This window comes from Variovorax paradoxus NBRC 15149, from assembly GCF_001591365.1.
Classification (GTDB): domain Bacteria; phylum Pseudomonadota; class Gammaproteobacteria; order Burkholderiales; family Burkholderiaceae_C; genus Variovorax; species Variovorax paradoxus.
Genome location: NZ_BCUT01000001.1, coordinates 782,288 through 891,848, shown reverse-complemented (window position 1 = coordinate 891,848; position 109,561 = coordinate 782,288). Strand labels below are relative to the sequence as shown.

Here is a 109,561-nt window from a genome sequence, read left to right as displayed (position 1 = left end):
TCGAGCGGCGGCTGCGCGGGCGGACGCACGGTGGCGATCGGCAGGCCTTCGAGCTCGCGCGCGGCGGGCATCTGCAGCAGGCGTTCGTGCACCCAGCTGCCGGCCGGGATCGGCTTCAGGGCATAGCCGATCGGCACGTTGTAGCGCCGCACCACGCCGCCTTCGGGAATGTCCTCGAGCGCCACCTTGTGCGCCTGGGGCACCTTGTCGACCAGCACCAGGCCGGACGCGAGCACGGTGCCGGCGGGCAGGCCGCCGTCGTTGGCCACGATGGCGACGTTGTCCGCCGCGTGCATGCGGATGAAGTGCGGTGCTCGGGTGTTCGGATCGGTCATCGCGGAACCTCTGTCTTGCTTTGTGCTGCCGTTACTTCACGACCATGAACATGCTCGGCAGCCAGGTCGAGAAGGCCGGCACGAAGGTGACCACCGCGAGCGCGAAGATCAGCGCACCGTAGAACGGCCAGATGGTCTTCATCACCGTGCCCACCGATACGCCGCCAATCGCACAGCCCACGAACTGCGTGGTGCCCACCGGCGGCGTGTTCAGGCCGAGCGCGCAGTTGATCAGCATCACGATGCCGAACTGCACCGAGCTCATGCCGTAGTGCTGTGCAATGGGCAGGAAGATCGGCGTGCACAGCAGGATCGTTGCCGCCATGTCGAGGAAGGTGCCCAGCACGAACAGGATGATGTTGATGAGCAGGAAGATCACCCACGGCGTGCTCGTGATCTGCGACAGCATCTGGCCCGTGAGTTCGGCCACGCCGTACAGGCTGATCAGGTAGCCGAAGGTGCTGGAGATGCCGATCAGCAGCAGGATCACGCCGGTGGTGCGCACCGCCTTCGAGGCTGCCTTGACGAAGTGCTCCCACTTCAGCGTGCGGTAGACGAAGATGGTGAGCGCCAGCGCATAGAGCACCGCCACGGCCGCCGACTCGGTCGCCGTGAAGACGCCCGACAGGATGCCCCCGAGGATCAGCACCACGATGAACAGGCCCGGCAGCGCCGCCGCAAACGAGCGCGCCACGATGGCCCAGCCCGGAAAGCTGCCGGCCGGGTAGCCGCGCTTCACCGCCACCAGGTAGGCGGCCGCGAGGTTGCTGAGCGTGAGCACCGCCGCCGGCAGCAGCGCCGCCAGGATCAGCGCCGCGATCGACACCTTGCCGCCCGCCGCGAGCGAATAGATGATCAGGTTGTGGCTGGTCGGCATCAGCGCGCCGACCAGGGCCGCGTGGGTCGTCACGTTGACCGCGTAGTCGGCGTGGTAGCCCTCCTTCTTCATCATCGGGATCATCACGGCGCCCATGGCCGAGACGTCCGCCACGGGCGAGCCCGAGACGCCGCCGAACAGCGTGCAGGCCACCACGTTCGACATGCCGAGGCCGCCGCGCACGTGGCCCACGACGTTGCGTGCGAAGTTGACGATGCGGTCCGCAATGCCGCCGTAGAGCATCAGTTCGCCGGCAAAGATGAAGAACGGAATCGCAAGGAACGAGAAGATGCCCATGCCGGAGGTCATCTGCTGGAAGCCGACTTCCAGCGGAAGGCCTTCATACAGCAGCGTGGACAGGGCCGAGAGGCCGATCGAGAAAGCGACCGGCACGCCCAGCAGCAGGAAGAGCGTGAACGAGAGGCAAAGAATGAGCAGAGGAATCGTCATGATGCGGTTCAGGCCCAGGCGGGTTCGACTTCGCGGCCTTGGGCGAGCGCGATGATGTGTTCGATGGAGAACATCACGATGAGAACGCCGGCCACGGAGGCGGGCACGTATTTCCAGCCCTCGGAGATCCAGAGCGTGGGCAGCCGGTAGTCCCACACCGATTCGGCGAGGGAGGCGCAATTCCAGGCCATGGCCAGGCCGAACACGAGGATCAGTGCGTGGATCAGGTATTCCATCTTCAGCCGCAGCCAGTCGGGCGCGAGCACGAGGAAGGATTCGAGGCCGATGTGGCCCGCGTCGCGCACGCCGACGGCGACGCCGAACATCGTGACGTAGAGCACCAGCAGCAGCGCCAGGCTTTCAGCCCAGGTGGGGGTGTTGTTGAGCACGTAGCGGCCGAACACCTGCCAGCTCACGGCGCAGATCACCGCGACGAGCCCGAGGATGCCCAACCACATGCAGGCACGGGCGAGGGTGCGGCAAAGTTTGGTGTACATGTAAGTTCTTCTTTGTCTTTCTCCCTCCCCTTCCGGGGGAGGGCAGGGGTGGGGGCAAGCGGCGCATCCATCTGGGCGCCGTCGTGCCCCCATCCCAACCTTCCCCCGGAAGGGGAAGGAGCCAATTCAACAATCCGGCTTGCCTACTTCGTGTCCTGCACGCGCTTGACCAGGTCCTTGAGCTTCGCGTCCGTGATGAACTTGTCATACACCGGCTTCATCGCGGCCTGGAACGGGGCCTTGTCGACTTCGATGATCTCGGCGCCGCCGGCCTTCACCGTGGCGAGCGACTTGATCTCGCGCTCTTCCCACTGCTTGCGCATGTAGGGCACCGATTCCTTGGCGGCCTGGCGGATCCAGCCCTGCTCCTCGGCCGAGAGCTTGTCCCACGCGCGCTTGGAGAACAGCAGCATCTCGGGTGCCATCGAATGCTCGGTCTTGCTGTAGTACTTGGCCACTTCGAAGGCGCGGGCGCTTTCGTAGGTCGGGTAGTTGTTTTCGGCGGCGTCGATCAGGCCGGTCTTCAGGCCCGTGTAGACCTCGCCCATGGGCATCGGCGTGGCGTTGGCGCCCATGGCCTCGAGCATCGACACCCACAGGTCGGACTGCTGCACGCGCACCTTCAGGCCCTTCATGTCGGCAAAGCTGCGCACCGGCTTCTTGGCCGTGAACATCGAGCGCGCGCCGCTGTCGTAGTAGGCGAGGCCGACGAAGCCCTGCTTCTCGCACGACTTCAGGATCTCTTCGCCGATCGGGCCGTCGAGCACCTTGTGCAGGTGGTCCACCGAGCGGAACAGGAAGGGCATGGTCGGCACCTGCGTCTCGGCGCAGATGTTGTTCATCGGGGCGATGTTCACGCGCACCATCTGCAGCGCGCCGATCTTGGTCTGCTCGATGGTGTCCTTCTCGCTGCCGAGCGAACTGTTGTTGAACACCTTGATGCTGTGCTTGCCGCCGGAGAGCGCCTTGAGCCGCTCGCCCATGAACTTGACCGCGGTCACGGTCGGGTAGTCGTCGGGATGGATGTCTGCCGAGCGGAACTCGGTGGCGCTGGCAGCCAGTGTGGTGAGCGCGGCTGCGGCGCCGACGGCAAGTGCGATCAGGGTCTTGTGGAGCTTCATTGTCTCGTCCTCTGCGTGGTGGTTGTCGTGAAAAAAGAAAGAAAGAAGGAAAAGGGTCAGCCGCCGAACGCCGGCTCGGGAACGCCCGCCACGCCGGGCCGCAGCGCGAACACGCCGCCGGCCAGGGGCTGGTCCGACAGGTCGACGCCGCCGGGCCGGATCGAGGTGACGAAGAGCGTGTCGAGCGCCGGGCCGCCGAAGGCGCACATCGCGGGCTTCTTCACCGGCACTTCGAGCGAGCGGTCGAGCCGGCCCTGGGGTGTGAAGCGGTGCACCAGGCCCGCGTCGTTGCCGCAGATCCAGTAGCAGCCGTCGGCGTCCATGGCCGCGCCGTCGGGGCGGCCGGGCAGCGGCTTCATGTCGGCGAACAGGCGGCGGTTGTGCGGCGTGCCGGTGTCGGTGTCGTAGTCGAAGGACCAGATGGCCTGCACCGCGGGATGCGAATCCGAGAGGTACATCGTGCGGCCGTCGGGACTGAAGGCAAGCCCGTTGGGCACGATGAAGTCGTCCAGCCGCATGGCGGCGCCGGCACTGCCCTTGGCGTAGCTGTAGAGCCGGCCGACGCGCGCGCCGGCGGCCATGTCCTGCAGCATCGTGCCGGCCCAGAAGCGGCCCTGGCGGTCGCAGCGGCCGTCGTTGAAGCGCATCGCGGGCACGGCATGCGCCACGGGTGCGAGCGCGGTGGCGGCCAGCGTGCCGCCGGCCTGCGGCGCGAGCGAGAAGAGGCCGCTTTCCATGCCGGCGATCCAGGCGCCGGGCGCATCGGCGCGCGGCGCGATGCAGGCGATCATTTCGTCCGCATGCCACTGCGCATGGCCTTCGCTCGCATGCCAGCGGTTCAGCGTGCGCGCCGGAATGTCGACCCAGTAGAGTGCCTGCTCCGCGGCATGCCACACCGGGCTTTCGCCGGTGCCGTTGCGCGCATCGAGGACGAGCTCAGCCTGCATCGCCGAACGGTCCCTGTGCCGTGAAGGCGCCGCCCTGGTAGATGGCGTTGGGATCGGTCGGCGCCACGGGCGGCTGCGCCTCGACCTTGTCGCGGAACACCTCGGAGCTGTCCTGCGGCACGAAGCCCAGGTGGGCGGCGGCGCTGTTGTCCCACCAGACGTCGCGGTTGTCGGACATGCCGTAGACCACCGTGTGCTTCACGCCGGGCGTGAAGAGCGACTTTTCGAGCAGCGTGGTCAGGTCGCGGTAGCTGAGCCAGGTGCTCATCATCCGGCGGTTGAGCGGCTCGGGAAAGGACGAGCCGATGCGGATGCTCACCGTCTCGATGCCCCAGCGGTCGAAATAGAACTGCGCCATGTCCTCGCCGAAGGACTTCGACAGGCCGTAGTAGCCGTCGGGCCGGCGCGGGGCGTGGGCGTCGATATGCTCGCTCTGCTTGTAGAAGCCGATCACGTGGTTGGAGCTTGCGAACACCACGCGCTTCACGCCGTGGCGGCGCGCGGCTTCGTAGACGTTGAAGACGCCCTTGATGTTGGCTTCGAGGATTTCCTCGAACGGCCGCTCGACCGAAACGCCGCCCAGGTGCACGATGGCGCTGCAGCCCTCGACCAGTGCGTGGACCGCGGCCTTGTCCGAAAGATCGCAGGGCACGACTTCTTCGTGCGCGCCCTCGGAAGGGGAGAGGGCGGCAATGTCGGAAAGGCGCAAGATCCGGGCGTAGGGGCGCAGGCGTTCGCGCAGGACCTTGCCCAGTCCGCCGGCGGCGCCGGTCAGCAGAATCCGGTGGAGCGGGGTGTGGGGGGCTTGATGGGACGTCGACATTTTTGCTGGCCTGAGAAGTTATCTGTTGTCGTACAACTAATGCGGGATTATTATCGTGACCATGGTCCAGACGACTGCGGGTAATCCCTCAATTTCCGACGCGGCGACAGAAGTTGCCGCCGGCACGCCCTTCGTGGGGCGGCCGCGTCCGCGCGCACGCGGGCTCGCCCACGGGCTGGTCGAGGACCTGGGCGAAAAGATCCGCAGCCAGCAGCTGCGCCCGGGCGACAAGCTGCCGACCGAGTCAGCCATCATGCAATCCTTCGGCGTCAGCCGCACCGTGGTGCGCGAGGCGCTGTCCAAGCTGCAGGCCGCGGGGCTGGTGGAAACGCACCACGGCGTGGGCACCTTCGTGCTGCAGCCGCGCGCGGCCGGCATGTTCCGGCTCGATTCCGCCGACATCGCCACCTCGGTGGACGTGCTGGCGGTGCTCGAGCTGCGCATCAGCCTCGAGACCGAATCCGCCGGGCTGGCCGCCACGCGCCGCACCGAGGAGCAGCTGCTCGCGATGCGCCAGGCGCTCGACGATTTCGAGCGCAACGTGGCGGTGGCGGGGGACACCGTGGCGCCCGATTTCCGCTTCCACCTGCAGATCGCCCAGGCTACCGGCAACCCGTACTTCGCGGACATCATGAGCCACCTGGGCACCACGATCATCCCGCGCACGCGCATCACCGCCATCCGCAACTACGACCGGCGCGGCGAGTACCTGAGCCGCGTGAACCGCGAGCACGAAGAGATCTACGCGGCCATCGCGCGCCGCGATCCCGAATCGGCCCGCGCGGCCATGCGCATCCACCTGACCAACAGCCGCGAGCGGCTGCGCGTGGCGCAGGAAGCGGCCCAGCAGGCCGCGGCCAAGACGCCGCCAGCGGCTCCCTGAGAAGAAATTTCGGGCAGAGGCTGGACAAGCGTCATTCCTAGTTGTACGATGACTGACAACACAACCCAGCAGGAGACTCAGAATGAGCTTGAAACGACGTGATCTGATGCTAGGCGCCCTGGGCGGCGGGGTGCTCGCCGCCGGTGGCGTGCATGCCGCGGACAACTGGCCGTCCAGGCCGGTGCGCATCGTGGTGCCGTACCCGCCGGGCGGTTCGTCCGACATCATTGCCCGCTCCATCAGCCAGCCGCTGTCGGAAGCGCTGGGCCAGCCGGTCATCGTCGACAACAAGCCGGGCGCCAACGGCAACCTCGGCGCCGATTTCGTCGCCAAGTCCAAGCCCGATGGCTACACGCTGCTGCTGTGCGACGTCGGCGCGCTCGCCATCAGCCCCTCGGTCTACACGCGGCTGCCTTTCGATCCTTCCAAGGACCTGCGCGGCGTAACCATGCTGGCCTATTCGCCGCACCTCTTGGTGGTGCATCCCTCGGTCCAGGCCAACAACCTGAAGGAACTGATCGCGCTGTCGAAGAAGTCGGAAATCAACTTCGCCGTCACCGCCACCGGCAGTGCGCCGCACCTGGCCGGCGTGGCGCTGGAGCGTGCGAGCGGCGCACGCTGGCAGTACGTGCCCTACAAGGGCGGCGTGCAGGCGGTGCAGGACACGGTCGCCGGCCAGACGCAGATCCTGATGAACGGCATGCTCGCCACGCTGCCGCATGTGCAGAGCGGCAAGCTCAAGGTGCTCGGCGTGTCGAAAGCGACGCGCATGCCGCTGATCGGCGAAGTGCCCACCATCGCGGAGCAGGGCGTGGCCGGCTTCGAGTCGGGCACCTGGCAGGGCGTGCGCGTGGCCAGGGGCACGCCCGACGCCATCGTGCAGCGCCTCAACAAGGAACTGATCACCGTCATCCGCACGGCCGACATCCGCTCGCGCCTCGCGGGGCAGGGCGCCGAGGTCGTGACCATGGCGCCGGCCGAGGAAGAGCAGTTCTTCGGCAAGGAGCGCGCGCGCTGGGCCAAGGTCGTTGCCGACGCCGGCATCAAGCTGGACTGAGCGCCCTCAGCATCCATTTTTCAACTCACTCATTGGTGTCTCGATGAACCCTCAAGAACTCAAATCCATCATGGGCTCCGGCCTGCTCTCGTTCCCGTTGACCGACTTCGACGCGAACGGGGACTTCAACAAGAAGGGCTACGAGAAGCGTCTCGAATGGCTCGCTCCCTACGGCGCGAGCGCGCTGTTCGCGGCCGGCGGCACCGGTGAGTTCTTCTCGCTGACCGGCGACGAATACCCCGGCATCATCCAGACCGCGGTCGACACCTGCCGCGGCGTGGTGCCGATCATCGCGGGCGCCGGCGGCCCCACGCGCTTTGCGATCCAGTGCGCGCAGGCGGCCGAGAAGGCCGGCGCACACGGCATCCTGCTGCTGCCGCACTACCTGACCGAAGCCGGCCAGGAAGGCCTGGCCGCGCACGTGGAAGCCGTGTGCAAGAGCGTGAAGTTCGGCGTGATCGTCTACAACCGCGCCACCAGCCGCCTCAAGCCCGAGACGCTGGCCGCGCTGGCCGAGCGCAACCCGAACCTCGTGGGCTTCAAGGACGGCGTGGGCGACATCGAAGCCATGGTCGCCATCTACCAGAAGATGGGCGACCGCTTCGCCTACCTGGGCGGCCTGCCCACGGCCGAGGTCTATGCCGCGGCCTACAAGGCGCTGGGCACGCCGGTGTATTCGTCGGCCGTCTTCAACTTCATCCCGAAGACCGCGATGGATTTCTACAAGGCCGTTGCCGCCGACGACCTGCCGACGCAGCACCGCCTGCTCAAGAACTTCTTCATGCCGTATCTCGATCTGCGCAACCGCGTGCCCGGCTATGCGGTGAGCATCGTCAAGGCCGGTGCCAAGATCGTCGGCCACGACGCCGGCCCGGTGCGCACGCCGCTCACGGACCTCCAGCCCGCCGAGATGGAACAGCTCAAGGCGCTGATCGACGCGCTCGGCCCGCAGTAAGCGGCCGGGCCGGGAACGACGACAACAAACAACAACGGAGACAACGCATGTCCATCATCAAGAAGTTCTTCCTCATTGCCGCATCGGCCGTCATGTTTTCGGGCTGTGCCATGGCGCCCGCGGGCGGCGGTGCTTCGGCCGAGCCGGCCGTGGCCGCGGCCGCCGAGCGGCTGCGCCTTGCAATGATCGATCCCACGCCGGCCGCCCTTGGCGCACTGGTGGCCGACGACCTGAGCTACGGCCATTCGAGCGGCAAGGTCGACACCAAGGCCAGCTTCATCGGCGACCTGGTGGCCGGCAAGTCGGACTTCGTGAGCATCACGATCACCGACCAGACCATCAAGGTGGCGGGCGACGTTGCGATCGTGCGCCACACGCTCGCGGCCGACACCAACGATTCGGGCAAGCCCGGCAAGGTGGCGCTCAAGATCCTCGGCATCTGGCAAAAACAGGGCGGCGAGTGGAAGATGCTGGCCCGCCAGGCCGTTCGGATCTAGCAGCACTTTTCTTCCAGGGCTCGCGCAAAAAATGACACTTCCAGACTCCGCTTCTCCCATCTCCGGCGCACCCGTGGTCACCGCCATGCGCGTGGTGCCCGTCGCGGGCCACGACAGCATGCTCATGAACCTGAGCGGCGCGCACGGCCCGTTCTTCACGCGCAACCTGCTGATCCTGACCGACAGCGCGGGCCACACCGGTGTCGGCGAAGTGCCGGGCGGCGAGAAGATCCGCCAGACGCTCGAAGATGCGCGCGGCCTCATCGTGGGCCAGCCCCTGGGCAAACACCACGCAGTGCTCAACAGCATGCGCAGTGCCTTCGCCAACCGCGACAGCGGCGGCCGCGGCCAGCAGACCTTCGACCTGCGCGTGACCATCCATGCGGTCACCGCCGTCGAGGCGGCCTTGCTCGACCTGCTGGGCCAGCACCTCGAAGTGCCGGTGGCCGCACTGCTCGGCGAAGGCCAGCAGCGCGATGCCGTGCAGATGCTCGGCTACCTGTTCTACGTGGGCGACCGCACCAGGACCGACCTGCCCTACGAGAGCGACCCCGGCGGCGCCGACGACTGGTTTCGCCTGCGCCACGAAGAAGCCATGACGCCCGAAGCCATCGTGCGCCTGGCCGAGGCCACGCACGCGCGCTACGGCTTCACCGACTTCAAGCTCAAGGGCGGCGTGCTGCGCGGCGAGGAAGAAGTCGAGGCCATCCGCGCGCTGCACGAGCGCTTTCCCAAGGCGCGCGTCACGCTCGACCCCAACGGCGGCTGGCTGTTGGCCGATGCGATCCGCCTGTGCCGCGACCTGCATGGCGTCATGGCCTATGCCGAGGACCCCTGCGGCGCCGAAGGCGTGTTCTCGGGCCGCGAGGTGATGGCCGAGTTCCGCCGCGCCACGGGCCTGCCGACCGCCACCAACATGGTCGCCACCGACTGGCGCGAGATGGTGCACAGCCTCTCGCTGCAGTCGGTCGACATTCCGCTGGCCGATCCGCACTTCTGGACGATGCAGGGCTCGGTGCGCGTGGCGCAGCTGTGCCAGGCCTGGGGCCTGACCTGGGGCTCGCATTCGAACAACCACTTCGATGTGTCGCTGGCCATGTTCACGCACGTGGCCGCGGCCGCGCCGGGCAAGGTGACGGCCATCGACACGCACTGGATCTGGCAGGACGGCCAGCGCCTGACCAAGGCCCCGCTGCAGATCGAGGGCGGCTACGTGAAGGTGCCCACGCGCGGCGGCCTGGGCGTGGAGCTCGACATGGACGAAGTCGAGAAGGCGCACCAGCTGTACCTGAAGCATGGCCTGGGCGCGCGCAACGATGCGCAGGCGATGCAATACCTGATCCCGGGGTGGACTTTCGACAATAAAAAGCCCTGCATGGTGCGCTGAAGGTTTAGTCTCCCGTTTCCATTTCCGCAGCCGGACACGCAGTGCTCCGGCTTCTTTCTTTCCATCGAGCAGCACAAGGAATCCTCATGCAAAACTTCGACAACCTGATCGGCGGCGAATGGCGTGCCGGCGCAAGCTACAGCCCCAACCTCAACCCCAGCAACCTGTCCGACGTGCTGGGCCACTACGCGCAGGGCACGGCTGCCGATGTCGAGGCCGCCGTGGCCGCCGCCACCGCCGCCTTCCCGGCCTGGGCCACCGGCAGCATCCAGGCGCGCTCCGATGCGCTGGACAAGATCGGCACCGAGATCCTCGCGCGCAAGGAAGAGCTCGGCACCCTGCTCGCCCGTGAAGAAGGCAAGACGAAGGCCGAAGGCATCGGCGAAGCCACCCGCGCCGGCCAGATCTTCAAGTTCTTCGCCGGCGAATGCCTGCGCCTCGCAGGCGAAGTGCTGCCCTCGGTGCGCCCCAACATCGGCGTGGAGATCACGCGCGAGCCGGTCGGCGTGGTCGGCCTGATCACGCCCTGGAACTTCCCCATTGCCATCCCGGCCTGGAAGATCGCGCCCGCACTGGCCTTCGGCAACTGCGTGGTCCTGAAGCCCGCCGACCTCGTGCCCGGCTGCGCCTGGGCGCTGTCCGAGATCATCAGCCGCTCGGGCATTCCGGCGGGCGTGTTCAACCTGGTGATGGGCCGCGGCAGCGTGATCGGCAACGCGCTGGTCAGCCACCCCGGCATCCATGCCATCAGCTTCACCGGCTCGGTCGGCGTGGGCCGCAACATCGCGGTGCAGTGCGTGACCAACCACAAGAAGGTGCAGCTCGAGATGGGCGGCAAGAACCCGCAGGTGATCCTGGACGACGCCGACCTGGCCCAGGCCGTGGAGCTCAGCGTGCAAAGCGCCTTCTACTCGACCGGCCAGCGCTGCACGGCCTCCAGCCGCCTGATCGTGACCGAAGGCATCTACTCCAAGTTCATCGAGGCGATGAAGGCGCGCATGGCCAAGATCAAGGTCGGCGATGCGCTGGCGCAGGGCACCGACGTGGGCCCGGTCTCCTCGAAGTCGCAGCTGGACCAGGACATGGAATACATCGCCATCGGCAAGGGCGAGGGCGCCACGCTGGCGGCCGGCGGGGAACTGCTGAAGCTGGAGACCGACGGCTACTACATGTCGCCGGCGCTGTTCAGCGAATCGGCGGCCGCGATGCGCATCAACAAGGAAGAGATCTTCGGCCCGGTGGCGAGCGTGATCCGGGTGAAGAACTACGAAGAGGCGCTGGCCACGGCCAACGACACCGAGTTTGGCCTGTCGGCCGGCATTGCCACCACCAGCCTGAAGTACGCCACGCACTTCAAGCGCCACAGCCAGGCCGGCATGGTGATGGTGAACCTGCCCACGGCGGGCGTGGACTACCACGTGCCGTTCGGCGGGCGCAAGGGCTCGAGCTACGGCCCGCGCGAGCAGGGCAAGTATGCGCAGGAGTTCTTCACCACGGTGAAGACGGCGTACACGCTGGCTTGATGCCACCCCCGCGCCGGGCGCCGCACGCGCCCGGCGCTGGCCGTCCACTTTGTCCGCCCTACAGCCGATGGCCGCCGCGCGCCATCGAGCGGCGCAGGCCCAGTGCAAGCAGCACGCCCATTGCGCCCGCCAGGGCGACGATGGCGGCGGCCGCCGGCCAGCCCAGCGAATCCACTGCACCGCCCACGATCACGGGGCCGATCATCTGGCCGAGATTGCTGCCCAGCATGAGCAAGCCCATCGACATCGGGACCAGCCGCGTGCTCGGTGCCACGATGGGAGAGGTGCCGATCAGCGTTGCGGGAAGCAGGCCGCCCGCGCCCGAAAAAACCAGGCACAGCACAAAGGCCGGCACTGCGCCGAGCACCGGCAGGAAGATGCCGATGGACGCGATGCCCATCGCCGCACTGGCCAGTGCCGCGAGCAGCCAGCGCGCGATGCCGCGCTGGAGCAGCATGCCGGCCGCAAGATTGCCCGCCACGTTGACGCAGCAGGCCGCGGCGCTCAGCTGTCCGGCGGTGGCCGTGCCCACGCCCATGCGCTCGATCAGCAGCACCGGCAGAAAACTGAAGAGCGCGAAGAACTGCAGGCTGTAGATCACGAACGAAGCGGCGATCAGCGCCGGCGCGCTGGCCTTTGCCGTGGCGGCCGCGTCGCGGGCCATGCTGCGCCACGAAACCGGCGCTTCGCGGGTATTTGCACTCGCGCCGCGCGAAACGCCCGCCAGCACCAGCACCGCGATCAAGCCCGCAAGCGCGGCATTGCCCAGCCACAAGCCGCGCCAGCTGCCCGGCAGCGAGCCGCTGAAGAGCGCGATGGCAATCCCGGCGGGCATGAAGCAGCTCCAGATCGCGAAGGCAAGGTCCTTGCCGCCGGGCGCGACCATGCGCTGCAGCACCGAAGGGCCGGCAATGGTGATCAGCACGAAACCCAGGCCTTCGACGACGCGGCCGATCAGCAGCATTGCGATGCCCTGTGCCCATGCGCCGACCATGCTGCCGATGGCAATGGCCAGCAGGCCGGCCACCAGCAGGCGCCTGTCGCCCGCGCGCGCGACCCACGCGCCGACCGGCACCGCGCCAACCACGCCCAGCAGCGAGAACGTTGCCATGAGCCAGCCGACCATCGTGAGGTCGAGCCCGAAGTCCGTGCGCAACTGCGGCACGGCAATGGCGACCTTGCCGACCTGGAGGGACGCCACGACCCCGGCGGCCACGACCAGCGCCACGCCGAGCCAGTGCGTTGAAGAAGGTGAGAGCGGCGCAGCGGCGGGTGGCGATGTGGCGCCGCGCATTTCGATTCGGTTCTGCATGCCGCCACTTTGCAGCGGGCACCCGATCAATGAAAGCGAATAATATCGGCCAACTCAATCGATTGGACAGATCATGCTGGACATCCTCACGCTGAGCCAGATGCAGATGTTCGTTGCCGTGGCGGATGCCGGCAGCTTCCGTGCCGGCGCGGCCCGGCTGCACCGGGTGCAGTCGGCCGTGAGCCATGCCATTGCCAATCTCGAGGAACAGCTCCAGGTGCGGCTCTTCGACCGTTCCGGCCACAAGCCGGTGCTCACGCCCACGGGCAAGGCACTGCTGGGCGACGTGCGGGTGATCCTGTCGAAGGTCGAGGCGCTGCGCTCGCGCGCGCAGGGGCTCGAACAGGGCATCGAGCTCGGGCTGGCAGTTGCGGTGGACACGCTCTTTCCGCCGAACCTCCTGGCCAGCGCGCTGCGTGGCATGCATGCGGTCTACCCGAGCATTGCCATCCGCGTGGAATACAGCTCGATGGGCGGCACCGTCGATGCCTTGAATTCGGGCCGATGCGATCTCGCCATTGCGGCCTTCGGCCATGCCGACGAAAAAATCAGCCGCGAATTCCTCATGCAGCTTCATACCGTGGCCGTTGCCGCGCCGTCGCATGCGCTGGCGGTCCATGCGGGCCGGCGCGGTGCGGGGGGCCTGGATGCCGCCGCGGCGGAGCACGTGCAGATCGTGGTGGAAGATCCGAGCACGCTCAGCCAGGGCTACGACATCGATGTGCTCTCGCCCTCGACCTGGCGCGTGACCGACATGTACATCAAGCTCGCGCTGCTGCGCGCGGGCCTGGGATGGGGAAAGATGCCGTCGTGGCTGGTGGCCGGCGACCTGGCCGCCGGAACGCTGGTGCAGTTGCCGGTGAGCCGCATCGGCCCCGGCGGTGGAACCAGCCAGCAGTGCCATTTCTGCCACCGCGGCGACAAGACGCTGGGAGCGGGCGCTACGCTGCTGCGCGAATGCCTCATGGGAGAAGCGAAGGCGGCGGCGCCCGGCGCCGGCGGCGCATCAGCATCTCCACGAGCTCGAAGATCCCCTCGCTCAGCAACGCCAGCGCCGCGGCCGGCAGCGCGCCGGCCAGCAGCAGCTCGCGGTCGTTGAGCGCCAGCCCCGTGACGATGCGCTCGCCGAATCCGCCTGCGCCGATGAAGGCCGCGATGGTCGCGGTGCCAATGGCAATGGCGGTGGCCGTTCGCACGCCCGCCAGCAGCGTGGGCAGTGCCAGCGGCAGCAGCACCAGCCGCAGGCTCTGCGGCGGCGTCATGCCCAGCGCGGTGCCGGCCAGGCGCAGGCCGTTCGGCACTTCGGCCAGGCCCGTCACGGTGTTGCGCATGATCGGCAGCAGCGAATAGAGCGTGAGCGCGATCAGCGCGGGCAGCGCGCCGATCGCACCGAGCATGGAAATCAGCACGGCCAGCAGCGCGAGCGAAGGCACGGTCTGCAGCAGGCTCGCGAAGCCGAGCACCAGCGCGCGCAGCCGCACATGCGGAAACACCAGGATCGCGAGCGGCACGCCGATCAGGATCGCCACGCCCACCGATACGGCGACCAGCACCAGGTGCTGCCGCGCGAGCTGCCAGAGATCGGGGCCGAACAGCTTGGCGCTGAAGCCGCGCCGGGGCTCCTGGGTCTTTGCGCCCTGGCCTGCGCCGGCCAGGAAGTCGCGCGCAATGGTGTCGAAGGGCACGCTCTGGAGTTCGGCGCGCGCATTCATCGCGATCATCGCGTGTTCGTCGATGCGGCCTTCGAGCGTTTTCAGCGCGGCCCAGGCCTGGGGCAGCCGCGTGGGCAGGTCGAGCCTGTAGAGCACCACGGCGTCGTAGCGCGGAAAGTATTTCCTGTCGTCTTCGAGCACGCGCAGGCCGAGATGCTCGATCTTGGCGTCGGTGGTGTAGATGTCGATCGCGTCGATCTGCTTCGCGGCCACGGCTTCGTAGGCCAGGCCATGGTCGAGGCCGGTGGGCGCCTGGGTGAAGCCGTAGCGCGCGGCCAGGCCCTTCCAGCCGTCGGCGCGGCCGAGGAATTCGTTCGACAGGCCGAGCTTGAGTTCGGGATGCTTTGCAAGATCGCTCAGCGTACGCAGCCCGAGCCGCTCGGCATCGGCCGCCCGCACGGCCAGTGCATAGCCGTCGTTGAAGCCCAGCGGAATCGCCACGCCCAGGCCCATGGGCGCCAGCGCCGCGTTCATGGCCTCGCGCGTTTCGGCTGGCGAACCCTTGAGAATTTCGAGCGCGATGGTGCCGGTGTATTCGGCATAGAGATCGATGGCACCCGAACGCAGCGCCTCGTACACGATGGCCGTGTTGCCGAGGCCCTGGCGCACCACCGGCGGCGATGCGGTGTGGGGCGCCGCGGTCTGCGCGAGCAGTTCGGCCAGGATGTACGACTCGGTGAAGCGCTTGGAACCGACGCGCAGCGTGCCCTCGCCGGGCTGCGCCGATGCAGCGGCACCGAGCCAGGCCATGGCAAGGAACAACAAGGCGGCGCGCAGCATGCGGTGATGGGGCAGTGGCATCGCAGGCCAGTGTATAGACATCGAACCGCTCGGCGTACCCGCCAATCTCCTACAAACCCTGGTGCGGGCTACCGATGCTTCGTAGATGCAGCCGCGCCCATAGTGGCCGCCATGAAGAAGAAAACCCATCTCCTGCCCGGCCCCGACGTTCACGGCCTGCGCGAACTCCCGGGCCTTCGGGTCGAGGGCTACAGCCTGCAGTTGCGCGACAAGGACGGCTTCGTGGGCGACCAGGCCAGCCAGACGGCCTTCAGGGAACTGCTCGAGCGCTGGCGCAAGCGCCGCCGCAAGACGGGCACCGATCCATTGGGCAGGGAACACTCGCGCGACCTCAGCAAGAAGCAGCTCGACCGCGTGCTGCTGAAGACCTCGGCGGCCGGCGACCTGATGCACGGCGCCATCGAGGAGTTCGCCGAGGAACTGGCCCTCGTGATCCAGCGCTTCACGCGCCAGCCCTCATGGAAGAAGGTGGAGCGCATCGTGGTGGGCGGCGGCTTCACCGAAAGCGACGTGGGCGAGCGCGCCATCCTGCAGACCGCCGCCATCCTCGAGGAGCTGGGCGTTCACGTCCAGCTCGGGCGCCTGTCGCACGAGGTCGACGACGGCGGCCTGATCGGCTGGGTGCACCTGGCACCGCCGGCCATGCTCAAGAAGCACGACGCCATCCTGGCGGTGGACATCGGCGGCACCAACGTGCGCTGCGGCATCGTGAAGACGCGCCGGCGCAAGGCACGCGACCTGTCGCTTGCCAAGGTGGTGCGGCGGGAGAAATGGCGGCATGCGGACGACGACCCGAACCGCACCGGCATGGTCGAGCGCATCGCGGCCATGCTCGAGGACATGGTGCGCTACTGCGAGCGCAAGCACATCCGCCTGGCGCCCTTCATCGGCATTGCCTGCCCCGGGCTGATCCGCAAGGACGGTTCGATCGAGCGCGGCACGCAGAACCTGCCGGGCGATTGGGAAAGCCGCGCGTTCCACCTGCCGAGCGCGCTGTGGCGGCGCATGCCGATGATCGGCTCCGGCCCCACGCTGATCCTGATGCACAACGACGCGGTGGTGCAGGGGCTGAGCGAACTGCCCTTCATGCGCGACGTGACCCACTGGGGCGTGCTGACGATCGGCACCGGGCTCGGCAATGCGAGCTTCACCAACACCTTCTAGCCTGGAGTGCCGGGCGCCGCGGGAATGCCGCCGCCGAGCGCCTTGTAGACCGCCACCATGCCCACCGCCATGCGGCTCGTGCTCTGCACCTGGTCGCGCCGCGCCTGCAGCAGTGCGCGGCGCGCGTCGAGTTCGACGCCGAAATCCGTGAGTCCGTTCGCATAGCGCGCGTGTGCGAGCGTGAGTGCATCGCGGCTGCTGCGCTCGCGCTCGGCCAGCTCGGCATGGCGCTGGCGCTCGGCGGCGTAGGCGCTGAGCGCCGAATCGATCTCGTGCCATGCCTTGAGCACGGCCTGCTGGAAGGCCACCGCGGCTTCCTGCTGCTGCAGCTCGCGCAGGTTCACCGTGCTGCGGCGCCGGTCGTTGTCGAAGATCGGCAGGCTGATGGAAGGACCGACGTGCCATTGGCGGCTGCCCCATTCGCCAAAACGCTCGCTGCCGGCCGATTCGTAGCCGAAGCCCGCACCGAGCGTGACGCGCGGATAGAGGTCGGCCACCGCCACGCCGATGCGCGCGGTGGCGGCATGCAGCTGGGCTTCGGCGGCGGCGATGTCGGGGCGCCGGCGCACCACGTCGCCGGGCAGGCCCAGCGCAAGCTCGGGCAGCGGCGGTGCCTGCAGCGCTTCGAGCGGGTTGCCCGCGCCATCGGAAGCTGGCGCGAGTTCGGCGTTCAGCGCGCCCGGCGCTGCGCCGGTCAGCAGCGTGATCTGGTTCATGGCCTGCGCCTCCTGCTGCAGCAGCATGGGGATGCGCGCCTTGAGTTCGGCCAGCTGCGTGCGCTGGCGCGTCGGGTCCAGGTCGGTGACCAGGCCGCCATCGGCACGCGCCTGCACCAGCTCGAGCGATTCGGCTGCGGCCGCGATGTCGGCGTTCGCCACGCGCAGTTCGCGCTGCGCGCCGCGCAGTTCGAAGTAGCTGCGCGCCACCTCGGCCTGCACGCTGAGCTGCGCCTGCTGCAGCAGCGCGGCCGATGCGCCGGCATCCGCATCGGCGGCCTCGATGCTGCGCCGCACGCGGCCCCAGAGGTCGATTTCCCAGGAGGCGTCGAAGCCGGCCTGGTAAAGGTTGTAGGGCTCGCTGAGCGTGCGGATCAGCTGGTCGCGGTTGGCGACCGACGAGCCCAGCGCATCGATCATCCGCGTGGCGGCGCCGCTCTCGCTCTGGCGCTGCCGGTTCACGCTGGCGCTGGCATTGAGCTGTGGCGCCTGCTGCGCCGCGGCCGCGGTGCGCTGCACGCGGCTTTGCGCGAAGTGCAGGGCCGCGGTCTGCAGGTCGTGGTTGGCGGCCAGGGCGCGGGCTTGCAACTGGTCGAGCAGCGGATCGCCGAAGGCCTTCCAGTCGCCGGATGCGGCGGCTGTGGGCGCGGCCTTGCGCTCGGCGCCGAGCAGCGCCGCCGAGCCGCCGTGCCATGCGGACCAGTCGGCCGGCGCCTGCGGCTGCGCGGGCCGGTGGTCGGGCCCCACGGCGCAGCCTGCAAGAAGGAGCGCGAGCGCGGAACAGGAGAAGAGGGTGCGCGATGCGGACATGGAGTGCTCCCTAGACCAGACGATGGCGAAACAGCCAGGCCGCCAGCGGCAGTGTGACGATGGCGATGATCGACAGCGGAATCAGGTTGTGCCACACCGTGGCCAGGCCCACGCCTTCCAGGTAGACGCGCTGCACCAGGTCGATCGCGAAGCGCAGCGGGTTGGCCATGGTGATCAGCTGCAGCACGTGCGGCATGTTGCGCACGGGTGTGGTCAGCCCGGAGAGCAGCATCATCGGCATCAGCAGGACGAAGGTGTAGAGCATGGCCTGCTGCATGTTGGCCGACACCGCCGAGATCGACAGGCCGATGCCCACGCTGGCCACCGTGAAGAAGACCAGCCCGGTGTAGAGCGTGATGAGCGAGCCCGCCATCGGAATGCCGAACCAGAACAGCGCGACCAGCAGGATCAACGTCGACTGCGCAAGGCCCACCAGCACCGGCGGCAGCGCCTTGCCGATCATGATCTCGAGCGGCGACATCGGCGTGACCAGCAATTGGTCGAAGGTGCCTTGCTCGCGCTCCCGCGCCACCGAGAGCGCGGTGAGCAGCAGCGTCTGCAGCATGCTGAGCGCGGCAATCAGGCCGGGCAGCAGGTTCCACCGCGTTTGGAGGTTCGGGTTGAACCAGGCGCGCGATTCGATGGTGAGCGGAGCCGGCGGCGCGCCGGCGCGCGTGCGCAGCTCGGCGTTGTAGCGCTCGACCACCGCGCCCACGTAGCCGGCCGCGGAGCCCGCGGTGTTGGAGTTGCGCGCATCGAGGATCAGCTGGATGGCCGCGGGCTGGCCCGCGCCGAGCTGCTGTTCGAAGTTGGGCGCGATCTGGATCACCAGCAGCGCCTTCTCGGTATCGATCACCTCGCGGATGTCGGCCTGCGTGCGCAGCGTGGCCACGCGATGGAAGACGCCGGTGCTGTCCAGGTGCGCAATGAGCTCGGTCGAGGCGCCCGTGCGGCTCTGGTCGAGCAGCGCATAGGGCACGTTCGAGAGATCGTAGGTGGCGGCGTAGCCGAAGATGAGGCTCTGCATGATGGCGGGAACGAACAGGATCACGCGGCTCGCCGGGTCCTTGAAGATGGCGAGCAGCTCCTTCTTGCAGAGGTTGGCAATGCGCAGCAGGAAGTCGATCATGGAATGCTCCCCTTCAGTCCAGGCTCTTGCGCGTGACCATGCGGGCCAGCAGCAGCAGGCCCACGGCATAGGCCACGAGGACCGCGCAGTTGCGCCAGATCAGCGGCCAGACGTCGCCCGCGAGGAACAGCGTCTTGATCAGGTCCATGAAGTAGGTGGCCGGCAGCAGGTGGCCGATCACGCGCACGGCGGTGGGCACGTTGCGCAGGTCGAACAGGAAGCCCGACAGCATCATCGAAGGCATGAAGGTGGCGATCAGCGCCACCTGGCTCGCGAGAAACTGGTTGCGCGTGACCGACGAGATCACCAGCCCCAGGCTCACCGCCACGATCAGGTAGAGCATCGAGCTGAGCACCACCGCGAACAGCGAGCCGACCATCGGCACCGCGAACAGGAAGCGCGCGGCCAGGAGGCACAGCGCCAGGCCCAGCATGCCGACCGCGAAATACGGAATGATCTTGGCCAGCAGTATTTCCACCGGCCGCACCGGCGTGACGAACAGCGCCTCGAGCGTGCCGCGCTCCCATTCGCGGGCCATCACCAGCGCGGTGAGAAAGGCGCCGATCAGCGTCATGATGAGCACGATGAGCCCGGGCACCAGGTACCAGGTGCTGGTGTTCGCGGCGTTGAACCACATGCGCTGCTCCACCGTCACGCGGCCCGCCGAAGGCGCGGCCGCACCGGCCGCGCCGCCGCGGTCGGCCTGGCGCAGGGCCGCTTGCGCCAGCGCGCTGCTCACATAGGCCTGGATGATGGTGGCGCGCCCCGCGTCGGCGCCATGCACGATGAGCTGCACGCGCGCATCGCCCGCGGCCAGCGCGCGCGAGAAGTCGGCGGGCACGCGCACGATGCCGTCGACCTTGCGCTCGCGCATCAGGGCCTCGGCGTCGCGCATCGAGCCCAGCAGCACGGGTGCGATGGTGGGCGAGAGCTGCAGGCCGGCAATGGCCTCGTGCGCCATCGGCGAGGAATCTTCGAGCACCACGGCCACCGGCGCGTTCTTCACGTCGAGCGACATGCCATAGCCGAAGATCAGGATCAGCACCATGGGCAGCAGGATGCCGATGGCCAGGTTGCTGCGGTCGCGCAGCAGCTGGCGAAATTCCTTGCGCGTGAGCGAGACGAGCCGGGTGCCGAAGCCGCTCATGGCTGTCTCCTTTCTTCCTGCCGCGCCTTCTCGACGATGCCGATGAAGGCCTGCTCCATGTCGATGCGCCTTCCGCCGTCTGCGCCGTCCTGCGCCTGCGCGCGCACCTCGCGCGGCGTGCCGATGGCCAGCACCTTGCCGGCGTCCTGGATCACGATGCGGTCGCAGTACTCGGCCTCTTCCATGAAGTGGGTCGTGATGACGACGGTGGTGCCGCCTTCGGCCAGCGCCGTGATGCGGCGCCAGAACTCGCGCCGCGCGAGCGGATCGGCGCCGCTGGTGGGCTCGTCGAGGAACAGGATCTCGGGCTCGTGCAGCAGGCCCGTGGCCATGGCCAGGCGCTGCCGGTAGCCGCCGGGCAGCTGCCCGCTGGGCGCGTCGAGTTCGCGCTCGAGGTCGAACTGCCGCAGCACCGTGTCCATGCGCCCCTGCAGCTTCTGCCCGCGCAGGCCGTAGGCGCCGCCGAAGAACGAGAGGTTCTCGCGCACCGTGAGATTGCCGTAGAGCGCGAACTTCTGCGAGACATAGCCGATGCGCTGGCGCGCCTGCGCGCGCGCATGGCGCAGGTCGACGCCGGCCACGCGCAGCTGACCGCCGCTTGCGGGCAGGAGGCCGCAGAGCATGCGGAAGGTGGTGGTCTTGCCCGCGCCGTTGGGCCCCAGCAGGCCGAAGATCTCGCCGCGCCGCACCGAGAAGCTGGTGCTGGCCACGGCCACGAAGTCGCCGAAGCGGCGCACCAGGTCCTTCACCTCGATGACCACTTCGCCGGGTTCACCCTCGGCCGGCGCAAGGCCTTCGCTCGCCGCCGATGGGGCAATGTTCGTGTCGCTGGCCTGCCGCGTGCGCAGCAGTGTCATGAAGCCGTCCTCGAGCCGCGGCGGCACGGGTTCGGCGCGCGCGCCGGCCAGCAGCTTTTCGAGCGCCGCGTCGTCCGCGTCCGGGCGGCGGATGAAGTGCACTTCGCCGCCCTGCGGCACGGCATCGACGATCTGCTGCCGCGCATCGAGCAGGCGCGCCTGCATCAGGCGCGGCGCCTCGCCCTCGGGCGGCGCAGCGACGAAGCAGGTGCCCTCGGCATGGCCGCGGATCTCGTCCGGCGTGCCCTCTGCGATCAGCCGGCCCTCCTGCAGCACGAACACGTGGCTGCAGCGCTCGGCCTCGTCGAGGTAGGCGGTGCTCACGATCACCGAAAGCTTTTCCTCGCCGACCAGCTGCTGCACGATCTGCCAGAGCTCGCGCCGCGAGAGCGGATCGACGCCCACGGTGGGCTCGTCGAGCAGCAGCAGGTCGGGCGAGCGCACCAGCGTGCAGGCCAGGCCGAGCTTCTGCTTCATGCCGCCCGAGAGCTTGCCCGCGGGCCGATCGGTGAAGCGGCCGAGGTCGGTCATTTCCATCAGCCGCGCATAGCGCTCGCGGCGCTTGTCCGCGGAGACGCCATGCAGGTCGGCGTAGAGGTCGAGGTTCTCCTGCACGCTGAGGTCGTCGTAGAGGCCGAAGCGCTGCGGCATGTAGCTGATGCGGTCCTGCACTGCCTGCGGATCGGCCGACACGTCGATGCCGAGCACGCGCAGTTCGCCCTCGTCGGCGCGCATCAGGCCCGCCATGAGCCGCAGCAGCGTGGTCTTGCCGGCACCGTCGGGTCCGACCAGCGCCGTGAGCGTGCCGGCGGGCACTTCGAGCGACACGTCGTCGAGCGCGCGCACCACCTGCTTCGAGCCCTTGGCCACGAAGCGCTTGTGCAGGGAGCGTCCGCTGACGGCCGGCTCAGCGCGCAGCATTCAACCTCCCTCCGGGCATGCGGTCTTGCTCCTTCCCCTTTCGGGGGAAGGTTGGGATGGGGGCGCCCCCACCCCAGCCCTCCCCCGGAAGGGGAGGGAGCAATGCGCACGGACGATCGATGAGATCGGTCATCACGGCTTGCCGGTCGACGACAGCTGCAGCCGCACCGTGGCTGGCATGCCGAGCCGCAGCCGGTCTTCCTTGTCGTCGACCATCACGCGGATCTCGTAGACCAGGCTGCTGCGCAGCTCCTCGGTCTGCACCGTCTTGGGCGTGAACTCGGCCACCGACGAGATGTAGCCCACCTTGCCCGCGATCGGCTGGCCGGGCTGGCTGTCGGTGGCCACACTGGCCGGCTGGCCGGGCCGCACGCGGCCGAGGTCGGGCTCGGCCACATAGGCGCGAATCCACTTGGGATCGGTGATGGCCAGCGTGAAGGCCGGGCGCTGCGGCGAAGCCATGTCGCCGGGCTCGAGCAGGCGGGCGCGCACCACGGCGTCGATGGGCGACCTGAGCTCGGCCTCGGCCAGCTGGTGGTTCATGAGCGCGAGATCGGCGCGCGCGGATTCGAGCTGGGCCTGCGCCTGCGCGATGTCTTCCTTGCGCGGGCCGGCCACCGCGAGCTGCTGCGCCTTGCGCACGTTGTCCAGCTGCGCGAGCGCCACCTTGCGGCGGGCCTGCGCGCGGTCGAGGTCCTGCTGGCTCACGGCGCGGCCGGCGGTGGTCTGGCCGATGGCCTGCAGGCGCGCCAGCTGCTGCTGCGCCAGGTCGGCATCGGCTTGCGCCGCGGCCACCTGGGCGCCGGCCTGCGCCAGTTCCTCGGGGCGGCTGCCGGTCTTCAGGCGCAGCAGCGCCTGCTCCTGCACGCCGATGCGCGCCTGCGCCTGCGCCACGCGCAGCACCAGCGAGCGCGTGTCGAGCCGGCCCAGCACCTGCCCGGCCCGCACGTGGTCGCCTTCGCGCACCGTGAGCTCCGCCACGCGCTCGTTGGCATTGAAGGCGAGCGAGACCTGGCGCACGTCGACGTTGCCGTACAGCACGAGCTGGTCGGAGGGCGTGGCCGAGCGGCTGAAGTACCACCAGCCGCCGGCCGCGGCGGCCAGCGCCACGGCGGCCGCGGCAATGAGGGGTTTCTTGTTCATGGGCGGGCTCCTGCCGGTTTCCGGGTCGGATAACGGCCGGATGTTATCAAATTGAAATTTGAATTTGAAGTATTTTTTCAGTTCGATTAACCTTGGCGCATGGCGACACGCTCTTCCACCACCCGCTCCCCCGCCGCGCGCGAGGGCGCGTCGCGCACCCAGCGCACCGACGGCAGCACCACGCGCCTGCACATCCTCGAAACCGCGGGCCAACTGTTCGCCGAGCGCGGCTTCGCCGAGAGCACCAGCAAGGAAATCTGCACGCGCGCCGGCACCAACATGGCGGCGGTCAACTACCACTTCGGCAGCCGGGACGGGCTCTACGAGGCCGTGCTGATCGAGGCGCACCGCCAGCTCGTGAGCATGGACGAGCTGATCAGCCTGGCCAGCGAGGCCGGCGATCCGCGGCTCAAGTTGCGCGCCTTCCTCACGCACCTGGTCGAGATGGGCAGCCAGCCCAAGGCACCCTGGGGCTTTCGCGTGGTGCTGCGCGAGGCGCTGTCGCCGTCTCCGGCGCTGCCCGCGCTGATCCGCCAGGCGGTGCTGCCCAAGGCCCGGCTGATCCGCGGCCTGATCGGCGGCATCATGGGCCTGCCCGAGGACCATCCCTCGGTGCAGCGTGGCCTGCTGTTCGCGGTGCTGCCCTGCATCGTGATGACGGTGGCACCCAAGGACCTGGCGAGCAAGGTGCTGCCGGCGCTGAAGGATGCCGAGGGCCTCGCGGACGACCTGATGCGCTACGTGTTCGCGGGCCTCGACGCCATCGCGAAGGAGGCGGCGCCCGTTAAAGCTGGAAGGCGACGGTGAGCAGCAGCCCCTCGGCCACGTCGCGCACCAGGCCCGGCCGCCGCGCGCGGTAGGGCTCGCCGGCGGAGGCGATGGTGTCGATCCATTCGGCCAGCCAGTCGATCTCGCGCGGGCCGTAGAACACCACGGCGGCCTCGTGGTTGAGCAGCAGGCTGCGCAGGTCGAGGTTGATGGAGCCGCACATGGCCAGTTCGTCGTCGACCACCACGGCCTTGGCGTGGGCCATGAACGGCAGCATGCGAAAGCTCACGCCGGCGCGCGCCAGGTCGCGCATGGCCCGTGCGCGCACGAAGTCCGCCAGGCGGTGGTTCGATCGCGCAGGCATGGCGATGGTCACCTGCACGCCGCGCCGCGCGGCCAGCCGCAGCGCATCGCGCAGCCCGTCGCCGGGCACGAAGTAGGGCGTGACGGCGAGCACGCGGTGCTCGGCGCGAAAGCAGGCGTCGATCAGCAGTGCGTGGGCGGTGTCCTCGGTCTGGTCGGGGCCGCTCGGAAGGAACTGGGCCATGGCGCTGCCTGCGCTTTCCGCCACGTCGTCGGCCGTGATGGCGCGCGCCTTGCGCCCGCGCACCGAGCTCCAGTCGTGGTCGAACTGGCGCGCCGCCGCGGCGGCCACGCTGCCGCGCAGGTCGAACGAAAGGTCGCGCCAGGCGTCGGGTTGCGCGTCGTTGCCGGCGAAGTATTCGCTCGCGAGGTTGCGCCCGCCCGACCACAGCCAGCCGTCGTCGGCAATGGTGAACTTGCGGTGGTTGCGCAGGTTGCGCGGCCCGATGCGGCGCAGGCTGAAGAAGGGGCGGAACACGGCGATCTCGCCGCCGGCCGCGCGCAGCAGGCGCATGTGGCGGCGCGGCAGGGTCAGCGCGCCGAAGCCGTCGAGCAGCACGCGCACCTTGATGCCTTCGCGCGCGCGCAGCGCCAGCCGTTCGATCACGGCATGGCCCAGCGCGTCGTCGCCGATGATGAAGGTGCACACGTCGATGCGCTCGCGCGCGCCGTCGATCACCTGCCACAGCGCCTCGCGCGCGGCGTCGCCGTCGGCATGCAGCCGGATCTCGCAGCGCCCGGGCGGCGCCAGGCCGAAGCTCTCGATGAGGTCGGCCGCCCAGTGCCCGCGCGCGGCCGTGCGCGCCGGCCGCGGCGAGCCCGCGGGTCGCAGCTTGCGCTGGCCGAACAGCAGGTACATCGGCAGGATGATGTAGGGCATCAGCACCAGCCCCATGACCCAGGCAATGGCCGTGGTGGGGGCGCGCTGCTCGCGGCGCGCGCGCGTGGTCAGCACATAGACCAGCAGCGCAAAGGTGACGACGAGAAAATGCTGGGACGGGGAGGGGAGCCAGTCGAATATGGAATTCGGCATGTGGCGATGATGCCCGAGGACGGGTCCGCGCCGCTCAGCGTTGCAGGAAGGCCGGCACACCGCGACCCTCGGAGGCCAGGAAGCGCATCATCGGATCGACCGCCGCGCGCACTGCGGGCCGCTCGCCCACGCGGCCGCGCCAGGCCACGAGCCGCGGCGTGGCACCGGTCATGCCGGCGCCCTTGCGGTCGGCGAACACATGCGCCATGTAGAAGGCGATGTCGGCGAAGGAGTAGGGGCCAGCGAGGTATTCGCGCGTGGCCAGCAGGCCTTCCATTTCCTCGTAGTAGCGCGCGCAGGCGGCGCAGGCCGCCACGGCGGGCGCGCTCTGCATGTCGTGCTGCAGGCCGAAGAGCCGGATCACGTTGGGGAAGAACACCTCGTCCGACTTCTGCTCGAGCTGCCGCGCGCGGGCCCGCTCGGCAATGCCGCGGGGCCACAGCGCAGGACTCGGATACCGGTCTTCGAGGTACTCGAAGATCTGGGTCGAATCGAACAGCTCGACATCGCCGTCGATCAGGATCGGCACCTGCTGCTTCACGGGATTGACGCGCAGCACCTCGGGGTGCTTGGGCTCGTAGGTGTCGTCCTTGGTGAAGGGCACCATCACCAGTTCGAAATCGACGCCTTTTTCGAGCGCGGCGATCTGCACCTTGGCGCCGAACATGCTGAGGGGGGCGGAATAGATCTGGGTCTTCATGCCCCCGACTTCACCATGAAAGGCGCTTCAGGTCGAGCCCCAGACCTCCTGCGCGGTCTCGACCACGAGGCGCAGCTTGGCGCGCTGCGCTTCCACCGCGATGTTGTTGCCGTGCACCGTGCTCGAGAAGCCGCACTGCGGCGACAGCGCGAGCTGCTCGAGCGGCGCGTACTTGGCGGCATCCTCGATGCGGCGCTTGAGCTCGTCCTTGTCTTCCATCTCGCCGAACTTGGTGGTCACGAGGCCCAGCACCACCGTCTTGCCCTTGGGCAGGTAGCGCAGCGGCTTGAAGTCGCCCGAGCGCGCGTCGTCGTATTCCATGAAGTAGGCGTCGAGGTCCATTTCCTTCAGCAGCGCCTCGGCCACCGGCTCGTAGTTGCCGGCCGCGGCGTGGGTGCTCTTGAAGTTGCCGCGGCACAGGTGCATGGCCAGCAGCATGCCCGGCGGCTTCTGTGCCACCACCTTGTTGATGAAGGCGGCGTAGCGGTGCGGCAGCTCGTTGGGATCGTCGCCGCGCTTGCGGGCGGCTTCGCGCATGTGCTCGTCGCACAGGTAGGCCAGGTTGGTGTCGTCCATCTGCACGTAGGTGCAGCCTGCGGCCGCGAGCGAGCGCAGTTCGTCGCCGTAGGCCTTGGCGACGTCGTCGTAGAACACCGGGTCGAGCTCGGGGTAGGCCTCCTTGCTGATGCCGGCGCGGCCGCCGCGGAAGTGCAGCATCGTCGGCGAAGGAATCGTCACCTTGGGCGTGCGGCCGGCCGAGACCTGGCTCTTGAGGTACTGGAAGTCGGCGAGCTGGATGTCCTTGATGTGGCGCACCTTGTCGAGCACGCGCATCGCGGGCGGCGCGAGTTCCTCGGTGCCGTCGGGCTTGCGGATGGTGACTGGAATGTCGGTCTTCACGCCGCCGAGCTGGTCGAGGAAATCGATGTGGAAGTAGGTGCGGCGGAATTCGCCGTCGGTGATGCTCTTGAGGCCAATGTCTTCCTGGAACCGGACGATCTCGGTGATGGCCTTGTCTTCGACCTTGCGCAGCTGCTCGGGCGTGATCTCGCCCTTGGCCTTTTGCTCGCGTGCTTCGAGCAGGTATTTGGGGCGCAGGAAACTGCCGACGTGGTCGTAGCGGGCGGGCAGGGCGGCGTGCTGGGACATGGTGATCTCCGTCGTGGCTGAAAAACGATGGACATCGTATCGCCTCAGGAACGGACATTGGTGTGTACAACGGGCTTGGTGTTTACCCGCAATACGGGGCTTCATCAGCGAAAGTCTCGTGAGATTTGTATACATTCAGTATTCATGAGAACACCCGCAACCGCATGAAAGCCGCAGCTGCATCACCCGTCGAACCCGCGGACGGCGGCGGCTCGCAGGCCGTGAAGGCACAGCTGCGGCTGCGCGAGATGATCCTGGCCGGCGAGCTGCCCGGCGGTGCGCGCATTGCCGAGGTGGCCATCTCCGAGCAGCTCGGCGTCTCGCGCACGCCGGTGCGCAGCGCCCTCATGCGGCTCGAACAGGAAGGCCTGCTCGAGGCGCTGCCCAACGGCGGCTATGCGGTGCGCACTTTTTCCGAACGCGACGTGGCCGATGCGATCGAGCTGCGCGGCACGCTCGAAGGCCTGGTGGCGCGGCTCGCGGCCGAACGCGGCGCGGCGCCGGTGGTGCTGCGCGAGGCGCGCGCCTGCCTGGCACGCATCGACGAACTGCTGCGCGAGCCCGCGCTCGACGACGCGGCCTTCTCGCGGTACGTCACGCACAACGAGAAGTTCCATTCGCTGCTGTGCGAGATGGCGGCCAGCCCGGTCATTGCGCAGCAGCTCGAACGCGTGGTCAACCTGCCGTTCGCGTCGCCCTCGGGCTTTGTCATCGTGCAGGCCAATTCGCCCGCGGCGCGCGACATGCTCGTGATCGCGCAGGACCAGCACCTGCAGGTGCTCGATGCCATCGAGGCCGGCGAAGGCTCGCGTGCCGAGGCGCTGATGCGCGAGCACAGCCGCATCGCGCGGCGCAACCTGCGCGAGGCGCTGCATGGCGCGACCACCGCCGAACAGCGCCCGCTGCCCGGCGTGCAGCTGATCCGCCGCCGCGGCTGAGCAATGGATGCATGCACGCAGTCCGCTGCGCTGCGCGATCATCGCGCAGTTCATTTGTTCATCGCGCAACAAAGGCGCGCCCCGGCGGTGGAGTAGGTGATTGCCTGCTCCGCCGCATGTTGCAAAGTATTGAAAAATAGCTCCCCGTTCGCATCCGCCCCCCAAGGAAAACTTCATGCAAAGACGCCATCTCATCCAGACCGCAGGCCTCACGGCGCTTGCGCTTTCCATGTCGCTTGCCACTGCGCAGGACAGCAACAAGTTCAAGATCGGCCTGATCCTGCCGATGACGGGGCAGCAGGCCTCCACCGGCCGGCAGATCGAAGCGGCGGCCCGGCTGTACATGGCGCAGAACGGCGACACCGTGGCGGGCAAGAAGATCGAACTGATCGTCAAGGACGACGTGGCCACGCCCGACGTCACCAAGCGCCTCGCGCAGGAACTCATCGTCAACGACAAGGTGAACGTGATCGCGGGCTTCGGCGTCACGCCGGCCGCGCTGGCCGCCGCGCCGCTGGCCACGCAATCGAAGACGCCGCAGGTGGTGATGGCCGCGGCCACGTCGAGCATCACCGAGGCCTCGCCCTACATCGTGCGTTCGAGCTTCACGCTGCCGCAGGTGTCGGTGGCGATGGGCGACTGGGCACCCAAGAACGGCGTGAAGACGGTGGTCACGCTGGTGGCCGACTACGGCCCGGGCAACGACGCCGAGAAGTTTTTTACCGAGCGCTTCCAGCTCAACGGCGGCAAGGTGATCGAGAAGCTGCGCGTGCCGCTGCGCAACCCCGACTTCGCACCGTTCCTGCAGAAGGTGCGCGACGCCAAGCCCGATGCGCTGTTCGTCTTCGTGCCCTCGGGCGCCGGCGCGGCCGTGATGAAGCAGTTTCTCGAGCGCGGCATGGACAAGGCCGGCATCCGCATGATCGCCACCGGCGACGTGACCGACGACGACCAGCTCAACGACATGGGCGACGGCGCGCTGGGCGTGGTCACCTCGCACCACTATTCGGCCGCGCATCCGTCGCCTGCCAACAAGAAGTTCGTCGAGGCCTTCCAGAAGGCCAACCCGAAGATGCGCCCCAACTTCATGGCCGTGGGCGGCTATGACGGCATGCGCGTGATCTACGAGGCGCTCAAGGCCACCAAGGGGCAGGGCGGCGGCGACGCGCTCTTGGCCGCCATGAAGGGCCAGATCTTCGAGAGCCCGCGCGGGCCGGTCTACATCGACGCGCAGACGCGCGACATCGTGCAGGACGTGTACCTGCGCAAGGTCGAGAAGAAGGACGGCCAGCTCTACAACGTCGAGTTCGATGTGATCAAGGGTGTGAAGGATCCGGGCAAGGCGAAGTAATTTGGTGCCCAGGTGTTTCGTTCGGGGGCGCTGCTGTTCAGGGCTCGCTCCCGCCGACGGGGTACGCGGCGAAGCGAATGTCCCCCGGCCTGCGGCCTCCTCCTTGATTTCGCTGCGCAAGGCACCCCATCGACGGGAGCGTGATGCGGAGCAGTCGTTGATCAGCGATACACCAGCAGCGTGTCCAGTGCACAGGGCATCGGGTGCTCCCCGCAGCGAAATAAAGGAGGAGCCGAAGGCGGGGGACATTCGCGGAGGGGAGTACCCGGTGGCCTGTGCACGCGCCCCGAACAAAAGCATCCGAAACGAGAGCCACACCATCACGCGGCAAGAGATTTGACATGTTGACCATTCTTTTCGACGGCATCGCCTACGGCATGCTGCTCTTCGTGCTCGCCGTGGGGCTGGCCGTGACGCTCGGGCTGATGAACTTCATCAACCTGGCGCATGGCGCCTTTGCCATGGCGGGCGGGTACCTCACGGTGTTTGCGATGCAGAAGCTGGGCGTGCCGTTTCTGGCCTGCCTGCCGCTCGCTTTCATCGTGGTGGCACTGGCCGGGGCGCTGCTCGAGCGCACGCTCTACCGGCCGATGTACGGCAAGCCGCACCTCGACCAGGTGCTGTTTTCCATCGGCCTCGCGTTCATGGCGGTGGCGGCGGTCGACTACTTTGTCGGTTCGTCGCAGCAGAACATCCAGCTGCCCGAATGGCTGCGCGGGCGCACCGAAGTCGGCGACGGCGCACTGCTGCTCGGCATGGGGCACTACCGGCTTTTCATCATCGCGGTGTGCGCCGTGCTCACGGTGGTGCTCCAGCTCATCTTGTCGAAGACGCGCTTCGGCAGCCGGCTGCGCGCCGCCGTCGACGATCCGCGCGTGGCGGCAGGGCTGGGCATCAACGTCAACATCGTGTTTCTGCTGACCTTCGCGGTCGGCTCGGGGCTCGCGGGGCTGGGCGGCGCGCTGGGCGCCGAGATCCTTGGGCTCGACCCCACCTTTCCGCTCAAGTACATGATCTATTTCCTGATCGTGGTGTCCGTCGGCGGCACCTCGTCGATCACCGGGCCGCTCGCGGCCGCACTGCTGCTCGGCATTGCCGACGTGGCGGGCAAGTACTTCATTCCGAAGATGGGTGCGTTCACCGTCTATCTGCTCATGATCCTGATCCTGATGTGGCGGCCGCAGGGCCTGTTCACGCGCAAGGGAGGCCGTTGAATGAACGAGCCTTCAACGTACCAATCGGCCCTGCTGCGCAAGGCGCGCTGGCGCCCGCTCGAATTCGTGGCCTGGGCCGTGGCCTTTGCGCTGCCGTTCCTCATGCCCTCGCATTCGCTGCTGGTCAACGAGATCGCCATCGTCGCGCTGTTCGCGATGTCGCTCGACCTGATCCTCGGCTACACCGGCATCGTGTCACTCGGGCATGCCGCCTTCTTCGGCTTTGGCGCCTACGCCGCGGCGCTGTTCGCCAAGCTCGTGATGCCCGACCCGACCGTGGGGCTGGTGGTGGCCGCCGTGCTCTCGGCCATGCTCGGCCTGATCGCCAGCGTCACGATCCTGCGCGGCAGCGACCTCACGCGGCTGATGGTGACGCTGGGCACTGCGCTGCTCCTGCTCGAACTCGCCAACAAGCTCGACTGGCTCACGGGCGGTGCCGACGGCCTGCAGGGCGTGGTGATGGGGCCGGTGCTCGGCCTGTTCGCGTTCGACCTCTACGGCCGCACGGCGGCCTGGTATTCGCTGACGGTGATGCTGCTGCTGTTCCTCGCGATGCGCCGCATCGTGCATTCGCCCTTCGGCGCCACGCTGAAGGCCATCCGCGACAACCGGCTGCGCGCCATGGCCATCGGCATTCCGGTGGTGTCGCGGGTCGTCGTCATCTACACCGTGGCCGCCGGCATTGCCGGTGCCGCGGGCGCGCTGCTCGCGCAGACCACGGGCTTTGCCTCGCTCGACGTGCTGGCCTTCGACCGCTCGGCCGACGTGCTGCTGATGCTGGTGATCGGCGGCGTGGGCTGGCTCTATGGCGGCGTGGCGGGCGCCATCGTCTTCAAGCTGCTGCAGAACTGGCTCTCGGCCGTGACGCCGCAGTACTGGATGTTCTGGATCGGCCTCTTGCTGGTGCTGCTGGTGCTCGTGGGGCGCGACCGCGTGCTCAAGCCGTGGACCTGGCTGGGCAAGAGGAAGAAGGGAGGCGCGGCATGACCGAGACCGTGCTTTCGACACAGGGCCTGGTGATGCGCTTCGGCGGCATCACGGCCACCAACAACGTCACGATGGAGCTCAAGCGCGGCGCGCGCCATGCGCTGATCGGCCCCAACGGTGCCGGCAAGACCACGCTCATCAACCTGCTGACGGGCGTGCTCGTGCCCACCGAAGGCCGCATCTCGCTGCTCGGCGAAGACATCACCACGCTCGCGCCGCACAAGCGCGTGGCGCGCGGCCTGGTGCGCACCTTCCAGATCAACCAGCTGTTCGACTCGATGACGCCGCTCGAAACACTGGCGCTCGTGGTCTCGCAGCACCAGGGCATCGCCTCGCAATGGTGGCGCCCGCTGGGGTCCAGCAAGGCCGTGACGGAGCGCGCGGCGCAGCTGCTCGAGCAGTTCCACCTCGGCGACGTGGCGCAGCAGCAGACGAAGTTCATGGCCTACGGCAAGCGACGCCTGCTCGAGATTGCGATTGCGCTGGCCTGCGAGCCGCGCGTGCTGCTGCTCGACGAACCGGTGGCGGGCGTTCCCGCCGGCGAGCGCGAGGAGCTGCTGCAGACGGTGGCCGCATTGCCGGCCGACGTGTCGGTGCTCTTGATCGAGCACGACATGGACCTGGTGTTCAGCTTTGCCGACCGCATGACGGTGCTGGTCAACGGCACCTTGCTGACGGAAGGCGACCCCGAAACCATCGCCAACGATCCGAAGGTGAAAGAGGTCTACCTGGGCCATGGAGATGCCGTTCATGTCTGAACTGCTGCGCATCGAGAACCTGAGCGCCGGCTACGGCGAGGCCGTGGTGCTGCACGACGTGGCCTTCGCGCTCGGCGAAGGCCAGACGCTGGCGCTGCTGGGCCGCAACGGCACGGGCAAGACCACGCTGATCAACACGCTGGCGGGTGCGACGCGGCAGCACGGCGGGAGCATCTCGCTGGCTGGACTGGCGCTGCACAAGCTGGCGCCGCACCAGCGCGCGGCGGGCGGCATCGGCTGGGTGCCGCAGGAGCGCAACATCTTCAAGTCGCTCACGGTGCACGAGAACCTCACGGCGGTCGAGCGGCCCGGCAAGTGGAACCCGCAGCGCGTCTACGAGATGTTCCCGCGCCTGGCCGAGCGCAAGACCAACCTGGGCACGCAGCTGTCGGGCGGCGAGCAGCAGATGCTGGCCGTGGGCCGCGCGCTGGTGCTCAACCCGAAGCTGCTGCTGCTCGACGAGCCGCTCGAAGGGCTGGCGCCGATCATCGTGGAAGAGCTGCTGCGCGCCATCCGCCGCATCACGCAGGACGAGGGGCTGGCCGCGATCATCGTGGAGCAGCATCCGCAGGCGATCCTCGCGATTTCCGACCACGCCGTGGTGCTCGACCACGGGACCATCGTGCATGCCGACAGTGCCGCGGCATTGCGCAGCCAGCCTCAAGTGCTCGAACGCTTGCTGGGCGTGGCGCGCTAGCGGCCCGGCGAACAAGAAGGAGACAGAAAAATGGCGATCCCGAAGACAGTGCTCAGCGGGGGCGCCATGCTGGCGGCCGCCGCATTGCTCGCCGCTTGCGGCACCACCGGCCCGAAGAGCCTCGGCCTCGGCGCAGATCCGGCGGCGGCCTGTGCGGCCCTTGCCGCCGCGCCGGTCGCGCCCGCGGCCATCGGCCTGCCGAGCGGCGCGGCCACGATCGATTCGGCCACGCTCGTTCCCGCCACGGCGCTTGCCGTCGCCGAGCGCGGCCCCAGCCCGGCCGCGCGCATCACGCCGGCAACGCCTGCGCACTGTGCGGTGCTCGGCCGCATTGCGCCGCTCGATGCCGCGGCACCCCCGATCCTGTTCCGGGTCAACCTGCCGCTCGCATGGAACGGGCGCAGCGTGCAGTACGGCGGCGGCGGTTTCAACGGCACGCTGATCACTGGCCTTGCGCTGGTGCCGGCTGCGCGCTTCGACCAGCCGACACCGCTCGCGCAGGGCTACGTGACCTACGGCACCGACTCCGGCCACCAGAACGTGGCCGGTCAGCCGCCGCAGGCCTTTGCGCTCAACGACGAGGCGCTGGCGAACTTCGCCCACGCCTCGTACAAGAAGGTGCGCGACGTGGCGGTGGCGCTGATGCAGCGCGCCTACGGGCAGGCGCCGCAGAAGCTGTACTTCATGGGCAGCTCCGAAGGCGGGCGCGAGGCGCTCACGATGGCGCAGCGCTATCCGCAGGACTTCGACGGCATCTTCAGCCGCGTACCGGTCATCAACTGGACCGGGCTCCAGCACGCCGGCACGCGCAACGGCATCGCCACCTTCGGCGAAGGATGGCTACGGCCCGCGCAGGTGCAGCTGGTGCACAACGCCGTGCTCGCATCGTGCGATGCCGCGGATGGCGCGGCGGACCGCATCGTGTCGAACCCGGTGGCCTGCCTGCAGCGCTTCGATCCGGCGAGCCTGCGCTGCGCGGCGGGCACGAGCGGCGACAACTGCCTGAACGATGCGCAGGTGCAGGCGGTGCGCACGCTGCGTTCGCCGTGGCGCTCGCCCGTGCCGCTGGCCCATGGCGTCACCGAATACCCCGGCTGGGGCATCGGTGGCGAGGCGACGCCGGCTTTCGCATCGATGGGCGGATGGAACGCGTGGTGGACGGGCACCAGCGCGCCCACCGTGCCGCCGCAGCCGAGCAACGGCATCGCGTGGTTCTACGGCAGCGGCGCGCTGCAGTATTTCTATGCGCGCAACCCGTCGCTCGACGTGCGCAACTACCGCGCGGAAGACTTTGCCGCGCGCATCGCCGCCGTCTCGCAGCTGATGGATTCGACGAACCCCGATTTGGGCGCTTTCCACGCGCGCGGCGGCAAGCTGCTGATGCTGGAGCACATGGCCGACTATGCGCAGAGCCCGTTCGCAGGCATCCGCTACTACGAGTCGATCGTCGCGCGCATGGGCCGCGACAACGCGGACCGCTTCCTGCGCCTGTACACCGCGCCCGGCGTCGATCACGTGGGCAGCGGTGCGCCGGCCAACGTCGACATGCTCGGCGCGCTGGCCGACTGGGTCGAGCGCGGCCGTGCGCCCAGCGGGCTGCAGCTGGTCGAGCAGGAAGTGCCGCCGCCGTTCAAGGCCGTGCGTGCGCGCCCGCTGTGCGAATGGCCGCTGTGGCCGCGCTACACCGGCGGCGATGTGTCGCAGGCCGCCAGTTTTCAGTGCAGCAGGTAGCGCGGCGGGGCTGAACGGCTTCTCAGACTGCGCAGCTGTCGGGCCCGCATGAGGTCGGGCCGGCGCCCGCCGCCGTGGCCGGCGAGGGCAGCACGAGCCCGGCGAGCTGCGCCTTCCATTCTTCGGTACGGCCGAGCCAGGGACCGATCTCGATCCGGCCCTCGCTGCCGTCGGCCTGCGCCAGCACGAAGGTCGGAAAGCCCTGGCCGCCCGCGCGCTGCAGCAGCTGGCGGCTTGCGGCGATGTGCCGGGAGGTCGCTTCGCCGCCAAGGCGCGAGAAGGCCGATGCGAAGGCGCCTGCATCGAAGCCGAGCTCCGTTGCCAGCGCCGTGAGCACGTCCGCATCGGCCACGCGCCGGCCTTCGACATAGTGCGCGCGCTGCAGCCGATGGATCATGTCGAGGCCGCCGCCTTCGCGCAGCGCCTCGGCCGCGAGCACCGCGGTGGTCGGCGGCTCGGAGTCCATCACCGCGCCGGTGTCGCGCAGCAGGCCGTCGAAGTAGGCTTCGCCGAAGGGCTGGCCCGTGAGCTCGGCAATGCGGCGGTCGTGCGGCATCACGTAGTCGCGCCATTGCGGCGTGATCGCACGCCGATTGGCGCCGGTCATCATGCCGCCGCCGTGGAACGCGACCTTGAGGCCCGGCACGCCGCGCGCCGCCTCGACCAGCGGCGCAGCCGCATAGCACCAGCCGCACATCGGATCGAAGATGTAGTGCAGCGTGGCGCCTGCTGCCGATGGGTTGTCGTTCACTGCGGCCACTTCATTTCTCCCTTGATGACCTTGGCGCCCAGTTCGAGCGACGAGGCGCCTTCGAGCTTCGGGTAGCGCTTCTTCATCGCGGCAATGAGCGCGGCCGAGTCCGCGGCCTTCTTCGCCTCGGTCTCGAAGGCCTGCAGGTAGCTGCGCGTGAACTTCACCGAGGCGAGCGCGTAGGGCGCACTGCCGTCCGCATTCGGAAGGTAGTGGCCGGGCACCACGGTCTTCGGGCGCAGCGCCTCGATGCGGCCGAGGGTCTTGATCCAGTCGCGGCGCGAGGCGGGCGTCTGCGTGTCGGCCACCCACACATGGATGTTGGCCGAGACCGGAATGCCGCCGACCACCGCCTTGAGCGAGGGGATCCATGCAAAGGTGCGTTCGGGCGTGGGGCCGTCGAGGCCGACGACATGGATCTTGCGGCCTTCGAGCGTGATGCTGTCGCCGGCCAGCGGCTCGGGCACGACCAGCGCCTTGGGCGCGTTGTCCTTCAGGATCGGGCCCCAGTGCGCGAGCTTGCCGTCCTTGGAGGCCTGGATGGCTGCCACGGTCTGCGGCGTGGCGACGATCCTTGCGTCGGGGAACGCGGCCTGGATCACGTCGAGGCCGAAGTAGTAGTCGGGGTCGCTGTGGCTGATGTAGACCGTGGTCAGCTTCTTGCCGCTGGCCTTGATCTTCTGCACCAGCGCCTCGGCGTCGTTACGCTGGAACTGCGCGTCGATCAGCACGGCATCGGCCTGGCCCATGACCAGTTCGGAAGACACCGGGAACATCGACTTGGCGCCGGGGTTGTACACCTCCAGCTTGAGCGGCTCGGCGGCATGGGCCGCCAGGGCAGCGAACGACAGGGCGGCGCCGAGCGCGGCGGCGGAGAGAAGGGTTCTGCGGAACATTCGGGTCTTTCGGTGGAGTGGCGTTGGCGGGATGGCAGCGCGGACAGCCCGAATGTTAGGTTTCGTGAATGGAAACAAAAACCCTGTATTTGCCAATGAATAGTTTCGCATTTCGAACGAATCACCCAGCGACCTCGCGCTCGGTCGCGCACCGTTCGAGATGCGCCACCAGCAGTTGCGCCGACGGCGAGAGCGCCGCTTCGTCGCGAAAGCAGATCGCGAATCGGCGGCGCGCCCAGGCATCGGCGAGCGGCATCAGCCGCAGCCCGTAGGTGTCGGTGAAGGGCCGCGCCACCTCGGCCGGCACCACGCTGATCGCGAGCCCGGCCCGCACCACGCGCAGGGCGGCATCGAAGTTGGACACCAGCACGCGGTACACCAGCGGCTTGCCCGCCACCGCCGCTTCGCGCGCGAGCATCAGCTGCACGGCGCTCAGCGCGGGCATGCCGACGAATTCATGGCCGAGCACGTCCTCGAAGCGCACCTGGCCGTGGCGCGCCGCCGGATGCGAGGGGTGCGCGACGATCGCGAGGTGGTCGGTGCGGTAGTCGCGCCGCTGCAGGCCCTCGAGGTCGGCCGCGTCCCAGCACAGGCCGATCGAGGCGCTGCCCTCGCGGATGCCGCGCACGATCTCGGGGCTGACGCGCTCTTCCATGTCGACGCGGATGTTGCGGTGCGCGGGGTTCTGCAGGAAGTTCGCCACGTCCTCGGCCAGCGATTCGGCCAGCGCCGAGGCCGAGGCCAGGATGCGCACATGCCCGCGCGCGCCGCCTGCATAGGCGGCCATGTCGCGCTCGATGCGGTGGGCGCTGCCGAGCATCGCGCGCGCATGCTCGAGCAGCGTTTCGCCGGCGGGCGTGGGCACCACGCCGCGGCGCTTGCGCAGCAGCAGCGGCGTGCCGACGGCGTCCTCGAGCTGGGCCAGGCGCTTGCTGATGGCCGAGCCGACGATGCTGGCCTGCTCGCCCGCACGCGCGATGCTGCGGGTCTCGCAGACGGCGACGAAGAGGCGGAGCGTGGTGAGGTCGAGGTCTCTCATGATGTTCCGTTCTGGAATCGAATGGCTTCCAAAATATACCTTCTGGATTAAATCGGAACTTCTAAGATCGACGCCGACCCTCACGACGGAGACCAGTTTTGATTCATGCCTTCCTGCCGCCCAGCGCGGACGTTCGCGAAGTGGGGCTGCGCGACGGCCTGCAGAGCATCGCCAGAACCCTGCCCACCGCCCAGAAGCTCGAATGGATCCGCGCTGCACACGCCGCCGGCCAGCGCGAGATCGAAGTCGGCTCCTTCGTGCCCGCGCGCCTGCTGCCGCAACTGGCCGACACGGCCGAGCTGCTGGCCTTTGCAAAGACGCTGCCCGGGCTCGTCGCCTCGGTGCTGGTGCCCAACCTGCGCGGCGCGGAACTGGCCATTGCCGGCGAGGCCGATCTCATGATGGTGCCGCTGTCCGCCAGCCACGCCCACAGCCTTGCCAACCTGCGCAAGACGCCCGACGAAGTGGTGGCCGAGGTCGCGCGCATCCGCGCCGCGCGCGACGCCGCGGGCTCCAGGACCTTGATCGAGGGCGGCGTGGGCACTGCGTTCGGCTGCACGATCCAGGGCCATGTGGACTCCGGCGAGGTGCTGCGGCTGATGCAGGCGCTGCTCGATGCGGGCGCCGACCGCGTGAGCTTGGCGGACACCGTCGGCTATGCCGATCCCGCGATGGTCCGCAGCCTGTTCGAGCGCGCGCAGCGCATCGCGGGCGAGCGCCTGTGGTGCGGCCATTTCCACGACACGCGCGGCCTGGGGCTCGCCAACGTCTACGCCGCACTGGAAGTCGGCATCGCGCGTTTCGACGCCTGCCTGGCCGGCATCGGCGGCTGCCCGCATGCGCCCGGTGCCAGCGGCAACGTCGACACCGAAGACCTCGTCTTCATGCTCGAAAGCATGGGCGTTGCAACCGGCGTCGACCTGCCGAAGCTGCTCGGCCTGCGCCAGCGCGTGGCCGGCTGGCTCGAAGGCGAGACGCTGCAGGGCACGGTGTGGCGCGCGGGTTTCCCGAAGACCTTCGCGGCAACCGCCGGAGTGGCCGCATGAACGCGGCCACCGAAGAAAAACGCCTGCCGCTCACGGGCATTCGCGTGGTCGAGTTCACGCACATGGTCATGGGCCCGACCTGCGGCATGGTGCTGGCCGACCTCGGCGCCGAGGTCATCAAGGTCGAGCCGATCGAGGGCGACCGCACGCGGCACCTGCTGGGCGCGGGCGCCGGTTTCTTTCCGATGTTCAACCGCAACAAGAAGAGCATCGCGCTCGACCTGCGCCACCCGCAGGGCCTGGAAGCGGCGCTGCGCCTGTGCGCCACCGCCGACGTGGTGGCGCAGAACTTCAGGCCCGGCACCATTGACAAGTACGGCCTGGGCCATGCCGCGCTCGGCAAGCTCAACCCACGCCTGGTGTACGTCAACCACACGGGCTTCCTGCCCGGCCCCTACGAGCACCGCACGGCCCTCGACGAAGTGGTGCAGATGATGGGCGGCCTGGCCTACATGACGGGCCGCCCCGGCGACCCGCTGCGCGCGGGCAGCAGCGTGAACGACATCATGGGCGGCATGTTCGGCGCCATCGGCGCCATGGCCGCGCTGATGCAGCGCGCGCAGACCGGCAAGGGCCAGGAAGTGCAGTCGGCGCTGTTCGAGAACAACGTGTTCCTGGTCGGCCAGCACATGCTGCAGTACGCGATCACCGGCCAGGCCGCGGCGCCGATGCCCCAGCGCATCTCGGCCTGGGGGCTGTACGACGTGTTCACCGTGAAGGACGGCGAGCAGATCTTCCTGGCCGCGGTGAGCGACGCGCAATGGACCGTGTTCTGCGACGCGCTGGGCTTCGACGACCTGAAGGCCGACCCGGCCCTGCGCACCAACAACGACAGGGTCCGCCTGCGGCCCACGCTGCTCGCGGACCTGCGCCAGCGCCTGGCCGACCGCCCGGCCGCCGAACTGTCGGCCATCTTCGAGGCGCGCGGCCTGCCGTTCGCGCCCATCGTGCGGCCCGAGGACCTCTACGAGGATCCGCACCTGAAGGCGACCGGCGGCCTCGCCGACATCCGCCTGCCCGACGGCGAGCGTGCCGGCCAGACCGCGCAGACCACGCTGTTCCCGATCACGCTCGGCGGCGAGCGCCTGGGCGTGCGCCTGGACCCGCCGACGCTCGGCGAGCACACGCGCGAACTGCTCGCCGAGCTCGGCTACGGCGATGCGCAGGTGGCTGCGATGCAGGCCGAATCGGCCGTCGCCTGAACGCCTTTTCCAAAAAACATAAAGAGAGACAAAGACCATGCACACGATCCTTCCCCCGATGACCCGCCGCGCCGTCCTGGGCTTCGGCACCTGCGCCGCCGCGCTGTCGGCATGCCCCGCGCTTGCACAGGGCTCCGACAAGCCCGTCCGCTTCATCCTGCCGATCAGCGCCGGCTCGGGCGTGGACGCCATCGCGCGCGCGGCTTCGGTTGCACTCGGCAAGGCCTTCGGCCAGCCGGTGGTGATCGAGAACCTGCCCGGCGCGGGCGGCATCACCGGCACCTCGGCCGTCGTCAAGGCCGCGCCCGACGGGCTCACGCTCGGCATGGTGTCGAACAACCACGTCATCAATCCGGCCGTGTACAAGAAGATGCCCTTCGACGCGCTCGGCGACGTCACGCCGATCAGCGTGGTGGGCGCGACGCCGCTGGTGCTGGTGGTCAATTCCAAGCTGCCCGCGAAGAACGTGAAGGAACTGGTGGCGCTGCTGCGCGCCCGGCCCGAGAGCTACAACTACGCCTCGTCGGGCAACGGCACCATCATCCACCTGGCCGGCGAGATGTTCATGGAAGAGGCCGGCGTGAAGGCGCGCCACATTCCCTACAAGGGCACCGGCCCGATGGTCACCGACATGATCGCGGGCCAGGTCGAGATGGGCGTGGTGGCGCTGCCCGCGGTGCAGCCGCACCTCAAGAGCGGCGCGCTGCGCGCCATCGGCCTGTGCGGCCCGGCGCGGTCGCCGGCCGCGCCGGACATTCCCACCATCGCCGAGCAGGGCCTGCCCAACTACGTCGTGGAAGGCTGGTTCGCGGTGATCGGCCCGCCGAAGATGCAGCCTGCCGACGTCCAGCGCGTGCACGACGCCGTGGCCGCGGCCTTCACGAGCGCCGAGGTGCGCGAGGCCATGGACAAGCAGGGCAACATCATCAAGCCCACCTCGCCCGAGCAGGCCGCGAGCTACTTCCGCAGCGAGGCGGCGCGCTATGCGGCGCTCGTGAAGAAGGCGAACGTGGTGCTGGAGTGAAGCACCGATTCAGGCAGCGCTCGTGAATTTGAGCCCGAGGATGCCCGCGACGATCAGGCCCACGCAGATGAGGCGCGCGGCGTTGGCGGGCTCATGGAACAGCACGATGCCCAGGATCACCGTGCCCACGGCGCCGATGCCGGTCCACACCGCGTAGGCCGTGCCCACGGGCAGCGAGCGCATCGCCCAGCCCAGCAGCACCACGCTGAGCACCATCGAGATCGCAGTGCCGACGGAAGGCCAGAACCTCGTGAATCCTTCGGTGTACTTGAGCCCGATGGCCCAGCCCATTTCGAGCAGCCCCGCCACCAGCAAAACGATCCACGCCATGCACGCTCCTTGAAAAGTTTCAGTTCTCCGGCCGCACGGCACGGTAGAGGGCGCGCACGAAATCCGACTGCGTGATCATGCCGGTGAGCCGCTTTTCATGGTCGATGATGGGGATATGGTGGTGGCCGCCCTCGGAGAACAGCGGCACCAGGTCGACCACCGGGCGGTCGGCGCTGGCCACGCGCACCTGGCGCGTCATGATCTGGCCCACCACCTCCGGCTTGTTCGACACCACGGTGCGCGTGGCGCGGATCAGGTCGCGCAGGCGCCCGGCAATGCCTTCGTGGTGCTCCAGGTCGAGTTGGCGGAAGAAGTCGGCCTGCGTCACGATGCCGACCACGCGGCGCGTGCGGTCGGTGACCGGCAGCGCCTTGATGCGGCGCTGGTTCATCAGCATCCAGGCTTCCTGCAGCGGCGTGCCGAACTCCACCGACACCGGGTCGCGCGACATGATGTCGCCGCAGTGCAGGGTGCCGAGCCGCCGCTTGTACGACTCGAGCTCGGTCTGCTGGATCAGCGACTCGAGGTCGTCGCGGCTGATGTCCAGCACCTGGTTGTAGCGCGCCAGCACCGCATCGATGTCGGCCTGGCTGAAGCGCGCATCGGTGCGCGGCGGCTGCGCGACCTGCACATGCGGGTAGCGCCTGCCCGTGAGCGAGTTGTAGGCCACGCCCGCCAGCACCAGCAGCAGCGAATTGGTGAAGAACGGAAAGAGGGCGGACGAGAAATGCGTGGTGTGCGTGAGCACCGCGAGCAGCGCCGCCGCGCCGCCCGGCGGATGCAGGCAGCGCGCGAAGAACATCACGCCGATCGCGGCAGCCACCGCCACCGCGGCGCTCAGCGCCGGGTCGGGAATCCAGCTCACGCTGGCGATGCCGACCATCGCCGACAGCGTGTTGCCGCCGATCACCGACCAGGGCTGCGCCAGCGGACTCGCGGGCACCGCGAACACCAGCACGGCGCTGGCCCCCAGCGGCGCGATCAGCCAGACGCTGCTGCCCAGCGGCTCGGCCAGCCAGCGGCACAGCACGGCCGTGACGAGCAGGCCGATGGCGGCCCCGCAGACCGCGCGCAGCCTCTCGCGCATGTCGACGGTGGTGCGGCCCGGCAACCAGGCGCGCGCGTAGGTCAGGAACGGGGAGGTCCGCATGCGGGTATCGCTCTTTCAGGTTTCGTTGGCGAGGCTTCGTCCGATCTCGGGCCAGCGGCCGTGCAGCCAGACCCAGGCGACCAGGCCGATGCCCAGCATCAGCATGGAGGTGACGGCGAGCGCCAGCGTGGAATGCATCACCAGCGGCGCAATCGCACCGGCGACCAGGCCGTTGGCGGTCGAGCCGATCACGGCCTGCAGCGACGAGGCCATGCCGCGGCGCTCGGGGTGCAGGTCGAGCACCAGCAGCGTGACCACCGGCACCATCAGCGCCCAGCCGAAGGCGAACACCGCCAGCGGCCACAGCGCCCATGCCACGTGCGCATCGAAGAAAAAGTTGGCCGCCACGTTGACCACCGAGGTGACCAGCATGATCAGGAAGCCGTCGCGGATCTGCCGCTTGGGCGTCACCTTGCCCGCCATGCGGCCGCTGGCGCGCGCGCCCAGCATGATGCCGCCGATGGTCAGCAGGAAGAACCAGAAGAACTGCTGCGGCTGCAGCGAGAGGTGGTCGCCCAGGAAGGCGGGCGCGGCCAGCACGTAGAGGAACATGCCGTTGAACGGCACGCCGCTCGCGAGCGCGAGCAGCAGGAAGCGCGGATCGGAACACAGGTCCCAGTAGCCGCGCAGCAGGTGCCGCACATGGAAGGACTGGCGCTGGCTCTGGTGCAGGGTTTCGGGCAGCAGCTTGTAGTTGGCCGCGAACAGAACCACGCCGACCGCCACCAGGAACCAGAACACCGCGTGCCAGCCCGCATGCACGAACAGGAAGCCGCCGATGATCGGCGCAATGGCCGGCGCCACGCCGAAGTAGATCGTCACCTGGCTCATCACGCGCTGCGCCTCGGCCGGCGGGAACATGTCGCGGATCACGGCGCGCGACACCACGATGCCCGCGCCGGTCGACAGGCCCTGCAGCCCGCGGAACAGCACCAGCTGCGCGATGTTCTGCGACAGCGCGCAGCCCAGCGAGGCGAGCGTGAACACCGCGAGCCCCCACAGCACCACCGGCCGCCGGCCGAAGCTGTCCGACAGCGCGCCATGGAACAGGTTCATGAACGCAAAGCCGAACAGGTAGGCCGAAAGCGTCTGCTGCATCTCGGCCGGCGTGGCGCCGATGGAGCGCGCAATGCCAGAGAAGGCCGGGATGTAGGTGTCGATGGAGAAGGGGCCCAGCATGCCCAGCACCGCGAGCAGCACGGCCAGTGCCCAGCGCGGGGCCTGCCAGAGTTTGTCTGCATCGGGATTCATGGCAATTGCTCCATTCTTCTTGTTTGCGTTGCACAAAAGAGAGCGCCCGCCGCCCGTATGACGGGGCGCTGCGGGCGCTTGTGGCTTCAGGGAACCCGGATTACAGAGTATCGATGAAGCTGCGCAGTTTGTCCGAACGCGAGGGATGCTTGAGCTTGCGCAGGGCCTTCGCTTCGATCTGGCGGATGCGCTCGCGCGTCACGTCGAACTGCTTGCCGACTTCTTCCAGCGTGTGGTCCGTCGACATCTCGATGCCGAAGCGCATGCGCAGCACCTTGGCTTCGCGCGGCGTGAGGCTGTCGAGGATGTCCTTGACCACGTCGCGCAGGCCCGCCTGCATCGCGGCCTCGATCGGGGCCGTGTTGCTGCTGTCCTCGATGAAGTCGCCCAGGTGCGAATCGTCGTCGTCGCCGATGGGGGTTTCCATCGAGATCGGCTCCTTCGCAATCTTCATGATCTTGCGGATCTTGTCTTCCGGGATCTCCATCTTGGCGGCCAGGATGCCGGCGTCGGGCTCGAAGCCGAATTCCTGCAGATGCTGGCGCGAGATGCGGTTCATCTTGTTGATCGTCTCGATCATGTGCACCGGGATGCGGATGGTGCGCGCCTGGTCCGCGATCGAGCGCGTGATGGCCTGGCGGATCCACCACGTGGCGTAGGTCGAGAACTTGTAGCCGCGACGGTATTCGAACTTGTCGACCGCCTTCATCAGGCCGATGTTGCCTTCCTGGATCAGGTCCAGGAACTGCAGGCCGCGGTTGGTGTACTTCTTGGCGATGGAGATCACGAGGCGCAGGTTGGCCTCGATCATTTCCTTCTTGGCATCGCGCGAGGACGATTCGCCCTCGTTCATGCGCTTGTTGATTTCCTTGAGCTGGGTGAGCGGCACCACCACGCGCGACTGGATGTCGGCGAGCTTCTGCTGGAGTTCCTGCACCGGCGGAATGTTGCGCGCAAGCACGGCGCTCCAGGGCTTGCCGGCCGCGGCCTGCTTCTCGACCCACTTCTGGTTCAGCAGGTTCGAGGGCACGCGGTTGCCGTTCTTGTCGTAGCCCGAGAAATCGCGGATGAACTCGTCCTGCGGGAAGCCGCACTTGTCCACGATGATGCGGCGCAGCTCGCGCTCCTTCTTGCGCACGTCGTCCACCTGCGTGCGAACCAGGTCGCACAGCTTCTCGATGGTCTTGGCCGTGAAGCGGATGGTCATGAGCTCGTCCGACAGGGCCTGCTGGGCCTTCTCGTACGCGGGCGTGCCGTAGCCTTCCTTGTCGTAGATCTTGTGGACCTTCTCGAACATCGAGGCAATGCGGTCGAAGCGCTCGAGCGCATCGCGCTTGAGTTCCTCGAGCTTCTTGGTGAGGGCCTTGGAGCCGCCCTTGCCGTCGTCGTCGTCTTCCTCGTCGAACTCGTCGAAGTCTTCCTCGGCCACGTAGTCGTCGGCTTCGTTGGGGTTCGAGAAGCCGTCCACCACGGTGGAGATGACGACCTTGCCTTCACGGATGTCGGCGGCCAGGCGCAGGATCTCGGCGATGGTGGCGGGGGAGGCCGAGATGGCTTCCATCATGGCCATCAGGCCGCCTTCGATGCGCTTGGCGATTTCGATTTCGCCTTCGCGCGTGAGCAGCTCGACCGTGCCCATTTCGCGCATGTACATGCGCACCGGGTCGGTCGTGCGGCCGAATTCGCTGTCCACCGTGGACAGGGCCGCTTCGGCTTCTTCCTCGGCTTCTTCCACCGTGGTGGCGGTGGGCGCGGTGTTGTTCAGCAGCAGGGTCTCGGCGTCGGGCGTTTGCTCGTACACCGCCACGCCCATGTCGTTGAGCATGGTGACCACGACTTCCATGGTCTCGGCGTCGACCAGCTTGTCGGGCAGGTGGTCGGAGATTTCGCCGTGCGTGAGGTAGCCGCGGGTCTTGCCGAGCGTGATCAGCGTCTTCAGGCGCGAGCGGCGCTTGGCCAGGTCTTCCTCGGAGAGCACGGTCTCGTCCAGGCCGAACTCCTTCATCAAGGCGCGTTCCTTCGCCTTGCTGATCTTCATGCGCAGCGGCTTGACCTTTTCCTCGGTGGTCGTGGCGGTTGCGGGCTCGTCGCCGGCCAGGTCTTCCTCGATGTCCGACAGGTCGACGTCGCTTTCGGGTGCTTCGTTGCCGGCCTTGGGCTTGCGGCCGCGCTTGGCGCCGGTGGCGGGCGCGGCAGCGCCGGCGGCCTTGGGCGGGCGGCCTACTTTCTTGGCGGCGGGGGCGGCAACTGCCTTGGCGGCAGCTTTTTTCGGATCGTCGATGGAGGTCGATTTCGTGGGCACGGTTTTCACTTTCGTTGCGGCTGCCGATTTGGAAGCGGCGGCACCCGACTTAGTTGCCGGCATAACGCCAGCTTTCAACGGTTTTTCTGCGACAGACTTCGCGGCGGCGCTTTTGGCGAGTGAAGGAGCAGGCTTCTTTGAACTGGGCATACGACCTCGTTACAGCAAGATGGACCAAGCGGAATCACAGGCGCACCGCCACACGGCAGCGCCACCACGGTCCGGGCACAGGCACGGACGGAACAATTGGGAAAGAGGAAGAAATTCCTCGTCAGGCAAGATGTCGGGCGAACATTTGGTGTGCAGTCCTTGCGGTTATTGACCCTTTCCGACGGATTCTTTCCGTGGGAGTGCGTTGCGCTAGGGGTCGGCCCGGAGGTGCTGCTGTCGCTCTTGCCTAATTTCGCCAGTTGCGAAGCCTTACATTATAGCCTATTGCGCAAATTTCAAGCAGTTTCTGCACCGCGCGGGTTCAATCGGTTGCGCAATTCGAGCCGCCTGGCCTCCAGCGCCTTGTAGCGTTCGAGCGCCTTCGGGTCCTTTCCGACCGCGGCAATGGCCTCGCTCTGCTGGGCCTTCAGGCGGTCGTCCAGCATGAAGTCGAGCACGCTCGCGAGCTCCTTGGCGGCATCGGCCAGGTGCTGCTCTTCCTCGCCCTCGGGGACAGGGGCGCTCTCGGAAACGCTCATGAGGCGTTCGGCCAGCGCCTCGAAATCGAGCCCGCGCATGCCTTCGCGGAGCGCCGCCCACGGCTGCACGCCGTGCTCGTGCAACTGGCTGTCGAGCCAGGTGAAAAGCGCCCCGTGCGGGCCCGGCAGGTCGCACAGCATCACGTGGAGCTCGTGCGACAGCGCGTCCCACTGCGCCATGTTCGACAGCAGCAGCCGCGCCGCCACGTCCGGCCGGCTCGGCGGCTTGCCCCGGCCGCGCAGCGGCTCGATCGGCGCCTCGAATTTGCCGCCCCAGCGCTTGCCCTTGGTGAATTTGCGCGGCTTGCTATCGCTTTCATAGCGCGGCGGCTCGTATTCGGCCGGCGGGGGCATGTCGGGGTAGTCGCTCTCGTGGCCCGCGTCGCCCTGGCGCTGGGCTGGCGCCGCAGCCGGCCTGCGCGGGCCCGGCGTGGAGGCCCAGAGCTCGGAGAGCGCCGCCGCGTCGAGCTGCACCAGCGCGGCGATCTCGCTCAGCAGCTGGCGCTTGAGCGCCCCGTCGGGCATGGCGCTCCAGAGCGGGCGCACATTGCTCGTCATGTGGGCGCGGCCCTCCGCGGTGGTCAGGTCGCAGCCTTCGCGCGCGGCCTCGAGCATGAAGCGCGACAGCGGCGTGGCTTCCTGGATGAAGCGCGCAAACGCATCGGCGCCGAATTCGCGGATGAAGCTGTCGGGGTCGTGCTCGGCCGGCAGGAACAGGAACTTGATGCTGCGCACGTCGGTGGCATAGGGCAGGGCGCCGTCGAGCGCCTTGCGCGCGGCGCGGCGGCCGGCGGCGTCGCCGTCGAAGCTGAACACCACCGATTCGGTGAACCGGAAGAGTTTTTGCACGTGCTCCGTGGTGCAGGCCGTGCCGAGCGTGGCCACGGCATTGGGAAAGCCGAGCTGGGCCAGCGCGACCACGTCCATGTAGCCCTCGGTCACCAGGGCGAAGCCGCGCTCGCGGAAGGCGGCGCGGGCCTCGTACAGTCCGTAGAGCTCGCGCCCCTTGCTGAACACGGGCGTCTCGGGCGAATTGAGGTACTTGGGCTTTTCGTCGCCGAGCACCCGGCCGCCGAAGCCGATGCATTCGCCCTTCACGTTGCGGATCGGGAACATCACGCGGTCGCGGAAGCGGTCGTAGCGCTTGGCGTCTTCGGCGCCGTCTTCGGCGTTGACGATCACCAGGCCGCTTTCGGCCAGCAGCGGGTCATCGTAGTCGGGAAACACGCTGGCAAGCGTGCGCCAGCCGGCGGGCGCATAGCCGATGCCGAACTGCCTGGCCACTTCGCCCGAGACGCCGCGGCCCTTCAAGTATTCGATGGCGCCCGGTGCCTGCCGCAGGGCCTTGCGGTAGGCCTCGCCGGCTTTTTCGAGCACGTCGGTCAGCGTGGCCTGCTTCTGGCGCTGGCTGGCGGCGCGGGCGCGTTCCGCCGGAGAGGCGTCGTCCTCGGGCACCTGCAGGCCGTATTGGCCGGCAAGGTCGTGCACCGCCTCGACGAAGCCCATGCCCGCGTGTTCCATGAGAAAGCCGATGGCGTTGCCGTGGACCCCGCAGCCGAAGCAGTGATAGAACTGCTTGGTGGGGCTGACCGAGAAGGAGGGCGACTTCTCGCCGTGGAACGGGCACAGGCCCATGAAGTTGGCGCCGGCCTTCTTGAGCTGCACGTAGCGCCCGACGATTTCCACCACGTCGGCGCGCGCGATGAGTTCCTGGATGAATGAAGCGGGGATGGTCATGTAGGCGAAGAGCGGCAAATCATACGCAAGCCTTCGAACGCCCGCGCGCGAAGGCCATACTGCCCGCAGCTGGAACCCACGGATGAAGACGCCCCACCCATTGCACCACGTCGCGCCGCTGCTGCGCCATCCCCTGCGCTTCGTCTGGGATGCGCTCAAGGCTTTCCGCGCCAACCAGGGCTTGCTGCTCGCGGGCGCCGTGGCCTACTACGCGCTGCTTTCCATCGTGCCGCTCCTGATCGTGAGCGTGATCGCGATGTCCCACCTGATCGAGCAGGCCGAGCTGCTGCGCACCATCGGCCGGTACCTCGAATGGCTGCTGCCGGGGCAGTCGAAGGCGATCGTGGCGGAGCTGTCGAACTTCCTCCAGCACCGCGACGTGATGGGGCCGGTGCTGTTCGTGACCATGATCTTCTTCAGCTCGCTGGCCTTCAGCGTGCTGGAGAGCGCCATGGCGGTGATCTTCCATCACCGCAAGGCGGACCACCGGCGCCATTTTCTGGTGTCGGCGGTCATGCCCTATCTCTACATCCTGTTCCTGTGCGTGGGCCTGCTGCTGGTCACGCTGGTGTCGGGCGCGCTGCAGCTGGTGGGCCAGGAGAGCGTCGACCTGTTCGGGCGCAACTGGTCGCTGTCGGGCGTCTCGGGCCTGCTGCTCTACCTCTTGGGGCTGGGCGGCGAGATCTTCATGCTGACCTCGCTCTACCTCGTGATGCCGGCCGGCCGCATGTCGCTGCGCCATGCGCTGCTGGGCGGCGTGACCGCCGCGCTGCTGTGGGAGGCCACGCGGCGCGTGCTGATCTGGTACTTCTCGACGCTGTCGCAGGTCAACGTGGTCTACGGCTCGCTCACCACGGCCATCGTGGTGCTGCTGAGCCTGGAGATCGCCGCCACGCTCGTGCTGCTGGGCGCCCAGGTGATCGCCCAGTACGAGCGGCTGGACCGCACCGGCAGCACGGCGGTGCCGCCGCTCACCGGGGCGGAAGCCGAATCGCTCCGTCGAGACGAATCACCTCGCCGTTGAGCATGTCGTTCTCGATGATGTGCTTGGCGAGCTTGGCGTAGTCCTCCGGCGTGCCCAGGCGGGATGGGAAGGGCACGCTGGCGGCCAGCGCGTCCTGCACCTCCTGCGGCATGCCGAAGAGCATGGGCGTGCCGAAGATGCCAGGGGCGATGGTCATGTTGCGGATGCCGTTGCGTGCCAGGTCGCGCGCGATCGGCAGGGTCATGCCGACCACGCCGCCCTTGGAGGCGCTGTAGGCGGCCTGGCCGATCTGGCCGTCGTAGGCCGCCACGGATGCGGTGGAAATCAGCACGCCGCGCTCGCCCGTGGCTTCGGGCTCGTTCCGGCTCATGGCGTCGGCCGCGAGGCGGATCATGTTGAAGCTGCCGATCAGGTTGACCGTGATGGTCTTGCTGAACACCGCCAGCGCATGCGGGCCGTTCTTGCCCACGGTCTTCTCGGCCGGCGCGATGCCCGCGCAGTTGACCAGGCCCACCAGCTTGCCGAGCTTCTGCGCCGCGGCCACCGCCGCCTGGCCGTCGGCCTCCTGGCTCACGTCGCACTTGACGAACACGCCGCCGATGTCCTTGGCGACGGCTTCACCCTTGTCGGCCTGCATGTCGGCGATCACAACCTTGCCGCCATTGGCAGCCAGCATGCGCGCCGTGCCTTCGCCGAGGCCCGAGGCGCCACCGGTCACGATAAAAACCTTGCCGTCGATCTGCATTGAGAGTCTCCTGAAATGAGACCGGCATTATCGAAGACGGCAGCGGGACAAAAAAAAGCCCCGTCCGAAGACGAGGCTTGAATTGGATCCGTGAGGACCCAAGGAGACAACTGGTGGTGGTCGGCAGCTTAGCGCTTGCGCGAGGTGGTCGCGGTCTTGGCGGCGGCAACGGCTTGCGTCGACACGGCGTTGAAGTTGGCTTCGGCAACGTCCGACGCTTGCTTGACGGCCTTCTGGACCGATTCGAAAGCGTTGTTGGCGGCAGCCACGGCGCTCTTCAGCACGGCAACGGCGGTTTCCGAGCCGGCGGGTGCATTCTTGGAAGCGCTGTCGACCAGGCCGACAAAGGTTTGCTGGGCTTCAGCGGCCTTGGCTTCGAAAGCCTTGGTGAACTCGGCGCCGGTGCCCTGGGCGATGTCATAGAGGTGACGGCTGTAGGCAGCGGTCTTTTCGGCCAGGGGCTGGAACAGGCTGGCTTGCAGCGTCAGCAGCTCTTGTGCGTCCTTGACGTTCAGGGCGGCTTGGGCGGTGCTCTGAGCTTCGCTCAGCGCAGCCTTGGAGGCAGTCACGTTCAGTTCGACGAGCTTCTCGACGCCTTCGAAGGCCTTGGTGGTCAGGCCGAACAGGGTTTCGAGGTTTGCTTTTTGGGCGGCGAGGATTTGGTCAGCGGTCAGGGCCATTTGGGAATCTCCGGTAAGGATGAAGGGTGGTCGGTTCACGTTGCGCTGCCTCGTCGTCCATGTTCTATGTTGCGGTGCAGCATGGCCTCAAGTATAGGCAGCACAGCTTTGCGATCAAGGGGGTTTTGCTGCTTTGCAGCAATTTAGAACACACTTTCTAAATTCGCTCCGGCCTCCAGAATGCGGGCCATGCGCGCGTTCTATTCCGGCCAGTTCGTCCTGCCTCTGCCTCCGGGCCACCGCTTCCCGATGTCCCGCTATGCCCTGCTGCGCGACCGCCTGCTGGAGCACCTGCCGGCGGTGGACATGGACCAGGCCCCGCGTGCCACCGACGGCGAGCTGGCGCTGGCCCACACCCCGCAGTGGATCGCCGCCATCAGCGACGGCAGCGTGAGCCCGCAGGCCATGCGCGAGATCGGCTTTCCCTGGAGCGAGGCGATGGTCGAGCGCTCGCGCCGGTCCACCGGGGCGACCATCGCGGCCTGCCGCGCGGCGTTCGCCGGCGGCGTGGCGGCCAACATGGCGGGCGGCACGCACCATGCCTATGCCGACAAGGGCGGCGGATTCTGCGTCTTCAACGACGCCGCGGTGGCTGCGCGGCTGATGCAGGCGGAGCACGGCCGCGCTGGCCGGCAGCTCAAGGTCGCGGTGATCGACCTGGACGTGCACCAGGGCAACGGCACGGCCAGCATCTTCCGCAGCGACCCGAGCGTCTTCACGCTGTCGCTGCACGGCCAGAAGAACTTTCCGTTCCGCAAGGAGGCGAGCGACCTGGACGTCGAGCTGCCCGACGGCTGCGGCGATGCCGACTACCTCACCGCGCTCGAGCACGCGCTCGACGAGCTGGAGCGGCGCTTCTCGCCGGGCCTGGTGATCTACCTGGCGGGCGCCGACCCCTTCGAGCGCGACCGGCTCGGCCGGCTCAAGCTGACATTCGACGGCCTGGAGGCGCGCGACCGCCGGGTGTTCGACTGGGCCTGGCAGCGCCGCATTCCGCTGGCCTTCGCGATGGCCGGAGGCTACGCCAGCGACATCGCCGAGACGGTGCAGGTGCAGCTGGGCACCTTCAGGGTCGCCTTCGACTACTGGCGCCGCTGGCAAAATGCCGCGCGATGAGCTCCGCCGCCAAACCCACGCCGCATTCCCGAAGCAGCTACCGCGCGTTCCGCAGCATTCCCACGCGCTGGGCTGACAACGACATGTACGGCCATGTCAACAACGTCGTCTACTACAGCTGGTTCGACACGGCGGTGAATGCGCTGCTGATCGAACGCGGCGCGCTCGACATCCACCAGGGGCAGACCATCGGCTTCGTGGTCGAGACGCAATGCAACTATTTCGCCCCGATCGCCTTTCCCCAGACCGTGGAGGCCGGCATCCGCGTGGCCCAGGCCGGACGGTCGAGCGTGCGCTACGAGATCGCGCTCTTTGCGCAAGGCTCGGACAGCGCAGCCGCGCAGGGCCACTTCGTGCACGTGTATGTGGACCGGGCCACGCAGCGGCCGGTGCCGCTTCCCGAGGCGCTGCAGCGCGTAGTCGATTCGCTGAAGGCCTGATCACAAAAAAAGCGCCCGAGGAGGGCGCTTTTTTTGCCGTGCGGAGGGATCCGCGCCTACATGGCCGTCTTCGTCTTCTTCATGGCCTTGATCTCGGCCTTGCCCTGGGCCTCGTCGGCCTTGGCCTGCTTCACGCAGGCAGCCTTGGCATCGCCGGACTGGTCGTCGCATTTTTCCTTGGCGACTTCGTACGTGGCCTTGACCTTCTCCTCGGCCACCTTGCGGGCATGGGCGTCGCTCGGCTTGTACTGCTGTTCGAGTTCGGCCTTCGCCACGTCTTCCGTGCCCTTGGCTTCCTTCTGGCAGACGTCCTTCGCGTTGTCCTTCATCGCGTCGCACTGGGCCTTGGCGGACTTGTAGTCGGCTTCGATCTTTTCCTTGGCCGCCTTGTATTCGTCCTTGGTCATGGCGCCCGCCTGGGTGGCCATGAAGCAGGTGGATGCAAGAGCGAGCATGAGCAGGTGCTTTTTCATGGTGTTCTTCCTTTGCTGTTCAGAGAGGAATCGGGAGCTCAGTACTTCTCGTACCAGAGCGCTTCCGGCGTGCGGCCGTCGCGCGTTTCCCAGTCCCGGACCTGTTTTTCGGCCTCGTCGCGGCTGATGCCGTGGCGTTCCTGGATGCGGCCCAGCAGCTGGTCGCGCTTGCCGGCAATCACGTCGAAGTCATCGTCGGTCAACTTGCCCCATTGCTCCTTGACCTTGCCCTTGAGCTGTTTCCAGTTGCCTGCAATGGTGTCCTTGTTCATGCGAATCTCCTTGAAAAGATGGATTCGGCGAGCTCCCCGGCTGCCGTGAACGCACTGTCGCGGGGGCCATTCACCCTGGCGGTAGGACGCCCAGTGCTGGCGCCGTAGGCACAAGCCGACGGCGCCCGTGATAATCGAACGCACGCCGAAAAGCTTGGGACAACGCGCGCCGCACCATGATCATTCACAGCCTGCTCGACACCGACCTCTACAAGTTCACCATGATGCAGGTCGTGCTGCATCACTTCCCGGGCGCCCAGGTCGAGTACCGGTTCAAGTGCCGCAACCCCGGCATCGACCTGGCGCAGTTCGCGGGGCAGATCCGCGAAGAGGTGCGAAGCCTCTGCTCGCTGCAGTTCCGGGACGCCGAGCTGGCCTACCTGCGCTCGATGCGCTTCATCAAGAGCGACTTCGTCGACTTCCTGGGCCTGTTCCGGCTCAACGAAAAGTACATCTCCATCACGCCCCAGCCCTCGGGCGAGCTCGAGATCCGCATCAAGGGGCCGTGGCTGCACACCATCCTGTTCGAGATTCCGGTGCTGGCCATCGTGAACGAGGTCTACTTCCGCAACACGCAGAAGAAGCCCGACCTCGAGGAAGGCCGGCGGCGCCTGGAGACCAAGATCGGGCAGCTGCAGGATGCCGGCCTGTCGGACCTCAAGATTGCCGACTACGGCACGCGCCGCCGCTTTTCCAAGGACTGGCATGAAGAGGTGCTGCGCACGCTGACCGCCAGGCTCGGTGCCGTCACCTCGCCGCCGGCGCAGGCCGAGCCCGGTGCGCGGCTGCCCCAGCTCGCGGGCACCAGCAACGTGCTCTATGCGATGAAGCTCGGCCTGATTCCGCTCGGCACCATGGCGCACGAATACCTTCAGGCCTGCCAGGGGCTCGGCCCGCGGCTGCGCGACAGCCAGATCTTCGGCTTCGAGAGCTGGGCCCGCGAATACCGCGGCGACCTGGGCATTGCGCTGTCCGACGTCTACGGCATGAGCGCCTTCCTGCGCGACTTCGACCTGTACTTCTGCAAGCTGTTCGACGGTGCGCGCCATGACAGCGGCGATCCGTTCCAGTGGGGCGAGCGCATGCTGGCGCACTACATCGCCAACCGGGTCGATCCGCGCACCAAGACGCTGATCTTCAGCGACAGCCTCACGGTGCCGCGCACCGTCGAGCTCTACCAGCAGTTCCGCGGCCGCTGCCAGCTGGCGTTCGGCATCGGCACCAACCTCACCAACGACCTCGGCTACGAGCCGCTGCAGATCGTCATCAAGATGATCAACTGCAACGGCCAGCCGGTGGCCAAGCTGTCGGACACGCCTTCCAAGAACATGTGCGAGGACGAAAAATACCTGGCCTACCTGCGCCAGGTGTTCGAGATCGAGCAGCCGCCGGCCTGACGCGCGTCTGGTACGGTACGGCCCCGATGAAAAAAACAATCCGCCTTGCGGCAGCCGCAGCGCTGCCGATGATGTTCCCCGCGCTGGCCATGGCGGCCGAGCTCGACGGCAGCAAGCTGTCGGCGCTCTGGGGTGTTCCGTTCGCGGGCATCCTGCTGTCGATTGCGCTGATGCCGCTGCTGGCCCCGTCGGTCTGGCACCACCACTACGGCAAGATCTCCGCCGCCTGGGCGCTGGCGTTCCTGCTTCCCTTTGCCGCGATCCATGGCGCGCCGCTGGCCGGCTCCCAGTTCGTGCACGCGCTGGTGGAGGAATACATCCCCTTCATCATCCTGCTCACGGCGCTGTTCACGGTGGCGGGCGGCATCCACATCCGCGGCAACCTGCATGGCGCGCCCGGCCTCAACACGGCCATCCTTGCGATTGGCGCAGTGCTCGCGAGCCTCATGGGAACCACGGGCGCGTCGATGCTCTTGATTCGCCCGTTGATCCGCGCCAACGACAACCGCGTGAGCAAGGCGCACGTGGTGGTGTTCTTCATCTTCATCGTCTCGAATGCGGGCGGCTCGCTCACGCCGCTCGGCGACCCGCCGCTGTTCCTCGGCTTCCTGAAAGGCGTCGATTTCTTCTGGACGGCGCGCAACATCCTGCCCAACACGCTGTTCCTCGTCGGCATGCTGCTGGCGCTGTTCTACGTCATCGACCGCCACCTCTACCGCAAGGAAGGCGTGCTGCCGTTCGACCCGACGCCGGACACCCGGCGCGTCGGCTTCGACGGCGCCGCCAACTTCTGGCTGCTGGGCGGAATCGTCTTCTTCGTGCTGCTTTCCGGCGTCTGGAAATCGCCCGTCGGCTTCGAGGTGTTCGGCACGCACGTCGGGCTGCCGGGGCTGGTGCGCGACATCGGGCTCATTGCCATCACGCTCGTCTCGTTCAAGACCACCGCGGCCAAGGTGCATGCCGACAACCAGTTCGAATGGGGTCCGATGGCCGAGGTGGCCAAGCTGTTCGCGGGCATCTTCCTGACCATCATCCCGGTGATCGCGATGCTCAAGGCCGGCGCGCACGGGGCGTTCGCGCCCGTGATCGCGGCGGTGACGAGGCCCGACGGCCAGCCCGATCCGGCCATGTATTTCTGGGCCTCCGGCATCCTGAGCTCGTTCCTGGACAACGCGCCGACCTACCTCGTGTTCTTCAACACCGCAGGCGGCGATCCGGCCACGCTCATGACCACCTACGCTACCACGCTGGCCGCAGTTTCGGCCGGCTCCGTGTTCATGGGTGCCAACAGCTACATCGGCAACGCGCCCAACCTCATGGTCAAGGCCATTGCCGAAAGCCGCGGCGTGCGCATGCCGAGCTTCTTCGGGTACATGGGCTGGTCCGTGGTCGTGCTGATTCCGCTGTTCGTCCTTTCCACCTTCATCTTCTTCCGTTGAGAGCAGACATCATGAGCAAGCCCAAGATCCTGGTCGCACGCGCGATCTTTCCCGAGACCATCGAGCGCCTCTCGCAGCATTTCGAAGTCGAGTCGAACCAGGCCGACGAAAGCTGGAGCAAGGAGCAGCTGATCGCCAGGCTGCAAGGCAAGCAGGGCGCCTTCACCACCGGCAGCGAGCGCATCGACGCCGCGCTGCTCGACGCCTGCCCCGACCTGAAGATCTGCGCCAACATGGCGGTGGGCTACAACAACTTCGACGTCGACGCCATGGCCGCGCACGGCGTGCTCGGCACCAATGCACCCGACGTGCTCACCGAGACCACGGCCGACTTCGGCTTTGCGCTGCTCATGGCCACGGCCCGCCGCATCACCGAGAGCGAACACTTCCTGCGCGCAGGCAAGTGGCAGAAGTGGAGCTTCGACATGTTCGCGGGCTCCGACATCCACGGCGCCACGCTCGGCATCATCGGCATGGGCCGCATTGGCCAGGGCATTGCCAAGCGCGGCGCGCACGGCTTCGGCATGAAGGTGGTCTACCACAACCGTTCGCGGCTCGATGCGGCGCTGGAGGCCGAATGCAAGGCCAGCTACCTGAGCAAGGAAGAGCTGCTCAAGACGGCGGACCACGTGGTGCTGGTGGTGCCGTACTCGCCGGCGTCGCACCACACCATCGGCGCGGCCGAGATCTCGCTGATGAAGCCGACCGCCACGCTGGTGAACATCGCGCGCGGCGGCATCGTCGACGACGCGGCGCTGGCCGTGGCGCTGCGCGAAAGGCGCATTGCCGCGGCGGGGCTCGACGTGTTCGAGGGCGAACCCAAGGTCCACCCCGACCTGCTGACCGTGCCCAACGTGGTGCTGACGCCGCACATCGCAAGCGCCACCGTGCCCACGCGCCGCGCCATGGCCGATCTCGCGGCCGACAACCTCATTGCCTGGTTCAGCGGCAAGGGCGCACTGACGCCCGTCACGCCCGTTCCGCCCGCCGCCAAGTAAATAAACACGGACCCTCATCGTCACCTTGGACACTTCCCTGATTCTTCTTCTGCTGGCCGCCCTTGCGGTGGTCCAGCTGGTGCTCGCGGTCTGGCTGCTGGCTCGCCGCCAGCCGGCGCCCGACCACAGCGAACTGCTCTCCGTGCTGTCCGCCATGGGCACCGCCAACGAACGCACCGAGCGCGAACTGCGCCACGAGATCGGCGAAAGTTCGCGCGGCGCGCGGCAGGAAACCGCGCAGGCCTTCGCCACCTTCCAGCAGGCGCTGGTGCAGCAGGGCGCCGAAGCCACCCGCACGCAGAACGCCCAGCTCGATGCCTTCTCGCTGCAGCTCGCCTCCTTGCAGAAGACGCTGGCCGACACGCTCAACACCCAGCTCCAGGGCCTGAGCGAATCCAATGCGCGCCGCCTGTCGGAAGTGCGCGCGACCATGGAAGCGCAGCTCGCGCAGCTGCAGCAGAGCAACACCGCCAAGCTCGACGAGATGCGCAAGACCGTCGACGAGAAGCTGCAGAGCACGCTCGAAGCCCGCCTGGGCGAGAGCTTCAAGCAGGTGGCCGACCGGCTCGAGCAGGTGCACAAGGGCCTGGGCGAGATGCAGACGCTGGCCGTCGGCGTCGGCAGCCTGCAGCGTGTGCTGACCAACGTGAAGACGCGCGGCGTGTTCGGCGAGGTGCAGCTCGAGGCGCTGCTCGAGCAGGTGCTCACGCCCGAGCAGTACGCCAAGCAGATCGAGACCAAGCCGCGCAGCGGCCAGCGCGTGGACTTCGCGATCCGCTTCCCGGGCCGCGGCGACGACGGCGCCCCGGTGTGGCTGCCGATCGACGCCAAGTTTCCGCGCGACGACTACGAGCGCCTGATCGATGCGCACGAGCGCGCCGACGCGCCCGGCGCCGAGCTCGCGGCCAAGGCGCTCGAGGCGCGCATCCGCGTGGAGGCCCGCTCGATCGCCGAGAACTACCTGGCGGCGCCGCACACCACCGACTTCGCCATTCTTTTCCTGCCGGTCGAAAGCCTCTATGCCGAGGTGCTGCGCCGCCCGGGCCTGATGGACGCCATCCAGCGCCAGCACCGCGTCACGCTGGCCGGCCCCACCACCCTGCTTGCCATGCTCAACAGCCTGCACATGGGCTTTCGCACGCTGGCGCTCGAGCAGCAGGCCTCCGAGGTCTGGAAGGTGCTGGGCGCGGTCAAGACCGAGTTCGAGCGCTATGGCGAATGGGTCTCGCGCATCAAGGAGCAGGTGGCCAAGGCCTCCGACACGCTCGACAAGGCCGACACGCGCGCCAAGCAGATGCGCCTGGCGCTGCGCAAGGTCGAGGCGCTGCCCGAGGCCCAGTCGCAGGTGCTGCTGCCTCCCACCGCAGACAGCGAGGGCGACGACACCCCGTGAAAGGCTCCGAACTGCTGCGCGTGATCGGCGCCCAGGTCTGCCTGCACGCCACCATGGCCGGCATGCGGCTCGCAACCCCGCTGCTGGCGCTGCAACTGGGCTACAGCGCGGCGGCCGTCGGCGTGCTGATCGCGCTGTTCGCGCTCACGCAGGTGTTCCTGGCGCTGCCGGCGGGGCGCTTTGCCGACCGGTACGGGTTCAAGCGGCCGCTGTGGCTGTCGGTCATTGCGGCTTCGGCCGGCGCAGCACTCGTGCTCGCCTTTCCGACCTTTCCAATGATGTGCATCGCGGCGCTGCTGACCGGCGGCGCCACCGGCGCGACCGTCATTGCGCTGCAGCGCCACGTGGGCCGCTCCGCGACCAACGCCACGCAGCTCAAGCGCGTGTTCAGCTGGCTTGCGATAGCGCCCGCGGTCGCCAATTTCATCGGCCCTTTCGTCGCCGGCATGCTCATCGACCATGCAGGGCGAGCCCCTGCGGACATGCTGGCGTTCCGGGTCTGCTTTGCGGTGATGGCGGCTTTCCCCATCGCCTGCTGGCTGCTGGCGCGCGGCGCGCACGAACCGCCGCCTGCGGCACCCGCCGCCGGCGCCGCGCCCACGCGCGCCTGGGACCTGCTGCGCGAGCCGATGTTCCGCCGCCTGCTGTTCGTGAACTGGCTGCAATCGTCGAGCTGGGACGTGCATGCCTTCGTGCTGCCGGTGCTGGGGCATGACCGCGGCATCAGCGCGTCGATGATCGGTTCCATCCTCGGCGCCTTCGCCATTGCAGCGGCGGCCATCCGGGTGGTGCTGCCGCTGGTGGCCTCGCGCGCTTCGGAGCGAAGCGTGATCCTGAGCTCCACCCTCGTCACGGCGCTGGTGTTCGCGGTCTATCCGCTGCTCGATTCGGCCTGGAGCATGGGCCTGTGCTCGGTGATCCTGGGCTTTGCGCTCGGCGCGGTGCAGCCGATGGTGATGAGCATGCTGCACCAGATCACGCCGCATGCGCGGCACGGCGAGGCGCTGGGCCTGCGCCTCATGACCATCAACGCCTCGAGCGTGGCCATGCCGATGCTGTTCGGCTCGATCGGCGCGCTGATCGGCATCGCGGGCGTCTTCTGGGTGGTGGGCGGCGTGGTTGTGCTGGGGGCGCGGGCGACCTGGGGCTTGAAGGTCTAGCTGCCCCGCGGAGGCGGGGCGATGCCGCCGGAGCCTGGAACCGGACTACAGCTTGTAGAAGCGCTTGATCGCATCCCAGGCATCTTCGGGCGCGTCGACGTATTCGAAGAGCTTCACGTCGGCCGGCGAGATCACGCCTTCCTCGACCAGGAAGTCAAAGTCGACCAGCTTCTTCCAGTAGGCCGAGCCGAACAGCACGATCGGCACCGGCTTCGACTTGCGGGTCTGCACCAGCGTGATCACCTCGAACAGCTCGTCCAGCGTGCCGAAGCCGCCCGGAAACGCCACCAGCGCCTTGGCACGCATCATGAAATGCATCTTGCGGATCGCGAAGTAGTGGAACTTGAAGCTCAGCGCCGGCGTGACGTAGGGGTTGGCTTCTTCTTCCATCGGCAGCGCGATGGCCAGGCCGACCGAGAGGCCGCCGCCTTCGTGCGCGCCGCGGTTGGCCGCCTGCATGATGCCGGGGCCGCCGCCGGTGCAGACAAAGAGCTTGTCCTCGGGCTCCTTGCCGTTGCTGAACTCCGCCACCAGCTTGCCGAAGGCGCGGGCCTTCTCGTAGTAGTGCGAGCTGCGCGCCAGGCGGCGCCAGCGCTCGGCCGCCACCGCATCGCCGGCGGCTTCGGCCTGCGCGACCAGCGCGGCTGCTTCTTCCTCGCTGCGAAAGCGCGCGCTGCCGAACACCACCACGGTGTTCTCGATGCCGTGGGCGCGCTGCTCCAGGTCGGGCTTCATCAGCTCGAGCTGCATGCGGATGCCGCGGGTTTCGCGGCGCAGCAGGAATTCCGGATCGGCAAAGGCGAGGCGCGAAGGATCGGGATCGAGGGGGAGGCCCTTTTCGGCGTGCGCCTTGAGGGTGGCCCAGGCGTCCGCGAGGCGCTTGTCGTGAAGGTCGTGCGTGTTGTTCATGGAGAAATCGGACAGGAAGACTTGCAGCATTGTGCAGCGTCGCGGATGCGGCGCCCCGCAGCTCAGAAGGTGCCGTGGCGCCCCTCGCCGCGCACGAAGCGTTCGGCACCGGCCACGCCTTCGGCCGCGACGATCGGCACGCCGAGCCGGCCTTCCTGCCGCAGCGCATCGGCCAGCGGCAGGCTCCATTGGGCATGGGCGGATTGGCGGTCCGCCAGCATGCACTGCTGCGGGAACGATGCGATCTCGCGCGCGAGCGCTTCGGCCGCGTGGCGGGCCTGGCCGAGCGGCACCACGCGGTTGACCAGGCCCATGGCCTGCGCTTCCGGGGCGCTCACGGGCCGTCCGGTCAGGATCAGGTCGAGCGCGCGGCCCATGCCAATGATGCGCGGCAGCCGCACCGTGCCGCCGTCGATCAGCGGCACGCCCCAGCGCCGGCAGAACACGCCGAGCACGGCATCTTCCTCGGCCACGCGCAGGTCGGCCAGCAGCGCCAGCTCCAGGCCGCCGGCCACCGCATGGCCGCTGATGGCGGCGATCAGGGGCTTGGCAAGCGCCATGCGGGTCGGGCCCATCGGGCCCGTGCCGCCGCCCTCGGGGTCGAGTTCGTTGCGGCGCGCGGGGTCGCCGACCGCGCCCAGGTCGGCGCCGGCGCAGAAGCTGCCGTGCTCGCCCCAGAGCACCGCAACGCGCTGGCTTTGATCGGCTTCGAAGCGCTCGAAGGCGGCGCGCAGCGCGTCGGCCATGGGCCGGTCGACGGCGTTGCGCTGCTTCGGGCGGCTCATGACGATGGTGCTGACCGGCCCATCGATCTCGGTGCGGACGCTGGCGGACGTGTTCATGGGCGCAAGGGTAAGCCCATCAACGGAAAAAGGCTCCTTGCGGAGCCCTTGTCGTTGGGTGCTGGCCAGCCAGCAGGGGTGCGGGCTTAGACGCGCTTGCGGTATTCGCCGGTGCGGGTGTCGATTTCGATCTTGTCGCCTTGCGACACGAACAGCGGCACCGGCACTTCGAAGCCGGTGGCGATCTTGGCGGGCTTGAGCACCTTGCCCGAGGTGTCGCCCTTGACGGCCGGCTCGGTCCAGGTGATTTCGCGCTCGACGCTGGTCGGCAGTTCGACCGAGATGGCCTTGCCGTCGTAGAACACCACTTCGACCGGCATGCCGTCTTCGAGGTAGTTGAGCGCGTCGCCCATGTTCTCGGCTTCGACTTCGTACTGGTTGTACTCGGTGTCCATGCAGACGTACATCGGATCGGCGAAGTAGGAGTAGGTGCACTCCTTCTTGTCCAGCACGATCTGGTCGATCTTGTCGTCGGCCTTGAAGACCACTTCGGTGTTGAAGTTGGCGATCAGGCTCTTGAGCTTCATGCGCACGGTGGCGGAGTTGCGGCCGCCGCGGCTGTATTCGGTCTTGAGGACGACCATCGGGTCCTTGCCGTGCATGATGACGTTGCCGGCGCGGATTTCTTGAGCGATTTTCATATCAGGTTCTCTGGATGTTGGCCGCTCGGTGCGCGGAGCCATCGGGCGACGTATGCAATGTGGTTTGCAAGGTCTTGCCGGCGTGTCTTGCCGGCCTCATTGGCCCCGCGGTACATGTCCCGCGGCAGGTTTGGCGGAGAGCATCTCGGATCTGTGTAGATCCGGGCCGAAATCCGCAAAGCCCGCTATTTTAGCTTTTTCCGGCGACCAGATGCCGCAATTGAGTGACCAAGTCCTCTTGTGCGCACAGCTTTTGGCGGGCGGCCAGCACGGTTTCGCGCCATGGGCCCTGTGTTTCGAGAGCGGGCAGGGGGCTGCTGTCGAACCCGTTCCAGGCATGGTGGAACTGCCGCAGCGACGGCGGGGCGCCCAGCCAGTCGAGCCAGGCGCCGAGCTTGACGTGGTGCGCGTCGTCGTCCTGCGGATAGATCTGCCAGACCAGCGGGACGCCGGCCCACAGCCCCCGAACGAGCGAATCCTCGCCGCGCACGAAATTCAGGTCGCAGGCCCAGAGAAGATGATCGAAATCGGCCTGCGTGAGGTAGGGCAGGTATGAAATTGATAGCGCGCCGAGCCCCGAGACCCCGTGATCCGGCTGTTTCCTGTCGGCAAAGAACGCCCTGACCGCATGCGCGGCCCGGCCCGAGGTGACCAGGAGCCGTGTGGGCTGCGAACCCACTGCCAATTGCTCGAGCAGGGTCGCCAGCGACGGCGGCTCGTAGCAGAACAGCGACACCAGGCGTTCGCCGTCGCGCCAGGGAATTTGCTGCGCCGCGAGCCATTGCGCGCGGTCGAAGCGCGCCCGTCGCTCCAGCAGGCCGGGCTCCCGCAGCAGGCCCCCCGTGGCGGGGGTGAAGCCCGGATAGAAAAAGCGCTTCGTCAATCCCGTGCCGGGCCCCTTGAACACGGGCGAGGGCAGGCCGTGCAGGCGTTCGACATACGGCTCGGCCGACAGGTACTCGAGATTGATCCACGCCCGCCCCGGCCCGCCCTGGGCCTGCGGCTCGGCAAAGCGCGCGATCAGTTCGGGCGCCGGCTCGCAGCCGAAGGCCTCGACCAGCACATCGGGCGGCGGGGCCGCCACGGCTTGCCGGACGGCGGCGGGCTCGAGCCAGTCAACCACGCTCACGCCCTCGCAGCCGGTGGGCGCCATCCAGTGCAGCGCCGTGGCGTCGTCGATCCACAGGCGCACGCATTCGCCGAGGGCGGCCAGCTGGCTCGACAGCCGCCAGCACACGCCGAGGTCGCCGTGGTTGTCGATGACCCTGCAGAAAATGTCCCATTGCATGGGCGCGAGTGTGCCTGTCTTCGGCGGGGCGAGGCCGTGGTGCCTGCTTGGTATGCTGGCCGGCATCACAACATCCGGAGAGAGAAACCATGCGCCTGCCGACCCGCCGCCGTTCGCCACTTTCCCTTGGTTTCTTTGCTCACCCCGGCATGGCGAGAACCGTGCTCGCGCTTTCCCTGGCCTTGGGCGGCCTGGCCGGTGCCTCGGCGCAAACGACGCCGTCGCTGACACCGCAGCAGCAGCGCTTTCACGACATCTACAAGGAGCTGATCGAGATCAACACCAGCCATTCGGCGGGCGACAACACGCTCGCGGCGCGCGCCATGGAAAAGCGGCTGGTCGAAGCGGGCTTTGCGCCCGGCGACATCCAGATCTTCGAGCCCTTCCCCAAGAAGGGCAACCTGGTGCTGCGCTTCAAGGGTAACGGCAGCAAGAAGCCGCTGCTGCTGCTGGCCCATATCGACGTGGTCGAGGCCCGGCGCGAGGACTGGAAGACCGATCCGTTCAAGCTGCAGGAAACCGGCGGCTATTTCACGGCGCGCGGTTCGATCGACGACAAGGCCATGGCCTCGGCGCTGGTGTCGGTGCTGGGGCAGCTCAAGCAGGAAGGCTTCAAGCCCAGCCGCGACATCATCCTGGCGCTGACGGCCGACGAAGAGCGCGGCGACGCGCTCAGCAACGGCGCCTTCTGGCTCATCAACAACAAGCCCGAGCTGCTGCAGGCGGAGTTCGGCATCAACGAAGGCGGCGGCGGCGAACTGCGCGGGGGCAAGCCCAACCTGCACCGCATGCAGGTGGCCGAGAAGATGTACACCACCTACATGCTCGAGGCGCGCGACGTCGGCGGCCACAGCTCGGTGCCGACCAATAGCAACCCGATCTACGCACTGTCCGCGGGGCTCGAGCGCCTGGGCAGCTACGCGTTCCCGGTCAAGCTGGGCGAGGTCACCAAGACCTATTTCGCACGCAGCGCGCCGTTTGCCACCGGCCAGCTGGCCGACGACATGCGCGCGGTTGGCGGCGGCAACCCCGAGCCCGCGGTGATCGAGCGGCTCTCGGCCAATCCGGCCTACAACGCGCAGCTGCGCACCACCTGCGTGGCGACCATGGTGCAGGCGGGCCATGCCGAGAACGCGCTGCCGCAGTCGGCCAAGGCCACGGTCAACTGCCGCATCCTGCCGCACGACGACCCGGACGAAGTCGAGCGCCTGCTGACCCAGGCCGTGGGCAACGACAAGATCGTGGTGCGCAACCTCGGCAAGCCCTTGCGCAGCCCGGCCTCGCCGCTGAACGGCGACCTGGTGAAGACCGTGGAATCGGTGACGCAGGCCATGTGGCCCGGCGTGCCGGTGGTGCCCGCGATGAGCACCGGCGCCACCGACAGCCGCTTCATGCGCAACGCCGGCATTCCGATGTATGGCGTGACGGGCATGTTCCTCGATCCCGCGGATGCGCGCGCCCACGGGCTGGACGAGCGCATCGAGATCCAGCGGCTCTACGACGGCCGCGAGTTCCTGTACCGGCTGGTGAGCGAGCTCGCCAGATAGGCGCCGCCCTCCCCGCGGAGAGGGCGGGCCTCCCGGTCAGGGCGTGAAGGTGTCTCCCAGCACGATGCCTTCGCGCCGCGGATCGGCGCCGCCGGTGAGCACCGGTTTGCCGCCCACGGTCGTGCGCATGATGGTGCTGATGCCGCTGGACTGCGCCCCGAAGCCCACCGTGTGGCCGAGCGCGCGCAGGCCGGTGATCAGCGGGTCGTTGTTGCCCGAGTCCGACGTGTCGATCGCCGGGTGCTCGCCGCCCACGTTGGTGGTCTTGCTGTTGGAGGCGCCGAAGTCCACCAGCGAGGTGGCCTGCTGCGCATCGAGGCCCCAGTCGAGCGCGCCGACCAGCGTCTTCACCACGTACTGGATGATCGTGCCGCCGCCCGGCGATCCGGTTCCCATCACGAACTCTCCCATGCTGCCGTCGCTGTTCTTCCTGAACACCATCGTGGGCGCCATCGTGCTGCGCGGGCGCTTGCCGGGGGCGACGCGGTTGGCCACCTTCACGCTCGGCGTGACGCTGGTGTCGTCGGGGTTGGAAGCGAAGTCGGTCAGCTGGTTGTTCAGCATGAAGCCCTGGGTCATGTGGAACGAACCGAGCGTGCTCTCGACGGTGGTGGTCATCGTGACGACGTTGCCCTGCTTGTCGACCACGGTGAAGTGCGTCGTGCCGTGCTCCTCGGTCTTGTCGATGCCCAGGGGCACGCTTCCAAGGTCGCCCGGCAGTGCCGTTCCCATGCTCGCCGACAGGCTGATCAGGCTGGCCCGCTTCTGCAGGTAGGGCTTGTTGATCAAGGTGTTGACCGAGCCGCCGGGCAGCGGCACGAAGTCGGTGTCGGCCACGTATTTGTCGCGGTCGGCATAGGCCAGGCGCTCGGCCTCGCTCACCAGGTGCACGCCCATCACGGTCGGCTTGCCGCCTTCGAGGTCGATCGCGGTGGGCTTGTACAGGCCCAGGTTGAAGGTCTCCAGGATGCCCAGCGACTGCACCACCGCAATGCCGCCGGAGGACGGCGGCGACATGCTGCACACGTAGTAGTCGCGGTAGGCGCCGCAGACCGGATCGCGGCGTTTGGCCACGTAGCCGGCCATGTCGGCCATGGTCGTCTTGCCGGGCGTGATGGCCGAACCGTCGGCGGCCGCCGTGATGCCGATCTTGTCGACGATGCCTTGCGCGATGGCGCCGGTGTAGAACGCGTCCGCGCCCTGTGTGGCAATGGTGCCGAGGGTCCTGGCATAGGCCGGATTCTTGAGCCTGGTGCCCAGCGCCTTCGGCGTGCCGTCGTCGTTGAAGAAGTAGGCCGTGGCCTCGGCGTCGCGCTTGAGGCTGGCGGCCGAGCCGGAGATGGCGGCGGCCATGCGCCCGCCGATCGGGAAGCCATCGGCGGCGAGCGTGATGCCGTAGCTGAAGAGGTCTTTCCAGGGCAGCTTGCCATGGTCCCTGTAGGCAATGTCGAGCATGCGCACCGCGCCGGGTGTGCCGATGGAACGGCCGCTCGCACGGGCGCTGGGCTTGGGCGGGTTCTGGTCCGCCACGTCGTCGATCCAGCGCAAGTAGTTCTCGGTTGCCGCTGCCGGCGCCATTTCGCGCCCGTCGTAGGCCTGCAGCTTCCTGGTTGCCGCGTCGTAGTGAAGCATGAACGCGCCGCCGCCCAGGCCGCTGGATTGCGGCTCGACCAGGCCCAGCACGGCCTGCACCGCCACTGCCGCATCGACTGCGCTGCCGCCGGCCTTGAGGACATCGCAGCCCGCGCGCGTGGCGAGCGGATGGTTGGCCACCACCATGTAGTTCTTCGCGTAGACCAGCTTGTGGCCGACGACATAGCCCGAGGCGGGCTCGGGTGCCGCCGGGTCGCCCGGGTCGCCGGAACCCACCACGACCGGCGTGCCGCCGTCGCCGATCAGGCAGCCCTTGTCGGCTTCGGGCGGCGGTGGGGCAGGCCGGTTGGCGTTGGCCGCGTTGATGGCGGCGATCGCCGCGACCAGGGCGGCGTTGTCCTGCGCGCCATTGCCGCCGCCGCCGCAGCCGGCCACCGTCAAGGCCAGCGCGATGGGGGACAGTGCCAGCCAGGCGCCCGTCCGGATGTTTTTCTTCATGAGAGTTCCCCCGAGTAGTCTTGATGAAATGACACAGGCGCTCCTCGCGCGCGTCATCATCAGCACAATTCATTCCAGGCCGATCGGGGTTTCCTCGCAGGCTGGCCCTGCGGCCTGGCGTGCGCGCCACAATAGCCGCCATGTCAGACGTGCATTCCGATCAATTGCTCAGCGAAGTCGCGGCCCTGCCGCAGCTGCCGGGCGTCTACCGCTATTTCGACGCGGCCGGCGCGGTGCTCTACGTGGGCAAGGCGCGCAACCTCAAGAAGCGGGTTGCCAACTATTTCCAGAAGAGCCATGGCGGCACGCGCATCGGCCACATGATCAGCAAGATCGTGCGCATGGAGACCACCGTGGTGCGCTCCGAGGCCGAGGCGCTCTTGCTCGAGAACAATCTCATCAAGACGCTCAAGCCGCGCTACAACATCCTGTTCCGCGACGACAAGAGCTATCCCTACCTGAAGATCGCCTCGCACGAGTTTCCGCGCCTGGCCTACTACCGCGGCGCGGTCGACAAGAAGCACCGCTACTTCGGGCCCTACCCGAGCGCCTGGGCGGTGAAGGAGTCGATCCAGCTGCTGCAGAAGGTGTTCAGGCTGCGCACCTGCGAAGACACGGTGTACGCCAACCGCACACGGCCCTGCCTGCTGTACCAGATCAAGCGCTGCACCGGCCCCTGCGTGGGCTACATCACGCCCGAGGCCTATGCGCAGGACGTGGCCAGCGCCGAGGCCTTCCTGAGGGGCGACACCCAGCTCGTGCTCTCCAAGCTCGAGGCGCGCATGACCGAGCACGCCGAGAAGCTCGAATTCGAACAGGCGGCCGAGCTGCGCAACCAGATGTCGGCGATCTCGCGCGTGCTGCACCAGCAGTCGATCGAGATCGCCTCGGACAAGGACGTCGACATCCTTGCCGTCAAGGTGCAGGGCGGCAAGGCCTGCGTCAACCTGGCGATGGTGCGCGGCGGCCGGCACCTGGGCGACCGCGCCTATTTCCCGGTGCATGTGGAAGACGCCGCGCAGATCCATCATGGCGAGCTCGATGCGGAAGAGGGCGCAGCGCCCGCCGCGGCCGATCCGATCGAGGTGCAGGTGCTCGAGGCCTTCGTTGCCCAGCACTACATCGACGTGCCCGTGCCCGCCACGCTGGTGCTGAGCCACCTGGTGAGCCGCGAGCTGATCGAGGCGATCTCGCAGCAGGCCGGCGCGCGCGTGACGGCGGTGTTCCAGCCGCGCGAGCAGCGCCGCCACTGGCTCGAGATGGCCGAGACCAACGCCGGCCTGCAACTGGCCCGGCTGCTGGCGGAAGAAGGTTCGCAGCAGGCGCGCACCCGTGCGCTGGCCGATGCGCTGGAGCTCGCGCCCGACGATCTCGACAACTTCCGCATCGAATGCTTCGACATCTCGCACACCGCGGGCGAGGCCACGCAGGCCTCGTGCGTGGTGTTCGAGCACCACACGATGCAAAACCGCGAATACCGCCGCTACAACATCGAGGGCATCACGCCCGGCGACGACTACGCCGCGATGCGCCAGGTGCTGCACCGCCGCTATGGCAAGCTGGCCGAGGCCATGGCGGCCGAGACTGAAGCGCTGCCGCCGGGCGACGCCGAGAGCGATGGCGGCGGCGCACCGCCCAAGACCCGGACCGCGCGCATGCCGGAACTGGTGCTGGTCGACGGAGGCAAGGGCCAGGTGTCGATGGCGCGCGAGGTGTTCAGCGAACTGGGCCTGCCGCTGTCGCTCATCGTCGGCGTCGAGAAGGGCGAGGGGCGCAAGGTCGGGCTCGAGGAACTGGTGTTTGCCGATGGCCGCGAGAAGGTCTACCTGGGCAAGGACTCCGCGGCGCTGATGCTGGTGGCGCAGATCCGCGACGAGGCACACCGCTTTGCCATCACCGGCATGCGCGCCAAGCGTGCGAAGGTGCGCGTGGGCGGCAGCCAGCTCGAGGACATTCCGGGCATCGGGCCGAAGCGCCGGGCGCGCTTGCTGCAGCGCTTTGGCGGAATCCGCGGCGTGGCGGCCGCCAGCGTCGAGGACATTGCATCGGTCGAAGGCATTGCGACCGACCTGGCCGAGGAAATCTATCGCGCGCTGCATTGAGGCCGATTGCCCCGGCTTCAGCTTCAGCCTCTCGCGCATGACACAATCGCCCGCATGTTCTGGACCCTCCCGACCATCATGACCTGGACGCGCATCGTCGCGATTCCATTGATCGTTGGTGTGTTCTACCTGCCGATGGCCGAGCCGATGCGCAACCTGATCGCCACGGTCATGTTCATCGTCTTCGCGGCCACCGACTGGCTCGACGGCTTCCTGGCGCGCAAGCTCAACCAGACCTCGGCCTTCGGCGCCTTCCTCGATCCGGTGGCCGACAAGTTCCTGGTCTGCGCCTCGCTGCTGGTGCTGGTGCACCTGAACCGCGCCGACGTGTTCGTGGCGCTGATCATCATCGGCCGCGAGATCGCGATCTCGGCGCTGCGCGAGTGGATGGCTCAGATCGGCGCGAGCAAGAGCGTGGCGGTGCACATGATCGGCAAGGTCAAGACCACCGTGCAGATGGTCGCGATTCCGTTCCTGCTCTATGACGGACGCCTCTTCAAGATCATCGACACCGGCCTCTGGGGCCAGTGGCTGATCTGGATCTCGGCCGTGCTCACGATCTGGTCGATGGTCTATTACCTGCAGAAGGCCATTCCCGAAATCCGGGCCCGCGCCAAATGAGCGTGGCTGCGGCCCGCGGCGCAAGCTGGCTGCGCGCCATGCCGGCGGTGTTCGTGCTGATCTGGAGCACGGGCTTCATCGTTGCGCGCTATGGCATGCCCTATGCGCCGCCGCTCAAGTTCCTGGCTGTGCGCTTTGCCCTTTCTCTCGTGTGCTTCTGCCTCTGGGTCAGGCTTGCGCGGGTCGCCTGGCCGAAGGACCGCGCGCAGTGGGGGCATCTGGCGGTCACCGGCGTCCTGATGCAGGCAGGCTACCTGGGCGGCGTCTGGGCCGCGGTGCATGCGGGCATGGGTGCGGGGCTGGTGGCATTGCTGGTCGGCATCCAGCCGGTGCTGACCGCCGTCTGGCTGTCGTTCAACGGCGGGCGCATTTCGCAGCGCCAATGGGCCGGGCTGGTGCTCGGCTTTGCGGGCCTGGTGCTCGTGGTGTCGCGCAAGTTCGGCCAGGGCAGCGAGGTCAGCGCGTTGACCACGGCGCTTGCGGTGATGGCGCTCCTTGCGATCACGGCGGGCACGCTGTACCAGAAGCGCTTCGTCGCGCCCTGCGACGTGCGCAGCGCGAGCGCCGTGCAGATGGCGGCCGCATTGATCGTGTGCCTGCCCTTTGCGGCCATGGAATCGCAAGGCATCGAATGGAACGCGCATTCGACCGGCGCCATGGCCTGGTCGGTGCTGGTGCTGTCGCTGGGCGGCAGCTCGCTGCTCTACATGCTGATCCAGCGCGGCACGGCCACCGCCGTCACGAGCCTGCTCTATCTGGTGCCGCCGTGCACGGCAGTCATGGCCTGGCTGCTGTTCGCCGAGCCGATCACCCTGGTGACCTTGCTGGGCATCGGGCTTACCGCCGCCGGCGTGAGCCTGGTGGTGCGCAGCGATCGCTGAGCCGCCCTTGCTTTTTCTTCAGCGCGGCGAACCGGCCTTGCCGGGTTTCCAGGGCTCGCCGCGGAACTGTTCGGCCAGGTGGTCGAGCAGCAGCCGCACGCGGCGCGGCGTCTTGGGGCGCCAGGGCGCGATCCAGTGGATGTCGGCATCGGGCATGGCGTAGTGGGGCAGCACCCGCACCAGTTCGCCGGAAGCCAGTTGCGGTGCGATGTCCCACAGGCTGCGCAGCATGATGCCGTGGCCGCTCAGGCACCAGTCGCGCACCATCTCGCCCGAATTGCTCGTGAGCGGACCCTGGACGCGCACGCGCGCCGTGCTGCCGTCGCGCGCATGGCGCAGGGTCCACAGCGCGAACTGGTGCTGGTTGACCTCGCCGTTCTCGCGCGCGACCAGGCAGTCGTGCGCCGCCAGCGCATCGACGGTGGCCGGCAGGCCGCGCCGCTCTATATATGAAGGAGAGGCGGCCAGCACACGCTGGTTGCGCGCAATGCGGCGCGTGACCCAGTCGGCCGCGCGGCGCTGCTGCACGGCCCAGAGCCAGAGCGCGCCGTCATAGCCTTCGGCGCCGAGGTCGGGCAGCCGCTCGGTCAGCAGCAACTCGATCTGCAGCCCGGGATGGCGCGCCTGGAAGCTGGCCAGGGCAGGGCCGAGCCAGCGCCGGCCGAAGCCGAAAGTGGCGGCCAGCCGGATGGTGCCCACCAGCTCGTTCTGCCGCTCGCCGAGCTCGCTTTCGAGCGCCGCAAAGCCTTCGAGCAGCGCCCTCGCGTGCAGGCAGACCGCTTCGCCCTCGGCTGTCACGCTGAGGCGGCGCGTGGTGCGCTCGAACAGCCGCTGGCCCAGCCGCGCCTCGAGCGCACCGAGCCGCTTGGTCACGACCGAGGGCACCACGTCCAGCGTGGCGGAGGCGCCCGCCAGGCTTCCCTGGTCGCGGATGGCCAGCACCAGTTCGAGATCGCCGCGGTCCATCGACAATGGATTCATGCCAGATTGGAAAGTATGAATTGGTTGATTGTTGCTTGATGATCGATGGAGCGCAACGCACAATCGCCGCGTGACTGCTTCTCTCTTCGACTTTCCGAGATTCGACATCGAGCGCAACGGCGTGCGCGTGCATGGCCGCATCGGCGGGCGCGGCGCGCCCCTGCTGCTCTTGCACGGGCATCCGCAGACGCACCTGATCTGGCATCGCGTGGCGCCGGCGCTCGCCGAGCAATTCACGGTGGTGACGGTGGACCTGCGCGGCTATGGCGACTCCGGCCGCCCCGCGGACGATGCCGGCCACGTGGCCTACAGCAAGCGCGAAATGGCGCTCGATGCACTCGCCGCCATGCGCCATCACGGCTTCGAGCGCTTCGGCGTGCTGGCGCACGACCGCGGCGCGCGTGTCGCGCATCGGCTGGCCGCCGACCATGCGGCGGCCGTCGAGCGCATGCTGCTGCTGGACATCGCGCCCACGCTCTCGATGTACCAGAACACCACCGAGGCCTTTGCGCGCGCCTACTGGCACTGGTTCTTCCTGATCCAACCGCCGCCGCTGCCCGAGGCCTTAATCGCCTCCGACCCGGTGCGCTACGTGCGCAGCGTGATGGGCGGGCGCCACGCGGGGCTCGCGCCCTTCGCGCCCGAGGTGCTGGCCGAATACGAGCGCTGCGCCGCCATTCCGGGCACGGCCGAATCGATCTGCGGCGACTACCGCGCGTCCGCCACCATCGATCTGGTGCACGACCGCGCCGACATCGCCGCCGGCCGCAAGCTTGCGCAGCCGCTGCGCGTGCTCTGGGGCGAGCACGGCGCGGTGGGCCGCTGCTTCGATGTGCTCTCGCTCTGGCGCGAATGCGCCATCCAGGTTTCGGGCCGCGCCTTGCCGTGCGGCCACTACGTACCGGAGGAGGCCCCGGGCGAACTGCTCGCCGAGGCGCTCCAGTTTTTCACTTCCCCTCTCCAGCAAGAAGGAACCAGACCATGACCACCCACAGAATCGCAGTCATCGCCGGCGACGGCATCGGCAAGGAAACCATGCCCGAAGGCCTGCGCGTGGTCGATGCCGCGGCGCGCAAGTTCGGCATCGACCTGAAGTTCGACCACTTCGACTTCTCGAGCTGGGACTACTGCGAGAAGCACGGCAAGATGCTGCCCGACAACTGGAAGGACCAGATCGGCGGCCATGATGCCATCTACTTCGGTGCGGTCGGCTGGCCCGAGAAGATTGCCGACCATGTCTCGCTCTGGGGCTCGCTGCTCCTGTTCCGCCGCGAGTTCGACCAGTACATCAACCTGCGCCCCGCGCGCCTGATGCCCGGCATCACGGCACCCGTGGTGCGGCGCGACGGCACGCCGCGCGAGCCCGGCGAGATCGACATGTACATCGTGCGCGAGAACACCGAAGGCGAGTACTCGAGCATCGGCGGGCGCATGTACGAAGGCACGCCGCGCGAGATCGTCGTGCAGGAAACCGTGATGTCGCGCGTGGGCGTCGACCGCGTGCTCAAGTTCGCGTTCGAGCTTGCGCAATCGCGCCCCAAGAAGCACCTGACCAGCGCGACCAAGTCGAACGGCATCTCCATCACCATGCCGTACTGGGACGAGCGCGTGGCCGAAATGGCAAAGAACTATCCGGGCGTGAAGCTTGACAAGTTCCACATCGACATCCTCACGGCCCACTTCGTGCAGCGGCCCGACTTCTTCGACGTGGTGGTGGCCAGCAACCTGTTCGGCGACATCCTGTCCGACCTCGGCCCTGCGTGCACCGGCACCATCGGCATTGCGCCCAGCGCCAACCTCAACCCGGAGCGCACCACGCCCTCGCTGTTCGAGCCGGTGCACGGCTCGGCGCCCGACATCGCGGGCAAGGGCATCGCCAACCCCATCGGACAGATCTGGTGCGGCGCGATGATGCTCGAGTTCCTGGGCCACAAGAACGCGCACGACGCGATCCTTTCCACCATCGAAAAGGTGCTGGCGCCCCAAAGCGGAGCGCCGCGCACGCCCGACATCGGCGGCAAGGCGAGCACCAGCGACCTTGGCAAGGCCATTGCCGAGGCCCTTTGAAATTCGTCTTCAAGAAACGCCCCTAAAATCGCGCGCTCCGCTGTTCTGCACGGCCTCGTGTCGTATTGACACCCTGCAGACCAGTGGTTGTAATCCTCGCTGGCAGCGCGCTGCCGAGGCGTCAGTCCTGCCAGGCTTTTCGAGCCGCGTCATTTCGCGGCCAGCTCGCAGCTGACGAAAGCCGACCAACTTTATTTCTTCTACAAGGGGCCCTTGTGAACAAGACCGAACTGATTGAGCACATCGCAAAGAACGCCGATATTTCCAAGGCAGCCGCCACCCGCGCGCTGGAATCCACCATCGGCGCCATTCGTACCACGCTCAAAAAAGGCGGCTCGGTGTCGCTGGTCGGTTTCGGCACTTTCGCAGTCGGAAAAAGGGCCGCCCGCACCGGCCGCAATCCGCGCACCGGCGACGCGATTAAAATCAAGGCCGCCAAGATTCCGAAGTTCCGTCCGGGCAAGGCGTTGAAAGACGCGCTGAACTAAGACGTAGACTACGGAGAGTATTCCCGGTGGGGTGCTTAGCTCAGCTGGTAGAGCGGCGCCCTTACAAGGCGTAGGTCGGGGGTTCGAGCCCCTCAGCACCCACCACCCGAAATGCTAGTGAAATCAAGGGCTTAGAGTGATCTAGGCCCTTTTTCTTTGCCCACTTTACCGCCCGGAATGACAGCCTAGAACAGCCTTTGCCAACCAAAAACAGCGATCTGCCACCCGTGCGAATCGCGTAAAGTGCGTAGCTTCACGGTACACGCAAGGGATCGATATGGCGGGGAAGCGGCAGCGGCCGAATGGCTGGGAATACGTCATCAAGCGCGCCGGTTTGCTCGACAAGCCGATCTATCTCACCTTTGCCGATGAGACCGAGGGCGATACGTTCGTCGCCCGGGTCGAGAAGCTGCTCGACAAGGGCATAGTGCCCACCGAACTGCAGGCCCCCTCGCGAATCGTCACCATCGCCGACCTCGTGCGAGAGTACGAGCGCGACGCGCACCCGAAGGCCAAGGATCGGGCCGCGCTCGGAACCATCATCAAGACCAAGGGGGCGGCCCGACTGACCGCAATCACGGCCGGCTGGGTCGATGACTGGATCTCGGAGATGAAGCGCCTCGACAAGCTTGCGCCGGCCACCATCCGCGCGAAGGTAGGGGCGTTGGCACGCTGTACAGATTGGGGCATGCGCAAGGGGCATTTGGTCATGCCCGACCATCCGCTGCGCACGCTGCCCGATGGCTATGCCCAGTACACCAAAACCGATGCGGCGCTCGCCGGCGGCGCCCGGGTTGATGTCGAGCGCGATAGACGTCTGGAACCCGGCGAATTCGAGCGGATTTCCGCGGTGATCGTCGGCGGCATCCTGCCCCGGAAACAGCGGCCTTTGACGTTGGACGAACCGAAGGGGCTTTGGTGCCTTTTCGTCCTGGCCGTCGAGTCGGCGATGCGGCTGCGCGAAATGTTCACGCTGACGCTCGATCAGATCGACCTCGGCAAGCGCACGGTTTTCCTCGACAAGACAAAGAACGGCGACAAGCGACAGGTGCCGCTCTCCAGCGTGGCTGTGCAGGCGCTGACGGCCTATTCAGAGATTCGAATTGCGGCCGGTGCCAAGGGGCGTGACGTCATGTTTCCGTGGTGGGATGGAGACACCAGTCCGGTAAAACTCGACAGAACTTCGGATTATTTGTCGAAGTTGTTCGTCGGGGTTTTCGAGGCGGCGAAGTGCCCGGGCCTGAAGTTTCACGACCTCCGGCACGAGGCGACGAGTCGTCTTTTCGAAAAGACGACTCTCTCGGAAACGCAGATCATGAAGATCACCGGCCACAAGTCGCACCGCATGATGATGCGGTACGCAAACCTACGGGGTAGCGACCTGGCGGCGCGGCTTTGGTGACTGCGAGGGTCTGCGCATGCGTGCCGCGGTGTCTCTGATGACGGCGTTCTCGATGTAGTCGAGCACGTCCTTTGTCATCATCACGTAGGCGCGGCCTACCTGGGCGGCAGGCAGTTCGCCTTTGTGAATCATCTTCTTCACCGTCTCGGGGTGAATCTTCAACAGCTCGGCCGCGCCTGGCACGTCCACGGTGAGGTTCATGGTGTGATCTTTCGGGAGTGCTCGGCGGCGAATTCGGGGTGCTCGGCGCGCCAGGCGGCCCAGCTTTCGTCGGTGAGCTTGTGCTCGATCCATGCCGGCAAGTCGGTGGTGGGTGAGAACGGCGTGCGCGCTCGGGGCGAGCAGCGGCAGCAGAGCTTCGGCAGGCGCTCGTGCAGCCTCAGGTGCGCGGCACAGAAATACAGGCCGCAGCCGCGGTCGCCGCCATAGGGCTCACCGCCGCAGACGTGCGCCAAGCCGCGATGAATTTCCGCGCCGCAGCCGGGGTGGTCGCAGATCGACGGGACGCCGTAACCGATGTCCCGGTGCCAGTTGGTGTCGTAGCCGATTTCCCAGCTCATCAGTGCACCGCCTGGCCCGGCTCGGGCGTCGTTTCTTCGGACGCGGATGCTGCGCGTGCGGCCGCCTCGAGCACAAGGCGCGCTTGATCGGAGCCCAGCTCTGCGCACATGGCTCCGCCCATGGCCGAAAGGAAGCCGATGAAGGCCCGCGCGAGGGCGTTCTCGCTAGGCATGCCCGCCAATGCAGAAACGACCTTCGGCGCGAGCCTGTTCCATATTTCCGCGCCGTAGGCCATCTCTTGGCGCGCGGCGTCGGCGCCGCCCGGTTCGATCCATGCCGCGATGCATTCGGCAGAGGGTGACTCGTGTGCCTGGCTCGGCGTGTTGCTCTGGTGAGTGGGGGCCGCGGCCAGCATTGCGCGGTACGCCGGCGCCATCGTCGCGAGCGAGGCCGCGAGCATGTCGGCGGTGATCCCCTGTGCCTTTTCCATGCGCATCAGCACTATCGGAGCCGCTTGCCGGGCAAGGGCGACATCCATCGCGCTCGCAGTTGGCCACACGGCGAGCGCGGCGCCGGCGATGATTTCCGGTGTGGGCTCCAGCGGCACGACCGTGTGCGTCGTCGGATCGATGGTCACCGTGAGGGTCTTGGTCATTGCGGTTCTTTCGGGATTGGATCGAACGACGAACGCGCCTCGGCCCATGCTCGGACCTTCGGCGCCAGCGCGCGGCGCGCGGTGCGGCGCTGGCGCGAGTTGCCGCTGAGCCGCTTGTCCATCCATTCGATGTGTGCGTCGGTGTTGCAGAACGGGCAAGGAATGTCGCCGCCGGAAAACAAGGGGCCGCCCGGCTCGTCGCAGGAGTCCAGGTCCCACATGTACCCGTCGATGCATGTGCCGTCCGGGTAGCGCGCACCGAAGGTCGGCGCTTCGTAGTTGCAGCCGAGTTCCTTAGCCATGTTCCGACCCCTTCGCGCCGGCGCCGCAGTCGGAGAGGGCCGTGCGAGCGAGGGCCAAGACTGATGCGATCAATCCTGAGTCCATGTCGTGGCCGAATGCCATGACTGGCGGGTGGGCCGCTGGGTACAAGATTCGCGCGGGCACATCCTGCTGCTGATGCTTCTCGATAACGGTTACCGCAACGTCATCAAGGCCTCCGAGCAGCGGCGACCTGTGGAAGTGCTGCGCCGGGAAGGTGTAGCTCTCCCCGGCCTCGATCCGCATCAAGTGCCGGACCACTCGGAAGGCTCCATCTAGTGCGGTGGTGGGGCCGTGAAACTTGTTGTCTGCGGCAGCGCGCGCGTGCGTCAGCGCCATCATCCTGTGGTCGCCGCCTTCATAGCGGTAGGTCGACAGTTCCTCGTGTGCAATGGTCCCGCAGAGGACGTGCGACACCATGTGAAACCGGTGGTCGTGAGCGTCGCCGCTGATGTCCATGCCGGGCTTGAGAAGCCGACGACTCCAGATGTGCAGGCGAGTCTCAACATCAGAGCCTTCGCCGAGATAGCCCTGTAGCACGCCGATGCCGTGGTGGCGCCATTGCATGCCTTCCATTGCGCACAGTGCCATGGCCCGCATCGAGTGCCACGCTTGATTTCTCGTGATCTTGGTGAACCGGCTCATGCTCCGCCGCCTTTCGTTCCGCCCTTCGAAAGCCCGGTTCCGAGGGGAGTGTCCTCCCTCGTCCTGACCCCGTAGACGGCTTCGCACACCGCGCGGCATTTCGCGAGGCTGAATCGATCGTTCTCATCGCGCACGCCCGTTTCCATGTCGAGCCAGTAGTTGTCATCCTTCGCACCGATGACAGCCACGGCGGCAGCCACGTTGTCCGGGTTGAGCCCGCCGGCATAACCGCGCACCGCATTGATGTCTTCGCCTGGCTCCGGCCATGCCGCAGGCGCGATGCCGCGGCCTCCGCTGGCGTCAAAGAGCCACTGCACATCAGCCTCATCGGGAAAGGCTTCACGGCACTGGAGAATGGGCTGCAGGTCCGGGTCGATTGCCTCGACCCACTCGACCAATTTGGTGGTGTCGATGCCGCGAAGCGTGGTGTTGATCTGCACTCGGAAAAATTCGCCAAGCATCGAGTCGACCAGCGTCTCTGAATTCGCGAGCAGGCTGTCGCTGTGGCCGCCGCACAAGTGCGCGGAAAGGCAGAGCCTCCGATGGAAGAGGCGATAGATGAAGGTGTAGGACGGATACCGCGGCTGATTGCCCTGCCGAGCTGGCGAGAACAGGATGCCCCACTCGATGGGGTAGAGCGCTGCCAGCTCCGTCATGCCGGCGATATCGGTTCCTTCGTCAGCGCCGGTGAACGTGATGAAGTTAGGGAGTGCGGCCATCACGCACCTCCTTTCGAGCTGGCCTCGAGGCGGTCGCCGCTTTCGATGGCTGCGATTGCAAGAGCGGCGATCTTTACCAGGCGGTCGCGGCGCTCTGCCTTGTTGCAGAGCCTATGCAATTGCTTGCTGATGCAGTTGACCCATTCGACAGCGTTGTGCTGGTCGTCGTGCTGAGTGCCGCCCCATTGTTCATCCTGTCGGTTGCGCTCGGCGCTCACGTCGCGGAAGGCCATCAAGCGGCCCGACCTTGTACGGTCGAGCGTGTCGCAGAAGCTCGTCGTCAATTCATCGTCAATCGTGACGGCACGGCGGCGCGTGCGAGGCATGGCAACCGGCTTCCAGCCTGCCGGCGGCGTGTAGCCGATATGAGCGTGCAGCTTGCCGTCGTGCACGAGCTGGGCGATTCGTGAGTCAATGGCGGCGTGTACGTCGGCGACGGTATGCGGCATGCAGGGCTCGTCGCAGTCGTGGTCGCATTCCTCGCATCCCGGCCAGCCGCCGTCGTGGGCTGCGATGGCCTTCGCTAGTTCGGCTTCATCCCAGTCATTGATCGTTCGCTCGCTCGCCCAATCAATGGCTGCTGCGACGATTGCCGCTTCGACCGCGGTCGTGCTGGCGGGCGGGATGGGGGAGTCTTCAGTCTTCAAAGCGTACTCCTGGCGCGCTCGGGCGCGCAGTGAAAGATTTCCGATGAGGGCATTCGATGTGGCTGCACTCCACTTCGCCGCGTGCGACCTCGAGCATGCGCATGCCGCGCCTGTTGCAGGTGCTGCAGTCCTTGGGATCGCGGTCGCCGGTGTAGATGGCGCCGGCGAGCGGATGGGGTGCGCTGGGCTGCGAGGCGCGCGTGCGGCGCTCCGCATCGGCGGCAGCGGCTTCGATTTGCCGCGAGGGGTTGCGCGGGATCACGCGGCCGACCTTCAGCATTCGGCGCTCCTGGCTGTATCGGCCGGCACTGCGAAGAAGCCGAGCGACCCTCTGAGCGGTTGAAACGGCAGCGGTTGGGTATCGCGGAGCACGAAGCCCTGCGGTCCGAAGAACCATGGCGAATCGCTGGTGCCAACGCAATCGACCACATCGGCGCTCCCGACAATGCCGCCGCGCGGGAGGGCGTCGAATGCGGGCAGGGCCTCTGCCGCCTCCTGCAGTCGCGGGGACAGGGACAGAAAATCGAGGGCGTCCTCGTATTCGCCGCGCGTCATGCCTTTGGCGGCATGGATGAGCGTGGCGCCGCGATGACGCGTGGCCCAGCTGCGGTTCTCGATGAGCTTGATCGTGCCGGCTGCCAGCGCCGCGGCGCGCGCTTCCCCTTCGAGGTCCGGCCGCACGATCAGCCAGGCCCAAGGCTGGCGAATTGAGATTGCGAGCGTGGGGCCGGGATTGCTCGGGAAGGGTGTCGGGCTGACGAACTCGGGCGGCATCATGCTGGCTCCTTCTGCGTCATGCGGCGAAGGCGCAGCTGCAACGCGGCGGCGGCGTCGAGTCGCGCGTGCAGTCCTTCGAGCGCCTCGGCGCTGAGCGGATAGCCGGACCGACGAACGAGGCGCGCGGCGTCCTGCAGCGTGTGCAGGTCGTGCGGGTTGTGGAACTCGACCGTCATCCGGTTGGCGGTGACATCGACGCCCGCCACGGAAACGAGCGGGCCGGCGCAGGCAATCTCTGTTGCAGCCATCGCATCAGTGGTAGCGAGAATCGCCTCGACCAGCTCCACGCGTCGGGCGGGCACCAGCTCGGGGGCAAGGCGCTTCACCACGCGCCAAAGGGCGGTTCTGCTGCTCATGCTGTCGCCCGCTGTTCTGCTGCGGCCTGGCGCAGCGTGAGGTGGTAGGAGGTGGCAGCGGCCTCGGCCATCTGCTGCGGCGTGCTGTTGCGCAGCATTTCTTCGTAGACCTCGAGGCCGGCGACGATGGCATGCAGCCCGGGGCCGTCGAACCCGTAGCGTCCATGCCGCCCACGGATGCCGTCGCAGCGGATCAGCGCATCGCGGGCGGCGACCATGGGCGCGACGCATACCGGGTCGATCTGTTCTGCGCGAACGAGACCGACGTTGATGCACGACGCGAGGCGGTCGAACATGTCGTCATCCGTTGTGCCGGCCTTGAGCTGGCAAAAGGCGTCGTGCAGCTTCGTCATCACCTCATCGGCGGTGCCTGGGTGCGTGTCCTGGCGTGCGGCAATGAGCATTGCCCATGTCGCGGGGTTGACATTGGAGCGGGGATAGCGGCGCTTCATGCGGCCTCCAAGATGAAAGAGGGTTGGCGCAGGCGCTCGCGTTGGAGCGGCTCATGCGCCTCGTTGAGTTCGATGCCAATGAATTGGCGGCCGAGCTGCTGCGCCACCTGGCCGGTGGTGCCGCTTCCGAAGAACGGATCGAGAACGACGCCGCCCGCCGGCGCGCCGGCCAGAATGCAAGGTTCGATGAGGTCCGTTGGAAAGGTCGCGAAGTGCGCGCCCTTGTATGGCTTGGTGCTGACGGTCCAGACGCTGCGCTTGTTGCGCCGGCCCTCATAGGCAACCGGCTCGCGGTCCTCGCGAAACTGCGGCTTCTGGCCATGCTCGCCTGCGCTGTCTTTGGTGGTGCGCGCAAAGCTGTTCCGTCGAGAGACAGCCTTCATCGGCCCGTTCGTCTTGCCTGGCACGCGGTCGCTGCCGGCCTGGGATTCGATGTCCTGCGCCATCCTGCTCAGCGTCGACTCGGCCGAGGGCTCGCTGATGGCGCCTTGGTCGAAGTAGTAGCTCGGTGACTTCGACATCAGAAAGATGTCCTCGTGCGCCTTGGTGCACCTGTCCCGCACGCTCTCCGGCATGGGGTTGGGCTTGTGCCAAACGATGCCCTGGCGGAGATACCAGCCGCTCGAGCGAAGGGCGAAAGCCGTCATCCATGGGATGCCGACCAGATCCTTTGCCTTGATGCCGCTGCCCTTCGGCAGGTTGGTGGTTCGCCGGGACTGCTTCGGGTGATTGGTGATGCTTCGCTGCTGCGCAACGCTGGCGTTATAAGAGCTGTTGCCGTGGTTGGTGGTGCGGCCTTCCGCGCCCCACGAGCCGGCGTAGCTGTCGCCAAGGTTGAGCCACAGGGTGCCGTCATCGGCAAGGATGTCGAGGCACAGCGAGAACACTTCCACCATCGTGGCAACGTACTCATCGGGTGTTTCCTCGAGCCCGATCTGTCCGGCGTGTCCGTAGTCGCGCAGGCCCCAGTAGGGCGGAGACGTGACGATGGTTTGCACCTGCACGCCATCAGCAGCCATCCGGCGAAGCACCGCGCGCACGTCGCCGAAGTGGCAGCGGTTGAGCCAGTCCTTCATGCTGCCTCCCTTCCGTAGATCAGGGATTCGTGGGCGAAATTGGCGGCTACTAGCCTTTCTGCTTGGATCGGTGCCACGCTGTTGCCACACATCCGGACCTGCGCAGTGGCGCTGAGCTTGATGCGCGGAACGGCCAGTGGATCTGCAGCCTGTACCCCGTCCTTGAACAGCAGCGCCGGGTCTGGAATCTCGTGGATGACATAGCCTTCCGGGAAGCTCTGAGCAAGGAAGAGCTCCGGTGCCTTGAGCATGCGGAGCGTGATGTCCACCAGCACCCACCATTGCCCCTCGTGAAACATGAGCACCAGCTCGGCCGGCTCGGGGAAGTGCTCGGGCAAGTGCTGGTGCAGCAACTCGGCGCACATGCGCGCGCGTTCACGCAGCTCGGGTGCGAGGCACTCGGCGGGCACCTGCACGGCCTGCACGAGGCCCATGCGTCCCTTGGTGGGGAGCGTGTGCATCGGCTCGGCGACGCCTTGCCATTGCCCTCCGTTGCTGTAGTACTTCACGCAATAGGCGGTGATGAGGCGCTGGTTGGCTCCCTTGGAAAGGATGGTGGACATGGGCGCATCAGCCGAACGCCCGGCGTTGTCCTCGTAGAAACCGCCGTAGGCCTGCTCGAGGCACGCGGAGACTAGGGCCTGCTCGCCGCGATGTGCGCCAGTGATGGTGCGCAGCGGCTCGGCTGGGTCGTTCCCTGCGCGCTCGCCGTGGTGCGTCAGGTGCGTGAGGTGCACGGCGGTGACCGCGCTGGTGCCGCCGCTGGCTGTCACGGTGTTGAGCGGCTGCTCGAGGCTGCGCACGCCGTGGCTCCAACGCTTTGCGCCGGTCGCAGACGATTCTCCGTGCCCCATGTCCACCAGATGGGCTGCCACCACCGCATGCTTCACGCCACCGGCCACTACGGTGCCGAGCGGGCGCTCAATGTCCAGCGCGCGCGGCTCCTGTCCGGCGCGCTCGCCATAGCCGATGGTCACCAGGCTTGCGCTGGCGAGGCCGTGATGAGTGCCGCCGGCCGAGATGGTCGAAAGCGGCAATGCGATGTGATCGCCTTGCAAGTGGCTTTCCTCGGTGCCGCGCATTGGCGCGACTACCGGCGCGACCACGGCGTGATGGCCGCCGGTTGTGACAGTTGCTAGCGGCAGAGACGCTGGCGCGCCAGTGTGACCGGTGGTGTTGGTCATCACCATGGGCGAGAGGGTGGGCGTGACCACCGAAAAGTGCCCGCCCTTGACCTGTGCGCAGATCGTGCGCAGCGGCTCGTCGGCCGCCATGTTGCGCTGGTTGCTAGCGTTGGCATGCTCGCTCACGAACGGGGCGAGCACTGGCTGAGCGATGCAGGAGTCGGCTTTCGACGTGATCGTTTGCAGGGGCAGGTTGACAGGCCGTTCTGGCGATTGGCCCATGCGCCCGCCCACACCCACGATGAATGGCTTAGGGCTCGCGAGAACGTGCCGCCATAGGCCCTTCGCAACACGGCGAAGTGTGTTCACGGCGAGCGCGCGGTCGCGGCCAAAGATGCTGCGGGCCGGAAGGCTGAAATCGATGCATTCAGCGGCCGAGCGCCACGGCAGAAGCTTGCCGGCGAGCACCTCGGCACTCGCGGGGTTGCCGTGGGTAGCCTCGGGCCAACGGATGGGCAGGCCATCGCGCCGGGCCACGAGAAAGAGGCGCTTTCGGATGGTCGGCGCGCCGTGATCACAGGCGCGCAGCTCGCGCCATTCCACGTTGTAGCCGTGGCCGCGTAGCTGACGCACGAAGCTCTCGAAGGTCTTCCCCTTGCGGGCGGGGTCTGGTCGAGCGGTGCCATCGGTGCCCACGAGCAGCGGACCCCAGGTGGTGAACTCTTCGACGTTCTCGAGCATGAGCACGCGCGGCTTGGTCAGTGCCACCCAGCGCATCCCGACCCATGCCAGGCCGCGAATGTGTTTCGCCACTGGCGTGCCGCCCTTGGCCTTGGAAAAGTGCTTGCAGTCCGGCGAAAGCCACACGAGCCCGACCGGCTGGTTGCGAGTGACTTTGATCGGATCGACTTCCCACACGCTCTCGAGCAGGTGCTGAGTGCGCGGGTGGTTCATGGCGTGCATCGCCAGCGCTTCGGGATCGTGGTTGATGGCAATGTCCACCGGTCGCCCGAATGCGGCTTCGATGCCGGTAGATGTGCCCCCACCGCCAGCGAAGTTGTCGATGATCAACTCGTGCGGGAATGGCAGGCCTTGCTGCTTCACCTGTGGTGCAGGCGGTCGAGGCGATGGGCTTGGCCGGCGCGCGCGGGGAATGGCGCGCGGCATCTCCCGTAGCATCTCCGCGATCTGCGCGCGTGACACATCCACGCTGAAGCCCTCGAACTCGGAGAGGCGGTGAAGCTCGTCGTCCTCCGCGCGAACGGGGTTGTGGCTAGTCACCTCCAGTCGATATGTCCGAAGCGGCGCCGGAAGCGCGGGCAGCAGATGCCGCTGAATCAATATGGCCAGCGCTTCGCGTGCGTCGACCTCGACGCCGGCCTCTGCCGCGGCGCGAAGGAAGATCGGGTGCTCTTGGAGCATCTCTCCGTCGCCGAATCCCCAGTTGGCGAACAACTGGCTCGCGTGGAGCTCGACCCCGCACTCGCGGCCGAGGTCCAGTGGTTGGGTGAAGTCGTCGCGCTTCACGTCTTCATGCCTCCGCAGTGACATTGACACGCACGCGGTCGATGCCGAGGTCACGGGCAACAAACTCGCCCAGCACCAAGCCCTGCAGGTGGCGCACGTCGTGAATGTTGGCGATGACGGCCTCGGGCTTGAAGCGCGCGCCGTCCGTCGCGCTGACATGGGCGTTCTCTGCCTCACCATTGCAACCTGGCCGCGTCACTTGCCAGAGCGTGCCGCCGGCGGCGCGCACGGTGTCGGCCTCGTTGTCGAAACGAACATCGGTGATGACAAAGCGGCTTTCGCCGTCGCGCTGGTACGCGACCAGGCGCGCGAGCAGGGCGCGTGTCCAGTAGCGCGGGTGCTGCATGCGGCGGTACTCGGAGCCCCACCATTGAAGGATCTGCCGAGGTGCGCGCGGCATGTCGAGCCATTCATCGCTGAGCGGCGTGCGGTGGTCCGGTGCCGCTGCGCTGAGCGAATAGACCACGGCCGCGAGGAAGTCCTGCGGCGCGCCGCGCATGCGCAGGGTTGGGGTGGGAACGCTCTTGAGGTGGGGCGACGCCAGTTCATCGGGCATGAGCCCGAAGCCGCTGGCGACCTCGGCGCGCAGGGCATCAGCGAAGGCCAGTTTGCGAAAGCGCGCATGCGCCACCAGCAGATCGGCCACCGTGTCTTTGCCCGAGCCGGCAAAGCCGGTCAAGCCGATGATGTGTTGCTTCATGCGCGCTGGCTTCACGGCTTGCCGATCAGGACGGTGTAGCCCAGCGGCGCCGCACCCTCGGTGGTGCTCACGGTCGCACCGCGCACCTGCTCGACGTAGCCCGTGAAGGCGTCTTCGATGGCGTTCTCGGGGCGTTCCAGTTCGTAATGAAACTTCACCGCGCCGCTGTTCAGTCGGTACTTCAGGCGCGCGGTGAGCTTGTAGCCGCCGCCGTTCTTGAAGAGGCGCAGGCCGAGCGTGAAGGTCTTCGGGATCGATACCGCGCCCTCGCCGGCAGTGGCATTGATCGTCTCGTTGTAGGTGAGCTGGGTCTGCCCGTCCTGCAGCCGCTTCGCGCTCGAAAAGTTAATGCCGGACGACGCGGCGATGGTGGTCGCTACTGTGAGCAGCTTCTCCGCGTCATCGCCGTGCAGGTCGGCCATGTTGTCTTCGATGAACTCGGCGAACTCGGTCTGACTGAAGACCTCCCCGTCCTTGTCGAGCCAGCGCTTCGCTTCCGGTGTGAGAACCGCAGCGAACACGGCGCGATGGTCGCGCCAGCCCGGGCCCGCCTTCGTGTCGTTGAACACCGCGGTGATGGTGCGCGCATCGGGGTCGGCGTACACGTAGCCCGTTGCCTGGGCGTGCTGGTCGGCGAGATAGGTAAGCAGGCTCTCGAGCGAGCCCAGTGCGATGGTGCCGCGCAGCCGGTTCGGCACGATCTGCGCCTGTTCGATCTTGCTGGTGAGGTCGATGTGCTGGAACTGCGGGGGCACCACGAGGTGGGTCGTTCCCGCGATGGCCTTCGGCTCGAGGCCGATGGTCGTGATGTCGCGAACGAGTTGAGCGGTAGGCGCGTTGAGGGCGTCCATGGATCAGGCTTCCTTGAAAGTTGCGGGAGGGGTGGCGGCGGAAACGTCACGCAGCTGCAGCTCTTGCTGCCGCGGGTGATTGCGGGAGGTCTCACCGTCTTCGGTGAGCCAGAAGAAATCGCTGGCCTGCTCGGGCTTGGGCAGCTCGAGCTTTCGGTCGGCGGTGATGGTCACTTTGTCGACCGATCCGCTGTTGGAGCGGGTGGCCGGGGCCACCTTGACCTTCAGCGTGAGCGAGCCGGCGCGGCCGGTGGTTTGCACCGTGCGCAGCAGCTCGGCGAAGTCGGCGCTCAACGCGGCATTGGTGGTGCCTTCGTTGAGCTCGACAATGAAAAGGGAAAACGCTTTCACGGGCGTGGCTCTCCTGTGGTTGATGAAAAAGCGGGGTGGGGAAGGGGGGCGCGTCAGGCGGGCTGCGCGGCGGGCGCGCGGGCGGGCAGCAGTTCGCAACTGCTGACGCTCGCGCTCGTCTCGGGCGAGCCGCGTGGGCCCAGCAGGGAGCGCGGATTAATGAGCACCAGACGCAGCGCGTCGCCGGCCTTGAGCGCAGGGTGCGCCTTGCGCCAGGCTTCTGCGCTGGGGCCGAGCCAGCGCACGACATAGCCCTCGACGCGGCCGGGGCCTTGGTTGTCGATCAGCCGCATCTTCAGCACGAAGTCCTTGTTGTCATCGACGTGCTCGCTGACGGCCGGGCGGCCCGGGTAGTCCTTGCCCACGAAGAAGACGCCGGTAGTGGTGGTGGTCACAGGCGCTGTCCTTTCTTCTGCTCAGCGATGACGCGCTGGAAGGTTTTGCGGATGTCGGTTTCGCAGGCGCGCTGGTACTTGAAGCGCGGGTCGAGCAGGCCGCTCACGGGGCCGGTCGGCGGGAGCGGCGCGGGGCGCCGGCGGCGGGGTTCGAGTGCGAGCTGAATCACGGCGTGCTCCATCCGTAGACCGCCATCGCTGCGAAGATGACGGGCATGACGATGGGCACCGCGAGCATCGCGATGGTCTTGAGCAGGCCCGGTGCGGGCTGTACGGGCGACGTTCTCACGCTGGCACCCCCGCTTCGGTGGCGGCGATGGCCACGGCCTTCGTCACGTCGATGGTCAGCACGAGCGAGCGGCCGAACTTGAGCTTCACCTGCTCTTCCTTGGTGCCCCAGTCCTTGCGCTCGATTTCGCGGAAGCCGAGGTCGATGAGGGCGGCAAAGAGCTTGTCGTCACGCGAGCACATCGCGGTCTGAATGCGCACGGTCTTGCCGTGGTCGTAGGTGCAGAGGTCGCGGTGCGCCAGTTGGATGCCGCGCTCGGCGAGCGCGGGCAGGAACTGGTCGAGCACTGCGAGCTTTGCGCGCAACGCCTTGATTTCGGCGAGGCGGCGGCTGTGCTCGTAGTTGGCCTTTGCGACGGCCAGCTCTTCGAGGGTCGTCGGCTCGCGGCCGTTGACCTTCAAGTGCTTCTGCCAATCGCTGATGAGACGAAAGGGCGTGCTCATGCGGCACCGCCTTGCGCCTGCTCGGCCGCCTTCGCGAAACCGCGCATCGAGCCGGCCGCGCTGATGGCCGACAGGTTCAACGCATCGATTTCACCGTTGAGGGCGTGTGCCTGCGCGGCGAACTGGGCGCGCATTGGGTGTGCGGGCGCGTCTTCGACGTGGGCGCGCACCACGCCGTCTGCGATGCCGGGCAGCGAGACTTTGCCGGCCTTCAGTGCCTTGTCTGCGAGCGGCAGGCCCATGGGCTGCCACGCGGCGATGCCGACTGCGGGGCAGCGATAGAACGCCTGGCGGCGCGTGCTGACCTTGCGAATCCAAATGTCCACGCGCGCCGAGCCGGTCGGGACGAAGCCGGTGGCTGCGCCCGCGCTCGTGGCGTGGTGAGCTTTGACGCCGCGCATCGCCTAGCTCGCGCGCTCGAGGCGTTCAACTCGGGCAATGGGGTGCCCGGTCTTGGTGTGGGCGGCGTGGAGCGCCGCGCTGCCGTCTTCAGCGTCGAGGTCGACGTGGGGGAGCAGGCCCGACTCGCTGGATGCCGGCTCGTAGAAGCAGCGGTAGCTGCGGGCGGCCGAGGCCGGGATCGTGTTCGCGGTTCGCTTCATCTGTCCATCTCCAAGTTGGGATGGACGAATAGTAGCGATGCTGCTTTCTCAGAACAATAGCAATGCTGCTGTTGTTACAAAATAAAGTAGCAGGGCTGCTTTTTGCAGCCTTTGGCGTCTCAGCGGGGCCGGATGTTTTCCGCAGCAGTCCAATAGCCGTCGGGGTTGCCGCGGGGCCGAACCTTCACCAGGCCCGCAAAGATCGCGGTGTCCTCGAGGAAGACGATGGCGCCTTGGCTCAGGATCAGGCAAGAGCCGCTGCTGGCCCCGCCAACGAGCGCGCGATTGAAGGCCTCACTATCGTCTTGAGAGGCGAGGGATGTGAGCTTTTCGTACTGCTCTCGCCTTGAGCAGGCTGCCACCGAGTTTCGGGCGATTTCGTAGCCATTTGCTGAAGGCTTTGCCGGCGATTGAATGGGGGCGCCGCCGGCTGCGGTTGGTGGCGGCCTGGAGGGAGATTGTTTGGGCGCGTTCTCAAGCGCCCCAGCGGGGCACTCGGAAATTTGCAGGGTGATGATTTTCCCATTTGGCATGGTGCATTGCGTCGCTGACCATGCTGCCGACGACAGGCATAGGCCTAGTGATGCGGTCAAGAGCGCATATCTCAAAGCTTTACCCCCATCCACACCGCGCGTCCGATGATTTCAACGTGATGGCTGGCATCAATCGGGATGTCTGGGTTGCCGTCTGCGTTGTCCGAGCGCGCTACCCAGCCCGAATGCGTCTGGGCAAGCCGTTTGACGATGAGGTCGTCTCCATAGGCCAGCGCGAAGACGGAGCCGCTTCTTGGCTCTCGGTTGCGGGTGTTCACCAGCAGCACCGCGCCGTTGATGATCGTTGGCTCCATGCTGGTGCCGGTGACGTGGACGATGCGAGCTGAATCCGGTGTGGCTCCGCAGGAGGCGAGAAAGTCGCGGCGAAATTGCAGTGACCCCTCGACCTCTTCAACAACTGTTGCGGCGCCCGGACCCGCCGACAAGCGCACGGTGAGGCGCTGCACGGCCACGAACTCCGCTTCTTCGGAGGCCGGGTGTTCGATGACTTTGGCCGCTCCTGCAACTTGAGCCGCGATGGTGGGGCTGAAGTCGCCGATCGCTACTCCGAGGCCCCGCGCGAAGTTCGACGCCTGCTCTATGTTTAGTGGGCGGCGGCCATGCAGATAGTGACCCATGTTCGGCTGTGACCGCAGGCCGTACTGCGCCGCGAATTCATCCTGTTTCAGGCCTCCGGCCGCTCGATATTTTTTGTACAGCGCGAGCAGCCGCGCGGCGTCTTCGCGCTGCCAGTTTTCGAGTGAGTTCGTGTCGTTGTTCTTCACTCTGAAAACTGTAGCGACGCTACTTTGCTTGACAAGCAGCATTGCTATTGAGATAACATAGCAGCAAAGCTACTAAGTTCAAATGCACCACCTGAAATCCATTCGCGAGCGACTGGGCGTGACGCAGCAGGCGCTTGCAGACGGCATCGGCTGCACACAGGGCAATGTTGGGCACTATGAGCGCGGGCAGATGCTTCCGCCCAATGTCGCGACCAAGCTGATTGCGTTTGCTGCCGCACGCGGCCTGCGGATCGGATACGACCACATCTACGGCGATAAGCCCTTGCCCGAGTTGCACTCTGTGCTGAGTGCCGTGCGCATGGAAGGCGAGAGCGCGCATGCGTGACGGTCTTTTGAAGTCGCGCGTCCTCATCACCCTCGTGGAGTGGGCGGCGGTACTGGCGGAAATCGCGTTGCTCTTCGCGTGGAAGGCTGCGGCAATGCAGGGCGCCGGCCGCGTGCTGGTGGCCTGGCTGGTCATTTCTGGCTTGGGCGGGTGCGCGTGCATCTTGGCTCCGACTGGTCGCTTGCCTCTGCCGGCCTTTGGCCATCACCTGCTGGTGGTCTGCAGCGTGCTCTCTGGCGGCGCGCTGTTTTGGTTCGGTCACAGCTTGCTCGGCGCTCTGGCGCTCATGGGCTTGTTCGGGACGTGCGTCTATCGCCGCCGGTGTGACGCCGCAGAGAGGGTGCCGCGCCTCAGATGACCCGGACCTCCTTCCACCTTCAGGCGCTCGCTGCGCAACGCGAGCGGCGCATTGCCACGTTCTCACGACCATCGCACGTCCGCCGGGCGCACCACGTCGACGGCGGGCGTCAGCACGCGTCGGCACAGGCCTTCGAGCGTCTTCGTTTGCCGCGGCGTGCGTGCGCCATGGGCCAGCGCGCTCGCCGAGCAGATGGCGATCCACGCCGAGACGGTTTCCCGATTGATTTCGGGCTCCACCTCCAGCAACAGCACGAGCTGCTGCAGGAACTGCTCGATGGCATCGATTCGCTCGCTGGGCGTGGGGGCGAAGGCTTCCATGGCCGGCTGGTCTTTCTCTTCTCTTGAGGTTTGCATGAACGCAACTTTCTCAATTCCCGGCCATCTCGCCTATGGCGGCGATGAGCCCAATCCCTCCAGACCCGCCGGGCAGGACATCCTCGATGCGGTCTACAACACGGTGCACGGGTATCCGGGCGGCGTCACGGCGCTGGCCGCGCGCATGGGCATTCCTGTCAACACGCTGACGCACAAGGCCAACCCCAACACGACCACGCACCAGCCCAACCCGCGCGAGCTCATCGCGATGCAGGCCTTCAGCGGCAATTTCGCGGTGCTCCATGCGATGGCCGAGGCACTGGGCCACACCTGCACTCTCGCGACGCCAGACCAGTCGGGCGCCGATCCGGTTGAGGCGCTGATGCGTCTGCATTCGGCCTTCGCCGACTACGTGCGGGCCACGGCGGATGCGGTGCGCGAAGGCGAGGGCGCTGTCACGGGCAATCAGGTGCGTCGTGCCGACTACGCCGCGCAGGAGGTCATTGCGGCCGTGGGCCACGTCATGGCGCTTCTGCGCGGGCGCATGCGGAAGGCGCCGCAGACATGAGCCGTGGGGAAATGGATCTGCCGCCCGATATCGACTTGGCGAGCCTGCTCGCGCGGGTAGATGAGGTCGGCGATTGTCTGATCTGGAACTGCTATGCGCTCGATGGCCTGCATCCGCAGTGGCGTGTTGGCGGGCGGCTGTGGAACGTGCGACGCTTGCTGTGGCTGCTCGTGCGCGGTCCGCTCGCGGCCGGCCTGCAGGTGGGAGTCGGCTGCGATGCCGAACTGTGCGTGCATCCCGATCACTTGGCAGCGCGAACGCGCTCGCAGGCATGCGCCGGCAAGTCGAAGACAGCCGCTCACCGGGTGCGCATCGCGCTGGGGAAGCGGGTCGATTCGATACTAACGGCAGACATCGTGCAGGCGGTGCGCATGAGCGCTGAGCCGGGCGTAGTCCTCGATGAGCAGCTCGGGCTCTCGCGCGGCTACGCCTCGAAGCTGCGCACGGGAGCGGTTTGGCGGCAGCACGGGTGCGCATTCGCCGGCCTGGGGGAGCGTGCAGCGTCATGAGCATCAAGGTGATGACGATGGTGTTCGACCGCTACCCTGTGGGCGGTAGCGAGCGGCTTCTCGCGCTGGCCATTGCAGACCATGCGCACGATGACGGGACGCACATCTACCCGGCCATCGACACGCTGGCGAGCAAGACGATGCAGAGCCGCAGCACGGTGCAGCGGCAGATCGCCAAGATGCTTGCCATCGGTTGGCTCGAGCGCGTCGGGTCGAAGACGGGGCGCGGCTACGTCAATGAGTACCGCATTTCGTCGGCGTGGATCAGGGGCGAGTTGTTGCCTTCGCAGGTCGCCCCGCCGCTTGTTACAGACGTGGAGCCCAGTTATCCACAAGCAGGTCAGATTGACACCCTTATTTCTGCTCAGAAGGGTGTCATCCAGAACGAAAAGGGTGTCATCCACGACGTGAAGGGTGTCACAGCTATGACACCCGAATCTTCAGAACCGCCAAAGAACCGAACCCCCCTACCCCCCGAGGGGGGAGCGACGGGTTTCGATCAAGTCTTTGCGGAATACCCGAACCATGCCAACCGGGCGAAGGCAGAGCGGCGATGGCGCCGGCTTAGGCCCGACGCGGCATTGCAGCAGGCCATGCTCGCGGCCATCGCCGTGCAGCGGCACAGCGTGAAGTGGAGCAAGGACAAGGGCCAGTTCGTGCCCGAGTTCCACACCTGGCTGCGCAACGCGGGTTGGCGCGACGACGTGAGCGACCGCGGCCCGGTTGTGCCGTGGGACACCAACCGCAGCACTATCGAAGCCAAGGCTGCTGAGCTTGGCATGGCCCCTTGGAACGAGGGAGACCTGAGCGTCAACCGCGAGACCTTCCACGCCTACACCGAGCGCGTGCGCCGTCTGGTCGAACAGGAGGTGGAATGCGCATCGACCTGAAGCTCGACGGCATCGAGTCCGTGCGCGGCGCGCTCAACAAACTCACCGGCAATCAGGCGCGCGATGCGTTCGCCGCGGCCCTCAACGACACGGCCTTTCGCGTGCGCCGCGAGATGCAAAAGGAAATGCGGGCGGTATTCGACAAGCCGACGCCGTACATCCTCAAGAGCGTGTATGTCCGGCAGGCCACGCGGCAGCGGCAGGATGTGGCCATCGAGCCCACCTACTTCGGGGGCAAGGGGGTCGACCCGCAGAAGATCCTTCAAGCGCAGGAGTTCGGCGGCAGGCGCACGGACAAGCGCAGCGAGGTGGCGTTGCGCCGCGTGGGCATTCTGCCCGCCGGCTTTCAGACGGTCATTCCTGCGAGTCCATACCCGGGCAGTGATGACGGCCGGGGCAATCTGCGCGGCTCATTCCTTTCGCAGCTGCTGTCGTACTTCCGTGCGTTCGGCGAGCAGGGCTACCGGGCCAACATGACAGACAAGCGTCGTGCGCGCGTGCACCAAGGCACGAAGAAGGTCGATGGCCGTCGCTACTTCGTTGCCTATGGGCGCTTGCGCAGTGGGCCCACTGCGCACCTGCCTCCTGGCATATGGGCAGCGGCGGGCACACATGGGGTGGATGTGCGCCCTGTGCTGTTGTTCGTGCAGGTGGGTGAGTACGTGCCGCTGCTCAGCATGGAGACGGTGGCCGAGCATGCCGACGTGGATGCGTACATGGCGCGACGGCTGCGCTACCGCATCAGGCAGGCGGTGGGCGAATGATGGCGGCCAAGGCAGGCATGCACCACCGCAGGGCGTGGAGGGCTCGATGCGAGAAAACAACATCGACCGGGGGAGGGCGCGGGTCCCTCCTGGAGGCCTGCCGTGCGGGTAATTCGAACCGCGTCCTCAGGCTGTTCACGGACCTTCCTAAGGGGGTTAAGTGAAGGTAGTTGAGGCTATGGGTGTGAGCATCACGCAGGCGGAGTTCGCTGTGCTGGTCGGCGTGAGCGAGGCGAAGGTGAGCCAGTTGGTCGGGGAGGGGGTTATCGAGCGCGGCCAGACCGCGCATGCGTGGCTGCTCGCCTACTGCGAACGACTGCGCGAGGTGGCCGCCGGGCGCGCGTCGGTCGAGGCCGGCGGCCTTGACCTTGTGCAGGAGCGCGCCAGGCTGGCTCGAAGCCAGCGCGAGGCGCAGGACATCAAGAACGCCGTGGCGCGTGGCGAGTTCGCGCCCATCGGCCTGCTCGCCGACGTGCTCGGCATGGCATCGAGTGCGGTCGTGGATCGCTTCGAGCAGCTCGAAGGTGCGCTGCGCAAGGCGTGCCCTGAGTTGCCGGATGAAGCGAAGGCCACGGTGCAGCAGGTCATTGCGAACGCGCGCAACGAGTGGATTCGCAGCACCTCGAAGCTGGTCGAAGAAGAGATGGATACGGCGATTCGATTCAGCTATGACTCCGACGACCCGGACGATGAGCAGCGTGTGCCGGACGATCATGGAAGCGAGGAAGCGTGATCTCGCCAACCAACGTTTCGCGTGAAACATTGCGCGCCGTGATCCACGCGGTGAGCCTCGGCCTTGGCAGCCTGCGGGCCGAGGTCTTTCAGACGCTCAGCGAGTGGGCCCGCGACAACTTCAAACTGGCTGGCGAAAGCTCGCACCAGAAGGGTGGATGGATCGCGTGGTCCTTTCAGATCGGCATCCTCGACTTCATGAGCGATGACCGGATCGAGGAACTCGACGTGGAGAAGTCGAAGCGAGTCGGGTACACGAAGATGATCACCGCCTTCGTGGCCTACAACATCGCGCACCGCCGGCGCAAGCAGGCGCTCTGGCAGCCGACAGACGATGACCGCGACAGCTACGTCAAGAGCGAAATCGATCCGATCCTTGATGCGCGCGACGGCGTGCCTTCGGTGCAGGCGGCGCGCCGCAAGGGCGGTGGCAGTGACGACACCATCAAGATGAAGAAGTTTCGCGACAGCGTTCTTCATCTGCTCGGAGGGAAGGCGAAGCGAGCCTATCGGCGCATCACCGTGGCGATTGCCATCCTTGATGAGTGGTCCGCCTTCGACCAGACCATCGAGAAATCGGGCGACCCGGGCGGCCTGGCGAAGGGCCGCCTCGAAGGCGCGCCCTATCCGAAGTTCGTTGGCGGCTCGACGCCTGGCTTCAAAGGGCTGTGCCATGTCGAGCGTGCCGTGCTCAACGCCGAGGGCTTTGTCCGGTTCTACATCGACTGCAAGCACTGCGGCCTTGAGCATCCGCTCGCATGGGGCGGCAAAGGAAAGCTGCACGGCTTCAAGTGGGACCGCGGCAACCCCGCCAGCGTGCACCATGTCTGCCCGCATTGTCGCAAGTCCATTCGGCAAAGCGACTTCCTGCAGGGCGGACTCCCCATGCAGGGCACCTGGGTGTGCGAGAAGACGGGCAAGAGGTTCGGGACGGACAGAGTGTGGCGCGACAGCGCCGGCATGCCCACTCGCCCGCCGAAGACGCTGGGCGTGCACATCTGGGCCGCGTACAGTCCGCAGCGCACCTGGGAAAGCATCGTCAAGGAATTCGAGGAAGCGCTTGACGCGCTCGCCCGCGGCGACTCGGGGCCAATGCAGCTCTTCGTCAACGAGACGCTCGGCGAGACATGGGAAGTCGTCGGCGAGCGCACCGATGAGCATGCGCTGCAATCGCGTGCCGAGGACTACCCTTTGAAGACTGTGCCGGCGGGCGGTCTGATACTGACGGCGGGTGTTGACGTGCAGCGCGACCGTTGGGAAATTGACGTGTGGGCGTGGGGGCGCGGCTTGGAGTCCTGGCACGTCGACCACCACGTCATCCACGGCAATCCTGCGTCCGAAGATGACTGGGCGCCGGTCGCGGCCTACCTGTCGAGCCGCTACGTGCAGGCTTGGCACGGCGGCTCGATGGGGTTGAGCGCAATTTCCATCGACTCGAGCGACCAAACGCAGGCGGTCTATAACTGGGTGCGCAAGACGCAGCATCAGCTTCCGAGGCTGCGCGCCATCAAGGGGCGAGGCGAAGAGAACGTGCCCGTCCTGGGGCCCAGCAGCCCGCAGGAGGTGCGGTGGAACGGCACAAAGATTCCCAACGGCATCAAGCTGTGGAATGTCGGCATCGACTCGGCGAAGGACTTGTTGCTCGGGCAGCTCGCCATCGAGAAGCCGGGGCCGGGCTTCGTTCATTTCAGTCAGGAACTGCCGCAAGAGTGGTTCGAGCAGCTCACGGCCGAGCAGCGCATCCTTGTGAAAGTCAACGGGAAAGAAGCCTACCGCTGGGTCAAGCGTAGGCCGCGCAACGAGGTGCTCGACAACCGCAACTACGCACTGCACGCTGCCTTCGGCCTCGGCCTTCACAACTACACCGACAAGCGTTGGAGCGACCTCGAGGCCTCCGTGCAGCCGGCGCGCGATCTGTTCTCGGCGCCTGCGCCAGCCATTTCGCCGCCCTCAGTTCAAACGCCGGCCCCCGTGCCCGCGGCAAATGCGTCTGGCGCGTCGCATGCGGCGGACTTCGACATCTTCTCTCCCATCGCTCTCAACTAAAAATGACAGAACCACACTCCAGCGACGAGCCGCTCGCAATCATCGAAGAGGAAGCGCGCGCCATGGCCCAGTGCTTCGGCGTCGCTGCGCCGGACGAAGCCGCGGCGTCGCTGATGGACCGCATCCTGCTGCGTCTTGGCGGCGAGCACATCTATTTTCCGAAGCGCCGCACGAGAGCGCGGCAGCAAGATCGCGAAGCGCTGTTGAAGAGATTCGACGGACGCAATCTTTTCGAGTTGGCCCGAGAATTCGGGATGACCCCGCGACACCTTCGCCGCATCCTGTCGGAAGGGCGCGAACGCTAGGCGCTGGCCTTGTCAAAGCCTTGGGTTCGCTCTTATCATCCGCGGCGGTGGTGGTGAAATCGTGGTGGAATTTCAGCGTTCGCGCTGCCATACCGCAAAGGGAAAATCGAGCCGGCGCCTCACTGGCCCCGTCTGAAATGCCGGGCTCCCGATGCGGCAACCAACCAACCTACCGGGTGCAAGGACCGGTGCCAGATTTTGCGTCTTGCTCAACGCTCGTTGAGATCCAGCGAGGGGCCATCGAGGCTCACATCAGTGAAGGGCTCGGGCTCGGCAATGTGCCCTCCGAACAGCGCGTTGAACTGCCTTTCTGCATCGCTCAAGAAATGCAAGATGTCGTCCAGCAGTTCGCGAAATGTTGTGCATTCCCAGGTGACGTTTGGAGCTGCGTTCGCCAACGAGTTGCGCACGTAGGCATCAAGACTCATGGGTGCCGCCGTCAACTCATTTTTCTTGAAACTAGGACTAAGGGTGCGGACGTTGAGCATGGAGAAGGCGCAAACCGGAAGCTCGTAGATCTGGCGCAGGCGATCAAACTCCCGGCGATCCTCTTCCGATAGATGCGCATACCGTTCGTCTCGGGTCGGGCTGAAGGGCTCGACGTACTCCAGGACGCGATCCGCCGTGTCGCCCACCAGTGGGCAGAAGTATCGTTCCCACCAGACGTTGAAGTAGCGTTGCTGCAATTCGAGATATGTGAGTCCGATGATGTTCGTGTTCTGCGTGTATCGCTCAGCACCGGATTGCAGGCCATGCTTCGAGACGATGAACCCGATGTTGCCTCCTGTCTCGTGCATCACAGTCGTGAACGCGTGAACGACGGATTGCGGGATGCTCGCATTCCAGTTCTTGCACTCGACCACGTACCTGATTTTGTCGACGCTTCGCACGTCCACCGCAAACACATCGAGTTCGACCTTTCCGCGCGGGGTCTCTACTTCGACTTCTTTCTCAGCATCGAGGCCGATATTCCGCAGCAGGCGCTGGACGCCTGACTGCAGTTCTTTCCAATCGTCGGGTAGGGGGTGGTCGATCATTTGAAGGTGGACATGTTTTTGTGACATTGTCCAGAAGAAATGTCCGCGATGAACTGTTGTCATCGCATGCATGGGCATTTACCGCCACCTCACCGTTGCAGAACTCCAAGCGATGCGCACGCGCCTGATGGCGTCGCTGCAGGATCGACTCGCATCCCCAACATCGGCCGCCCACAACGGGCGCTCCGTTCAGTATCAACAGAACGTCGCTGAAATCCGCAAGGAAATCGCGGCGTTGAGCGAAGAGCTCGAAGCCCGTGGCGCTGGCGTTTCCGGCGGCGCGGTGCGCGGCCCCATCTACATCGTTTGAAGATGAGCCGCCGCAACCGTCGTCTCATGCCCGCTGGCCCGCGCATCTCCGCGCTTGGCGCCAGCGGCCCCGCGGGCGCCGGGATGAACGCGCACGAAGCCGCTTCAACCAGCGACCTGGCCCTGCATGGTTGGAACCCCATCGGCGGCAGCGCCGATGCGGATCTGCTGCCCGACCTCGACACGCTGACGGCACGCTCTCGCGACCTCGGCCGCAACAACGGCCTCATGGCCGGCGGCATGCAGACGATGCGCGACAACATCGTCGGATCGGTGCTGCGGCTCAGTTCGACGCCGGACTATCGCTTGCTCGGGTGGACGCGCGAGCAGAGCCGCGAGTGGGGCAACGTGGTCGAGGCGAAGTTCCGTTCCTGGGCCGAGACTACCGAGTGCGACGCGGCGCGCACGCAGAACCTGCTCGGCCTCACGCTGCAGGCTCTCGGCGGCGCCATGCTCAACGGCGACGCGTTGGGCTTGCCGCTCTGGCTGCCCCGTCCTGGCACGCGCTGGAACACGCGCTTGATGATGGTCGAGGCCGACCGGCTCGCCACGCCTCTGGGCCTCGAGCATCGCGACGACATCCGCAAGGGCATCGAGTTCGACCGCTGGGGCGCACCTGTGGCGTACCACATCCTCAAGCGCCACCCGGGCGATGTGTTCGCGTTCGGCTTCTATGGCATGACGCGAGAGGCGCAGCTCATGGAATGGGACCGCATTCCTGCGTTCACCGCCTGGGGCCGTCGCCGTGTCATCCACTTGCACGACAAGGAACGCACCGGCCAATCGCGTGGCAAGCCCGTTGTCACGGCCGTGATGCGCGAATTCCACATGGCCGGTAAGTACGCGGCAAACGAGCTGCAGGCCAGCCTTGCGAACTCGCTCGTTGCCGCGTTCCTCGAGTCGGACCTCGATCCGAACTCGGCCGCCGCTCTGTTCGGTGACAACCCTCGCGAACAGTGGAATGCGTCAGTGGCGCAGACCCGCAATATCCGCCAGCTCAAGGGCGCGGCGGTCATTCCGCTGCCCGCCGGTGCGCGTCTCTCCAGCTTCACGCCAGGCCGCCCGAATCAAGCCTTCGAGGCATTCATGCTCGCCTCGCTGCGGCACATCGCCGCAGGAATGAACCTGCCCTATGAACTGCTGCTGAAGGACTTCAGCAAGTCGAACTACAGCAGCGCGCGTGCCGCCTTGCTCGAGGCGTGGCGGTACTTCCACGGCCGCCGCCGCTGGCTCACCGACTACTGGCTTCGAGCCATCTACGAACTGTGGTTCGAAGAGGCCGTGAACGCCGGCGAGATAGAGGCGCCCGGCTTCTATGAGAACCGCTACGCCTATCTGCGCGCTCGCTTCATTTTTGGCGGCCGCGGCTGGGTCGATCCAGTGAAGGAAGCGCAGGCGGCCGGGCTGCGCATCGAAATGGGCATCTCCACGCTTGAGAAGGAATGCGCGGAGCAAGGCGACGACTACGAAGAAATCATGGATCAGCGCGCCATCGAGTTGCGCATGGCCGCTGACCGTGGCCTCAACACCGCGCAGCCCATCGCCGTGGCACTGGCTTCGGCCGGGCAGGGCAAGTCCGACGACGAAGAACAGCCTGGCGCATCCCAAGGGCAGAACGAGGAAACCGCCGCATGAAATACCCCAATCTCGCAGCGCGGATCTTCAACACGCCGCTGCTCATCCATCCGCAGAAGCTCGACGCCATCATTGTCGGCCTGAGCGACCGCTTGCTCGGCGCCATGCCGCTGATGGTCGCCTCGGCCGATGGCTTGCCCAAGCTGGCGCCCGAGCTGTTCTCGACGCGGCGCGGCGAGCAGAGCGACCGCGGCTATCGCGTGGTCGAAGGCGTCGCGGTGCTCAACGTCAACGGCGCGTTGCTGCATCGCAGCCGCCTCGATGTGGCCGAGAGTACTTTCCTCGTGGGCTACAACGACCTGGCCGCCGACCTCGAGGATGCGATGAGCCATCCCGACGTGCATGCAGTGCTTCAGGTCTACGACAGCCCGGGCGGCGAGGCGCAGGGCGCCTTCGAATACGCGCAGCGTGTTTTCGATTTGCGCGGTCGCAAGCCCATGCAGGCCATCGCTGACGGCATGGCGCTGTCTGCCGCCTATCTGGGCGCCAGCGCAGCCGACGAAGTGGCGGTTACCGCAACCGGCTATGCCGGCTCCGTGGGTGTGGTCTCGCGGCACGTCGACTTCTCGCGCGCGCTCGATCAGGACGGCATCACCGTGACGCACATCTTCGCCGGTGCGCACAAGGTCGACGGCAACCCCTACGAGCCGCTGCCCGCCGATGTGCGCAGCGCCTGGCAAGCCGAGATTGACGGGCTCTACACGATGTTCGTGGATGCGGTCGCGCGCCACCGCGGCATGGAAGCGGCGGCCGTGCGCAAGACGCAGGCCGCCAGCTATTCCGGCGTCGCGGCCGTGGCCTCTGGCCTGGCCGACCGCATTGCCACCACAGACCAGCTGATTTCCGAACTGGCCGCCCAACGCGGCCGGTCCTTCCCTGTCGGGCCGACCGCCCGATCCAACGCCAACGACAAAGGAGCATCTATGTCTGGCATTTCCCCCAACGAGGCGGGCGGTCATCAAGCCGCAGCAGCCCCCGCCGGTGCGCCGGCAGTTCCCTCCGCCTTCACGCAGGCCAATGTGGATGCGGCACGCGCCGAGGGCCGCCAGGAGGGCGCGCTGTCCGAGCGCACTCGCGTGAGCGGCATCTTCGCGCACGAGGCCGCGGCCGGGCGCACGCAGTTGGCCATTCAGTGCGTCACCAGCGGCCTGAGCGTCGAGCAAGCCGGCGCCGTTCTCGGTGCCGCACCGGTGGCGACCGCCGCGCCGGTGAATGCCTTCGCCACCGCCATGGCCGCGGTGGGCAATCCCGATGTCTCGGGCGTCGAGGCCGGCAGCGGCGCGCAGACCGACGAGGCCGCTCTCGCGAGCCAGATCGTCGCGAGCTTCCGCGGTTCGCGCTGATTCAACCATTCACAGGAGTTGCGAACATGAACTATCGCCCAAGTTTCTCGACGGAGGGCGTTTCTGCCTCCAAGGTGCTCGTGGCCGGCAACGCCCACCTGCTGGTGGGCCGCAAGGTCACGCTGCTGGCCGGCGCGGTCTACGCGGCCGGCACGGTGCTCGGCGTCATCGCCGCTTCGAAGAAGCACACCGTCAGCGCCTCGGCCGCCACCGATGGCAGCGAAGAGCCGGACCTGATCCTGGCCGAAACGGTAGACGCCACCGCGGGCGACCGGGAGGCGCTCGGCTATGCACGCGGCGACTTCAACACGAGCGCGCTCGTGCTCGGCGCGGGCCACACCGTTGCCAGCATCACCGAAGCCCTGCGCACCAAGGGCATCACCTTGCTGGTCGACGTGGCCTGACGGCCAGCACCCAGCAATCCAACCTCTCAATCAGGAGCAACTTTCATGGACATTTTTTCCATCGGCGTCCTCGCGCGTGTGATCGCCGAGCTTCCGGCCCCCGCGCCGTTCATCCTCAATTCGTTCTTCACGGCCATGCAGACCGAGACGAGCGAGGAAATCCACTTCGATGTGGAGAACGGTCGCCGCCGCCTGGCGCCGTTCGTCGCGCCCATCGTGGCCGGCAAGGTCGTGCAGTCGAAGGGCTTCGTCACGAAGACCTTCAAGCCCGCCTACATCAAGGACAAGCGTGTCTTCGACAGTTCGCGCCCGTTCAAGCGCGCCATCGGTGAGCGCATCGGCGGCGAGTTGACGCCCGCGCAGCGTCTGCAGGCATTGCTCGCCACCGATCTGCAGGATCAACTCGAGATGCTCGCTCGCCGTCAGGAAGTCATGGCCGTGGAAGCGCTGCGTACCGGGAAGGTCACTGTCAAGGGCGAACAATATCCGACCGTGGTCGTGGACTTCGGCCGCCATGCAGACCTGACCGTCGAGCTCCTGGCGGGCGACCGCTGGGGCGAAGCCGGCGTCGACCCGCTCGAAGACGTGCAGGCGTGGTCGATGGGCGTGACGCAGCACTCGGGCGCGGCCGGCAACACGCTCATCATGGACGTGAAGGCTTGGCAGCTCTTCAGCGCTGCGCCTTCGGTGCAGAAGCTGCTCGACCGCTTCCGCGGCGCCGACAAGCTCAACGCGACCGTGACCGGCGAGGGCGGTCGCTACATGGGCAACATCGGCGACTTCGATATCTGGGTCTATGCCGGATGGTATGAAGACCCGGACTCGGGCGCGCTGACCCCGTACCTGCCCGACAACACGGTGCTCATCACGAGTCCGGACCTCGAGGGCACCCGCGCCTATGGAGCGATCAAGGACGAAGAGTCCGGGTTCCAGGCCATGCCGTACTTCTCGAAGTCGTGGGTCGAAAAGGACCCGGCCGTGCGCCTGCTGCTGCTGCAATCGGCCCCGCTGCCGGTGCCGTACCGCGTCAACGCCTCGATGTCGGCCAAGGTTCGCTGAGGCCCTGAGCATGTCCGCACGCGCGCGCTTCGCCGAGATCGAAGCCATGGTGGATGCCGGGGTGCTCGGCCACCTGGCGAACGCCATCGCCACGGTGGCGGGCGTCGACGTGCCGGTCATCTTCGATGTGCCGTCCGCCCAGTCCTTCGACGGGCAGATCGACGCCAGCGCTCCCGAATGCAGCGGGGCTGCCGAGCTGCTCGCGAATGTCGAGCGCGGAGACACCATCGTTCTGCGCGGGCGCAGCTACGAGGTAGTGACTGCGGAGCCCGATGGCGCCGGATTCATCCGCCTCGTGCTTGGGAGCCTCTGATGCTGGCGCTCGAACCTGCAATCGTGGAGCGGCTGCGCGCGAGCCTGGCCGTAGCTTGGACCGTGAAAGGCATGTTCTCCGACGCCGGAAAGCGGGAGCCCGACCTCTTTGCATCCGTGATGTTTGGTGATGCGGATGTGCCGGCAAGCGAAGTGCCGGGCGTGCTGGTGCGGCCGTTGTGGCTTGTCACGCTCGTTGGCAGGCGCGCTGATGCAGAGGCTGCGCCGCAGCTCGACAGCGCCTTCGCGCTCGTTATAGAGGCGCTTCACGGTTGGGCGCCTGGGCAGGTCACCGGCAGGCGCTGGGAGCGTCTTCAGCTGGTGCGCGTGAAGCCGCCACCTTTTCTCGAGAACGGCCTTGTCGGGATCGAACTCGCTTTTTCTACTTCCGCCCGCTTCGACGGGCAACCCTGAAAGGACATCGTTATGCCTATCTCGCACACCAAGACGGAACTGTCGGCCCCTCGCGGCCGGCTTCGCCTGGACATCATGAACGCCCTCGAGGAACTCACGGGCGAAGAAGAAATGGGCAACTGCCCGGCCTTCGTCCTGACCATCGACTCGGAGAAGGCCGAGGAATTCTCGGCCGAGAGCGCGGCCAGCGAACTCATCGGCACGCTGACCGGCAAGGTCAAGCGAACCGCCAAGATCACCTGCAACAACATGAGCATGGCGACCTATCAGCGTTTCCTTGCCGCCACGAGTGAAGTCGTGGTGCAGGCTGCCGTGGCGGTCACTGCCGAGCTGCGCACCGTCGTGCCCGGCAAGATCTATCAGCTCGGCCAGACGGCGGCGAACCCCATCGGGGTGCGCAATGTCACTGCCGTGACCGTCAAGTCCGAAGACGGCACCACGCCCTATGTGGCGGGAGAAGACTTCAACGTCGACCCCGAAACCGGCGCGGTACAGATCATTGCCGGCGGCGGCATCGCGGCAGGCGTCGTGCAGTTCGGCTATACGCCGGTGGCCGGTTCGTACACGCGCCTCAAGACCGGCGGCAACACGTCCTTCCTCTCGGCCATCCGGGTGGTCGCGGACAACGCGGCAGGCAGCAACAAGGACTGGTACATGCCGCGCTGCAGCCTCACACCGTCCGGCGACCTCCCCATCGTGTCGAACGAAGTCGAGTTCGTGAAGGTCGAGTTCGACGTTGACGTTCTCAAGTCCGCGAACGCGGAGGCGGTCTACGTCGGAGGCCGACCGGTCGCCTGATCGAACGCCCGTCCCCGCGCATTGCCGCGGGGGCGTGGTGACGCATGCGGCTTCGCGCAGAGGCTCCATCCGCCGCCATCGCCCCACCCACCTGACCCTCTCTCCCTGTGGCCATTAAGCCGATTCAGATTCTCATCAATGCCAAGGACAACGCGTCCTCGGTGTTCGACAAGCTGCAGCAGCGCGTGATCGCGTTCGCGGTACTGGTGGCCGGCTATTTCGGCATCCAGGCCTTTGCGGGTTGGGTCAAGGGCGGTGCCGACCTCGAGCAAGCGCTCAGCCGCGTGCAGTCGGCCACGGGCGCCACCGCGGCGGAAATGCGGCTGCTGCGCAAGGCGGCTGTTGACGCTGCGGCCGACACCCGTTTCAACTTCACTCAGTCGGAGGCGGCGGGCGCTCTCGAAAACCTGGCGAAAGCGGGTCTGAGTGTCAAGGACGCCATCGCCACGCTGCCCGCTGCCATGCAGCTGGCTCGCGCTGGCGACATCGAACTTGCAGGTTCGGCGGAGTACCTGACCAAGATCGTCAACGGCCTGGGTCTGTCGTTCACGGAGTCGGGGCGGGTGGCCGACGTGCTCGCAAAGGGCGCTAATGCGACGAACACCAGCGTGACCGGCCTGGCGCAGGCGCTCAGTTACGCGGCCCCCCTCGCGAACACGCTCGGCCTCGGCCTCGAGTTCACTGTTGCGATCATCGGCAAGTTCGCCGACGCTGGCATTGACGCCAGCCGCGCAGGTACTGCCCTCAACAGCATCCTCGCGCAGTTCTCCGACCCGGCCAGCAAGTTCCGCACGGAACTGGCCGCGGCCGGGATTACGTCGACCAATTTCGAGAAGGCTCTGCACGAGCTTGCCGCGGCCGGGCCGGCTGGTCAGCGTGCTATCGCTGCGGTGGGACAGGAGGCCGGCCCGGCATTGCGTGCTCTGTTGAACCAGGGTGTCGGCAAGCTCGATGAGTTGAAGAAGTCGCTGCAGGATGCTGGTGGCAGCGCTGCGGCCACGGCGGCCATCATGCAGGCCAACCTCAACGGCGCGCTCGCAAGCCTGCGCACCGCGTGGGACTCAGCCACCAACGCGCTGACAACGCCGGTTTTGCCGGTGCTGAAAGAAGGCGTCGAGCAGCTCGCGGGAGCGCTGCGCGGAGCGGTTGCAGACGGCACTATCGGGCGCTTCGGTTCGGCCATCGCGTCCGCATTCCAGAGCGGCATGAAGTGGGTGCGCGAGTTTCTCGGCACCGTCGATTTCGCCGCAGTCACCGCGCGTGCGCAGGCCTTCGCCGAGCGCATCGGCGCGCTGCTCGACAGCTTCGGCCAGAAGGCGCAGACCACTGGCAACATCGTGCAAACGGTATGGGGCGTCATGGTGGCCGGCGCAAACGTGGTCCTGGCGGCCATCTACAAGCAAGCCGAGGCTATGGCCACCGTGGTAAGCGCGGTGCAGACGGGCCTTGCCACCATCATTGCCGGCCTGGCGAAGATCACCTTCGGCAGCCTCTCGGCCGCGTTCAAGGCTGCCGCCGATGAGGTGCGGCTCTCGGCCGAGGCCACCGGAGCCGTGGCTGATGCGTTCGGCGCGAAGGCGGGCGAAGCCTTCGACCGCGCCGCAGAGGGTGCCGAACAGGCGCGCGCCGGCTGGGCGGGCCTGACCGGCAGCGCTGAGGCAACGACTGCGGCCGCCGCCAGCAGTGCGGCAGCGTTCACGAACATGGCTGCGGACATGAAGGCCGCAGGCGACAGCGCGCAGGACGCCGGGCAGAAGGCCGCTGGCGCCGCCGAACTGCAGCGAGTGAAGGCGGAAGAAGCCCGCGTAACAGTTGAGCGCCTGCGGGCGGAATACGCGCAGGCCATCGCGACCGGCAACCTTGAGCTCGCTACTCAGAAGCTTGATGAGCTGAAGAAGGCCAATCTCGCGGCCGCCAGTTCGGCCAAAGAGAACAGCAAGGCTCAAGAGCAGGCAGCCCTCGAGATTGCCGCGGCGTTCTCCCGTGCGGGCATCGAGACGAAGGCATCGCTCGAGGTTGCGGCCCGGACCGCACTTCGCGACTACGAGATCATTCGCGACAGTGGTCAGGCTACCGCCATCGGCCTCGGCGAGGCTTGGAAGAGGGCGGCGGAGGCCGCGATTGCTGCCGGCAATGGTATTGCTCCCGGCTGGGTGCAGGCGCAGGCTGCGATGCGCGGTTTCGAGATCGTGCTCGACGGCGCGGGGCGCTCCACAGTCAAGCTGCGCGATGCACAGAACGACGCAATGCAGTCGGCCCATGGCCTGGCTGGCGCGCTGCGCGAGGTCACGAACGCACGCGAGCGCGACATCGAGGCACGCGAGAAGGCAAACGCTCTGAAAGAGCGCGAGAACGCCCTTGAGAACAAGCGCCTCGGCCGCGATGCCGGCGGCTTCTCCATCGACAAGAACGGGAAGACCGTCAACGCTGGCAGCGACCTGGGCACCCTGACCGGCATCGCCGCGTTCCTGAAGAACGCCGGCGTCAACGACGACGCGACCGCGCGCCGCATCGCCCGCGAATTCGCCGACGAGAAGGGGAACGTCCAGTTCTTCAACAACCCCGGCCAGAAGAAATACGGCGGCGACACGCTGAGCTTTGCGCTGCTCAAGGCCGCCGAGAAGATCACCTTCGGGCAGGACGGGCCGGCCGCCGGCGTGCCGACCACGATCCCGCGGCCCGAGAGCGGCCGCACGGTGCGGCTCGAACTGAACCTCAACGGGCGCGACCTGGGCACCGTCAACACCGATCCCGCCGGCGCCGGCGCCATCGAAGGTTTGTTCACCGAACTGCGCGCCGCGCGCGGCAGCGCTTCGAGGGGTTGACCGTGGCAACGACCAAGTTTCACACGCTCGGCGCTATCCAGATCCCCCGCGGCATGGTCTGGGTGGATGAGTTCGCATGGAGCGCCTACGAGCGAGCCTCCGAGCGCTCGACCACCGGCGCGCTGCTGCTCGATGGTGGCCTGAAGAAGAAGGGCCGCCCGATCACGCTGCAGGGCCAGCAGGACGCGGGTTGGATCAGACGCCAACCTCTCGAGCAATTGGTCGCCCTGGCCGACACCGCGCTGTTCGACACCCACGTCCTGACCCTGGCCGATGGCCGCGTCTTCAACGTGAAGTTTGCGCCCGTGGATCTGCCTGTCTCGGGTGAGCCCATCGCGCGCCCCGAGCTGCCCGCCGCCGACTACCCCTATGTCGCCACCGTGCGACTCATCACCGTATGACCATTCTCGAATCCGATATCAAGCTCGTGGCGGCTCAAGTCATGGACGACGTGCCCGAGGGCGGCGGCGCGCCGACTTCGTCCGTCATCCCGGACGGCAAGAGCAATGCCATCTTCAAAGACATCAGCGAGGTGGACCGCGCACAGGGCGACGTGTCCATCATGAAGGTGGCGGCCACTGTGCAGACGCTCAACACCGATACCGCGCTCGGGGGCACCGTCGTCATCGCCCGGCCGCCGCTCGACCCGAACGTGTCGGCCACGCTGTTCGTCACGAACGACTTCTTCGACCGCCGCGCCGCGATTCAGAGCCGCATCGAGGCCTACACGACCCCGGGCGAGGAATTCACCGGCTACCTGCTCGCGAACCATGTGCAGGGCCAGCGCTCGATGTTGATCTTCCAGCGGCCCGGCGCGACGCCGCCGAACGTGAACAGCACGTTGCAGATCAGCGGCGGCGGCGTGAGCGAGGCCGTGCGCCTCACTGCAGTGAAGGTTGAAGCCCGCACCTACAGCTATTCCACAGGCAATGGGTTTGTGGACTACCCGGCGCAAGTTTGCGTCTGCGAGCTGCAGGACGGCCTCAAGCACGACTACACCGGCACCGGAGCCAATCGTCTTTTCGAGCGCACGCCGACCGCGGCGGCGATCAACCGCATGCTGGTGGCCGACGCGGCACGCTTCTACGGCGTCGCCCGGCTGGTGGTCAACGCCACCACCGGCGACCTGTCGGTGAAGGTGGACCGCATCGACACGCAGATCGCGCCGACCTCCACCACCGAGATCTCGATCACCGACACCTCGGCGGCCGGCTCGTCCATCGCGCTCGTTCGCTCGGGTGCCGGCACTGTCACGCTGACCACCGGCGCGCTGTTCGGGCCGAATGCCACGCTCACGCTCGGCAATCCCTTCTACGCCGGCACGCTGTCGATTGCGACCGCCGCTGGCACCATCACCGACGACGGCGGCCGCCTCAAGCTCGGCGCGCTCACCATCGGCACGGCTTCCTATGTCGGCGGCACGCTGACCTTTGCGAGCGACGCGCCGCAGATCGGTGGCGCGAAAGCCATCACCTTCGGCCCGGCCGCGGCGCCAATTGAGCTGGCCGATTCGGCGTCCATCGCGGTCACTGCGGAAAACCGCCGCGTCAACTATCCGCTGACCATCCTTCCCCCGCCCGCGCCTGGCACGCTGCGCGTCGCCTACCGCGCCGGCGCCAACTGGTACGAGCTGGCCGATGACGGCGCCGGCCGGCTGCGCGGCGCGGATTCGAGCATCGGCTCGGGCACGGTGGACTACGCTACCGGCACCGTCGCGCCGACGCTGGGCGTGCTGCCGGATGTGGGCAGCGAGGTGCTGTACTTCTGGGGCGCGAAGGCCAACTACCGCGACCGCAGCGGCGTGCTGCCCGCCGCCGTGTTGATCCGCCTGGCGCTCGACAATGCCGCCGCGCAGGCCAGCACCATCACGCTGGACTGGAATGACGGTGCGGCCCGGCACGCCAGCGACAACGGCAGCGGCGCGCTCACAGGTGACGGCACGGGGCCGGTCAGCTACGCCACCAGCACCATCGACCTGAAGCCGAACACGCTGCCGGCGTCGTCGGTCGCATTCACGGTGGGCTACACCCATGGCTCGCCGGAAACCAAGGCGTTCCCGGCGCCAGCGCGGGATGTCGATGGCGGTATCACACTAAACCTCGGCAAGACCAACATCGCGCCGCGTTCGCTGGCCTTGAGCTGGAATCTCGTGCTGCTGTCCACCGGCGGCGTGCCGGCGGACATGTGGGTGCCGCAGAACTTCGCTTCCACGAAGACCATCACCGACAACGGCGATGGCAAGCTGGTGGATGGCCTGGGCGTCGAGTTCGGGACGATCACCTACGCGACCGGCATCGCCAAGCTCTACCCCGAGGCGGTCGTGACGGTGCCGGTGCCGCAATGGGCCGTGAACCAGCTCGGCATCTTGGGCACCGTGCTGTCGCCGAGCCTGCCGGGTGCCTTCCGCAACACGCTGACGGGCTACACCTATGTCCCGCTAAATGCCACGCTGCCCGCCGACAGCTCGGCGCTTGTGTCGGCCGATTTCCGGGTGGCCGGCGCCGGCACGGCCAAAAGCCAAGTCTTCAATCAGCCGAAGCTCTCGATTCAGCTTCTGCCGAACGCGAGCGAAGTCGGCGTGCCGGGCAGCGTGAATTTCACGCTGGGCGGGAAGACCTATTTCGACCGGGCCGGCGCGCTTTACACCGACCTCGACCCGGCAACGGGTGCGGCGACGCACGCCGGCACCTACGACTACGCCACCAACACCGCCAGTCTCGACGCCTGGCCGGCTTCGGCGTCGAGCACCGTCACAGTGAACAGCTTGTTGACGGCCCTCAACGGCCAACCGGTCGAGTACGTGGTGTTTCGTACGCCCGTGGCACCCATTGCGCCGGGCACGCTGCAGCTCCTGGCGACCAAGCTCAACGGCGGCACGGTCAACGTCACGGCCGACCTCACGGGCCTCATCAGCGGTGCCAATGTGCGCGGCACCGTGGACGCCTTTACGGGTGTCGGCAAGGTGCGCTTCGGTGATTGGGTGACGGCGGCCGGCCACGAGTCGGAACCGTGGTACGACCCCGAGGCGGTCGGCAGCGACGGCAAGATCTGGAAGCCGGTTCCCGTGTTCGCCAGCACGATCCGCTACAACGCGGTCGCGACCACCTCGCTGCCTGTGGATGCAAACTTGCTCGGGCTCGACCCGGTGCGACTGCCGCCGGATGGCCGCGTACCGATCTACCGCAAAGGCGGCCTCACGGTCATCGGCAACACCAGGCGCCTGCCGGCCGCCGTGGTGTCGAATGGACAGACGCTCAACGCGGGCCGCGAGCGGCTCTCGCGCACGCGGCTCATCGGATCCGATGGCCTGGCTATCGAGACCGGCTACACGCGCAATCTCGACGCCGGCACGCTCACGATCACCGATGCCTCGGGCTTCGCGCAGCCGGTGGTCTACGAGCACACCATCGAGGACATGCTGACGCTCACCGATGTGTCGATCGATGGGCGCCTGTCATTCGCGAGCCGCCTGTCGCATGACTACAGCGCCGGCGACACCTACGTGAGCAGCGCGGTGCGCATGGGCGACGTGAAGGCCCGTGTCTCGCTGCTGTTCGACCAGCAGAGCTGGACGGGCGCATGGTCGGACGCTTTGATCGGCAATGCCGCCGACCCGACTTTCAACGACATCGACTTCCCGATCACCGTCACGAACAAGGGGGCCGTCACTGAGCGGTGGCGCATCCAGATCAATGGCAGCGGCACGGCTTACA

At 67.1% G+C, this 109,561-nt stretch carries 113 protein-coding genes, 1 tRNA gene and 2 pseudogenes (2 of these 116 cut by a window edge); 56 read left to right on the top strand and 60 right to left on the bottom strand.

Annotated features, from left to right (window positions below; all coding sequences use genetic code 11):
- The 6 genes from garD to VPA02S_RS04180 all read right to left on the bottom strand — a co-directional run.
- Positions 1 to 335 carry the 5' portion of a galactarate dehydratase gene (garD, locus tag VPA02S_RS04205; protein ID WP_012746863.1) on the bottom strand. It extends 1,255 nt beyond the left edge of the window, so only the first 335 of its 1,590 coding nucleotides appear in the window; its start codon is at positions 333 to 335; its stop codon lies off the left edge, out of view.
- 31 nt (positions 336 to 366) lie between these two features.
- Positions 367 to 1,662, bottom strand: coding sequence for a TRAP transporter large permease (locus VPA02S_RS04200; protein WP_012746864.1), 1,296 nt, complete (start codon positions 1,660 to 1,662; stop codon positions 367 to 369).
- Positions 1,663 to 1,670: 8 nt separating this feature from the next.
- On the bottom strand, positions 1,671 to 2,159 hold the full coding sequence (locus VPA02S_RS04195; protein ID WP_012746865.1) for a TRAP transporter small permease: 489 nt from the start codon (positions 2,157 to 2,159) through the stop codon (positions 1,671 to 1,673).
- A gap of 143 nt (positions 2,160 to 2,302) precedes the next feature.
- Positions 2,303 to 3,280 (bottom strand): TRAP transporter substrate-binding protein, encoded by a 978-nt coding sequence (locus tag VPA02S_RS04190; protein WP_012746866.1) that lies wholly within the window; start codon positions 3,278 to 3,280, stop codon positions 2,303 to 2,305.
- A 56-nt stretch (positions 3,281 to 3,336) separates the two neighbouring features.
- Positions 3,337 to 4,227, bottom strand: coding sequence for an SMP-30/gluconolactonase/LRE family protein (locus tag VPA02S_RS04185; protein ID WP_012746867.1), 891 nt, complete (start codon positions 4,225 to 4,227; stop codon positions 3,337 to 3,339).
- Positions 4,217 to 5,050 (bottom strand): NAD-dependent epimerase/dehydratase family protein, encoded by an 834-nt coding sequence (locus tag VPA02S_RS04180; protein WP_012746868.1) that lies wholly within the window; start codon positions 5,048 to 5,050, stop codon positions 4,217 to 4,219. Before VPA02S_RS04180 ends, VPA02S_RS04185 begins: the two co-directional genes overlap by 11 nt.
- A gap of 61 nt (positions 5,051 to 5,111) precedes the next feature.
- On the opposite strand from VPA02S_RS04180, the gene VPA02S_RS04175 reads away from it, so the two are divergent.
- From VPA02S_RS04175 to VPA02S_RS04150, 6 genes are all read left to right on the top strand, one after another.
- The gene (locus VPA02S_RS04175; RefSeq protein ID WP_012746869.1) at positions 5,112 to 5,933 is read left to right on the top strand and encodes a FadR/GntR family transcriptional regulator; all 822 of its coding nucleotides are present in this window, start codon (positions 5,112 to 5,114) and stop codon (positions 5,931 to 5,933) included.
- A gap of 82 nt (positions 5,934 to 6,015) precedes the next feature.
- Positions 6,016 to 6,990, top strand: a complete 975-nt coding sequence (locus VPA02S_RS04170; protein WP_012746870.1) for a Bug family tripartite tricarboxylate transporter substrate binding protein — start codon at positions 6,016 to 6,018, stop codon at positions 6,988 to 6,990.
- Between the two features lie 43 nt (positions 6,991 to 7,033).
- Positions 7,034 to 7,945, top strand: coding sequence for a 5-dehydro-4-deoxyglucarate dehydratase (kdgD, locus tag VPA02S_RS04165; RefSeq protein WP_012746871.1), 912 nt, complete (start codon positions 7,034 to 7,036; stop codon positions 7,943 to 7,945).
- Between the two features lie 47 nt (positions 7,946 to 7,992).
- Positions 7,993 to 8,442 carry a nuclear transport factor 2 family protein gene (locus VPA02S_RS04160; protein WP_012746872.1) on the top strand — a complete coding sequence of 150 codons (450 nt, stop codon included), beginning with the start codon at positions 7,993 to 7,995 and terminating at the stop codon, positions 8,440 to 8,442.
- Positions 8,443 to 8,473: 31 nt separating this feature from the next.
- Positions 8,474 to 9,829 carry a glucarate dehydratase gene (gene gudD, locus VPA02S_RS04155; protein WP_012746873.1) on the top strand — a complete coding sequence of 452 codons (1,356 nt, stop codon included), beginning with the start codon at positions 8,474 to 8,476 and terminating at the stop codon, positions 9,827 to 9,829.
- A gap of 86 nt (positions 9,830 to 9,915) precedes the next feature.
- Entirely contained in the window at positions 9,916 to 11,352 is a 1,437-nt protein-coding gene (locus VPA02S_RS04150; RefSeq protein ID WP_012746874.1) for an aldehyde dehydrogenase family protein, read from the top strand.
- Between the two features lie 58 nt (positions 11,353 to 11,410).
- Here the strand turns inward: VPA02S_RS04150 and VPA02S_RS04145 are convergent, their stop codons facing one another.
- Positions 11,411 to 12,664 carry an MFS transporter gene (locus VPA02S_RS04145; RefSeq protein ID WP_012746875.1) on the bottom strand — a complete coding sequence of 418 codons (1,254 nt, stop codon included), beginning with the start codon at positions 12,662 to 12,664 and terminating at the stop codon, positions 11,411 to 11,413.
- Positions 12,665 to 12,737: 73 nt separating this feature from the next.
- Here VPA02S_RS04145 and VPA02S_RS31265 point away from each other — a divergent pair.
- Positions 12,738 to 13,571 (top strand): annotated as a pseudogene (locus tag VPA02S_RS31265) (LysR family transcriptional regulator); the annotation flags it as partial.
- A 55-nt stretch (positions 13,572 to 13,626) separates the two neighbouring features.
- Here VPA02S_RS31265 and VPA02S_RS04140 read toward each other — a convergent pair.
- Positions 13,627 to 15,156, bottom strand: a complete 1,530-nt coding sequence (locus VPA02S_RS04140; protein ID WP_012746877.1) for an ABC transporter permease/substrate-binding protein — start codon at positions 15,154 to 15,156, stop codon at positions 13,627 to 13,629.
- 132 nt (positions 15,157 to 15,288) lie between these two features.
- Here VPA02S_RS04140 and VPA02S_RS04135 point away from each other — a divergent pair, with 132 nt between their 5' ends.
- Positions 15,289 to 16,341, top strand: a complete 1,053-nt coding sequence (locus VPA02S_RS04135) for an ROK family protein (protein ID WP_012746878.1) — start codon at positions 15,289 to 15,291, stop codon at positions 16,339 to 16,341.
- Here VPA02S_RS04135 and VPA02S_RS04130 read toward each other — a convergent pair.
- The 5 genes from VPA02S_RS04130 to VPA02S_RS04110 all read right to left on the bottom strand — a co-directional run bounded on the left by VPA02S_RS04130 (position 16,338) and on the right by VPA02S_RS04110 (position 23,064).
- A complete protein-coding gene (locus VPA02S_RS04130; protein WP_012746879.1) occupies positions 16,338 to 17,867 on the bottom strand; it encodes an efflux transporter outer membrane subunit in 1,530 nt (509 codons plus the stop codon). The genes VPA02S_RS04135 and VPA02S_RS04130 overlap by 4 nt on opposite strands.
- Before the next feature lie 10 nt (positions 17,868 to 17,877).
- Entirely contained in the window at positions 17,878 to 18,996 is a 1,119-nt protein-coding gene (locus VPA02S_RS04125) for an ABC transporter permease (RefSeq protein WP_012746880.1), read from the bottom strand.
- Between the two features lie 13 nt (positions 18,997 to 19,009).
- Positions 19,010 to 20,143: an ABC transporter permease gene (locus VPA02S_RS04120; protein ID WP_012746881.1), complete on the bottom strand. Its 1,134-nt coding sequence runs from the start codon at positions 20,141 to 20,143 to the stop codon at positions 19,010 to 19,012.
- Complete coding sequence (locus VPA02S_RS04115; protein ID WP_012746882.1) at positions 20,140 to 21,921, bottom strand: ATP-binding cassette domain-containing protein; 1,782 nt, start codon at positions 21,919 to 21,921, stop codon at positions 20,140 to 20,142. Before VPA02S_RS04115 ends, VPA02S_RS04120 begins: the two co-directional genes overlap by 4 nt.
- A gap of 132 nt (positions 21,922 to 22,053) precedes the next feature.
- Entirely contained in the window at positions 22,054 to 23,064 is a 1,011-nt protein-coding gene (locus VPA02S_RS04110) for an HlyD family secretion protein (RefSeq protein WP_062362349.1), read from the bottom strand.
- Positions 23,065 to 23,163: 99 nt separating this feature from the next.
- On the opposite strand from VPA02S_RS04110, the gene VPA02S_RS04105 reads away from it, so the two are divergent.
- The gene (locus tag VPA02S_RS04105; RefSeq protein WP_027730624.1) at positions 23,164 to 23,871 is read left to right on the top strand and encodes a TetR/AcrR family transcriptional regulator; all 708 of its coding nucleotides are present in this window, start codon (positions 23,164 to 23,166) and stop codon (positions 23,869 to 23,871) included.
- On the opposite strand, the gene VPA02S_RS04100 is transcribed toward VPA02S_RS04105, so the two are convergent.
- The 3 genes from VPA02S_RS04100 to VPA02S_RS04090 are packed head-to-tail and all read right to left on the bottom strand — an operon-like array spanning position 23,849 to position 27,077.
- Positions 23,849 to 25,228: a phospholipase D-like domain-containing protein gene (locus VPA02S_RS04100; RefSeq protein WP_012746885.1), complete on the bottom strand. Its 1,380-nt coding sequence runs from the start codon at positions 25,226 to 25,228 to the stop codon at positions 23,849 to 23,851. The genes VPA02S_RS04105 and VPA02S_RS04100 overlap by 23 nt on opposite strands.
- A 34-nt stretch (positions 25,229 to 25,262) precedes the next feature.
- Complete coding sequence (locus tag VPA02S_RS04095) at positions 25,263 to 25,928, bottom strand: glutathione S-transferase family protein (RefSeq protein WP_012746886.1); 666 nt, start codon at positions 25,926 to 25,928, stop codon at positions 25,263 to 25,265.
- A gap of 27 nt (positions 25,929 to 25,955) precedes the next feature.
- Positions 25,956 to 27,077 (bottom strand): 5-methyltetrahydropteroyltriglutamate--homocysteine S-methyltransferase, encoded by a 1,122-nt coding sequence (locus VPA02S_RS04090; protein WP_012746887.1) that lies wholly within the window; start codon positions 27,075 to 27,077, stop codon positions 25,956 to 25,958.
- Between the two features lie 164 nt (positions 27,078 to 27,241).
- Here VPA02S_RS04090 and VPA02S_RS04085 point away from each other — a divergent pair, with 164 nt between their 5' ends.
- The 7 genes from VPA02S_RS04085 (at position 27,242) to VPA02S_RS04055 (ending at position 34,753) form a co-directional block, all read left to right on the top strand.
- Positions 27,242 to 28,015, top strand: coding sequence for a GntR family transcriptional regulator (locus VPA02S_RS04085; RefSeq protein ID WP_012746888.1), 774 nt, complete (start codon positions 27,242 to 27,244; stop codon positions 28,013 to 28,015).
- A 175-nt stretch (positions 28,016 to 28,190) separates the two neighbouring features.
- Positions 28,191 to 29,366, top strand: coding sequence for an ABC transporter substrate-binding protein (locus VPA02S_RS04080; RefSeq protein WP_012746889.1), 1,176 nt, complete (start codon positions 28,191 to 28,193; stop codon positions 29,364 to 29,366).
- 341 nt (positions 29,367 to 29,707) lie between these two features.
- A complete protein-coding gene (locus VPA02S_RS04075) occupies positions 29,708 to 30,580 on the top strand; it encodes a branched-chain amino acid ABC transporter permease (protein ID WP_012746890.1) in 873 nt (290 codons plus the stop codon).
- A complete protein-coding gene (locus VPA02S_RS04070; protein ID WP_012746891.1) occupies positions 30,581 to 31,567 on the top strand; it encodes a branched-chain amino acid ABC transporter permease in 987 nt (328 codons plus the stop codon).
- Positions 31,564 to 32,325: an ABC transporter ATP-binding protein gene (locus VPA02S_RS04065; protein WP_012746892.1), complete on the top strand. Its 762-nt coding sequence runs from the start codon at positions 31,564 to 31,566 to the stop codon at positions 32,323 to 32,325. The genes VPA02S_RS04070 and VPA02S_RS04065 overlap by 4 nt, the downstream gene beginning before the upstream one ends.
- On the top strand, positions 32,318 to 33,022 hold the full coding sequence (locus VPA02S_RS04060; protein WP_012746893.1) for an ABC transporter ATP-binding protein: 705 nt from the start codon (positions 32,318 to 32,320) through the stop codon (positions 33,020 to 33,022). Before VPA02S_RS04065 ends, VPA02S_RS04060 begins: the two co-directional genes overlap by 8 nt.
- A 30-nt stretch (positions 33,023 to 33,052) precedes the next feature.
- Positions 33,053 to 34,753: a tannase/feruloyl esterase family alpha/beta hydrolase gene (locus VPA02S_RS04055; RefSeq protein ID WP_012746894.1), complete on the top strand. Its 1,701-nt coding sequence runs from the start codon at positions 33,053 to 33,055 to the stop codon at positions 34,751 to 34,753.
- Positions 34,754 to 34,775: 22 nt separating this feature from the next.
- Here the strand turns inward: VPA02S_RS04055 and VPA02S_RS04050 are convergent, their stop codons facing one another.
- The 3 genes and pseudogenes from VPA02S_RS04050 to VPA02S_RS04040 form a co-directional block, all read right to left on the bottom strand.
- Positions 34,776 to 35,513 (bottom strand): DsbA family protein, encoded by a 738-nt coding sequence (locus tag VPA02S_RS04050; protein WP_012746895.1) that lies wholly within the window; start codon positions 35,511 to 35,513, stop codon positions 34,776 to 34,778.
- Positions 35,507 to 36,400: pseudogene (locus VPA02S_RS04045) on the bottom strand (MBL fold metallo-hydrolase); the annotation flags it as partial. The pseudogene VPA02S_RS04045 and the gene VPA02S_RS04050, both read right to left, overlap by 7 nt.
- A gap of 121 nt (positions 36,401 to 36,521) precedes the next feature.
- Positions 36,522 to 37,439: a LysR family transcriptional regulator gene (locus VPA02S_RS04040; protein ID WP_012746897.1), complete on the bottom strand. Its 918-nt coding sequence runs from the start codon at positions 37,437 to 37,439 to the stop codon at positions 36,522 to 36,524.
- Between the two features lie 98 nt (positions 37,440 to 37,537).
- On the opposite strand from VPA02S_RS04040, the gene VPA02S_RS04035 reads away from it, so the two are divergent.
- From VPA02S_RS04035 to VPA02S_RS04025, 3 genes are read left to right on the top strand one after another with little or no spacing between them, the layout of a single operon-like run.
- Complete coding sequence (locus VPA02S_RS04035) at positions 37,538 to 38,485, top strand: hydroxymethylglutaryl-CoA lyase (protein ID WP_012746898.1); 948 nt, start codon at positions 37,538 to 37,540, stop codon at positions 38,483 to 38,485.
- Positions 38,482 to 39,687, top strand: a complete 1,206-nt coding sequence (locus VPA02S_RS04030; RefSeq protein WP_062362346.1) for a CaiB/BaiF CoA transferase family protein — start codon at positions 38,482 to 38,484, stop codon at positions 39,685 to 39,687. Before VPA02S_RS04035 ends, VPA02S_RS04030 begins: the two co-directional genes overlap by 4 nt.
- Positions 39,688 to 39,724: 37 nt before the next feature.
- Complete coding sequence (locus VPA02S_RS04025) at positions 39,725 to 40,711, top strand: Bug family tripartite tricarboxylate transporter substrate binding protein (RefSeq protein ID WP_062362343.1); 987 nt, start codon at positions 39,725 to 39,727, stop codon at positions 40,709 to 40,711.
- Positions 40,712 to 40,720: 9 nt separating this feature from the next.
- Here the strand turns inward: VPA02S_RS04025 and sugE are convergent, their stop codons facing one another.
- The 5 genes from sugE to dnaG all read right to left on the bottom strand — a co-directional run bounded on the left by sugE (position 40,721) and on the right by dnaG (position 48,170).
- A complete protein-coding gene (gene sugE, locus VPA02S_RS04020) occupies positions 40,721 to 41,041 on the bottom strand; it encodes a quaternary ammonium compound efflux SMR transporter SugE (RefSeq protein WP_012746901.1) in 321 nt (106 codons plus the stop codon).
- Between the two features lie 19 nt (positions 41,042 to 41,060).
- Positions 41,061 to 42,191 carry an HPP family protein gene (locus VPA02S_RS04015; RefSeq protein WP_012746902.1) on the bottom strand — a complete coding sequence of 377 codons (1,131 nt, stop codon included), beginning with the start codon at positions 42,189 to 42,191 and terminating at the stop codon, positions 41,061 to 41,063.
- Between the two features lie 15 nt (positions 42,192 to 42,206).
- Entirely contained in the window at positions 42,207 to 43,442 is a 1,236-nt protein-coding gene (locus tag VPA02S_RS04010; RefSeq protein WP_012746903.1) for a multidrug effflux MFS transporter, read from the bottom strand.
- A 100-nt stretch (positions 43,443 to 43,542) separates the two neighbouring features.
- Positions 43,543 to 45,894: an RNA polymerase sigma factor RpoD gene (gene rpoD / locus VPA02S_RS04005; RefSeq protein WP_026283816.1), complete on the bottom strand. Its 2,352-nt coding sequence runs from the start codon at positions 45,892 to 45,894 to the stop codon at positions 43,543 to 43,545.
- Positions 45,895 to 46,190: 296 nt separating this feature from the next.
- Positions 46,191 to 48,170, bottom strand: a complete 1,980-nt coding sequence (dnaG, locus tag VPA02S_RS04000) for a DNA primase (protein ID WP_012746905.1) — start codon at positions 48,168 to 48,170, stop codon at positions 46,191 to 46,193.
- Between the two features lie 82 nt (positions 48,171 to 48,252).
- Between dnaG and VPA02S_RS03995 the strand changes: the two genes are divergently transcribed.
- On the top strand, positions 48,253 to 49,194 hold the full coding sequence (locus VPA02S_RS03995; protein WP_012746906.1) for a YihY/virulence factor BrkB family protein: 942 nt from the start codon (positions 48,253 to 48,255) through the stop codon (positions 49,192 to 49,194).
- Here VPA02S_RS03995 and VPA02S_RS03990 read toward each other — a convergent pair.
- A complete protein-coding gene (locus VPA02S_RS03990) occupies positions 49,142 to 49,900 on the bottom strand; it encodes a 3-hydroxyacyl-CoA dehydrogenase (protein WP_012746907.1) in 759 nt (252 codons plus the stop codon). The genes VPA02S_RS03995 and VPA02S_RS03990 overlap by 53 nt on opposite strands.
- Positions 49,901 to 50,028: 128 nt before the next feature.
- On the bottom strand, positions 50,029 to 50,580 hold the full coding sequence (locus tag VPA02S_RS03985) for a phasin family protein (RefSeq protein WP_012746908.1): 552 nt from the start codon (positions 50,578 to 50,580) through the stop codon (positions 50,029 to 50,031).
- 189 nt (positions 50,581 to 50,769) lie between these two features.
- Between VPA02S_RS03985 and VPA02S_RS03980 the strand changes: the two genes are divergently transcribed.
- Both VPA02S_RS03980 and VPA02S_RS03975 read left to right on the top strand, forming a co-directional pair.
- Positions 50,770 to 51,696, top strand: a complete 927-nt coding sequence (locus VPA02S_RS03980; protein ID WP_174545050.1) for a histone deacetylase family protein — start codon at positions 50,770 to 50,772, stop codon at positions 51,694 to 51,696.
- Positions 51,693 to 52,136, top strand: a complete 444-nt coding sequence (locus VPA02S_RS03975) for an acyl-CoA thioesterase (protein ID WP_018903027.1) — start codon at positions 51,693 to 51,695, stop codon at positions 52,134 to 52,136. The genes VPA02S_RS03980 and VPA02S_RS03975 overlap by 4 nt, the downstream gene beginning before the upstream one ends.
- Positions 52,137 to 52,192: 56 nt before the next feature.
- Here the strand turns inward: VPA02S_RS03975 and VPA02S_RS03970 are convergent, their stop codons facing one another.
- Positions 52,193 to 52,609 (bottom strand): hypothetical protein, encoded by a 417-nt coding sequence (locus VPA02S_RS03970; RefSeq protein WP_012746912.1) that lies wholly within the window; start codon positions 52,607 to 52,609, stop codon positions 52,193 to 52,195.
- Between the two features lie 38 nt (positions 52,610 to 52,647).
- Positions 52,648 to 52,881, bottom strand: coding sequence for a CsbD family protein (locus VPA02S_RS03965; protein ID WP_012746913.1), 234 nt, complete (start codon positions 52,879 to 52,881; stop codon positions 52,648 to 52,650).
- Between the two features lie 176 nt (positions 52,882 to 53,057).
- On the opposite strand from VPA02S_RS03965, the gene pncB reads away from it, so the two are divergent.
- From pncB to VPA02S_RS03940, 5 genes are read left to right on the top strand one after another with little or no spacing between them, the layout of a single operon-like run.
- Entirely contained in the window at positions 53,058 to 54,278 is a 1,221-nt protein-coding gene (gene pncB / locus VPA02S_RS03960; protein WP_012746914.1) for a nicotinate phosphoribosyltransferase, read from the top strand.
- A 26-nt stretch (positions 54,279 to 54,304) separates the two neighbouring features.
- Positions 54,305 to 55,717: a sodium:proton antiporter gene (locus VPA02S_RS03955; protein WP_018903025.1), complete on the top strand. Its 1,413-nt coding sequence runs from the start codon at positions 54,305 to 54,307 to the stop codon at positions 55,715 to 55,717.
- A gap of 11 nt (positions 55,718 to 55,728) precedes the next feature.
- Complete coding sequence (locus VPA02S_RS03950; RefSeq protein ID WP_062362341.1) at positions 55,729 to 56,715, top strand: 2-hydroxyacid dehydrogenase; 987 nt, start codon at positions 55,729 to 55,731, stop codon at positions 56,713 to 56,715.
- A gap of 25 nt (positions 56,716 to 56,740) precedes the next feature.
- Positions 56,741 to 58,108, top strand: coding sequence for a DNA recombination protein RmuC (locus VPA02S_RS03945; RefSeq protein WP_028256161.1), 1,368 nt, complete (start codon positions 56,741 to 56,743; stop codon positions 58,106 to 58,108).
- Complete coding sequence (locus tag VPA02S_RS03940) at positions 58,105 to 59,268, top strand: MFS transporter (protein WP_028256160.1); 1,164 nt, start codon at positions 58,105 to 58,107, stop codon at positions 59,266 to 59,268. The genes VPA02S_RS03945 and VPA02S_RS03940 overlap by 4 nt, the downstream gene beginning before the upstream one ends.
- A 45-nt stretch (positions 59,269 to 59,313) precedes the next feature.
- Here VPA02S_RS03940 and VPA02S_RS03935 read toward each other — a convergent pair whose 3' ends face one another.
- The 4 genes from VPA02S_RS03935 to earP form a co-directional block, all read right to left on the bottom strand.
- Positions 59,314 to 60,177: an LOG family protein gene (locus tag VPA02S_RS03935; RefSeq protein WP_026283814.1), complete on the bottom strand. Its 864-nt coding sequence runs from the start codon at positions 60,175 to 60,177 to the stop codon at positions 59,314 to 59,316.
- A gap of 62 nt (positions 60,178 to 60,239) precedes the next feature.
- A complete protein-coding gene (locus VPA02S_RS03930) occupies positions 60,240 to 61,019 on the bottom strand; it encodes a crotonase/enoyl-CoA hydratase family protein (RefSeq protein ID WP_028256159.1) in 780 nt (259 codons plus the stop codon).
- A gap of 86 nt (positions 61,020 to 61,105) precedes the next feature.
- A complete protein-coding gene (gene efp / locus VPA02S_RS03925) occupies positions 61,106 to 61,660 on the bottom strand; it encodes an elongation factor P (protein WP_012746921.1) in 555 nt (184 codons plus the stop codon).
- 190 nt (positions 61,661 to 61,850) lie between these two features.
- Positions 61,851 to 63,014 carry an elongation factor P maturation arginine rhamnosyltransferase EarP gene (gene earP / locus VPA02S_RS03920; RefSeq protein WP_028256158.1) on the bottom strand — a complete coding sequence of 388 codons (1,164 nt, stop codon included), beginning with the start codon at positions 63,012 to 63,014 and terminating at the stop codon, positions 61,851 to 61,853.
- Between the two features lie 83 nt (positions 63,015 to 63,097).
- Here earP and VPA02S_RS03915 point away from each other — a divergent pair, with 83 nt between their 5' ends.
- The gene (locus VPA02S_RS03915; protein ID WP_374987715.1) at positions 63,098 to 64,495 is read left to right on the top strand and encodes a M20/M25/M40 family metallo-hydrolase; all 1,398 of its coding nucleotides are present in this window, start codon (positions 63,098 to 63,100) and stop codon (positions 64,493 to 64,495) included.
- Between the two features lie 36 nt (positions 64,496 to 64,531).
- On the opposite strand, the gene VPA02S_RS03910 is transcribed toward VPA02S_RS03915, so the two are convergent.
- Complete coding sequence (locus VPA02S_RS03910) at positions 64,532 to 66,586, bottom strand: gamma-glutamyltransferase family protein (RefSeq protein WP_062362338.1); 2,055 nt, start codon at positions 66,584 to 66,586, stop codon at positions 64,532 to 64,534.
- Between the two features lie 140 nt (positions 66,587 to 66,726).
- On the opposite strand from VPA02S_RS03910, the gene uvrC reads away from it, so the two are divergent.
- Genes uvrC through VPA02S_RS03895 form a run of 3 tightly spaced genes read left to right on the top strand, consistent with a single transcriptional unit; the run spans position 66,727 to position 70,190 of the window.
- Positions 66,727 to 68,688, top strand: coding sequence for an excinuclease ABC subunit UvrC (gene uvrC / locus VPA02S_RS03905; RefSeq protein ID WP_028256156.1), 1,962 nt, complete (start codon positions 66,727 to 66,729; stop codon positions 68,686 to 68,688).
- 54 nt (positions 68,689 to 68,742) lie between these two features.
- Entirely contained in the window at positions 68,743 to 69,309 is a 567-nt protein-coding gene (gene pgsA / locus VPA02S_RS03900) for a CDP-diacylglycerol--glycerol-3-phosphate 3-phosphatidyltransferase (protein ID WP_012746926.1), read from the top strand.
- Positions 69,306 to 70,190 (top strand): DMT family transporter, encoded by an 885-nt coding sequence (locus VPA02S_RS03895; protein ID WP_062362336.1) that lies wholly within the window; start codon positions 69,306 to 69,308, stop codon positions 70,188 to 70,190. The genes pgsA and VPA02S_RS03895 overlap by 4 nt, the downstream gene beginning before the upstream one ends.
- A gap of 18 nt (positions 70,191 to 70,208) precedes the next feature.
- On the opposite strand, the gene VPA02S_RS03890 is transcribed toward VPA02S_RS03895, so the two are convergent.
- Positions 70,209 to 71,171, bottom strand: a complete 963-nt coding sequence (locus VPA02S_RS03890) for a LysR substrate-binding domain-containing protein (RefSeq protein WP_020610554.1) — start codon at positions 71,169 to 71,171, stop codon at positions 70,209 to 70,211.
- A 70-nt stretch (positions 71,172 to 71,241) separates the two neighbouring features.
- Between VPA02S_RS03890 and VPA02S_RS03885 the strand changes: the two genes are divergently transcribed.
- The 5 genes from VPA02S_RS03885 to VPA02S_RS03865 all read left to right on the top strand — a co-directional run bounded on the left by VPA02S_RS03885 (position 71,242) and on the right by VPA02S_RS03865 (position 75,128).
- Positions 71,242 to 72,156 (top strand): alpha/beta fold hydrolase, encoded by a 915-nt coding sequence (locus VPA02S_RS03885; RefSeq protein WP_062362333.1) that lies wholly within the window; start codon positions 71,242 to 71,244, stop codon positions 72,154 to 72,156.
- Complete coding sequence (locus tag VPA02S_RS03880) at positions 72,153 to 73,238, top strand: tartrate dehydrogenase (protein WP_012746930.1); 1,086 nt, start codon at positions 72,153 to 72,155, stop codon at positions 73,236 to 73,238. The genes VPA02S_RS03885 and VPA02S_RS03880 overlap by 4 nt, the downstream gene beginning before the upstream one ends.
- Before the next feature lie 215 nt (positions 73,239 to 73,453).
- The gene (locus VPA02S_RS03875) at positions 73,454 to 73,726 is read left to right on the top strand and encodes an HU family DNA-binding protein (protein WP_007830705.1); all 273 of its coding nucleotides are present in this window, start codon (positions 73,454 to 73,456) and stop codon (positions 73,724 to 73,726) included.
- Between the two features lie 29 nt (positions 73,727 to 73,755).
- Positions 73,756 to 73,831 (top strand) — tRNA-Val (locus VPA02S_RS03870).
- 172 nt (positions 73,832 to 74,003) lie between these two features.
- Positions 74,004 to 75,128, top strand: a complete 1,125-nt coding sequence (locus VPA02S_RS03865; RefSeq protein WP_062362330.1) for a site-specific integrase — start codon at positions 74,004 to 74,006, stop codon at positions 75,126 to 75,128.
- On the opposite strand, the gene VPA02S_RS03860 is transcribed toward VPA02S_RS03865, so the two are convergent.
- From VPA02S_RS03860 to VPA02S_RS03745, 24 genes are all read right to left on the bottom strand, one after another.
- Complete coding sequence (locus tag VPA02S_RS03860) at positions 75,093 to 75,329, bottom strand: helix-turn-helix domain-containing protein (RefSeq protein WP_062362327.1); 237 nt, start codon at positions 75,327 to 75,329, stop codon at positions 75,093 to 75,095. The genes VPA02S_RS03865 and VPA02S_RS03860 overlap by 36 nt on opposite strands.
- Positions 75,326 to 75,688 carry a hypothetical protein gene (locus VPA02S_RS03855; protein ID WP_062362324.1) on the bottom strand — a complete coding sequence of 121 codons (363 nt, stop codon included), beginning with the start codon at positions 75,686 to 75,688 and terminating at the stop codon, positions 75,326 to 75,328. The genes VPA02S_RS03860 and VPA02S_RS03855 overlap by 4 nt, the downstream gene beginning before the upstream one ends.
- A complete protein-coding gene (locus VPA02S_RS03850; protein ID WP_062362322.1) occupies positions 75,688 to 76,284 on the bottom strand; it encodes a hypothetical protein in 597 nt (198 codons plus the stop codon). The genes VPA02S_RS03855 and VPA02S_RS03850 overlap by 1 nt, the downstream gene beginning before the upstream one ends.
- On the bottom strand, positions 76,281 to 76,586 hold the full coding sequence (locus VPA02S_RS03845; RefSeq protein WP_062362319.1) for a hypothetical protein: 306 nt from the start codon (positions 76,584 to 76,586) through the stop codon (positions 76,281 to 76,283). Before VPA02S_RS03845 ends, VPA02S_RS03850 begins: the two co-directional genes overlap by 4 nt.
- Positions 76,579 to 77,250 carry a hypothetical protein gene (locus VPA02S_RS03840; protein ID WP_062362316.1) on the bottom strand — a complete coding sequence of 224 codons (672 nt, stop codon included), beginning with the start codon at positions 77,248 to 77,250 and terminating at the stop codon, positions 76,579 to 76,581. The genes VPA02S_RS03845 and VPA02S_RS03840 overlap by 8 nt, the downstream gene beginning before the upstream one ends.
- Positions 77,247 to 77,969, bottom strand: a complete 723-nt coding sequence (locus VPA02S_RS03835) for a hypothetical protein (RefSeq protein ID WP_062362313.1) — start codon at positions 77,967 to 77,969, stop codon at positions 77,247 to 77,249. The genes VPA02S_RS03840 and VPA02S_RS03835 overlap by 4 nt, the downstream gene beginning before the upstream one ends.
- Complete coding sequence (locus VPA02S_RS03830; protein ID WP_062362310.1) at positions 77,969 to 78,616, bottom strand: hypothetical protein; 648 nt, start codon at positions 78,614 to 78,616, stop codon at positions 77,969 to 77,971. The genes VPA02S_RS03835 and VPA02S_RS03830 overlap by 1 nt, the downstream gene beginning before the upstream one ends.
- Positions 78,606 to 78,896, bottom strand: coding sequence for a hypothetical protein (locus tag VPA02S_RS03825; protein WP_062362307.1), 291 nt, complete (start codon positions 78,894 to 78,896; stop codon positions 78,606 to 78,608). The genes VPA02S_RS03830 and VPA02S_RS03825 overlap by 11 nt, the downstream gene beginning before the upstream one ends.
- Positions 78,890 to 79,393 (bottom strand): ASCH domain-containing protein, encoded by a 504-nt coding sequence (locus VPA02S_RS03820; protein WP_244883370.1) that lies wholly within the window; start codon positions 79,391 to 79,393, stop codon positions 78,890 to 78,892. The genes VPA02S_RS03825 and VPA02S_RS03820 overlap by 7 nt, the downstream gene beginning before the upstream one ends.
- A complete protein-coding gene (locus VPA02S_RS03815; RefSeq protein WP_155736557.1) occupies positions 79,390 to 79,749 on the bottom strand; it encodes a hypothetical protein in 360 nt (119 codons plus the stop codon). The genes VPA02S_RS03820 and VPA02S_RS03815 overlap by 4 nt, the downstream gene beginning before the upstream one ends.
- Positions 79,746 to 80,201 (bottom strand): hypothetical protein, encoded by a 456-nt coding sequence (locus VPA02S_RS03810; protein WP_062362300.1) that lies wholly within the window; start codon positions 80,199 to 80,201, stop codon positions 79,746 to 79,748. The genes VPA02S_RS03815 and VPA02S_RS03810 overlap by 4 nt, the downstream gene beginning before the upstream one ends.
- On the bottom strand, positions 80,198 to 81,277 hold the full coding sequence (locus tag VPA02S_RS03805; RefSeq protein WP_062362297.1) for a DNA-methyltransferase: 1,080 nt from the start codon (positions 81,275 to 81,277) through the stop codon (positions 80,198 to 80,200). The genes VPA02S_RS03810 and VPA02S_RS03805 overlap by 4 nt, the downstream gene beginning before the upstream one ends.
- Positions 81,274 to 83,928: a DNA cytosine methyltransferase gene (locus VPA02S_RS03800; protein WP_310649307.1), complete on the bottom strand. Its 2,655-nt coding sequence runs from the start codon at positions 83,926 to 83,928 to the stop codon at positions 81,274 to 81,276. The genes VPA02S_RS03805 and VPA02S_RS03800 overlap by 4 nt, the downstream gene beginning before the upstream one ends.
- Positions 83,929 to 83,932: 4 nt before the next feature.
- Complete coding sequence (locus VPA02S_RS03790) at positions 83,933 to 84,628, bottom strand: deoxynucleotide monophosphate kinase family protein (protein ID WP_062362288.1); 696 nt, start codon at positions 84,626 to 84,628, stop codon at positions 83,933 to 83,935.
- A gap of 11 nt (positions 84,629 to 84,639) precedes the next feature.
- The gene (locus VPA02S_RS03785) at positions 84,640 to 85,479 is read right to left on the bottom strand and encodes a DUF2303 family protein (protein ID WP_062362286.1); all 840 of its coding nucleotides are present in this window, start codon (positions 85,477 to 85,479) and stop codon (positions 84,640 to 84,642) included.
- A 3-nt stretch (positions 85,480 to 85,482) separates the two neighbouring features.
- The gene (locus VPA02S_RS03780; protein WP_062362283.1) at positions 85,483 to 85,830 is read right to left on the bottom strand and encodes a YfdP family phage-associated protein; all 348 of its coding nucleotides are present in this window, start codon (positions 85,828 to 85,830) and stop codon (positions 85,483 to 85,485) included.
- A 53-nt stretch (positions 85,831 to 85,883) separates the two neighbouring features.
- Entirely contained in the window at positions 85,884 to 86,225 is a 342-nt protein-coding gene (locus tag VPA02S_RS03775) for a hypothetical protein (protein ID WP_062362282.1), read from the bottom strand.
- Entirely contained in the window at positions 86,222 to 86,395 is a 174-nt protein-coding gene (locus VPA02S_RS03770; RefSeq protein WP_155736556.1) for a hypothetical protein, read from the bottom strand. Before VPA02S_RS03770 ends, VPA02S_RS03775 begins: the two co-directional genes overlap by 4 nt.
- On the bottom strand, positions 86,392 to 86,514 hold the full coding sequence (locus VPA02S_RS32285; protein ID WP_259347631.1) for a hypothetical protein: 123 nt from the start codon (positions 86,512 to 86,514) through the stop codon (positions 86,392 to 86,394). The genes VPA02S_RS03770 and VPA02S_RS32285 overlap by 4 nt, the downstream gene beginning before the upstream one ends.
- A complete protein-coding gene (locus VPA02S_RS03765) occupies positions 86,511 to 86,957 on the bottom strand; it encodes a hypothetical protein (protein WP_062362276.1) in 447 nt (148 codons plus the stop codon). The genes VPA02S_RS32285 and VPA02S_RS03765 overlap by 4 nt, the downstream gene beginning before the upstream one ends.
- Entirely contained in the window at positions 86,954 to 87,358 is a 405-nt protein-coding gene (locus VPA02S_RS03760; protein WP_062362273.1) for a hypothetical protein, read from the bottom strand. The genes VPA02S_RS03765 and VPA02S_RS03760 overlap by 4 nt, the downstream gene beginning before the upstream one ends.
- 3 nt (positions 87,359 to 87,361) lie before the next feature.
- Positions 87,362 to 87,559: a hypothetical protein gene (locus VPA02S_RS03755; RefSeq protein WP_062362271.1), complete on the bottom strand. Its 198-nt coding sequence runs from the start codon at positions 87,557 to 87,559 to the stop codon at positions 87,362 to 87,364.
- A 119-nt stretch (positions 87,560 to 87,678) separates the two neighbouring features.
- Positions 87,679 to 88,092 (bottom strand): hypothetical protein, encoded by a 414-nt coding sequence (locus tag VPA02S_RS31675; protein ID WP_155736555.1) that lies wholly within the window; start codon positions 88,090 to 88,092, stop codon positions 87,679 to 87,681.
- Positions 88,093 to 88,163: 71 nt separating this feature from the next.
- Entirely contained in the window at positions 88,164 to 88,877 is a 714-nt protein-coding gene (locus tag VPA02S_RS03745; protein ID WP_162269811.1) for a LexA family transcriptional regulator, read from the bottom strand.
- Positions 88,878 to 88,959: 82 nt separating this feature from the next.
- On the opposite strand from VPA02S_RS03745, the gene VPA02S_RS03740 reads away from it, so the two are divergent.
- Together VPA02S_RS03740 and VPA02S_RS03735 are read left to right on the top strand one after the other, a co-directional pair.
- Positions 88,960 to 89,223 (top strand): helix-turn-helix domain-containing protein, encoded by a 264-nt coding sequence (locus VPA02S_RS03740; RefSeq protein ID WP_062362263.1) that lies wholly within the window; start codon positions 88,960 to 88,962, stop codon positions 89,221 to 89,223.
- A complete protein-coding gene (locus tag VPA02S_RS03735; protein WP_062362261.1) occupies positions 89,216 to 89,581 on the top strand; it encodes a hypothetical protein in 366 nt (121 codons plus the stop codon). Before VPA02S_RS03740 ends, VPA02S_RS03735 begins: the two co-directional genes overlap by 8 nt.
- A gap of 62 nt (positions 89,582 to 89,643) precedes the next feature.
- Here the strand turns inward: VPA02S_RS03735 and VPA02S_RS03730 are convergent, their stop codons facing one another.
- Entirely contained in the window at positions 89,644 to 89,937 is a 294-nt protein-coding gene (locus VPA02S_RS03730) for a hypothetical protein (RefSeq protein WP_155736554.1), read from the bottom strand.
- Here VPA02S_RS03730 and VPA02S_RS03725 point away from each other — a divergent pair.
- The 7 genes from VPA02S_RS03725 to VPA02S_RS03695 all read left to right on the top strand — a co-directional run bounded on the left by VPA02S_RS03725 (position 89,936) and on the right by VPA02S_RS03695 (position 95,712).
- Positions 89,936 to 90,466, top strand: coding sequence for a phage regulatory CII family protein (locus VPA02S_RS03725; RefSeq protein WP_062362255.1), 531 nt, complete (start codon positions 89,936 to 89,938; stop codon positions 90,464 to 90,466). The genes VPA02S_RS03730 and VPA02S_RS03725 overlap by 2 nt on opposite strands.
- 11 nt (positions 90,467 to 90,477) lie before the next feature.
- Positions 90,478 to 90,975, top strand: a complete 498-nt coding sequence (locus VPA02S_RS03720; protein WP_062362252.1) for a hypothetical protein — start codon at positions 90,478 to 90,480, stop codon at positions 90,973 to 90,975.
- Entirely contained in the window at positions 90,972 to 91,865 is an 894-nt protein-coding gene (locus VPA02S_RS03715) for a helix-turn-helix domain-containing protein (RefSeq protein ID WP_155736553.1), read from the top strand. The genes VPA02S_RS03720 and VPA02S_RS03715 overlap by 4 nt, the downstream gene beginning before the upstream one ends.
- Positions 91,850 to 92,629 carry a hypothetical protein gene (locus tag VPA02S_RS03710; RefSeq protein ID WP_062362246.1) on the top strand — a complete coding sequence of 260 codons (780 nt, stop codon included), beginning with the start codon at positions 91,850 to 91,852 and terminating at the stop codon, positions 92,627 to 92,629. The genes VPA02S_RS03715 and VPA02S_RS03710 overlap by 16 nt, the downstream gene beginning before the upstream one ends.
- A gap of 178 nt (positions 92,630 to 92,807) precedes the next feature.
- A complete protein-coding gene (locus VPA02S_RS03705) occupies positions 92,808 to 93,362 on the top strand; it encodes a hypothetical protein (protein ID WP_062362242.1) in 555 nt (184 codons plus the stop codon).
- Positions 93,359 to 95,407, top strand: coding sequence for a phage terminase large subunit family protein (locus tag VPA02S_RS31260; RefSeq protein ID WP_244883368.1), 2,049 nt, complete (start codon positions 93,359 to 93,361; stop codon positions 95,405 to 95,407). The genes VPA02S_RS03705 and VPA02S_RS31260 overlap by 4 nt, the downstream gene beginning before the upstream one ends.
- A gap of 2 nt (positions 95,408 to 95,409) precedes the next feature.
- Positions 95,410 to 95,712 carry a Mor transcription activator family protein gene (locus tag VPA02S_RS03695; protein WP_062362240.1) on the top strand — a complete coding sequence of 101 codons (303 nt, stop codon included), beginning with the start codon at positions 95,410 to 95,412 and terminating at the stop codon, positions 95,710 to 95,712.
- 209 nt (positions 95,713 to 95,921) lie between these two features.
- Here VPA02S_RS03695 and VPA02S_RS03690 read toward each other — a convergent pair whose 3' ends face one another.
- Positions 95,922 to 96,749, bottom strand: a complete 828-nt coding sequence (locus tag VPA02S_RS03690) for a restriction endonuclease (protein ID WP_062362237.1) — start codon at positions 96,747 to 96,749, stop codon at positions 95,922 to 95,924.
- Between the two features lie 70 nt (positions 96,750 to 96,819).
- On the opposite strand from VPA02S_RS03690, the gene VPA02S_RS03685 reads away from it, so the two are divergent.
- The 11 genes from VPA02S_RS03685 to VPA02S_RS03635 form a co-directional block, all read left to right on the top strand.
- Entirely contained in the window at positions 96,820 to 97,059 is a 240-nt protein-coding gene (locus tag VPA02S_RS03685) for a hypothetical protein (protein ID WP_062362235.1), read from the top strand.
- 2 nt (positions 97,060 to 97,061) lie between these two features.
- The gene (locus VPA02S_RS03680; protein WP_062362233.1) at positions 97,062 to 98,693 is read left to right on the top strand and encodes a phage portal protein; all 1,632 of its coding nucleotides are present in this window, start codon (positions 97,062 to 97,064) and stop codon (positions 98,691 to 98,693) included.
- The gene (locus VPA02S_RS03675) at positions 98,690 to 100,036 is read left to right on the top strand and encodes a S49 family peptidase (RefSeq protein WP_062362231.1); all 1,347 of its coding nucleotides are present in this window, start codon (positions 98,690 to 98,692) and stop codon (positions 100,034 to 100,036) included. Before VPA02S_RS03680 ends, VPA02S_RS03675 begins: the two co-directional genes overlap by 4 nt.
- A 26-nt stretch (positions 100,037 to 100,062) precedes the next feature.
- The gene (locus VPA02S_RS03670; RefSeq protein ID WP_062362228.1) at positions 100,063 to 100,440 is read left to right on the top strand and encodes a head decoration protein; all 378 of its coding nucleotides are present in this window, start codon (positions 100,063 to 100,065) and stop codon (positions 100,438 to 100,440) included.
- A 45-nt stretch (positions 100,441 to 100,485) separates the two neighbouring features.
- The gene (locus VPA02S_RS03665; protein WP_062362225.1) at positions 100,486 to 101,499 is read left to right on the top strand and encodes a major capsid protein; all 1,014 of its coding nucleotides are present in this window, start codon (positions 100,486 to 100,488) and stop codon (positions 101,497 to 101,499) included.
- A 10-nt stretch (positions 101,500 to 101,509) separates the two neighbouring features.
- Positions 101,510 to 101,812, top strand: a complete 303-nt coding sequence (locus VPA02S_RS03660; RefSeq protein ID WP_062362222.1) for a head-tail joining protein — start codon at positions 101,510 to 101,512, stop codon at positions 101,810 to 101,812.
- Complete coding sequence (locus VPA02S_RS03655) at positions 101,812 to 102,225, top strand: hypothetical protein (RefSeq protein WP_062362220.1); 414 nt, start codon at positions 101,812 to 101,814, stop codon at positions 102,223 to 102,225. Before VPA02S_RS03660 ends, VPA02S_RS03655 begins: the two co-directional genes overlap by 1 nt.
- Positions 102,226 to 102,237: 12 nt before the next feature.
- Complete coding sequence (locus VPA02S_RS03650; RefSeq protein WP_062362217.1) at positions 102,238 to 103,023, top strand: phage tail tube protein; 786 nt, start codon at positions 102,238 to 102,240, stop codon at positions 103,021 to 103,023.
- Between the two features lie 107 nt (positions 103,024 to 103,130).
- The gene (locus VPA02S_RS03645; RefSeq protein ID WP_062362214.1) at positions 103,131 to 105,848 is read left to right on the top strand and encodes a phage tail tape measure protein; all 2,718 of its coding nucleotides are present in this window, start codon (positions 103,131 to 103,133) and stop codon (positions 105,846 to 105,848) included.
- A gap of 2 nt (positions 105,849 to 105,850) precedes the next feature.
- A complete protein-coding gene (locus tag VPA02S_RS03640; protein ID WP_244883366.1) occupies positions 105,851 to 106,249 on the top strand; it encodes a hypothetical protein in 399 nt (132 codons plus the stop codon).
- Positions 106,246 to 109,561, top strand: the 5' portion of a protein-coding gene (locus tag VPA02S_RS03635) for a hypothetical protein (protein ID WP_062362212.1). 269 nt of this gene lie beyond the right edge of the window; the window shows 3,316 of its 3,585 coding nt (coding positions 1-3,316); the start codon lies at positions 106,246 to 106,248; its stop codon lies beyond the right edge, outside the window. The genes VPA02S_RS03640 and VPA02S_RS03635 overlap by 4 nt, the downstream gene beginning before the upstream one ends.

Coding starts and splice junctions, on each gene's coding strand:
- VPA02S_RS04200 (WP_012746864.1), bottom strand. CDS start 1,662: ATGACGATTCCTCTGCTCATTCTTTGCCTCTCGTTCACGCTCTTCCTG.
- VPA02S_RS04195 (WP_012746865.1), bottom strand. CDS start 2,159: ATGTACACCAAACTTTGCCGCACCCTCGCCCGTGCCTGCATGTGGTTG.
- VPA02S_RS04190 (WP_012746866.1), bottom strand. CDS start 3,280: ATGAAGCTCCACAAGACCCTGATCGCACTTGCCGTCGGCGCCGCAGCC.
- VPA02S_RS04185 (WP_012746867.1), bottom strand. CDS start 4,227: ATGCAGGCTGAGCTCGTCCTCGATGCGCGCAACGGCACCGGCGAAAGC.
- VPA02S_RS04180 (WP_012746868.1), bottom strand. CDS start 5,050: ATGTCGACGTCCCATCAAGCCCCCCACACCCCGCTCCACCGGATTCTG.
- VPA02S_RS04175 (WP_012746869.1), top strand. CDS start 5,112: ATGGTCCAGACGACTGCGGGTAATCCCTCAATTTCCGACGCGGCGACA.
- VPA02S_RS04170 (WP_012746870.1), top strand. CDS start 6,016: ATGAGCTTGAAACGACGTGATCTGATGCTAGGCGCCCTGGGCGGCGGG.
- kdgD (WP_012746871.1), top strand. CDS start 7,034: ATGAACCCTCAAGAACTCAAATCCATCATGGGCTCCGGCCTGCTCTCG.
- VPA02S_RS04160 (WP_012746872.1), top strand. CDS start 7,993: ATGTCCATCATCAAGAAGTTCTTCCTCATTGCCGCATCGGCCGTCATG.
- gudD (WP_012746873.1), top strand. CDS start 8,474: ATGACACTTCCAGACTCCGCTTCTCCCATCTCCGGCGCACCCGTGGTC.
- VPA02S_RS04150 (WP_012746874.1), top strand. CDS start 9,916: ATGCAAAACTTCGACAACCTGATCGGCGGCGAATGGCGTGCCGGCGCA.
- VPA02S_RS04145 (WP_012746875.1), bottom strand. CDS start 12,664: ATGCAGAACCGAATCGAAATGCGCGGCGCCACATCGCCACCCGCCGCT.
- VPA02S_RS04140 (WP_012746877.1), bottom strand. CDS start 15,156: ATGCTGCGCGCCGCCTTGTTGTTCCTTGCCATGGCCTGGCTCGGTGCC.
- VPA02S_RS04135 (WP_012746878.1), top strand. CDS start 15,289: ATGAAGAAGAAAACCCATCTCCTGCCCGGCCCCGACGTTCACGGCCTG.
- VPA02S_RS04130 (WP_012746879.1), bottom strand. CDS start 17,867: ATGTCCGCATCGCGCACCCTCTTCTCCTGTTCCGCGCTCGCGCTCCTT.
- VPA02S_RS04125 (WP_012746880.1), bottom strand. CDS start 18,996: ATGATCGACTTCCTGCTGCGCATTGCCAACCTCTGCAAGAAGGAGCTG.
- VPA02S_RS04120 (WP_012746881.1), bottom strand. CDS start 20,143: ATGAGCGGCTTCGGCACCCGGCTCGTCTCGCTCACGCGCAAGGAATTT.
- VPA02S_RS04115 (WP_012746882.1), bottom strand. CDS start 21,921: ATGCTGCGCGCTGAGCCGGCCGTCAGCGGACGCTCCCTGCACAAGCGC.
- VPA02S_RS04110 (WP_062362349.1), bottom strand. CDS start 23,064: ATGAACAAGAAACCCCTCATTGCCGCGGCCGCCGTGGCGCTGGCCGCC.
- VPA02S_RS04105 (WP_027730624.1), top strand. CDS start 23,164: ATGGCGACACGCTCTTCCACCACCCGCTCCCCCGCCGCGCGCGAGGGC.
- VPA02S_RS04100 (WP_012746885.1), bottom strand. CDS start 25,228: ATGCCGAATTCCATATTCGACTGGCTCCCCTCCCCGTCCCAGCATTTT.
- VPA02S_RS04095 (WP_012746886.1), bottom strand. CDS start 25,928: ATGAAGACCCAGATCTATTCCGCCCCCCTCAGCATGTTCGGCGCCAAG.
- VPA02S_RS04090 (WP_012746887.1), bottom strand. CDS start 27,077: ATGTCCCAGCACGCCGCCCTGCCCGCCCGCTACGACCACGTCGGCAGT.
- VPA02S_RS04085 (WP_012746888.1), top strand. CDS start 27,242: ATGAAAGCCGCAGCTGCATCACCCGTCGAACCCGCGGACGGCGGCGGC.
- VPA02S_RS04080 (WP_012746889.1), top strand. CDS start 28,191: ATGCAAAGACGCCATCTCATCCAGACCGCAGGCCTCACGGCGCTTGCG.
- VPA02S_RS04075 (WP_012746890.1), top strand. CDS start 29,708: ATGTTGACCATTCTTTTCGACGGCATCGCCTACGGCATGCTGCTCTTC.
- VPA02S_RS04070 (WP_012746891.1), top strand. CDS start 30,581: ATGAACGAGCCTTCAACGTACCAATCGGCCCTGCTGCGCAAGGCGCGC.
- VPA02S_RS04065 (WP_012746892.1), top strand. CDS start 31,564: ATGACCGAGACCGTGCTTTCGACACAGGGCCTGGTGATGCGCTTCGGC.
- VPA02S_RS04060 (WP_012746893.1), top strand. CDS start 32,318: ATGTCTGAACTGCTGCGCATCGAGAACCTGAGCGCCGGCTACGGCGAG.
- VPA02S_RS04055 (WP_012746894.1), top strand. CDS start 33,053: ATGGCGATCCCGAAGACAGTGCTCAGCGGGGGCGCCATGCTGGCGGCC.
- VPA02S_RS04040 (WP_012746897.1), bottom strand. CDS start 37,439: ATGAGAGACCTCGACCTCACCACGCTCCGCCTCTTCGTCGCCGTCTGC.
- VPA02S_RS04030 (WP_062362346.1), top strand. CDS start 38,482: ATGAACGCGGCCACCGAAGAAAAACGCCTGCCGCTCACGGGCATTCGC.
- VPA02S_RS04025 (WP_062362343.1), top strand. CDS start 39,725: ATGCACACGATCCTTCCCCCGATGACCCGCCGCGCCGTCCTGGGCTTC.
- sugE (WP_012746901.1), bottom strand. CDS start 41,041: ATGGCGTGGATCGTTTTGCTGGTGGCGGGGCTGCTCGAAATGGGCTGG.
- VPA02S_RS04015 (WP_012746902.1), bottom strand. CDS start 42,191: ATGCGGACCTCCCCGTTCCTGACCTACGCGCGCGCCTGGTTGCCGGGC.
- VPA02S_RS04010 (WP_012746903.1), bottom strand. CDS start 43,442: ATGAATCCCGATGCAGACAAACTCTGGCAGGCCCCGCGCTGGGCACTG.
- rpoD (WP_026283816.1), bottom strand. CDS start 45,894: ATGCCCAGTTCAAAGAAGCCTGCTCCTTCACTCGCCAAAAGCGCCGCC.
- dnaG (WP_012746905.1), bottom strand. CDS start 48,170: ATGACCATCCCCGCTTCATTCATCCAGGAACTCATCGCGCGCGCCGAC.
- VPA02S_RS03995 (WP_012746906.1), top strand. CDS start 48,253: ATGAAGACGCCCCACCCATTGCACCACGTCGCGCCGCTGCTGCGCCAT.
- VPA02S_RS03990 (WP_012746907.1), bottom strand. CDS start 49,900: ATGCAGATCGACGGCAAGGTTTTTATCGTGACCGGTGGCGCCTCGGGC.
- VPA02S_RS03985 (WP_012746908.1), bottom strand. CDS start 50,580: ATGGCCCTGACCGCTGACCAAATCCTCGCCGCCCAAAAAGCAAACCTC.
- VPA02S_RS03980 (WP_174545050.1), top strand. CDS start 50,770: ATGCGCGCGTTCTATTCCGGCCAGTTCGTCCTGCCTCTGCCTCCGGGC.
- VPA02S_RS03975 (WP_018903027.1), top strand. CDS start 51,693: ATGAGCTCCGCCGCCAAACCCACGCCGCATTCCCGAAGCAGCTACCGC.
- VPA02S_RS03970 (WP_012746912.1), bottom strand. CDS start 52,609: ATGAAAAAGCACCTGCTCATGCTCGCTCTTGCATCCACCTGCTTCATG.
- VPA02S_RS03965 (WP_012746913.1), bottom strand. CDS start 52,881: ATGAACAAGGACACCATTGCAGGCAACTGGAAACAGCTCAAGGGCAAG.
- pncB (WP_012746914.1), top strand. CDS start 53,058: ATGATCATTCACAGCCTGCTCGACACCGACCTCTACAAGTTCACCATG.
- VPA02S_RS03955 (WP_018903025.1), top strand. CDS start 54,305: ATGAAAAAAACAATCCGCCTTGCGGCAGCCGCAGCGCTGCCGATGATG.
- VPA02S_RS03950 (WP_062362341.1), top strand. CDS start 55,729: ATGAGCAAGCCCAAGATCCTGGTCGCACGCGCGATCTTTCCCGAGACC.
- VPA02S_RS03935 (WP_026283814.1), bottom strand. CDS start 60,177: ATGAACAACACGCACGACCTTCACGACAAGCGCCTCGCGGACGCCTGG.
- VPA02S_RS03930 (WP_028256159.1), bottom strand. CDS start 61,019: ATGAACACGTCCGCCAGCGTCCGCACCGAGATCGATGGGCCGGTCAGC.
- efp (WP_012746921.1), bottom strand. CDS start 61,660: ATGAAAATCGCTCAAGAAATCCGCGCCGGCAACGTCATCATGCACGGC.
- earP (WP_028256158.1), bottom strand. CDS start 63,014: ATGCCGGCCAGCATACCAAGCAGGCACCACGGCCTCGCCCCGCCGAAG.
- VPA02S_RS03915 (WP_374987715.1), top strand. CDS start 63,098: ATGGCGAGAACCGTGCTCGCGCTTTCCCTGGCCTTGGGCGGCCTGGCC.
- VPA02S_RS03910 (WP_062362338.1), bottom strand. CDS start 66,586: ATGAAGAAAAACATCCGGACGGGCGCCTGGCTGGCACTGTCCCCCATC.
- uvrC (WP_028256156.1), top strand. CDS start 66,727: ATGTCAGACGTGCATTCCGATCAATTGCTCAGCGAAGTCGCGGCCCTG.
- pgsA (WP_012746926.1), top strand. CDS start 68,743: ATGTTCTGGACCCTCCCGACCATCATGACCTGGACGCGCATCGTCGCG.
- VPA02S_RS03895 (WP_062362336.1), top strand. CDS start 69,306: ATGAGCGTGGCTGCGGCCCGCGGCGCAAGCTGGCTGCGCGCCATGCCG.
- VPA02S_RS03890 (WP_020610554.1), bottom strand. CDS start 71,171: ATGAATCCATTGTCGATGGACCGCGGCGATCTCGAACTGGTGCTGGCC.
- VPA02S_RS03880 (WP_012746930.1), top strand. CDS start 72,153: ATGACCACCCACAGAATCGCAGTCATCGCCGGCGACGGCATCGGCAAG.
- VPA02S_RS03865 (WP_062362330.1), top strand. CDS start 74,004: ATGGCGGGGAAGCGGCAGCGGCCGAATGGCTGGGAATACGTCATCAAG.
- VPA02S_RS03860 (WP_062362327.1), bottom strand. CDS start 75,329: ATGAACCTCACCGTGGACGTGCCAGGCGCGGCCGAGCTGTTGAAGATT.
- VPA02S_RS03855 (WP_062362324.1), bottom strand. CDS start 75,688: ATGAGCTGGGAAATCGGCTACGACACCAACTGGCACCGGGACATCGGT.
- VPA02S_RS03850 (WP_062362322.1), bottom strand. CDS start 76,284: ATGACCAAGACCCTCACGGTGACCATCGATCCGACGACGCACACGGTC.
- VPA02S_RS03845 (WP_062362319.1), bottom strand. CDS start 76,586: ATGGCTAAGGAACTCGGCTGCAACTACGAAGCGCCGACCTTCGGTGCG.
- VPA02S_RS03840 (WP_062362316.1), bottom strand. CDS start 77,250: ATGAGCCGGTTCACCAAGATCACGAGAAATCAAGCGTGGCACTCGATG.
- VPA02S_RS03835 (WP_062362313.1), bottom strand. CDS start 77,969: ATGGCCGCACTCCCTAACTTCATCACGTTCACCGGCGCTGACGAAGGA.
- VPA02S_RS03825 (WP_062362307.1), bottom strand. CDS start 78,896: ATGCTGAAGGTCGGCCGCGTGATCCCGCGCAACCCCTCGCGGCAAATC.
- VPA02S_RS03820 (WP_244883370.1), bottom strand. CDS start 79,393: ATGATGCCGCCCGAGTTCGTCAGCCCGACACCCTTCCCGAGCAATCCC.
- VPA02S_RS03815 (WP_155736557.1), bottom strand. CDS start 79,749: ATGAGCAGCAGAACCGCCCTTTGGCGCGTGGTGAAGCGCCTTGCCCCC.
- VPA02S_RS03810 (WP_062362300.1), bottom strand. CDS start 80,201: ATGAAGCGCCGCTATCCCCGCTCCAATGTCAACCCCGCGACATGGGCA.
- VPA02S_RS03805 (WP_062362297.1), bottom strand. CDS start 81,277: ATGAAGGACTGGCTCAACCGCTGCCACTTCGGCGACGTGCGCGCGGTG.
- VPA02S_RS03790 (WP_062362288.1), bottom strand. CDS start 84,628: ATGAAGCAACACATCATCGGCTTGACCGGCTTTGCCGGCTCGGGCAAA.
- VPA02S_RS03785 (WP_062362286.1), bottom strand. CDS start 85,479: ATGGACGCCCTCAACGCGCCTACCGCTCAACTCGTTCGCGACATCACG.
- VPA02S_RS03765 (WP_062362276.1), bottom strand. CDS start 86,957: ATGAGCACGCCCTTTCGTCTCATCAGCGATTGGCAGAAGCACTTGAAG.
- VPA02S_RS03760 (WP_062362273.1), bottom strand. CDS start 87,358: ATGCGCGGCGTCAAAGCTCACCACGCCACGAGCGCGGGCGCAGCCACC.
- VPA02S_RS03755 (WP_062362271.1), bottom strand. CDS start 87,559: ATGAAGCGAACCGCGAACACGATCCCGGCCTCGGCCGCCCGCAGCTAC.
- VPA02S_RS31675 (WP_155736555.1), bottom strand. CDS start 88,092: ATGCCAAATGGGAAAATCATCACCCTGCAAATTTCCGAGTGCCCCGCT.
- VPA02S_RS03740 (WP_062362263.1), top strand. CDS start 88,960: ATGCACCACCTGAAATCCATTCGCGAGCGACTGGGCGTGACGCAGCAG.
- VPA02S_RS03735 (WP_062362261.1), top strand. CDS start 89,216: ATGCGTGACGGTCTTTTGAAGTCGCGCGTCCTCATCACCCTCGTGGAG.
- VPA02S_RS03725 (WP_062362255.1), top strand. CDS start 89,936: ATGAACGCAACTTTCTCAATTCCCGGCCATCTCGCCTATGGCGGCGAT.
- VPA02S_RS03730 (WP_155736554.1), bottom strand. CDS start 89,937: ATGCAAACCTCAAGAGAAGAGAAAGACCAGCCGGCCATGGAAGCCTTC.
- VPA02S_RS03720 (WP_062362252.1), top strand. CDS start 90,478: ATGGATCTGCCGCCCGATATCGACTTGGCGAGCCTGCTCGCGCGGGTA.
- VPA02S_RS03715 (WP_155736553.1), top strand. CDS start 90,972: ATGAGCATCAAGGTGATGACGATGGTGTTCGACCGCTACCCTGTGGGC.
- VPA02S_RS03710 (WP_062362246.1), top strand. CDS start 91,850: ATGCGCATCGACCTGAAGCTCGACGGCATCGAGTCCGTGCGCGGCGCG.
- VPA02S_RS03705 (WP_062362242.1), top strand. CDS start 92,808: ATGGGTGTGAGCATCACGCAGGCGGAGTTCGCTGTGCTGGTCGGCGTG.
- VPA02S_RS03695 (WP_062362240.1), top strand. CDS start 95,410: ATGACAGAACCACACTCCAGCGACGAGCCGCTCGCAATCATCGAAGAG.
- VPA02S_RS03690 (WP_062362237.1), bottom strand. CDS start 96,749: ATGATCGACCACCCCCTACCCGACGATTGGAAAGAACTGCAGTCAGGC.
- VPA02S_RS03685 (WP_062362235.1), top strand. CDS start 96,820: ATGGGCATTTACCGCCACCTCACCGTTGCAGAACTCCAAGCGATGCGC.
- VPA02S_RS03680 (WP_062362233.1), top strand. CDS start 97,062: ATGAGCCGCCGCAACCGTCGTCTCATGCCCGCTGGCCCGCGCATCTCC.
- VPA02S_RS03675 (WP_062362231.1), top strand. CDS start 98,690: ATGAAATACCCCAATCTCGCAGCGCGGATCTTCAACACGCCGCTGCTC.
- VPA02S_RS03670 (WP_062362228.1), top strand. CDS start 100,063: ATGAACTATCGCCCAAGTTTCTCGACGGAGGGCGTTTCTGCCTCCAAG.
- VPA02S_RS03665 (WP_062362225.1), top strand. CDS start 100,486: ATGGACATTTTTTCCATCGGCGTCCTCGCGCGTGTGATCGCCGAGCTT.
- VPA02S_RS03660 (WP_062362222.1), top strand. CDS start 101,510: ATGTCCGCACGCGCGCGCTTCGCCGAGATCGAAGCCATGGTGGATGCC.
- VPA02S_RS03655 (WP_062362220.1), top strand. CDS start 101,812: ATGCTGGCGCTCGAACCTGCAATCGTGGAGCGGCTGCGCGCGAGCCTG.
- VPA02S_RS03650 (WP_062362217.1), top strand. CDS start 102,238: ATGCCTATCTCGCACACCAAGACGGAACTGTCGGCCCCTCGCGGCCGG.